At 61.3% G+C, this 115343-nt stretch carries 101 protein-coding genes and 2 pseudogenes (2 of these 103 only partly in view); 47 read left to right on the forward strand and 56 right to left on the reverse strand.

The genetic code is table 11. The annotated features are described in order from the left end of the window. The 13 genes from GR198_RS09515 to argE all read right to left on the reverse strand — a co-directional run. Positions 1–202 carry the 5' portion of a DUF982 domain-containing protein gene (locus tag GR198_RS09515; protein WP_003549782.1) on the reverse strand. Its footprint begins 104 nt before the window's first position, so only the first 202 of its 306 coding nucleotides appear in the window; it begins with the start codon at positions 200–202; the stop codon falls past the left edge of the window. A gap of 111 nt (positions 203–313) precedes the next feature. Then, on the reverse strand, positions 314–535 hold the full coding sequence (locus GR198_RS36220) for a hypothetical protein (protein ID WP_003549783.1): 222 nt from the start codon (positions 533–535) through the stop codon (positions 314–316). 9 nt (positions 536–544) lie between these two features. Further along, positions 545–1492, reverse strand: coding sequence for a ThiF family adenylyltransferase (locus GR198_RS09525; protein WP_164068541.1), 948 nt, complete (start codon positions 1490–1492; stop codon positions 545–547). Beyond that, positions 1489–3072: an aKG-HExxH-type peptide beta-hydroxylase gene (locus tag GR198_RS09530; protein WP_164068543.1), complete on the reverse strand. Its 1584-nt coding sequence runs from the start codon at positions 3070–3072 to the stop codon at positions 1489–1491. Before GR198_RS09530 ends, GR198_RS09525 begins: the two co-directional genes overlap by 4 nt. A 104-nt stretch (positions 3073–3176) precedes the next feature. Then, entirely contained in the window at positions 3177–4871 is a 1695-nt protein-coding gene (locus GR198_RS09535) for a S8 family serine peptidase (RefSeq protein WP_164068546.1), read from the reverse strand. A gap of 33 nt (positions 4872–4904) precedes the next feature. Further along, positions 4905–5936 carry a phosphatase PAP2 family protein gene (locus GR198_RS09540; protein ID WP_164068548.1) on the reverse strand — a complete coding sequence of 344 codons (1032 nt, stop codon included), beginning with the start codon at positions 5934–5936 and terminating at the stop codon, positions 4905–4907. Positions 5937–5977: 41 nt separating this feature from the next. Then, a complete protein-coding gene (locus tag GR198_RS09545; protein ID WP_131708056.1) occupies positions 5978–7933 on the reverse strand; it encodes an SARP family transcriptional regulator in 1956 nt (651 codons plus the stop codon). A 226-nt stretch (positions 7934–8159) separates the two neighbouring features. After that, positions 8160–9617 (reverse strand): NAD-dependent succinate-semialdehyde dehydrogenase, encoded by a 1458-nt coding sequence (locus GR198_RS09550; protein WP_164068551.1) that lies wholly within the window; start codon positions 9615–9617, stop codon positions 8160–8162. A gap of 15 nt (positions 9618–9632) precedes the next feature. Beyond that, on the reverse strand, positions 9633–10676 hold the full coding sequence (locus GR198_RS09555) for a tartrate dehydrogenase (protein WP_164068553.1): 1044 nt from the start codon (positions 10674–10676) through the stop codon (positions 9633–9635). 9 nt (positions 10677–10685) lie between these two features. Then, complete coding sequence (locus GR198_RS09560) at positions 10686–12149, reverse strand: aldehyde dehydrogenase family protein (protein WP_164068555.1); 1464 nt, start codon at positions 12147–12149, stop codon at positions 10686–10688. Positions 12150–12272: 123 nt separating this feature from the next. Then, on the reverse strand, positions 12273–12626 hold the full coding sequence (locus GR198_RS09565; protein WP_130784743.1) for a cupin domain-containing protein: 354 nt from the start codon (positions 12624–12626) through the stop codon (positions 12273–12275). 25 nt (positions 12627–12651) lie between these two features. After that, positions 12652–13575 (reverse strand): 2-hydroxyacid dehydrogenase, encoded by a 924-nt coding sequence (locus GR198_RS09570; protein WP_164068558.1) that lies wholly within the window; start codon positions 13573–13575, stop codon positions 12652–12654. 24 nt (positions 13576–13599) lie between these two features. Then, positions 13600–14721, reverse strand: a complete 1122-nt coding sequence (gene argE, locus GR198_RS09575; protein ID WP_164068560.1) for an acetylornithine deacetylase — start codon at positions 14719–14721, stop codon at positions 13600–13602. A 296-nt stretch (positions 14722–15017) separates the two neighbouring features. Here argE and GR198_RS09580 point away from each other — a divergent pair, with 296 nt between their 5' ends. Continuing rightward, positions 15018–15938, forward strand: coding sequence for a GNAT family N-acetyltransferase (locus GR198_RS09580; RefSeq protein ID WP_164068562.1), 921 nt, complete (start codon positions 15018–15020; stop codon positions 15936–15938). A gap of 29 nt (positions 15939–15967) precedes the next feature. On the opposite strand, the gene GR198_RS09585 is transcribed toward GR198_RS09580, so the two are convergent. Next, a complete protein-coding gene (locus GR198_RS09585) occupies positions 15968–16192 on the reverse strand; it encodes a hypothetical protein (protein WP_003549821.1) in 225 nt (74 codons plus the stop codon). Between the two features lie 292 nt (positions 16193–16484). Then, positions 16485–16796 carry a hypothetical protein gene (locus GR198_RS09590; protein ID WP_026160252.1) on the reverse strand — a complete coding sequence of 104 codons (312 nt, stop codon included), beginning with the start codon at positions 16794–16796 and terminating at the stop codon, positions 16485–16487. Here GR198_RS09590 and GR198_RS09595 point away from each other — a divergent pair. The 4 genes from GR198_RS09595 to GR198_RS09610 all read left to right on the forward strand — a co-directional run bounded on the left by GR198_RS09595 (position 16741) and on the right by GR198_RS09610 (position 19469). Beyond that, positions 16741–16998, forward strand: coding sequence for a hypothetical protein (locus GR198_RS09595; RefSeq protein ID WP_164068282.1), 258 nt, complete (start codon positions 16741–16743; stop codon positions 16996–16998). The genes GR198_RS09590 and GR198_RS09595 overlap by 56 nt on opposite strands. A gap of 66 nt (positions 16999–17064) precedes the next feature. Then, a complete protein-coding gene (locus tag GR198_RS09600) occupies positions 17065–17970 on the forward strand; it encodes a LysR substrate-binding domain-containing protein (protein WP_164068564.1) in 906 nt (301 codons plus the stop codon). 54 nt (positions 17971–18024) lie between these two features. Then, complete coding sequence (locus tag GR198_RS09605) at positions 18025–19155, forward strand: HPP family protein (protein WP_164068566.1); 1131 nt, start codon at positions 18025–18027, stop codon at positions 19153–19155. Positions 19156–19190: 35 nt separating this feature from the next. Beyond that, entirely contained in the window at positions 19191–19469 is a 279-nt protein-coding gene (locus GR198_RS09610) for a DUF6522 family protein (RefSeq protein ID WP_164068568.1), read from the forward strand. A 57-nt stretch (positions 19470–19526) separates the two neighbouring features. Here GR198_RS09610 and GR198_RS09615 read toward each other — a convergent pair whose 3' ends face one another. From GR198_RS09615 to GR198_RS09625, 3 genes are all read right to left on the reverse strand, one after another. Beyond that, positions 19527–19763: a hypothetical protein gene (locus tag GR198_RS09615; RefSeq protein ID WP_003549830.1), complete on the reverse strand. Its 237-nt coding sequence runs from the start codon at positions 19761–19763 to the stop codon at positions 19527–19529. 50 nt (positions 19764–19813) lie between these two features. Continuing rightward, positions 19814–21442: a chaperonin GroEL gene (gene groL, locus GR198_RS09620; RefSeq protein WP_164068570.1), complete on the reverse strand. Its 1629-nt coding sequence runs from the start codon at positions 21440–21442 to the stop codon at positions 19814–19816. A gap of 153 nt (positions 21443–21595) precedes the next feature. Next, entirely contained in the window at positions 21596–21910 is a 315-nt protein-coding gene (locus tag GR198_RS09625; RefSeq protein WP_029871329.1) for a co-chaperone GroES, read from the reverse strand. Positions 21911–22261: 351 nt separating this feature from the next. Here GR198_RS09625 and GR198_RS09630 point away from each other — a divergent pair, with 351 nt between their 5' ends. The 4 genes and pseudogenes from GR198_RS09630 to GR198_RS09645 all read left to right on the forward strand — a co-directional run bounded on the left by GR198_RS09630 (position 22262) and on the right by GR198_RS09645 (position 23715). Continuing rightward, on the forward strand, positions 22262–22552 hold the full coding sequence (locus GR198_RS09630; protein ID WP_029871328.1) for a hypothetical protein: 291 nt from the start codon (positions 22262–22264) through the stop codon (positions 22550–22552). Positions 22553–22691: 139 nt separating this feature from the next. Beyond that, positions 22692–22910, forward strand: a pseudogene (locus GR198_RS09635) (hypothetical protein); the annotation flags it as partial. Between the two features lie 53 nt (positions 22911–22963). After that, on the forward strand, positions 22964–23290 hold the full coding sequence (locus GR198_RS09640) for a DUF2934 domain-containing protein (protein WP_164068572.1): 327 nt from the start codon (positions 22964–22966) through the stop codon (positions 23288–23290). A 5-nt stretch (positions 23291–23295) separates the two neighbouring features. Further along, positions 23296–23715, forward strand: coding sequence for an HD domain-containing protein (locus tag GR198_RS09645; RefSeq protein WP_029871325.1), 420 nt, complete (start codon positions 23296–23298; stop codon positions 23713–23715). Between the two features lie 119 nt (positions 23716–23834). On the opposite strand, the gene GR198_RS09650 is transcribed toward GR198_RS09645, so the two are convergent. After that, on the reverse strand, positions 23835–24104 hold the full coding sequence (locus GR198_RS09650; RefSeq protein ID WP_164068574.1) for a cyclase: 270 nt from the start codon (positions 24102–24104) through the stop codon (positions 23835–23837). Positions 24105–24148: 44 nt separating this feature from the next. Continuing rightward, a complete protein-coding gene (locus tag GR198_RS09655; RefSeq protein WP_003549844.1) occupies positions 24149–24412 on the reverse strand; it encodes a hypothetical protein in 264 nt (87 codons plus the stop codon). A 354-nt stretch (positions 24413–24766) separates the two neighbouring features. Here GR198_RS09655 and GR198_RS09660 point away from each other — a divergent pair, with 354 nt between their 5' ends. Further along, positions 24767–25273 (forward strand): HIT family protein, encoded by a 507-nt coding sequence (locus tag GR198_RS09660; protein WP_164068575.1) that lies wholly within the window; start codon positions 24767–24769, stop codon positions 25271–25273. Between the two features lie 47 nt (positions 25274–25320). On the opposite strand, the gene GR198_RS09665 is transcribed toward GR198_RS09660, so the two are convergent. The 7 genes from GR198_RS09665 to GR198_RS09695 form a co-directional block, all read right to left on the reverse strand. After that, positions 25321–27171 carry a DUF2264 domain-containing protein gene (locus GR198_RS09665; protein WP_164068577.1) on the reverse strand — a complete coding sequence of 617 codons (1851 nt, stop codon included), beginning with the start codon at positions 27169–27171 and terminating at the stop codon, positions 25321–25323. Between the two features lie 77 nt (positions 27172–27248). After that, complete coding sequence (locus GR198_RS09670; protein ID WP_164068579.1) at positions 27249–28523, reverse strand: ABC transporter substrate-binding protein; 1275 nt, start codon at positions 28521–28523, stop codon at positions 27249–27251. A 40-nt stretch (positions 28524–28563) separates the two neighbouring features. Further along, entirely contained in the window at positions 28564–29289 is a 726-nt protein-coding gene (locus tag GR198_RS09675; protein ID WP_164068581.1) for a YesL family protein, read from the reverse strand. Between the two features lie 20 nt (positions 29290–29309). Next, entirely contained in the window at positions 29310–30419 is a 1110-nt protein-coding gene (locus GR198_RS09680; RefSeq protein WP_017991457.1) for an ABC transporter ATP-binding protein, read from the reverse strand. 15 nt (positions 30420–30434) lie between these two features. Beyond that, entirely contained in the window at positions 30435–31607 is a 1173-nt protein-coding gene (locus GR198_RS09685; protein ID WP_164068583.1) for a glycoside hydrolase family 88 protein, read from the reverse strand. 4 nt (positions 31608–31611) lie between these two features. After that, a complete protein-coding gene (locus tag GR198_RS09690; protein WP_018245934.1) occupies positions 31612–32448 on the reverse strand; it encodes a carbohydrate ABC transporter permease in 837 nt (278 codons plus the stop codon). Next, positions 32445–33431: a carbohydrate ABC transporter permease gene (locus tag GR198_RS09695; protein WP_164068585.1), complete on the reverse strand. Its 987-nt coding sequence runs from the start codon at positions 33429–33431 to the stop codon at positions 32445–32447. The genes GR198_RS09690 and GR198_RS09695 overlap by 4 nt, the downstream gene beginning before the upstream one ends. A gap of 131 nt (positions 33432–33562) precedes the next feature. Between GR198_RS09695 and GR198_RS09700 the strand changes: the two genes are divergently transcribed. Beyond that, positions 33563–35359: a heparinase II/III domain-containing protein gene (locus GR198_RS09700; RefSeq protein ID WP_164068587.1), complete on the forward strand. Its 1797-nt coding sequence runs from the start codon at positions 33563–33565 to the stop codon at positions 35357–35359. A gap of 122 nt (positions 35360–35481) precedes the next feature. Beyond that, positions 35482–36309: a carbohydrate-binding protein gene (locus GR198_RS09705; RefSeq protein ID WP_164068588.1), complete on the forward strand. Its 828-nt coding sequence runs from the start codon at positions 35482–35484 to the stop codon at positions 36307–36309. Here GR198_RS09705 and GR198_RS09710 read toward each other — a convergent pair. From GR198_RS09710 to GR198_RS09720, 3 genes are all read right to left on the reverse strand, one after another. Further along, entirely contained in the window at positions 36304–37314 is a 1011-nt protein-coding gene (locus tag GR198_RS09710) for a GlxA family transcriptional regulator (RefSeq protein ID WP_164068590.1), read from the reverse strand. The genes GR198_RS09705 and GR198_RS09710 overlap by 6 nt on opposite strands. Then, positions 37311–37889, reverse strand: coding sequence for an isochorismatase family protein (locus GR198_RS09715; RefSeq protein ID WP_204337057.1), 579 nt, complete (start codon positions 37887–37889; stop codon positions 37311–37313). The genes GR198_RS09710 and GR198_RS09715 overlap by 4 nt, the downstream gene beginning before the upstream one ends. A 193-nt stretch (positions 37890–38082) precedes the next feature. Next, positions 38083–38832, reverse strand: coding sequence for a FadR/GntR family transcriptional regulator (locus GR198_RS09720; RefSeq protein ID WP_164068595.1), 750 nt, complete (start codon positions 38830–38832; stop codon positions 38083–38085). Between the two features lie 191 nt (positions 38833–39023). On the opposite strand from GR198_RS09720, the gene GR198_RS35345 reads away from it, so the two are divergent. After that, positions 39024–39200 carry a hypothetical protein gene (locus tag GR198_RS35345; protein WP_204337058.1) on the forward strand — a complete coding sequence of 59 codons (177 nt, stop codon included), beginning with the start codon at positions 39024–39026 and terminating at the stop codon, positions 39198–39200. An 18-nt stretch (positions 39201–39218) separates the two neighbouring features. On the opposite strand, the pseudogene GR198_RS09725 reads toward GR198_RS35345, so the two are convergent. Then, positions 39219–39923: pseudogene (locus tag GR198_RS09725) on the reverse strand (substrate-binding domain-containing protein); the annotation flags it as partial. A gap of 171 nt (positions 39924–40094) precedes the next feature. On the opposite strand from GR198_RS09725, the gene GR198_RS09730 reads away from it, so the two are divergent. Both GR198_RS09730 and GR198_RS09735 read left to right on the forward strand, forming a co-directional pair. Next, positions 40095–41024 carry a substrate-binding domain-containing protein gene (locus GR198_RS09730; RefSeq protein ID WP_164068597.1) on the forward strand — a complete coding sequence of 310 codons (930 nt, stop codon included), beginning with the start codon at positions 40095–40097 and terminating at the stop codon, positions 41022–41024. Between the two features lie 16 nt (positions 41025–41040). Then, the gene (locus GR198_RS09735) at positions 41041–43185 is read left to right on the forward strand and encodes a methyl-accepting chemotaxis protein (RefSeq protein ID WP_164068599.1); all 2145 of its coding nucleotides are present in this window, start codon (positions 41041–41043) and stop codon (positions 43183–43185) included. A gap of 76 nt (positions 43186–43261) precedes the next feature. Here GR198_RS09735 and GR198_RS09740 read toward each other — a convergent pair whose 3' ends face one another. Beyond that, complete coding sequence (locus GR198_RS09740) at positions 43262–44524, reverse strand: DUF3422 domain-containing protein (protein ID WP_164068601.1); 1263 nt, start codon at positions 44522–44524, stop codon at positions 43262–43264. Between the two features lie 385 nt (positions 44525–44909). Further along, entirely contained in the window at positions 44910–46193 is a 1284-nt protein-coding gene (locus GR198_RS09745; RefSeq protein WP_164068603.1) for an ABC transporter substrate-binding protein, read from the reverse strand. A 191-nt stretch (positions 46194–46384) separates the two neighbouring features. Between GR198_RS09745 and GR198_RS09750 the strand changes: the two genes are divergently transcribed. The 6 genes from GR198_RS09750 to GR198_RS09775 are packed head-to-tail and all read left to right on the forward strand — an operon-like array spanning position 46385 to position 54520. After that, positions 46385–48907, forward strand: a complete 2523-nt coding sequence (locus GR198_RS09750; RefSeq protein ID WP_164068605.1) for a hypothetical protein — start codon at positions 46385–46387, stop codon at positions 48905–48907. Between the two features lie 17 nt (positions 48908–48924). Continuing rightward, on the forward strand, positions 48925–50019 hold the full coding sequence (gene bglB / locus GR198_RS09755) for a beta-galactosidase BglB (protein WP_164068607.1): 1095 nt from the start codon (positions 48925–48927) through the stop codon (positions 50017–50019). After that, positions 50016–51380 carry a polygalacturonase PglB gene (gene pglB / locus GR198_RS09760; RefSeq protein ID WP_164068609.1) on the forward strand — a complete coding sequence of 455 codons (1365 nt, stop codon included), beginning with the start codon at positions 50016–50018 and terminating at the stop codon, positions 51378–51380. Before bglB ends, pglB begins: the two co-directional genes overlap by 4 nt. Further along, positions 51368–52474 (forward strand): ABC transporter ATP-binding protein, encoded by a 1107-nt coding sequence (locus GR198_RS09765; RefSeq protein WP_164068610.1) that lies wholly within the window; start codon positions 51368–51370, stop codon positions 52472–52474. Before pglB ends, GR198_RS09765 begins: the two co-directional genes overlap by 13 nt. Before the next feature lie 2 nt (positions 52475–52476). Further along, positions 52477–53472 carry a carbohydrate ABC transporter permease gene (locus GR198_RS09770; protein ID WP_003549923.1) on the forward strand — a complete coding sequence of 332 codons (996 nt, stop codon included), beginning with the start codon at positions 52477–52479 and terminating at the stop codon, positions 53470–53472. A 1-nt stretch (position 53473) separates the two neighbouring features. Next, the gene (locus tag GR198_RS09775) at positions 53474–54520 is read left to right on the forward strand and encodes a carbohydrate ABC transporter permease (protein ID WP_020047217.1); all 1047 of its coding nucleotides are present in this window, start codon (positions 53474–53476) and stop codon (positions 54518–54520) included. Between the two features lie 279 nt (positions 54521–54799). On the opposite strand, the gene GR198_RS09780 is transcribed toward GR198_RS09775, so the two are convergent. Continuing rightward, on the reverse strand, positions 54800–55951 hold the full coding sequence (locus GR198_RS09780) for an ROK family transcriptional regulator (RefSeq protein ID WP_164069042.1): 1152 nt from the start codon (positions 55949–55951) through the stop codon (positions 54800–54802). Between the two features lie 244 nt (positions 55952–56195). Here GR198_RS09780 and GR198_RS09785 point away from each other — a divergent pair, with 244 nt between their 5' ends. Then, positions 56196–57248, forward strand: coding sequence for an AraC family transcriptional regulator (locus GR198_RS09785; protein WP_164068612.1), 1053 nt, complete (start codon positions 56196–56198; stop codon positions 57246–57248). Positions 57249–57294: 46 nt separating this feature from the next. On the opposite strand, the gene GR198_RS09790 is transcribed toward GR198_RS09785, so the two are convergent. Both GR198_RS09790 and GR198_RS09795 read right to left on the reverse strand, forming a co-directional pair. Beyond that, positions 57295–58335: a LacI family DNA-binding transcriptional regulator gene (locus GR198_RS09790; protein ID WP_164068614.1), complete on the reverse strand. Its 1041-nt coding sequence runs from the start codon at positions 58333–58335 to the stop codon at positions 57295–57297. A gap of 114 nt (positions 58336–58449) precedes the next feature. Beyond that, complete coding sequence (locus GR198_RS09795; RefSeq protein WP_029871290.1) at positions 58450–59082, reverse strand: TetR/AcrR family transcriptional regulator; 633 nt, start codon at positions 59080–59082, stop codon at positions 58450–58452. 111 nt (positions 59083–59193) lie between these two features. Here GR198_RS09795 and GR198_RS09800 point away from each other — a divergent pair, with 111 nt between their 5' ends. The 4 genes from GR198_RS09800 to GR198_RS09815 all read left to right on the forward strand — a co-directional run bounded on the left by GR198_RS09800 (position 59194) and on the right by GR198_RS09815 (position 65672). After that, positions 59194–60267, forward strand: a complete 1074-nt coding sequence (locus GR198_RS09800) for an efflux RND transporter periplasmic adaptor subunit (RefSeq protein ID WP_164068616.1) — start codon at positions 59194–59196, stop codon at positions 60265–60267. Next, on the forward strand, positions 60264–61349 hold the full coding sequence (locus GR198_RS09805; RefSeq protein ID WP_164068618.1) for an efflux RND transporter periplasmic adaptor subunit: 1086 nt from the start codon (positions 60264–60266) through the stop codon (positions 61347–61349). The genes GR198_RS09800 and GR198_RS09805 overlap by 4 nt, the downstream gene beginning before the upstream one ends. Beyond that, complete coding sequence (locus GR198_RS09810) at positions 61346–64417, forward strand: efflux RND transporter permease subunit (RefSeq protein WP_029871287.1); 3072 nt, start codon at positions 61346–61348, stop codon at positions 64415–64417. The genes GR198_RS09805 and GR198_RS09810 overlap by 4 nt, the downstream gene beginning before the upstream one ends. A gap of 76 nt (positions 64418–64493) precedes the next feature. Continuing rightward, positions 64494–65672 (forward strand): alpha/beta hydrolase, encoded by a 1179-nt coding sequence (locus GR198_RS09815; RefSeq protein WP_164068620.1) that lies wholly within the window; start codon positions 64494–64496, stop codon positions 65670–65672. 115 nt (positions 65673–65787) lie between these two features. Here the strand turns inward: GR198_RS09815 and GR198_RS09820 are convergent, their stop codons facing one another. After that, on the reverse strand, positions 65788–67668 hold the full coding sequence (locus GR198_RS09820; RefSeq protein WP_164068621.1) for a HAMP domain-containing methyl-accepting chemotaxis protein: 1881 nt from the start codon (positions 67666–67668) through the stop codon (positions 65788–65790). A gap of 198 nt (positions 67669–67866) precedes the next feature. Here GR198_RS09820 and GR198_RS09825 point away from each other — a divergent pair, with 198 nt between their 5' ends. Together GR198_RS09825 and corA are read left to right on the forward strand one after the other, a co-directional pair. Then, a complete protein-coding gene (locus GR198_RS09825) occupies positions 67867–68577 on the forward strand; it encodes a DUF4272 domain-containing protein (RefSeq protein ID WP_164068624.1) in 711 nt (236 codons plus the stop codon). 167 nt (positions 68578–68744) lie between these two features. Beyond that, the gene (gene corA, locus GR198_RS09830; protein ID WP_164068626.1) at positions 68745–69788 is read left to right on the forward strand and encodes a magnesium/cobalt transporter CorA; all 1044 of its coding nucleotides are present in this window, start codon (positions 68745–68747) and stop codon (positions 69786–69788) included. A 48-nt stretch (positions 69789–69836) separates the two neighbouring features. Here corA and GR198_RS09835 read toward each other — a convergent pair whose 3' ends face one another. Both GR198_RS09835 and GR198_RS09840 read right to left on the reverse strand, forming a co-directional pair. Then, a complete protein-coding gene (locus tag GR198_RS09835) occupies positions 69837–70607 on the reverse strand; it encodes a phosphotransferase enzyme family protein (RefSeq protein ID WP_164068628.1) in 771 nt (256 codons plus the stop codon). Further along, positions 70604–71509, reverse strand: coding sequence for an MBL fold metallo-hydrolase (locus GR198_RS09840; RefSeq protein WP_164068630.1), 906 nt, complete (start codon positions 71507–71509; stop codon positions 70604–70606). The genes GR198_RS09835 and GR198_RS09840 overlap by 4 nt, the downstream gene beginning before the upstream one ends. Positions 71510–72202: 693 nt before the next feature. Between GR198_RS09840 and GR198_RS09845 the strand changes: the two genes are divergently transcribed. From GR198_RS09845 to glgB, 3 genes are read left to right on the forward strand one after another with little or no spacing between them, the layout of a single operon-like run. Continuing rightward, the gene (locus tag GR198_RS09845) at positions 72203–75427 is read left to right on the forward strand and encodes an alpha-1,4-glucan--maltose-1-phosphate maltosyltransferase (protein ID WP_164068632.1); all 3225 of its coding nucleotides are present in this window, start codon (positions 72203–72205) and stop codon (positions 75425–75427) included. Continuing rightward, positions 75428–78709: a maltose alpha-D-glucosyltransferase gene (gene treS / locus GR198_RS09850; protein WP_164068634.1), complete on the forward strand. Its 3282-nt coding sequence runs from the start codon at positions 75428–75430 to the stop codon at positions 78707–78709. Continuing rightward, on the forward strand, positions 78706–80916 hold the full coding sequence (gene glgB / locus GR198_RS09855) for a 1,4-alpha-glucan branching protein GlgB (protein ID WP_164068636.1): 2211 nt from the start codon (positions 78706–78708) through the stop codon (positions 80914–80916). The genes treS and glgB overlap by 4 nt, the downstream gene beginning before the upstream one ends. Positions 80917–80991: 75 nt before the next feature. On the opposite strand, the gene GR198_RS09860 is transcribed toward glgB, so the two are convergent. The 7 genes from GR198_RS09860 to GR198_RS09890 all read right to left on the reverse strand — a co-directional run bounded on the left by GR198_RS09860 (position 80992) and on the right by GR198_RS09890 (position 86215). Further along, positions 80992–81753, reverse strand: a complete 762-nt coding sequence (locus tag GR198_RS09860; RefSeq protein ID WP_164068639.1) for an ABC transporter ATP-binding protein — start codon at positions 81751–81753, stop codon at positions 80992–80994. Next, a complete protein-coding gene (locus tag GR198_RS09865; RefSeq protein ID WP_164068641.1) occupies positions 81750–82790 on the reverse strand; it encodes a FecCD family ABC transporter permease in 1041 nt (346 codons plus the stop codon). Before GR198_RS09865 ends, GR198_RS09860 begins: the two co-directional genes overlap by 4 nt. After that, positions 82787–83812: an ABC transporter substrate-binding protein gene (locus tag GR198_RS09870; RefSeq protein WP_164068644.1), complete on the reverse strand. Its 1026-nt coding sequence runs from the start codon at positions 83810–83812 to the stop codon at positions 82787–82789. The genes GR198_RS09865 and GR198_RS09870 overlap by 4 nt, the downstream gene beginning before the upstream one ends. Positions 83813–83966: 154 nt before the next feature. After that, positions 83967–84605: an RES family NAD+ phosphorylase gene (locus tag GR198_RS09875; RefSeq protein WP_164068646.1), complete on the reverse strand. Its 639-nt coding sequence runs from the start codon at positions 84603–84605 to the stop codon at positions 83967–83969. Next, a complete protein-coding gene (locus GR198_RS09880; protein ID WP_029871273.1) occupies positions 84605–85216 on the reverse strand; it encodes a helix-turn-helix domain-containing protein in 612 nt (203 codons plus the stop codon). Before GR198_RS09880 ends, GR198_RS09875 begins: the two co-directional genes overlap by 1 nt. Before the next feature lie 174 nt (positions 85217–85390). Further along, positions 85391–85672 carry a hypothetical protein gene (locus GR198_RS09885; protein ID WP_164024345.1) on the reverse strand — a complete coding sequence of 94 codons (282 nt, stop codon included), beginning with the start codon at positions 85670–85672 and terminating at the stop codon, positions 85391–85393. Between the two features lie 78 nt (positions 85673–85750). After that, positions 85751–86215: a hypothetical protein gene (locus tag GR198_RS09890; RefSeq protein ID WP_164048918.1), complete on the reverse strand. Its 465-nt coding sequence runs from the start codon at positions 86213–86215 to the stop codon at positions 85751–85753. A gap of 210 nt (positions 86216–86425) precedes the next feature. On the opposite strand from GR198_RS09890, the gene GR198_RS09895 reads away from it, so the two are divergent. Beyond that, positions 86426–92725, forward strand: a complete 6300-nt coding sequence (locus GR198_RS09895) for a HAMP domain-containing protein (RefSeq protein ID WP_164068648.1) — start codon at positions 86426–86428, stop codon at positions 92723–92725. 10 nt (positions 92726–92735) lie between these two features. Next, positions 92736–94412, forward strand: coding sequence for a response regulator (locus GR198_RS09900; RefSeq protein WP_164068650.1), 1677 nt, complete (start codon positions 92736–92738; stop codon positions 94410–94412). A gap of 52 nt (positions 94413–94464) precedes the next feature. Here the strand turns inward: GR198_RS09900 and GR198_RS09905 are convergent, their stop codons facing one another. Both GR198_RS09905 and GR198_RS09910 read right to left on the reverse strand, forming a co-directional pair. Further along, positions 94465–94938 carry a hypothetical protein gene (locus GR198_RS09905; RefSeq protein WP_164068652.1) on the reverse strand — a complete coding sequence of 158 codons (474 nt, stop codon included), beginning with the start codon at positions 94936–94938 and terminating at the stop codon, positions 94465–94467. A 4-nt stretch (positions 94939–94942) separates the two neighbouring features. After that, positions 94943–95224, reverse strand: coding sequence for a type II toxin-antitoxin system ParD family antitoxin (locus GR198_RS09910; protein ID WP_164068654.1), 282 nt, complete (start codon positions 95222–95224; stop codon positions 94943–94945). A gap of 199 nt (positions 95225–95423) precedes the next feature. On the opposite strand from GR198_RS09910, the gene treZ reads away from it, so the two are divergent. The 3 genes from treZ (at position 95424) to GR198_RS35350 (ending at position 99445) form a co-directional block, all read left to right on the forward strand. Continuing rightward, positions 95424–97193, forward strand: a complete 1770-nt coding sequence (gene treZ / locus GR198_RS09915) for a malto-oligosyltrehalose trehalohydrolase (RefSeq protein WP_164068656.1) — start codon at positions 95424–95426, stop codon at positions 97191–97193. A 29-nt stretch (positions 97194–97222) separates the two neighbouring features. Then, the gene (gene malQ / locus GR198_RS09920) at positions 97223–99088 is read left to right on the forward strand and encodes a 4-alpha-glucanotransferase (RefSeq protein ID WP_164068659.1); all 1866 of its coding nucleotides are present in this window, start codon (positions 97223–97225) and stop codon (positions 99086–99088) included. 195 nt (positions 99089–99283) lie between these two features. Then, a complete protein-coding gene (locus GR198_RS35350; RefSeq protein WP_165422426.1) occupies positions 99284–99445 on the forward strand; it encodes a hypothetical protein in 162 nt (53 codons plus the stop codon). 167 nt (positions 99446–99612) lie between these two features. Here the strand turns inward: GR198_RS35350 and GR198_RS09925 are convergent, their stop codons facing one another. From GR198_RS09925 to GR198_RS09940, 4 genes are all read right to left on the reverse strand, one after another. Next, positions 99613–100800, reverse strand: a complete 1188-nt coding sequence (locus GR198_RS09925) for a hypothetical protein (RefSeq protein ID WP_164068660.1) — start codon at positions 100798–100800, stop codon at positions 99613–99615. A 343-nt stretch (positions 100801–101143) separates the two neighbouring features. Then, a complete protein-coding gene (locus tag GR198_RS09930) occupies positions 101144–101506 on the reverse strand; it encodes a hypothetical protein (RefSeq protein WP_164068662.1) in 363 nt (120 codons plus the stop codon). A 53-nt stretch (positions 101507–101559) separates the two neighbouring features. Further along, positions 101560–102003, reverse strand: coding sequence for a DUF5086 family protein (locus tag GR198_RS09935; protein ID WP_164068664.1), 444 nt, complete (start codon positions 102001–102003; stop codon positions 101560–101562). Between the two features lie 9 nt (positions 102004–102012). Then, on the reverse strand, positions 102013–102441 hold the full coding sequence (locus tag GR198_RS09940; protein ID WP_312876445.1) for a suppressor of fused domain protein: 429 nt from the start codon (positions 102439–102441) through the stop codon (positions 102013–102015). Between the two features lie 423 nt (positions 102442–102864). Between GR198_RS09940 and GR198_RS09945 the strand changes: the two genes are divergently transcribed. The 5 genes from GR198_RS09945 (at position 102865) to GR198_RS09965 (ending at position 104804) form a co-directional block, all read left to right on the forward strand. Then, a complete protein-coding gene (locus GR198_RS09945) occupies positions 102865–103155 on the forward strand; it encodes a hypothetical protein (RefSeq protein ID WP_164068666.1) in 291 nt (96 codons plus the stop codon). 124 nt (positions 103156–103279) lie between these two features. Then, entirely contained in the window at positions 103280–103684 is a 405-nt protein-coding gene (locus GR198_RS09950) for a hypothetical protein (RefSeq protein ID WP_164069043.1), read from the forward strand. A 66-nt stretch (positions 103685–103750) separates the two neighbouring features. After that, complete coding sequence (locus GR198_RS09955) at positions 103751–103999, forward strand: hypothetical protein (RefSeq protein ID WP_012755476.1); 249 nt, start codon at positions 103751–103753, stop codon at positions 103997–103999. A gap of 180 nt (positions 104000–104179) precedes the next feature. Next, the gene (locus tag GR198_RS09960; protein WP_029871260.1) at positions 104180–104410 is read left to right on the forward strand and encodes a hypothetical protein; all 231 of its coding nucleotides are present in this window, start codon (positions 104180–104182) and stop codon (positions 104408–104410) included. Positions 104411–104543: 133 nt separating this feature from the next. After that, entirely contained in the window at positions 104544–104804 is a 261-nt protein-coding gene (locus GR198_RS09965) for a hypothetical protein (protein WP_164024354.1), read from the forward strand. Positions 104805–104923: 119 nt separating this feature from the next. Here the strand turns inward: GR198_RS09965 and GR198_RS09970 are convergent, their stop codons facing one another. Together GR198_RS09970 and GR198_RS09975 are read right to left on the reverse strand one after the other, a co-directional pair. After that, complete coding sequence (locus GR198_RS09970; RefSeq protein WP_164024483.1) at positions 104924–106027, reverse strand: LuxR C-terminal-related transcriptional regulator; 1104 nt, start codon at positions 106025–106027, stop codon at positions 104924–104926. 175 nt (positions 106028–106202) lie between these two features. Continuing rightward, complete coding sequence (locus GR198_RS09975; RefSeq protein ID WP_164068667.1) at positions 106203–107273, reverse strand: LacI family DNA-binding transcriptional regulator; 1071 nt, start codon at positions 107271–107273, stop codon at positions 106203–106205. Positions 107274–107455: 182 nt separating this feature from the next. Here GR198_RS09975 and GR198_RS09980 point away from each other — a divergent pair, with 182 nt between their 5' ends. From GR198_RS09980 to GR198_RS09995, 4 genes are all read left to right on the forward strand, one after another. Then, positions 107456–108283 (forward strand): ABC transporter substrate-binding protein, encoded by an 828-nt coding sequence (locus tag GR198_RS09980; protein WP_164024356.1) that lies wholly within the window; start codon positions 107456–107458, stop codon positions 108281–108283. A gap of 90 nt (positions 108284–108373) precedes the next feature. Continuing rightward, on the forward strand, positions 108374–109909 hold the full coding sequence (locus GR198_RS36090; protein WP_164068669.1) for an amino acid ABC transporter permease/ATP-binding protein: 1536 nt from the start codon (positions 108374–108376) through the stop codon (positions 109907–109909). Between the two features lie 96 nt (positions 109910–110005). Next, positions 110006–111142, forward strand: coding sequence for an NAD(P)/FAD-dependent oxidoreductase (locus GR198_RS09990; RefSeq protein WP_164068671.1), 1137 nt, complete (start codon positions 110006–110008; stop codon positions 111140–111142). Positions 111143–111216: 74 nt separating this feature from the next. Then, positions 111217–111729 carry a hypothetical protein gene (locus tag GR198_RS09995; RefSeq protein WP_029871253.1) on the forward strand — a complete coding sequence of 171 codons (513 nt, stop codon included), beginning with the start codon at positions 111217–111219 and terminating at the stop codon, positions 111727–111729. A gap of 3 nt (positions 111730–111732) precedes the next feature. Here GR198_RS09995 and GR198_RS10000 read toward each other — a convergent pair whose 3' ends face one another. Beyond that, positions 111733–112461: an endonuclease/exonuclease/phosphatase family protein gene (locus GR198_RS10000; protein WP_164068673.1), complete on the reverse strand. Its 729-nt coding sequence runs from the start codon at positions 112459–112461 to the stop codon at positions 111733–111735. A gap of 164 nt (positions 112462–112625) precedes the next feature. Here GR198_RS10000 and GR198_RS10005 point away from each other — a divergent pair, with 164 nt between their 5' ends. Further along, positions 112626–113588, forward strand: a complete 963-nt coding sequence (locus tag GR198_RS10005) for a lysylphosphatidylglycerol synthase domain-containing protein (RefSeq protein WP_164068676.1) — start codon at positions 112626–112628, stop codon at positions 113586–113588. On the opposite strand, the gene GR198_RS10010 is transcribed toward GR198_RS10005, so the two are convergent. Further along, positions 113535–115058, reverse strand: coding sequence for a phospholipase D-like domain-containing protein (locus GR198_RS10010; protein ID WP_164068678.1), 1524 nt, complete (start codon positions 115056–115058; stop codon positions 113535–113537). The genes GR198_RS10005 and GR198_RS10010 overlap by 54 nt on opposite strands. 115 nt (positions 115059–115173) lie before the next feature. On the opposite strand from GR198_RS10010, the gene GR198_RS10015 reads away from it, so the two are divergent. Beyond that, a protein-coding gene (locus GR198_RS10015; RefSeq protein WP_164068680.1) for a DUF763 domain-containing protein crosses the window boundary here: on the forward strand, positions 115174–115343 show its 5' end (the start). 1075 nt of this gene lie beyond the right edge of the window; only the first 170 of its 1245 coding nucleotides appear in the window; its start codon is at positions 115174–115176; the stop codon falls past the right edge of the window.

Consider the following 115343-nt stretch of genomic DNA (forward strand, 5'->3'; position numbering starts at 1 on the left):
GCAATTGCTCGGGTTCGCTCTCTCCGGTAAGGACCTCCAAACAGATTCTCACCGCCGTGAGGAATTCCTCACCATCGTCGGTGGGCCATTCCTTCAGCAACAGTTGGGCAGCCTCGTGAGCGGTACGGATCACCTTGCGATCTTTCCCTTCGGCAAAAACAAGAATTATCGTTGGGAACTTTCTCACCATATCGAATCTCATTGCCCCTGAACTCCGCGGGACGGCCAGTGCCAATGCCGGGCCATGGTTCGGACCGAGATTGGCCGCACATGCTCGTCAACCATCTTCCGCGTCATCTCGACAATCACGTGCCTATCCTCCGGTTGGTGGGAAGGAGGAGTTCGCTAGATTGGCTTTTAGCTCGCGGGCTGCCGCCTCAAGGAGTCGCTTGAATTCTTCGGAGGTCACGCCATCCGCGCGCATGACGATAGCGATTAGTGGATCACGAAGAGCTTCGGTTATCGTCAGCTCATCGTTCTTTCCGGCAGTTGCGCCAACGGGGCAACAATATTCCGAGGAAAATAGCGCGATCATGGACATACCTTACATTCGGGGTGTTTTAAGAGAGCGCAGCTCGGCTTGATCGCCTTTGAGGTCCAATATCCATTGGCGTCCCCGGGCGACCGAGTGTCTCGAAAGGCAGTTTTGGGCGATCTGCGACGCGGCAAGGCCGGCGACCAATGGGTTGTCGACGGTGGCCGGCAGGGCGCGAAAGCTGTCGTCGGTTGCGACTTGGGTGGCGCAATGGCAGACGGAACATGCGTCCTCATGCACCAGGACCAAAGGACCTGCCATGCAATAGTTTGCCGAGCGGCCCACATGCAGATGAGGCGGCAGGCCGGCTTTCAATGCTCGGCAGGCCGACAGGAGATCTTGGGCTCGACGAGAATCGTCGCCGGCGAGGATGAAGAACGGGTTATTAGCGTAGTCTGCGATTAACCGCAGCGCCGAGGCGCCTTCCGCAAATTCCGGCAGCGTGAAGACATAAGCCGAGAAACCCGCGGCCAGATGGGTCGCCAGCCTGTCCGTCTTCAGCCAGCCGACATCAGCCTCGCTTGCCCAAGGGAGACGGTTCAAATCGTTCTCATTGATACGATCCGCATCCACGAGAAGGAAATGGCGCGCGCCGAGGGCCCCGAGCTGGATGGCGATCTGCGAGCCCAAGTCACCGCATCCGATGATGACGAAGTCGATATCGCCAAAACGCGCGATGTCGCGTTGCCGATGGCAAAGAGGCGTCAGGATGGCGTCGTGGTGATCGATTGCGGCGGAGTCATATTCGTCCTCCGCCGGCATATCGGAAGCCTTCAACGAGACGACGAATGCAGACCGGGTAACATGGGGGCTCTGTTCCTCGACAGAATCGGCACTATTGCCGGTGAACAGAGCCCCCCGGCCGCCCCGCCCAAGGCTGTGGGTGACGAGGTTTGGGAAGTCGACGGACGCGGTGGCGGCCGCCGATAATCGTTTGAACCGATAGTTGACCATCACATCGCCTCCATCTCGCTGGGCGCAACTCCGCGGATCGTCGCGGCGTAGTGACCGTAATCCTCGCCCATCGCATGGTCGGGGGTCTTCACGATCACGTGGAATTTGCCGTCGTACCAGAGGCTGACATTGTCGCCGCTGTCATCGATCTCTCGCCGGCCCATCCGAGGATCGATCGGCTCCTTGCCGCGCAGCAGCATCTGTCCGATATCCCAGGCTTGGCGATCGAGAACTCGCTGGCGCTCGGCAAGATGCGCCTGCCGGTGCGCAATGGGTTCTTCGGCAAGCAACTGGCTGACGAGGAACAAGATCCGACTGCTCCAGGAAGGAATGGCGGCGATGTCTGGGAGGTCGAGGAGGACATCGCCGCCGAGACGTTCGATACCTTTCCGAGCGATGTCGACAAGCGGGACTTGCCGCGCGGCATAGGCGATTATGAATGCCGCTTTCCGGGCGCGGCGCTCAGGATCCGCCTCGGTGGATAGGCATGCCATGCGCAAGGCGCACTCCCAGGGAATGGTGTAGGCCGTATGCAGGATGCTCTCGAGCGTCTGTAAGTCCTTCTTGTATGGGGAAACATATTGGAACTCGCCGGGCAGGGATGCCGCCGCCGATGTCGTATAGAACCCGAGCAGGATATTCCCCGCCTCATGAAGCAGTTGGGCCGCTGTCGCGGCATGATCGCCGGCGCGCAATCTCTCTCTGGAAAGGACGATGAGCGCGCTGCCCGGCAATTCGTTCGAACTCGAAAAGGAGCACTGCGGTTCGCGCCGCACGCCAACGTAAAGCGTGTGCAGGCCGGCGATCAGACGCTGATGGCCGTACTCGTCCAAGTCCGCGATCAATGCGAAGGCCTTCTCCAGATGGTCGGCGATTCGATCCAATTCCGCATCGTCGGTGATCGGATAGCCGGGCCGGGGATAGTCCGGCATGCATTGGCGGAGGAGGGCTTGCATGATACGGCTTCGCGCCGGACTTTCGATGTGCACGAGACCGATGCCGCAAGAGAGCCGGCACGCTGTCTGACGTTCGAGTTCAAGATCCGATGCGATCAGATCCGGCTGCAGATAGCGGCCGACGACCTGCACATCGGGGCGGGCTGCCTGCCATTCCAGACTGCGCGCGAGCGCACCCATCCAGGCTGCAAGTACGGATGAACGGTAAGGGTCGGCGCCGACCGGTCCGGCAACCGCTGGCGGAAGCTCCGGCAGGCGAGTGTATCCGCCATCTGCAAGGTCGGGGAAATAACCTGACAGTGCCTCTACCCCAGCCGAACAACCGGCGAGCTTCGAAGCCGCCGCAAGCGTGCGGCCATATTGGAAGCGTCGCTTCAAAAGGTTGCGTGTTGCCACGCGCTGCAGGGAGACGGAACTTGCCATCAGGGGATTGCGCTTGAGCAGGAGGCGCGCCTCATCTGCCAACTGTTGTATGCGGCACGCGGACATCGGCAGCCTCCGTGAGTTTGTCTTCGGGCGGATCAAGGTTGCATGTCGGGCGAAGATGCCCCGGTTCGGGCCGGCTTCGTCGAGCATCGGAACGGTATGTGCCGTCCGTTGAGAGGCACTATTGCCCAAGGGCGTCATTCGCCCGCCAGTACCGCGTTAAAAATCCGTAAAAAGGTCGTAAACAAAGAAAAAGCCCCCTCGATAGAGGAGGCTTGGAATCTTTCGAAAAGCATCCCCGGGCTTCAGATGGCCAGAGCTGCCTGTACCGCCGCCCGCGCATTTGGCAGGCCCGATCCAAAGAAATAGGCCATCTCGACGGCGTCCTCGCTTTCGGCGTTCATGCAATCCGCCGTCAATTTCCTCGTTCCGGGTGCGACAATGGCGTCCAGGCGGGATGCGGTCTTCAGAATCGATTTCACTTGAGGCCCCGAGAGGCGGTCACCCAGATTGTGGCGGCTTTTGTAGGCCCGCTGTATCAGGGCACATAGCCCGCCCACCTGCGCCGCCGCGCCTGATGTGCCCCCGAAGGTGGTGTAGTATCCGCCCCCGATGCCGGGATTGGTTCCGAACGGCACGACGGCCGACCATGGATCGGAGCCATGATCATAGCCGAAAATCCCCGATAGGTCGGTCGTCAGCAGCGAGAAGTGCGAATAGCAGTATTCCCGCGTTCGAAAAGCGCTGTAGTCGTGCTGCGCGGCAAATGGAGAAAGCCGGTCGAGGCGCAACTGATGCCTGTTGAAGACCTCCCCGTCGTCGGAGGGGGAGACAACCGTCAATCCTTCGCCGTAATTACTGTAGCCCGAACGGAAACCTTCGACGGTAACGGCTCCAACTGCAATGACGCCGTTGTTGTCGGCGGCAAGACTTGCCGGATAGATCAGCTGGCTCTCGCCACTGTTTCCTGCGGCGCAGACGATCGGGATGTGCCGGCTGATGGCGAGGATGAGTTGTTTGAGGACATGCCATGGGCGATCCGGATTGGAGCCTTTCTGCGCAGCCTTCGGCTCCAGTTCAGGCCCACCCTGATCAGCAAGGGCAATGCGCGTGAACAGATTGGCGGCATCCTGGTTTTTCCACAATTCCAGGTCGGCCTTCAACTCGTTCTTCGGATCAACGATGCTGTGTTTCGGGTCAGGCAGACCGCGCGGCAAGACGATTACGTCTGCTTTCTGAAGATAGGCATAAAGGAAGGCCGCAATGAACTGCCTGACATCGTCTTCGAAGGATGTTCTGATCGAGATAAGCCTTGAGAAAGGGTCAACGCCGAAATAGGGGATGACATTGCGATTGCCGCTCGTATGCAGTTCGTCGCCATTCCCGTAGAAGGCTCCTTCCGGCGGAAGGCTTGAGGTGCCCTCTTCCGCAACAACGGCGGGTTCGCCGACGATCAGCCCAGCGCAACAGGTACCATGCGACGCAAACAGCGATTCCGGATTGTAGAGCCGCCGGAGAACACCCTCCGACGCGGCGTATTCGGCAACCAGATCACCGAGATAGTCTCGGTCGTCGTTCGAAAGGCCCATATTGCCGAGCGGAGCGATGTCGAGCCCGGCAAAGAAGGCATGTCTTTCCTCGCGGTCAAAAGACGTGGTCGTATCGAGAATTTCGAGCACGCGGGCGCCGTAGCGATGGGTCGTCAAATCGATTGACGCCTCCCGGTCAAGCCGGGTTGCCAGATTGGGATGATCCGGAGATACGCCGACATCGATCAGCGCGACCCGTGCGGGTCGCAGCGGGCCGGCGGAAGCGATGGCATCCCAGACCGTGCCGGTGATGAGGGGATCGGGAAGCGCGCGTGCGGCGCTCGCATCGGGCGCTGGAGGCGCCGGTGGAGCCGATCCGTATTCCGCGTCGACTACGCCAAGAGCAGTCAGGTGCCAGAGATAGTAGTAGTTGATCGGCGCGGGCCCAGGCATTTGTGTTAGATCCGTCATGGTTGTAACCCTGTTGAGCAGCAGCTGGAGAATTCAGACCCATTCGTCGTGGACGGCCTGGAACAGAGGACCGAACGCGTCGTGGAGGTAGGGAGCGAAGCGTCGGGCGAGATCTCGCCCTGCCTGTGTGTCGCTCGGATAGTGCAGGCCGGCCCATTCGCGATTTTCGGCGACGTTCTGGGCGATGCGGGCAAGCTCGTCGGTGGCCGGATGTTCCGGCAGGATCGTCGAGAACGCGAAGGCGATCGAAAAGCACTGGAACGAATGGTTGCTGGGATAGGACTCGTGGACCGGCACGGCCAGCAACGGCCGCAGCATGGGCTCAAACTGGTTTGGCCGCAGCCGGTTGAACTGGCTCTTGTAGATCAGTCCGACATATTCGCAGGCCGTCAGGATCGCCTGGAAAAGCCCTTCCGTCTGCTCGAATCCGCCGAGATCCTCGATATGCAATGCGCGGGTAAATTCCCCCACGGAGATCGTCGACTCGATTTGGATGTCGGACAGGCGCCGCACACGCTCGCGGTCGCGGCGCTGCATAGAGAGCAGCACCGTCGTTTCGAGGCGGGTATAATCCGGGCCGGGCGGTGGAAGTATATCCAGCATTTCCCAGGTGAAGCGCCGCGCCGCGGTATAGGCGTTGCGTGACGGCTGCTGGTGCAGCCTGCGCAGCTCGAAGGAGGGGATAAGCTGCGACACGCCGAGGCTGGCGCCGTCCATCGTCGACTTGTTCTTGTTCTTGTTTTTATTCTTATTTTTGTTCTTGTTTTTGTTCAGCGATGCCTTGTTGAGCACCGACTTATTCGCCACGCTCGTGAGGACCGAGGCTACGGCCATCGTCGCCATCATGGGCACTGCCAGAGGCGATGCATCTTCACCCATGCCGGGGAAAAGCGCAGGTTCGGAGGCTGCATCAGGTGCTGCCGGTGACGCACCGGCGAGAGGATCAGCACCGGCATCGTCCCTGGGTTCGCATGGGAGGACCGTATCCGGCTCAATCCTGAATTTATAACTGTTTAGAAATAAAACTAATTTTGATTGCGATTCGTGGGCAGTGTCCGCTTCCATTGCAGCCTCCTTGCGCGATGATGTGAAGAATTGTCCGGGGCTCAGCGCAGCTTGGCGCCGGCCTTGAGCAGGCCGTCGATCAAGATCTGGCCGCCGCCTGTGTCGAGCAGCGGATAGCCGCTGCCGCGGAAGTCGTTGATGGAGAAGCCGCCCTCGACTGCCTCAAGACGCTGCAGGTAATGCCGCGCGCCGCCGAGATCGTTGGAATGGGCATGACTGGAGGCAAGATAGCGCAGCAGGCTGTTGAAGTTCGGCCGTGCCCGCAAGGCTTCTTCGCCTGCAGTTATGGCTGCGGCATGGTCGCCTGCAAGCGCTGCCGCAATGCATTTGGTCGTATCGAAGTAATATTTATGCGGGCTGTAGACGCCGAGCTCTTGTACCCAACGCGCCATCGCCACCGCCTTGTCGGGCTGGCCTGCATAGCAGTGCAGCATCGCGTAGAGGTCCCAACCGAGCGGCAGGGCCGGATTCAGGCGGATCGATTTTTCGAACAGGTTGGCCGCATAGTCGTATTCGCCGAACAGGAACGAATGGACGTGGCCGACGAGCGCGAGCGACACGGAATTCTGCGGATCGAGTTCCAGCGCCTTGCGTGCATAGGCCTGGGCTTCCTCGATCAGATGCGCGTCCAGCGCGTTGAAACGCTGGCCGACCTGGAAAGTCCGAATGAATGACAGCCAGGCAAAAGTCGATGATCGCGGCTGATACTGGATCTGTGCTTCCAGGCGCCGTTCCGCGTTATCGAGGTCGTCGCGCGACAGCCGAAAGATCGCACTGACGGCGTCGATCAGGAGACCGTCTTGCGACAATCGGCTGTCGGTTGCCTGGAACTCCTGGAAATAGGCCAGCTGATCGACGGCCTGGCTGATCAGCGCAGCGGCGATGCCGAACTCGCCCCGCTCGAACTGCGTGCGGTTGATTGCCTGACTGCCCAGCCAATGAATACGGTTGTTGATCAGATGCTTCATCACCAGCTCGATCAGCACCATGTCACCATCAAACGTCAGGCGAAGCTGTAGGCATATGGGAAGGCTGATCTGCTGTTCGTTCTCTTCAATATGCGGCAAGGTGAAGGAGAGGTCGGTGACGCCAAAGCCCAGCCCATCGATGATGGCTTTTGCAATGAGGTTCTGGAACCGTGTCGCAGCAATTTGTCCGCCCTCTCCGGCACCCACCACGATGGGGGACAGAAGAGCCATCATCCATTGCCAGCCACCGCCGCCCCGCCGCCCATCTGGGCCGCTGCTGGCGCTGTCCACGGGTTTGCCTGTTCTCGACGTATCCGGGGCGCCTGTTAAAGGCAGCAGGGCGGAATGTTTGGCGATATCGCGGCTCGGTTGCTGTCGCGGCTCGAAGACGTCGTGGACTTGTCCTTCATCGAGGCGGCGATACCAGTTTTGCCGTTCCAGCGCCAACCAGTCCTCGAATTCGGGATCGCGGATGTCGATGCCTTCGAGCAATTCGTCGGTGACTTGATCTGGAGACCGCTCCGTCCGAATCATCAGGTCGGTATCGAGCACGAGTCGGTCCGTATCCAGCCAAACGGTATTCTTATCCGCAATCAAGAGATCACGTGCCGGTCCCAGACTCTTATGAATGTCCAAAAGCGCCTGGCGTAGACTGGCTGCCGCCTGGTCGTCGGAGCGATCGCTCCATAACTTGTCCCTAAGCCAGATTCTCGAGCGCGAGCCCCGGGTGGACAATGCAAGCATCGCCAGAAGAGCCTGTGCCTTTTTGGATTTCGGAGCAACCGACCGCCCCCCGGCGTCCACAAGGGCAAAAGGCCCGAGCAGGAACATCCGAAACGGATATTGCTCCTTGTTCATGCGATCCACCGGCCCCGCCCCCGCTGCCTCCGATACGCTCGTTTGGCGGCCGGAAGACCTAGCATCCAGGGGCCAGTCTGCCACAACTTCGGCTCCTGGCAAGCAACCGGGAAGGGAAACCGGGATTGCGAAACGTAAATCTATGCTATGACGATGATCGAACTGAAGCATAACCGGTTGAAATCCCTCTGCGTAACTTCGCAAACCGGCCGTAGCATCCTGCCGTCAAAGCAGCGTCAAAGAAATGTTGTTTGGGCACCGTAATTTTGCAGGCATCCGCCAAAGGCTGCGGAGTACTCAAAACGACGTGTCGGAGTTACGCCAGCAGGAGCATCGACAGTCGCTCCGATCATCCAGCGCCGGGATGATGTCCCGGCGCTCTTTTGTTTTCCTGTAGTTAGGCGAGCCCGCCGATGTGGAAGCTCTTCATCTCGAGATATTCCTCGATGCCGCACTGCGCGCCCTCCCGGCCAAGACCGGATTGTTTGACGCCGCCGAAGGGAGCGACCTCGGTCGAGATCGCCCCTGTGTTCAGGCCGACCATCCCGAATTCGAGCGCTTCGGCGACACGCCAGGAGCGTTTCAGGCTCCCGGTGTAGAAATAGGCCGCAAGCCCGAAGGGCGTGGCGTTGGCGATGCGGATCGCCTCTTCCTCGTTGTCGAAACGGAAAAGCGGGGCAACAGGTCCGAACGTCTCTTCGCTGGCGAGCTGCATCTCGGTCGTCGCACCGCCAAGCACCATTGGCACCGCATATTGATTGCCTTCAGGCACGGAATCTGCGGTGGCGAGGATCCTCGCTCCCTTTTCCACCGCATCGTCGACATGACGCTTGATCTTCTCGATCGCCGCCTTGTTGATCATCGGCCCGATATCGGTGCCGGCATCCGTGCCGGCCCCGACCTTCATGGCCGATACACGCGCGGAAAGTTTAGCGGCGAAGGCCTCGTAGACGCCGGACTGGACGAGAAGCCGGTTGGCGCAGACGCAGGTCTGCCCGCCATTGCGGAATTTCGAGGCGATCGCGCCTTCCACGGCCAGATCGAGATCGGCATCGTCGAAGACGATGAAGGGCGCGTTGCCGCCGAGTTCGAGGCTGAGCCGCTTGACGCTGTCGGCCGCGCCGCGCATGAGCAGCGAGCCGACGCGGGTCGAGCCGGTGAAAGAGATCTTGCGCACGGTCTGGTTCGCCATCAGTTCATCGCCGATGCCGGTCGGCATGCCGGTGACGATATTGATCACCCCCTTGGGGATGCCGGCGCGCTCCGCCAATACGCCGACCGCCAGCGCCGAAAAGGGGGTCAGGTCCGATGGCTTGACGACGACGGTGCAGCCTGCGGCGAGCGCCGGCCCGACCTTGCGGGTGATCATCGCATTCGGAAAATTCCACGGCGTGATGATCGCCGATACGCCGACGGGCTCCTTCAGAACGACGATCCGCCGATCCGCCGTCGGCGAGGGAATGGTCGTTCCGCCGATGCGGCGCGCCTCCTCGGAAAACCATTTGATGAACGAGGCGCCGTAGCGGATTTCGCCGCGCGCTTCCGTCAGCGGCTTGCCCTGCTCACGAGTGAGGATCAGCGCCAGATCCTCGATATTGTCGAGCATCAGATCATGCCAGGCTTCCAGCAACGCGCCGCGTTCGGCATTGGTCTTTGCGCGCCATGGACCAAAGGCCTTTTCCGCCGCGGCGATTGCCGCTCTCGTATCGGCTCCGTCCATGTCGGGCACCGTGCCCAGCACATGCTGGGTCGCCGGGTCGATCACCTCGATCGTGTGCCCGGCCGCGGCCCCCCGCCATTCTCCGTCGATCAGTCCCTGCTGACGAAGCAGGCTGCTATCCCTCAATCCGTTCATTCTGCTCTCCATTGATCAGCCAAGTGCCGAAAGCACCGATGCCGTGATGGCGTCGGTCTTGTCCTTGCCGGGAATTGCGCCGATGCCGCGCGCCGTCGTCGCTTCGATTGATGCCATCACCCTTGCGGCGGCAGCCTTTTCTCCGAGATGCTCCAGCATCATTGCGCCCGACCAGATGGCGGCGATCGGATTGGCGATGCCGAGATCAGCGATATCGGGCGCCGAGCCGTGGACCGGTTCGAACATCGACGGCGCTGAGCGATCGGGGTTGATGTTGGCGGAGGCGGCAAAACCGAGCCCGCCCTGGATAGCGGCGCCGAGGTCGGTCAGGATATCGCCGAACAGGTTGGAGGCGACCACGACGTCGAGACTATCAGGCGCCATGACCATGCGGGCGGCCATGGCGTCAATATGGTAGCTGGTCACCTCGACATCGTGATATTCCGCTGAAAGCCTCTGGGTGATCTCGTCCCAGAAGACCATCGAATATTTCTGGGCGTTGGACTTCGTCACCGAGGCAAGCTTGCCGCGTCGTGTCCGCGCCTGCTCAAAGCCGAAACGCAGGATGCGCTCGACCCCCGTGCGGGTGAAGATCGAGGTCTCGACCGCCACCTCATTATCGGTGCCCTGGTGGACGCGGCCACCGGCGCCGGAATATTCGCCCTCGGTATTTTCACGGATGCAGAGGATGTTGAAGCCATCGGACCGCAACGGCCCTTGCACACCCGGCAGCAGCCGGTGCGGGCGGATATTGGCATATTGCACGAAAGCCTTGCGGATCGGCAGCAGAAGCCCATGCAGCGACACGGAATCCGGCACTTTGCGAGGCCAGCCGACGGCGCCGAGCAGGATGGCGTCGAAGGATCTGAGCATTTCGATGCCGTCGGCGGGCATCATGCTGCCGTTCTCCAGATAGTAATCGCAGGACCAGGGATAGCTGGTTGCGTCAAGAGAAAATCCGTTCAGGCGAGCTGCCTTTTCAAGCACGGCCCAGGCCGCTGCCGTCACGTCGCGGCCGATGCCGTCTCCGGGCAGAAGGGCGATTTTGTAGGTTTTCATCGCAGATCCTCACAGGCTGATGAGCACACTCTTGCTCTTGCGGTTGGCGAGATAGGCGTCGCGGCCGAGATCCTTGCCGATGCCGGACTGCTTGTAGCCGCCGGTCGGCAGGATATGGTCGCGCGAGCGGCCGTAGCGGTTGACCCAGACGGTGCCGGCCTGCAGGCGGCGAGTCACGCGGATGGCGCGTGAGAGGTCGCGGGTGAAGAGGCCGGCGGCAAGCCCGTAGGCCGGATGGTCGGCGAGGCTCAGCGCCTCCTCCTCGTCCTCGAAGGTCTGAATGGTCAGCACCGGTCCGAAGATCTCCTCGAGAACCGCCGGCGATCTTGCCGTCACCCCCGAAATCAGGGTCGGTGCGTAGAAATAACCTTCGCGGTCGAGGCGGCGGCCACCGGTGAGGCACTCGGCGCCACCGTCGATCGCGGCACGGATGATACCGTCCATGCGGGCGATCTGTCGTTCGGAGATGACGGGCGAATAGTCGGTCGCCTCGTCCCAGGTGGGGCCGGGGCGAATGGCCGCCAGCCTCTCGACGAGTGCGGCTGCGAGCGCGTCCGCCACCTTCGCCTCGACGATCAGGCGGGATCCGCAAACGCAGGCCTGACCGGCGTTGGAGAGGATGCTGCCGGCAATTGCTGCCGCCGCAAGCTCGAGATCGGCATCGGCGAAGACCAGTTGCGGGCTCTTGCCGCCGAGTTCGAGCGTCATCGGCTTCACGCCGGTGCGGGCGATGTTGGTCATGATTGCCGCACCGGCCGCGGTCGAGCCGGTGAAACTGACCTTGGAGATGCCGGGATGTCCGGTGATCGCATTTCCCGTGGTCGGGCCGTCGCCGAGCACGATGTTGACGAGACCTGCCGGCAGGCCGGCCCGCACCGAAAGTTCGGCGAGATAGAGCGTCGAAAACGGCGTCATTTCCGATGGCTTCAGCACCACCGCATTGCCTGCCGCCAGCGCCGGACCGAGCTTCCAGCCGGCCATGGATAAGGGAAAATTCCAGGGTGTGATGGCGCCGACGACGCCATAAGGTTCCGTCATGATCATCCCGAAGTTCGCATCGTCGGTCGGGACGAGGTCGCCGCCTTCCTTGTCAGCGAATTCGGCAAAGAAGCGGATTTGCTCAGCGGTGACGGCGATATCGCCGGCGACGAGATGACCGACGGGCCGTGTCGAGGAGAGCGCTTCGAGCCTGGCGAGGGTTTCCGCCTCGGCTTCGATCAGGTCCGCCCAGCGCTGCAGCGCCACGGTGCGCTCGCGCGGCCGCACACCACCCCAATTGCTTGTCTTCAACGCTTCCCTGGCGGTTTCGACGGCGTGATCGACAAGGGCCTCGTCGGCCAGCGGGCAGCCGGCATAGGCCTTGCCGTCGGATGGACGGTGCATGTCGATGACGGCTTCGGCCGGAACCAGCCGGCCGCCGATGAAATGTCCGACGGGCAGGGAAATCGTGTTCGGATCGAAGCTGAGTGTCATCGCATGTCCTCGGGATGGGCTGAGACAAGCCTAGCTGGGGAAGGCGAGCAGCATGCGTCGACCGGCGATGCCGCAGCGGCGAAAAATTGCGTTTTCGCCGCCTCCACAGTCAAATCTACGGCGTCACGTCACGGTCACGTAGATCTTGCGTACCGTCTCGACCGTCTTCCAGACACCAACGAAGCCCGGCTTCATGACGAAGCTGTCGCCGGCCTTGTAGACAACCGGTTCACCGCCTTCCGGCGTGAGTTCGACCAGGCCGGAAAGGATATGGCAGAACTCGAAGGTCTCCCCCTTGATCGAGCGCGTCTCGCCGGGTGTCGCTTCCCAGACGCCGCTATGAACCGTCTCGCCGCGGGCAACGTCCTGCGCCCAGGTCTTGAAGGCCGGATTGCCCGAGATCAGCCGTTCGGGGAGGGGGCCGGACTCGCGCGGCGCGAAGGATGGGTTGGTGTCGATCGTCTTGAGGAGGGACATGATTTTGCTTTCCTAGGTTGAGAACTCAGTAGCCACGGTTGCGATCGACCAAGCCGATCGGATCGAGGCCCGCCTGGTGCCGTTTGATGTTGCCGATTACGGCCGCCGCGGCGGTTTCAGGCTGGGTGACGCTCGCAATGTGCGGCGTCAGCAGGATCTTCGGATGGTTCCAGAAGGCGTGGTCCTGAGGCAGCGGCTCCGGATCGGTAACGTCGACGACGGCGCCGGAGAGATGCCCGGCGTCGAGCGCGTCAATGAGCGCCTGATGGTCGAGCTGAGGGCCGCGGCCGACATGGACGAGTGCGGCGCCGGCCGGCAGTCCGGCGAAAAGCTCGGCATTCAGGAAGCCGCGCGTTTCGTCCGTCAGCGGCAGCAGGCAGACGAGAATGTCAGTGATTGCAAGCAGAATATCGAGGCCGTCCTGGCCGCTCAGGCATCGGACGCCGTCGATCTCGCGCGGGCTGCGGCTCCAGCCCGAAAGCGGAAAGCCGAAGGGCTGCAGACGTTCGAGCACGGCGCTTCCAAGCATACCGAGCCCGAGCACGCCGATGCGGCGGTCCGAGGCTTGCCTAGGAGCGATCGTCTGCCAGGTCCGGCGTCGCTGCTGGTCGAAATAGGCCGGCAGGTCGCGATGCAGCGCAAGCACGGCCAGCGTCACATATTCCTGCATCATCCTGACGATGCCGTCTTCGACCATGCGCACCACCTTCACCGACGGCGGCACCGCATCGATACGGAACTGGTCGATGCCGGCGCCGATCGAAAACAGAATTTCGAGATTGCGATAGCGCGCGAGGTCCTGCGGTACGGTCCAGGTGATCAGGTAGCGCACGGCATCCGGTTTGACCGACTTGGGATCCATGGAAAAAGCAATGTCGGGCAGTTCTCGCGCGAAGGCTTCGGCGAATATGGCGCCGCGTTTCGCATCGGAATTGAAGAGAAAGGTCATCGAATAGGCTCCTCGATCATGTCATCAGGCGCAACGGCGGCCGAGTGCCTCGATCATCGCCTGGCAGGCGAGCAGTTCGCCGGCGGGGATGAATTCGTCCGGCTTGTGGGCGCGGCCGATGTCGCCGGGTCCGCAGATGATTGCATCGATGCCTGCGCGCTGAAAAAGCCCGGCCTCGGTGCCATAGCTGACGGCGGCGAGCGGCTCGAGACCGGTCAGTTCGCGGAGCAGAGTTGCAAGAGGCGCATCGGCGGCAAGCGAAAGTGCCGGATAGGCGCTGAGTTCGCGCCATTCCACCTGAAAGCCAAGCTGCGATAGTCCCTCGGCCGCTGCCCGGAGCGGCGCCAGCAGCGTGATCGGATCGACGCCGGAAATAGCCCGCGCTTCAAACTCGGCCTCGCAGGTGTCGGGAATGATGTTGACCGCCTGGCCGCCCTTCAGCGTGCCGACCTGAAGGGAGGAGTAGGGCGGTTCGAAAACATGCTCGAAAGGGCCGCGCGTGAGCCGTTCGGATTCGGCGCGAGCGCAAGCCAGGACGTCGGTAATGGCATGGATTGCGTTCAGTCCCTGGTCCGGGCGCGAGGAGTGGCCGGACCGGCCCTTGACCGTCAGCCGGGCCGCGGCCTTGCCTTTGTGGGCGCGGATCGCCCGCATGCCGCTCGGCTCGCCGATGATCGCGCCAAGCGGAGTTGCGCAGAGCTCCGGCAGGCGGGCGATCATGTGCGGCACGCCGCGGCAGCCGGCTTCCTCGTCATAGGAAAAGGCAAGGTGGATGGGTCGGCGAAGCGGTGTTTCCGCCAGCACTGCGACGGCGGCGAGAACGGCGGCCAGGAAACCCTTCATGTCGGTGGCGCCGCGACCGTAGAGGCGGTCCGCTTCGGCGCGCAGCCGAAACGGATCGCTGGTCCAGCCGCCTTCGGCGGCGGGGACCACGTCCATATGGCCTGAGAGGATATAGCCCGGCTCCCCCTTCGGGCCGATTGTGGCGAAGAGGTTCGACCGGTCGCCCTCCGGGCCGGGGAGCTCCGTCACGACGGCGCCGTGGCTTTGCAGATAGTGCCGAATCCATGCGACGATCTCGCGGTTCGGCGTGCCGACGACGGAGGGGAAGCCGACGAGCCTTTCGAGAATTTCAATGGCCTGCATCTGCGACCTCACAAGCATGCCCTGCCGCCGACGGAAACGACAATTCGGCCCAGCGAGATGTTAGAGGTGTTTGCAACTGGGCTGAGGGAGGTGACATTTCCGGGCTCTCACAGTGAATGGCGACTCCGGGCCGCTGGATCTGTCAATGAGTCTAGAGGGAGGCGCAGGCGTTACTTGCCGAAAGCGCATCGGGATTTGGTCGATTGTTGTGTTTGCGCAGGCTTCACCAGTGAATTGTATCGAACGATCTGTTCTAATCTGGACGGAGAAGTTTCCGGGCGCAGACTTGGCCAAAAATGCAGCAGGGGGCGGGAGTGAGTGAACTGACATCCGAATCCAGGTTCGTCGATAGTTTCGAGACGCATATCGCCGGGATCGACAGCGTTGCCCTCGACCAGTTGCATGCACTTTCGATGACCGTTGCATGGCCGCATCGCGGTGAGGACTGGCAGTTCCTGCGGGAGTTCGGACAGGGCATCGTTGCGATCGATGACATTGGCCGTATCCTGGGCTCCGCGATGTGGTTTCCCTATGATGCGCAATTTGCCACGGTCGGTATGGTCATCACCTCGCCGCGTCTTCAAACCAATGGCGCCGGGCAATGGCTGATGGGCCACGCGCTGAATCAGGTCGCCGGGCGGAACCTCGGGCTGAATGCGACGCGCGCAGCGCGCCGTCTTTATCGGTCCCTGAACTTTGTTCGGGAGGCGCTCGTCTTTCAATGCCATGGCGAAGCGATGTTGCCGCCGGATGTGGAACCGCCGTCCGGCGCCGTGATACGGGCCGTCGAGGCTGGCGATCTGGAAGCGATCGCCGAATTGGATTGCGTGGCCTTCGGCACGGATCGCAAACTGCTCCTGGCCCGGCTCATGGCAAGTTCCAAGGGCATCGTGTTGAGCCGCGCCGGCCGGATCGAGGCCTTCTCGCTTTGCCGGCGGTTCGGGCGTGGCCATGTCATCGGTCCCGTTGTGGCGCGCAGCGACGCAGACGCGATCGCCGTCGTCCGCCCGCATGCTGCCGAGCACGTAGGGGCGTTCCTGCGCCTCGACACACGCGAGCAAGGCGGAGCCTTTTCCGATTTCCTCTCCCGCTGCGGTCTTCCCGTCTACGATATCGTGACGACCATGTCGCTCGGTGGCCCTTGGCTTCCGGTTGCTGGACGCGCAGTGGCGCCCGAGCCGAAGACCTATGCGCTCGTCAGCCAGGCACTCGGTTGACGCAAGCCTACTGAAGATCGTTTCGGGTTTTAAGCGCCGGGACAGATGGGGAGGCGGGTCAGAGCCTGCTGACGTTCGAATTCGGGCCGGAACGAGCGGTATTGCCAGAAACCCTCCGGGCTTTCCTTGCGGTACACGGTCTCGAGCCAGAACACTGTGTCATCGGTCGGCAAGACAGGATGCCACGCGTACCATTCCGACCAGATTTTTCCTGCCGGGTCGCTGTCCATGATCGCCACTCGCCTCCTCATCATCGGCGCAACTCGAACATCCGTGCGGCACAGGAGCCGTTGCGATCCCGGCGTGCCCGGGCAAATGTTCTATTGTGGAGAATAACAGGGAGAGAATATTCTTCAATGGAGATCATTTTCCCGTATTGCGCGAAGTCTTTCTTGTCCGCGGTCGGGGGATGTTTCAGGTTGTAAGATGTGGCTCTTTGATGAATGATTTCGTCGGTCGATGCAACGCCTCGATTGGGCTTCGGCACCGGGCAATGAGCTGCGGTGTTCAATCACCACTGATCTGTTTGCGTGATGGTTGGATGGCTTAGCTAATCGAACGCAGCCCGAGATAGGCCGCCAGACTGACGGCGGAGAGGGCGATCGTCAGCCTGGGTCTAGCATCGTCGAACATCGCCGCCAGCGAAAGGCCGAGCATCAGGATGACGGATTTTGCCCAAAGCTCCTGATCGGAGACGGTGAAAGCGATTGCCGCCAGAAAGACGGCGCTTGCGACGATCGTCACAGGGGCGGATTTCTCAGCGAGATCGCCGCCTGGGAAATACGGCAGGAGAAAACGGCGCATGCTCAAGCCTGAAGCGACGCTCAGAAGAAGACAGGTCAAGACAAGTTGCAACATTAAGGTCGTCGCCGATCGATCTGCAGTTGGCCTTGCGGATGCAAGCCGCATGCCAGCCTCAAAGCCGCAAATGCTCATCCGACAGAGGCAATGTCGCCGCCTGCATGGCTATTTCCTCGGCGTCGCGATCCTTTTTTCGGCAATCGCTTGCCTGTTCGCTCCGCGGATGGCGTTTTTTCGCCCAATGCCGAAACCGGCTTGAGCTGATGCAATGATTTTTATATAGAGAATTATCTATCGTCTTAATTCCGGAAACGAGATCTTTTCATTGGACCTCTCATCGATCGAGATATTCCTCGCCGTTGCCAGCGACCGTAGTGTCACCAAGGCTGCCAAGGCTGTCGGGCGGGTTCCGTCGAATGTGACGACGCGCGTCCAGCAATTGGAGGAGGATCTCGGCGTTTCCCTCTTCAGCCGTGACGGTAAGAAGATGACGTTGACACGCGAGGGTGAGACGTTTCTCGGCTATGCCAACCGGCTTATGGCGCTTGCGCTCGAAGCGCGCCAGGCCGTGCGGCCTCTCGCCCCATCGGGGACGTTGCGGGTCGGCACCATGGAGAGCACGGCGGCAAGCAGGCTGCCGGCGGCGCTGACGCAATTCAATCAGATGTGGCCTGATGTGTCGCTTCATCTGACGATGGGGGCGTCCCGCGATCTGACCCGCGACGTTCTCTCTGATGCACTGGATTGTGCGCTGATTGCCCGCCCGCCGAAGACGATGCGCGAGGAAGACTTGAACTTCGATGCCGAACTCAAGGCGCTCGAGATCGAGCCGGTCTTTGTCGAGGACCTGTTGATCGTGTTGCCGTCCGGGCATCCCTCCATCAAATCCGCCGCCGACCTGCGTGTCGGGTCGCTCGCCGCTTTGGAGCCCGGCTGCACCTATCGCAGGATCGCCGAAAACTGGGCGCGCAAATCGAGCGCGCTGACGACGAGCGAACTCGGCTCCTACCACGCGATCCTGGCGAGCATTGCGACCGGGAATACGGCGGGTGTCATGCCGCGATCCGTCCTTGACCTCATGCACTGGCCGACGCCTGTCCAGACCCATCAACTGGGCCCTGTCGAGACGCTGCTCGTCTACCGCAAGCATGATCGCCCCAGCGCGTTCAACGCATTCCACGAAGTTCTCAGCGCGACAAAGGGCAGAGATGTCAGGCTGGCGACAAACTAGCTCTCACATTTTCCCGTTCGCCCTCCAGATAATCCTCGCTTAATTGGTTTTGTCATGCAGTATCCCGTTTCCCCGAAGCTGGGACCGAGCCGCTTCCGCCGCTTTCGCCTGTTCTCACCCATATTGGCGGGAGCGACCTTACGAGAGCGATTGATTGCATGTCTCGGCGCTTTGCTGGCCATTGGTTTCACCGGCGTCATTAGCGGCTATCTGTTCGGGCAGGGACCGCATCTTCCGCTGATCGTCGCGCCGATGGGGGCGTCCGCGGTGCTTCTTTTCGCGGTGCCGGCAAGCCCGCTGGCGCAGCCTTGGTCGATCATCGGCGGCAATACGATTTCCGCCCTGATGGGAATCATTGCCGCCTATTTCATTCGCGATCCGATCATCGCGACCGGCGTCGGCGTTTCGCTTGCCATCGGCGCGATGTCCTTCACGCGCTGCCTTCATCCGCCCGGAGGAGCCGCCGCACTGACCGCCGTGCTCGGCGGACCTGTCGTTGCCGGCTGGGGATTCCTCTTTCCCTTCGTGCCCGTCGCTTTGAACTCCTGCATTCTCGTCGGCCTTGGCCTGCTGTTCCACAAGCTGTCCAAGCGGAATTATCCGCATGTCGTTCCGAAATCAGCGGAGAACACGCATCAGACGATCGACCTGCCATCCATGGTGCGGGTGGGTTTTCGCGAGGAGGATGTCGATGCGGCCCTCGAAGCGCTCGACGAAACCTTCGATATCGACCGGGCAGACCTTAGCCGGCTGTTGCAGCAGGTCGAACTGCAAGCGGCCATCCGCTCAAACGGCAAGATCAGCTGTGCCGATATCATGTCGCGCGACGTGATCGCCATTGGCGAAGCCTCGGAACCGGATGCCGCACGGCATCTTCTCTTGAAGCATAATATCCGCACCTTGCCGGTGAAGGACCCGGAGGGCCGCCTCGTCGGCACCGTCGGCTTGCGGGAATTGTCGATGAGCACCGAGACCATCGCGCATGCGATTTCGAGGCCGGCGGTAGCGAGACCTTCGGATCCCGCTCTGTCGCTATTACCCGTCCTGACGGACGGGCGCACGCATGCCGTCATCATTGTCGATGACGATTACCGGATCCTTGGCCTGATATCGCAGACGGATCTGCTGAGCGCAGTAGCGCGACTGCTGCCAAAGGCAGACAATGCGATCCCGGCGGTGGCCTGAGCGGTGAGCGTGGAACGTAGCTGGAGAAAAAGTCGGTGCTGATCGAGCGCGATTCAAATGGCGACTTCATCCTGGAATCATCGGAATTGGCGGAGCGGTTCGGGCTGTCGCTCGCCGATCTTCGCCGCCACATGCGCCATGGTTCCGTCGTCAGTTCCGTGGAAATCGGGACTGCCGAACATGAGGGGACGAAACGCGTGTCGCTTCGGCTCGGCAACAGGCTTTGGCAAGCCGTTCTGAACGATGAAAATGAAGTGCAGCAGGAACAGATGACCGTTCTACGGGCTAAATCCTCCGGACGGCATCCGCGCTGACACCATCGTTATCAGTGGTCCCGCGCGATGCTTATTACGCGCACAGGCAGGCATTCTCTACCGCTCGCTCGTTTCGAAGAGGCCGCGGGCCGCCTCGACCATTGACTGCAGGTGATCGGGGTCGCGCACGCCCTGCCGGTAAAGCTCGATGATGATGCTCGCCATTCGTTCGGCTTCGTCGCTGTTCCTTGCCACCCCGTAATCGGTGCTCAGCCTGTCGAAGACGCGCTGGCAGGTTTCAAGATCGCGGGAGTCCAGCGGCACCTGCGATCGGTTTTTGATCGTTTGAACCATCTCTATTCCCTCGGGAAAGGCCCGCCCGGCGGTGCGGGCGGGCGATCATTCTAGAAATCCATGCCGGGGCCGGCGGGCATTGGCGGCGGCGCGTCCTTCTTGGGCTTGTCGGCGATCATGGCTTCCGTCGTGACGAGAAGGCCGGCGATGGAGGCCGCATCCTGCAGCGCGGTGCGAACCACCTTGGCCGGATCGATGACGCCCTGCGCATAGAGGTCGCCATATTCGCCAGTCTGAGCGTTCCAGCCGTAGGAAAACTCGCTCTTCTCACGCAGCTTGCCGACGATGACCGAGCCTTCCGCGCCGGCGTTTTCGGCAATCTGGCGAGCCGGCGCCTCGACCGCGCGGCGAACGATGTCGACGCCGACGCGCTGGTCGCCATTGACGGTCTTGATATTGTCGAGCGCCTTGACGGCGCGCAGCAGCGCGACGCCGCCGCCCGGCAGGATGCCTTCCTCGACCGCCGCGCGGGTTGCATGAAGCGCGTCGTCGACGCGGTCCTTCTTTTCCTTCACTTCGACTTCCGTCGAGCCGCCGACGCGGATGACGGCAACGCCGCCGGCAAGCTTGGCAAGACGTTCCTGCAGCTTCTCGCGGTCATAGTCCGAGGTGGTTTCTTCGATCTGGGCCTTGATCTGGGCAACACGGCCTTCGATGTCGGACTTGGCGCCTGCCCCATCGACGATGGTGGTGTTTTCCTTCTCGATCGACACCTTCTTGGCACGGCCGAGCATGTCGAGCGTGACAGATTCGAGCTTGATGCCGAGATCTTCGGAGATGACGGTGCCGGCGGTCAGGATGGCGATGTCTTCGAGCATGGCTTTGCGGCGGTCGCCGAAGCCGGGCGCCTTGACGGCGGCGATCTTCAGGCCGCCGCGCAGCTTGTTGACGACGAGCGTAGCAAGAGCTTCGCCTTCGACGTCTTCAGCGATGATGAGGAGCGGCTTGCTGGATTGGACGACGGCTTCGAGAACCGGCAGCATCGATTGCAGGTTCGACAGCTTCTTCTCGTGGATGAGAATATAGGGGTCCTCGAACTCCACCCGCATCTTGTCGGCATTGGTGACGAAATAGGGGCTGAGGTAGCCGCGGTCGAACTGCATGCCTTCGACGACTTCGAGTTCGGTCTCCGCAGTCTTTGCTTCTTCGACGGTGATCACGCCATCATTGCCGACCTTTTCCATGGCTTCCGCCAAAAAGTGGCCGATTTCGGCATCGCCATTGGCGGAGATGGTGCCGACCTGGGCGATTTCGGAATTGTTGGAGATCTTGCGGGCGTTGGCCTTCAGTTCCGCGACGATGGCGGCGACCGCAAGATCGATGCCGCGTTTCAGGTCCATCGGGTTCATGCCCGACGTGACCGCCTTGGCGCCCTCCTTGACGATCGCCTGGGCCAGCACCGTTGCCGTCGTGGTGCCGTCGCCGGCGACGTCGCTGGTCTTCGAAGCAACTTCGCGGACCATCTGGGCGCCCATGTTTTCGAACTTGTCTTCGAGTTCGATTTCCTTGGCGACCGAAACGCCGTCCTTGGTGATCCGTGGGGCGCCGAAAGACCTTTCGATCACGACGTTGCGGCCTTTCGGGCCGAGGGTCGCCTTCACGGCGTTGGCCAGGATGTCGACGCCACGCAGCATCTTCTCGCGGGCTTCGGTGCTGAATTTGATTTCTTTAGCAGCCATGTCCTCACTCCTTCATAGGCAGCCAGAGCAATTCCAGGAAAAGTGCGACGCGGTTTTCCGTTCGGAATTGCGTCAAAAATAAAAGGTTGGAGCGGTTCTGCGTTTCCATGAGAAGCTGAAACGTTCCAGCATAGACGGATGTCCGCAGGGACCTTAGGCGGCCTGCTTCTTTTCGCCCTGGGTTTCGATGATCCCCATCACATCGCTTTCCTTCATGATCAGCAGGTCTTCGCCATTGATCTTGATCTCGTTGCCGGACCATTTGCCGAACAGGATGCGATCGCCTGGCTTGACATCGAGCGCCTGGATCTGGCCGGCCTCGTTGCGCGCGCCGGGGCCGACGGCGATGACTTCGCCTTCCTGCGGCTTCTCCTTGGCAGTGTCGGGAATGATGATGCCGCCCTTGGTCTTTTCCTCCGAATCGACCCGGCGGACGAGAATGCGGTCATGAAGCGGTCGAAACGACATGTCGTCCTCCATCGACAACAGTGATGACGTGGTTCCCTAGCCGGACCGGATGACCAATCCGGCGGGTGCATAGGGCTCGCGCGCGAGCCTTGCGAAAGTGATTTGGTTCTACGGCTTCACAATTCAAGAGGGATGAAAGAAAAATTGGCACTCCCGGATCGTGAGTGCTAACGCCTGGCAGGGAACAGAAAATCGCCTCCCGCGTTCGAATAACGAAGGCGACGGCGTGGTGCCGGAGGCGAGTTCGAGCAGGATTGAGGCTTGAATCCGGATTTCGGCATTCCCAACTCTTTGGTGATCGAGGCTTGCTTGAGCTCGGTCATCGTCCCACGTCTTTTTGGAGTGAGTGACATGGAAGAGAAGACCAATATCATCAAAGACCTCAGTATCGAGGAACGCGAGGAAATCCTCGTCGATATCGCTCGTACGCTGGAGGAGACGGCGCGTGAGGCCTATGTCGAAGGCAACACGCAGTTTGCCGCACTTTCCAACAACATGGCCGAAGCGATCCGCGTCAACGCCGATGAACTCGCCCGTGACGATCCAGAAAATGCCGAGCTCGTATTTCAGCAGGCGACGGCGATGATCTCGCAATTCGAGGCCGTGCACCCCTATCGGATGCTGAGTATGGCCGTCCATTAATCGCCGGACGCGTGGCCTCGCCGCGATCGCACGCTCAAATCAATCGCCAGCCACGCGGAACTCTCACTGCTTGCGAAGGTTATTGGATCACAACATCGAAGGGTGATCCATGACGACTTTCAAATCCAGCGTGCCGCCAGAGAGCGGCACCGAAACCCCAAGCCTGAAGCTTGCGAAAGAATATCTCAGCCTCGGCGGCCACCGCCGGTCCATGATCGACGACAATATCACCGATGTTCGCCAATGGGATGAGGATCCGCCGGAGGCCGAACGGTTCTGGAACGAACGGGTGGAGACGCTTCCAAAGGATCAACGCAAGCAGGTGGAGGATTTTCTTCCCACCATCAACACGCCCTGAAAGGGCGGCCGAGCCGCTCTTCGGAAGGCTCTCTAATGCGCTTGGAGCAGATCATGGCTATAGACAAGCACGAGCAGATACGCCAGCGCGCCTACGAAATCTGGGAGGCCGAGGGCTGCCCTGATGGCGCAGACCAGCGCCATTGGCTGCAAGCCTGCGACGAACTGGCCGGCGAGGATGAGCATGAGACGCTGCAGGATCTGCTCGATGAAGACGACAGGGATGATGCAGCGCTGCTTCAAGGCGCCGGTGAGAGCGGCGATTTCGATCGGCCACGGGCGAGACCTGTCCAGGCCGCCGTGGCTCCCGTGCCTGACATCGAGATGACAACGGGCGAAAAGTCTTCCCGGCGGAAGATCAGGAAGACCGAAGGGCCTTGATCGCCATGCAGCATCTCGACCATGCCATCCAGATCGCTCTTACAGCCCATGAAGGTAAAGCGGACAAAACCGGCCGGCCGTTCTTCGAGCACTGCCAGCGAGTAGCGCTCCTGGTTTCCGGTGACGAGACGCGAACGGTCGCTTACCTTCATGACGTCGTCGAGAAGGGCAACGGCTGGACGCTCGACAGGCTGAGGGAAGAAGGCTTTCCGCCGGCGATCATCTCCGCAGTAAATGCTCTGACACGGCGGCCGGACGAGCCGGATGACGACTTCGTCAGACGTGCGGCATCACACCCGCTGGCCTTGCCCGTCAAACGGGCCGACCTCGAAGACAATCTCCGGCAGGCCGAACAGGCCGGCAAGAAAACGGAAAAATACCAGCGCGGCCTGGATCTGCTGCGCGACATCAGGAACGGACAATAGGAGCGCGGCTGCCACCAAGGTCGGCAATCGCGCGCAAGGGCGCATTCCTCGGCTTCCATGTCATGTGCCAGGCGCGACCGCAACCTGGCCTCCGCTTGCAGCGGCGGAGGTCGTTGGCCTTATGCTTTGTAGGTGAACCACACCGTCGGCGCGCCGAGCACGCCTCCCGTGCGCATAGCCGTCTTCAGCTCGTCCAGCTTGCTGAATGCCTGCGCCGCTTCAAGCGTGGCAAACTCATGGGTGACGGTAATATCGTTCGGATTGTCGACGGCGCGATAAACGGCTTGCGCCGTCACCCCATTGGCCTTCTGCACCGGCGAAAACGCATCATATATCTTGCGCCAGGCGGCGTAATCGGAGACCTCATGCCTTACGAATAGTGTCGTCATGTCATCCTCCCGCGTTGCATTTCCAAGTCTCGTGGAGATCCGTGTTACGATTGAACGAGAAACGTCATGGTCTCGGGCAAGACGCCGTCACTCGCCATCGCATCGGCCGCTGCCTTGGTCTGCATGAAGGCCATCAACTTTTCCATGTCTGCAACGTCCATGACCAAGCCGACGCGGTTGGAGTTTTGAGGGTCAGTAAACGTGCGAATGTTCGTGACGCCGTTGGGTTCCAATACCTGTTTGCGGATGGGTGAAGCGAGCCAGTGTTTCGTGTCTTTGACGTCGTGATAGATCATTATGGTGGGCATTGCGGTCTCCTCTCATGGCCTCAAATGAAATCTGAGTATATCACGACGAGTGGCTGGATTTTAATTCAATAATATTGCCTGGAATGGATTTTCTGATCCGCTGATCGAATATATCAATGTAATTATTGTAAGTAATCCGAAAATATTATGTTCTTCAGCCGGTTTTGCCGCGCGAAAGTTCCGGAAGTTTGCGACCGCCATCGGAGTGCTTTCAATCGCCTCTGCGACGCCTTTGACGTCAAGCGACGCGCCCACGTTCGAGCGGTTATCTAAGCTTGCGGACTTCACAATATTGGTTGAGGCACCAATCCTACAATCGAACATGCCTCGGCGCGTCAGAGACAGAGGTTTAGAATGATCGAACGCCAACCATTTGATCTCAAGGCCTATGTGCACGACATCGGAACAAGGCCATGCTTTATCTGCGGCTTGGTCAGGAACGACCCTGCCTTCTTTCATCATCGCGTTTTTGAAGACGGTGAGACGATCATTTTCCTGAGCAAATATCCCACTCTGCCGGGCTATTGCCTCGTCTGTCCGAAGGAGCACCGGGAGGATCTGGCGCGGGACATGTCGACGGATGAATATCTTCGACTGCAGGAGAAGGTGCATGTGTTGTCGCGCGCCCTCAAAAGCCTGTTCGACGCCGAGCGAATTTATGTGCTTTCTCTCGGCAGCCAACAAGCCAATAGCCACCTGCATTTTCATGTCGTTCCCTTGCCCTCAGGTGTGCCGCTTGAAGAGCAGCAATACCATGCACTGATGGCGGAGCACGGGGTTCTGCAAATCCCTGACGATCAAATGGCACAGCTGGCGCAGCGCATTGCCGAAGCATACCGTTCAGAGTTGACCGCGCGATAGTCAACCGCCTGGCCCGCGGTCGAAACCCGGAAACCAGTGCCTCCAAGCTACGTCCCGAGGGCGAATGCCGGCACTTGCACGCCTTTCTCGCGAAAGAGGCGCTCCACCTCGTCGAGGCGAGGATAGGCCGGTGGGTTATCGAGCGCTTTTGCCCACTTCTCACGGCTGGGCAGGGCCATCGCGGCGGTCACGAGCACGGTGGTTCCGGGGCCGACTTCACCGCGCAACTGCGGCAGCAGGGTCTTGGCGTGGATGAGATTTGTGTTCGGTATCGGGCTCATCGCATGACCGGCCCTCCGATTGGGCGATAGATCGACGATGGCGCTGACGTCGGTCTGTCCGTACCAGACGGCCCGGCCATCGCCTACATCGGAGCGGTCGGCATTGAAATCCGCGCGTTCGATCGCAAAGCCGCCCTCGATGATGCTGAGGGCGCGCGGCGTGGCGATGCGGTGAATGCGAATGTGCCATGGGTTTTCGGGAAGCAGCCAGGTTTCGATGGTGACATCGCTCCAGGGGCGCCAGCGCGAATAGAGCAGGTCGCCAGCGATCAACGCCTCTTCGAGGGTTTCGCGCATGCGGAAATGGACGCCGTCGTCGGAGAGGCCGAGCATGCCGTCGAAGCTTGCGGCGGAGAAATTCCGGTCGTCGGCTTCGACGTTGAAGGCGTAGCGGGTGGAATAGACGAATTTCGAATATTTCTCGTTTGCGCCGAGCATCTTGTCGTGCTGTTGCCCCGAGGAGAGCACGACCACGTTTCCCGGCGTGTGCATGGCGACCATTCCTGCCGGCTTCAGCGCAACCGGCTCCGGGAATTCCGGCTGCGGCGCCTCCTCGGCGGCCCAGAACGGATGATCCCCCGGAAGAGCGAGCGGCAGGAAGAATTTCAGCGCCCAGTAGGGCGAGCCGGGAGAGTTGTAACTCTCGCTCATGAAGAGGTTCGGATAGCCGTAGCCGACGGAAAGAACGCCGTCGCGATCGGCAATCGGCATCGCCGACCACCAGCGGATATGGCGCATGTAATAGCCCTTAATCTCCGCCCAGGGCAGCGCTTCGACGCCGGCAAAGGCAAGCGCGCCCCAGAAGCCGCCCGCCGCAAAGCGGTAGGTCTGGCTGCGGCCGAAGGCAAGGGCCGCGCCATCGGGGCCGAACCAGTGGCGGATATCGCTGGCGAAGATCTCGGCGCGACCCCGGAAGCGATCCTTGCGCGCCTCGTCGCCCTTGGCCAGCACCGCATAGATCATTCCGTAGAAATGCATGGCGAAGGGAATGTAATGATCGACCCGCCGAACCGGCCCGTCGCGATACCAGCCTTCTCCGAGGTCGAAGGCCTCCAGTTCGTCGAGATAGGCGAGGGTTTTCCGGTGATCGAACGCCACGCTCACGCGTTCCAGCCCGAGATCGATGAGCACACGGAAGAATTTCCAGTTATTGTCGATGAATTCCAGCTCGCGCGCTCTGAGAAGATAGGCGGCGACCGTCTTCTTCTCGCTGTCGTCGAGCGGTTCCCAGATGTGCTCGGGCACGAGTGCCAGCGCGAAGCCGACGGCGGCAAGCTCGACCAGCCGCTGATTGCGGTCGGCAAGATCGCCCCAATATTCGGGATGAGCGGGATTGGTGCCGTTCGCCAGCCCGCGGCGATAGAGATCCCAATGCGGAAACGCGCCGCCGCCCGCAACGAGCGGAACGATCCCCCAGAGCGGCCGCGCAAATCCCTCCAGATCCGCCGCCGCCCGATCGAAGATCGCGCCGGCCGCGCCGAGGCGCACACGGGCGCCGCCTTCGGAAAAATACGGCAGCAGCGGCTCGAAGAGATCGGTGACGGCCTTGGCGAGGTCGTCGCGTGTCTTCAGGGGATTGCCGAAAAGCGGATTGGCCCGGGCGGGATCATATATCATTGTCAGGCTCGAAATTCATGAAAAACAGGATCGGCCGCGGGCAGATATTGCCCGCGGCCGTCGACATTTCTGGACGCCTACTTGATGGCCTTCACGCCTTCGGTCATTTCCTTCAGCCCGTCATCGACGGAGGTGCTGTCGGTCATGATCGCGTCATGCACCCGGTTGAGTACGACCTCGATCTTGGCGGCGTTCGGGTTGACCGCCATCTCCAGGTAGGCTTTCGACGGCTTCAGCGCCTCCTTGCTGGCCGCATCCTCAGGAAAGCCGGGTGTTGCCGCGATCTTGGCGCTGACATCATCCGTCTTGAGCGCAGGGAAGGTGCCCGTCGACGCGATGACTGCCGCGCCCTCAGGACCGGTGACGAACTTGATGAAATCGAGCGCGGCATCCTTGTGGTCGGAATTGGCGTTGACCGCCAGGCCGGAAATCTGCGCAGCGGTCGTGCCTGTTGCCACACCGTCGGGATGCGGGAACTTGACGATGCCCCAGTTCTTGCTCTTCGATTCACCCGATTTCACCTTGGTGATCTGGGTGCCGACGAACCAGGTCCCCATCGGCAGCATGCCGATCGTGCCATTGAAGAACAGCGCCGAATAATGTGTGTTCGACGTCTTCAGGAAGGCATAGGAGGGAATTGCGCCATCCTTCTGCAGGGTCAGCGCCCTCTCGTACCAGGGCTTCAGGAAGCCATAGTCGCCGTCAACAAGCGTGTGTTTTCCGTCGAGGATGCCGGGCAGCTGAACGGTCGACCGCCAGGTATGCAGAAGCGCGCCGTAGGTCTTGTTGGTGCCCATGCCGCCCGAAAGCTTCTCGGCGGTCTCGTCGAACTGCGCCCAGGTCATGTCATTGGTGGGGTAGGCGACGCCTGCTTTGTCGAATATATCCTTGTTGTAATAGACGACCCAGAAGTCGGAGCGGAACGGCAGGGAGTAGATCTTGCCATCGATGGTCAGTTCCTCGATCAGGCCGCCAAAGGGAGCCGAGTCGATCTTCTGATCCTTCACGAAGCCGCTGAGATCGGCGATGTTACCGGCGCGCACCAGATTGGTGTAGCCCGGCACATCCTTGATGGTGACGATGTCGATGTCCTTGGAGCCGCCGGTCAGCTGCGTCGAGATCATCTGCTGGTAGTCTTGCGAGCCGAGGTCCATCGGCTCGAACTTCACGTTAGGGTGTTTGGCCTGATAGGCCTCGATCAGAGGCTTGTAATAGGCGGTCTTGTCCCAATCCCACAAAGCCCATTTGAGCGTCACGGCGTCCTGGGCAAACGCTGCCCCGGTCGTCATCGCCGCCAAGGTGAATCCTGCCACGGCAAGTTTCACCGTCCCCCCGAATTTATCCAAATACATTCCCGTTCTCCTTCCCTGGATCATCTCTGGATCAGTTATTTTATGAAGCGTCTCGTCTATGCGGTTCGCGGTGCGGCTGCGTTTCGTTTGGCAGGTCTAGAACCGTCACCGCCGCCCGATGGACGCCGAATGCGACGGCGAACATTCCCAGTGAAAAATTGAAAGTTGCCGGCATGAACACCGAAACCGGATAGAAGAGGACATGCGCCAGCCAGAGGCTGGCGGTAAAGGCGAGTGCTGCAAGCGCCGGGAGTGGACGGATGACCGAGGCGAGCGCGGCGAGGCGCAGCAGCCTGAGAGACGGCAGATCGCGCATCACCATCAAAACGAAGAGATGGCAGGCGAGGACCGCGACGAAGGCGGTGGCGACGAGCGCTATCGTCAGCGGGGCGCTCAGCAACAGATTGTCCCGCGCGCCGGCGCCATAGGTTGCGATCGCATAGAGGCAGACGGCGAGAGCGCCCGCCAACACCAGGCCCCAGGCGGTGGCACGCCAGAAGTAGCGCAGAAAGGCTTCTGTGAAGTCCCGCAGCAGATAGGTGTTGCGGTCTTCCACGAGGGCCACCGAGACCCGGGCCATGGCGGCGAGCGCTGCCGGCAGCGTGACGACGAAGAGGCCGGCCAGGATGAAGAGGATGTTCAGCTTGACCAACTCCCACCACTCGCGGGCGAGGATCTCGGCGAACAGGGCAAGGCCGGTCCTCTTCGGAGCATCCTTCGGAATGCCCGGCCCCTCCCTCGTCCACATGTCCCGCAACCACTGCATAGCCGTCTCCCGCAGGCGCCTCAGTATAAAATCGAGCGTTCCGTTTCCTTGTCGAACAGCTGCGCATTGGTCATATCGGCAACCAGCGTCGCCTCTTCGCCGATATCCGGCCGGTAGCGCGGCGAGACACGGGCGATCAGATTGCGCCCGCCCGCCACCATGTTCAGGTGCACTTCCGAGCCCATCGGTTCGGCAAGTTCCACGACCGCCTTGAGCGGTGCCAGGTTCTCGGGCGCGATGTCAGCCGGCGGCAATTCGTGGAAATTTTCCGGACGGATGCCAAGCACCAGTTCGCGGCCCTCGTAGGGGGCGATCCTGCTCTTGTCGAAATGGGCAGGCAGCGGCAGTTCCCGGCCGTCGAAGACGGCGACGTAGCCGTCGCCCCGTCGCAGAATGGTCGAGGGCAGCATGTTCATCTGCGGCGCGCCGATGAAACCGGCGACGAACATGTTGACGGGACGGTCATAGAGGTTCTGCGGCGTATCCACCTGCTGGATATGCCCGTCCTTCATGACCACGATCCGGTCCGCCATGGTCATGGCTTCCACCTGGTCGTGGGTGACGTAGATGAAGGTGGCGTTGAGGCGCTTGTGCAGCTTGGTGATTTCGGAGCGCATCGTGCCGCGCAGCTTGGCGTCGAGATTGGAAAGCGGCTCGTCGAGAAGGAAGACCGCCGGATTGCGCACCATGGCGCGGCCGAGCGCGACGCGCTGGCGCTGCCCGCCCGAAAGCGCCTTCGGCTTGCGGTTGAGGAGATGAGAGATGTCGAGGATCCTGGCGGCGTCCTGCACCTGCGCGTCGATGAAGTCGCGCGACACCTTCCTGAGCTGCAGGCCGAAAGCCATGTTCTTGTAGACGGTCATATGCGGATAGAGCGCATAGTTCTGGAAAACCATCGCGATATCCCGATCCTTGGAGGGAACGTCGTTCATGACGTCGCCGCCGATCTTGAGCTCTCCTCCCGATATTTCCTCGAGGCCGGCGATCATCCGCAGCGTCGTCGATTTGCCGCAGCCCGACGGGCCGACCAGAATGATGAATTCCTTGTCTGCGATCTCGAGGTCGATGTCGTGGACGACGGTGAGCGCACCGTAGCTCTTGTTCAGCTCTTTAAGCGAAATGCTGGCCATCGGATTCTCCTGAATTCACCAATAGGAAGACCAACTGCGCGAAAGGCGCGTCAAAGCTTCCATGTAATAATAATCTCCCCAGGAGACGCATTCATCGACACCCTCGCCGCGGCAGGTGTTGAACGGCGATTTCTTCGAATAGGTGGCGTGCAGCACCAGGCCGTTGGAGATCGTGGGGTCCTTGACCGCATAATGATCCGCAAGGCTCTTCATCATGCGCCGCGCCAGTGTGCGATAGCGTGCTGCCGGTTCCGGCTCGACGAGATCGGCCATTTCCAGAAGGCCGCAGGCGGTGATCGATGCAGACGAACTGTCGCGCGGCTCGCCGTCGCCGTCCGAAAAGACGAGATCCCAATAGGGCACCATGTCGCCCGGCAGGCGGTTGAGATAGAAGGCGAGCAGCCGGTCGAAAGTTCCGCGATATTCCTCGATCCGCTCGTAGCGATAGGAGAGCGCCATGCCAGCGATTGCCCAGGCCTGTCCGCGCGCCCAGGCGCTATCGTCTTTGTAACCCTGCTTGGTGGCGCCGCGCACCGGCGCGCCGGTGACCGGGTCCATATAGAAGGTGTGATAGGTGGAATCATCCGGCCGAACCGAGTTGGCAAGCGTGGTGCGGGCGTGAATGAGCGCGATCTCGCGGTATTTAGGATCGCCGGTTTCGCGGCTCGCCCAGTAGAGAAGCGGCAGGTTCAAGAGGCAATCGATGATGTAGCGGTATTCTTCCGCCACCCCCTTGCGGCCCCAGGCCTGGATGAACTGGCCGATGGGCTGGAAACGCTCGATCAACTGGTCGGCGGCCAGGATGGCGGCCCTGCGGCCATCCTCGTCTCCGACGAGCTTCCAGGCGGCGATGCAGGAGGGCGAATAGAGAAAGCCCATGTCGTGATGGTCTGTCTCGATGCGGTTCACGATCCGATGCAGGAACGACTGGACCTGGATCTGCGCGGCGTCGCGGAAAACCGCCTCGCCGCTGTGCTCGAAAGCGAGCCACAGCTCTCCGGGCCAGAAACCCGCGGTCCATTGGTCGTTCGCCACGGCGGGATAGAAATTTCCGACGCTCGAATGGTTCTGCGAGGCATGGGTGAACTGGGGTAGGTTGCGCCTGATTTGCTCGACGGCAAGATCGAGCGCGGCTTTGACCTCCGGATCGGTGATCGGCTGCGGGGCGACGGACGAGACGGCGTTCATGGATTTAACCCTTCAGTCCCGTCGAGGCGATGCCCTCGACGAAGAAACGCTGGAGAGAGAGGAAAACGACGAGAACCGGAATGAGGGCGACGACGGAGGCCGCCATGATCAGCCCGTATTCGGCCGAATATTGCGAGATGAACATGCGCAAGCCGATCTGGACGGTCTTCAGCTCGGTCTTGGTCAGGTAGATCATCGGCCCGAGAAAATCGTTCCAGGTGGTGACGAAGGTGAAGATCGTCAGCGTCGAAAGTGCGGGCTTCGACAGCGGCAGCATGATGCGCGCCCAGATCTGGTACTCGTTCATGCCGTCGATGCGGGCCGCCTCGCAGAGCTCGGTCGGGATCGACATATAGAATTGTCGCATCAGGAAGACACCGAAGGCGGTGAAGGCCTGCAGGCAGATCAGCGCCAGATGGGTGTTGTTGAGGCCGAATTCGCGCATCAGCAGGAATTGCGGCACCATATAGACCTGCCAGGGCATGGCGATGGTGGCGATGTAGCCGAGGAACAGGGTGTTCTTGTAGGGGAAATTCAGCTTGGCGAAGGCGTAGGCGGCAAAGCTGGAGGTCAAAAGCTGCAGCAGCGTGACGATGATGGTTAGCTTCGACGTGTTGTAGATGAAGAGCGCGAGCGGGATCTTCGTCCAGATATCGACGTAGTTATGCCATTGCGGCTCGGACGGTATCCACTCGATCGGGAAGGCGAAGACGTCGCGGCTGAGCTTCAGCGATGCCGAAAGCATCCAGGCAAAGGGCATCAGCATGATGAGCGTGACGGCGATGACAATGGCGTAGATCGCGACCGATTTGAGGGTCACCTTGCGTCCTGCGATCCTCATTCACCATCCTCCCTCTGGCGCCGGAACTGGAAGACGGTGACGGCGAGTACGAGGAAGAACAGAACGAGCGCAACCATGCTGGAATAGCCGAGATCCCAGGAAATGAAGGCCTCGTTGTAGATGTGGTAGACGAGAACGAGCGTCGAGGTGCCAGGCCCACCCTGGGTGATCATGTAGATCTGGTCGAACACCTTGAAGGACTGGATCGTCAGCATCACGGTGACGAAGAAGGTCGTCGGCCCGAGCTGCGGCACGGTGACATGGATGAACTTCTGCCAGGAATTGGCGCCATCGAGATCGGCGGCCTCATAGAGCTCCGAATTGATGCCCTGCAGGCCGGCCAGGTAGATGACCATGTAATAGCCCATGTTCTTCCAGATGCCGAAGAGGATCACCGTCACCATCGCCCAATTGCGATCGGCTGCCCATCCCGGCATGTTCTTGGGATCGAGGCCGAGCGTGTAGAGGATCATGTTCACCGGTCCCATTTCGGGATTGAAGATCATGTTCCAGACGACTGCGACGGCCACCAGCGAGGCGACATAAGGGAAGAACATCGCCGTGCGGAAGAAGTCGCGCCCCGCGATCTTCTGATTGAGGAGAACGGCGAGGCCGAGCGCGCAGATGAGCGTCGCCGGCACGGAGGCGACCGTATAGATGACTGTGTTCCAGAACGCCGCGATAAAGGCCTTGTCATCGAAGAGCCGCCAGAAATTATCCAGCCCGGCGAATGTGATCGCATTCGAACCGTCCCAATGCATGAAGGCGAGCACGAAGGCGAACAGGATCGGGCCGAGCGTGAAGACGGCAAAGCCGATGAAATTCGGGGCAATGAAGGAATAGGCGACGAGCGCGCTGCGTATCCTGCGCTGGCGCTTGGACAAGACGGCGGCCTTTCGGCTTGGGATTGCCGGAGCACCATCCGTCGCGATGACCGAATTCGATAGGGACACCGATGCCTCCTCTTCCTCCCGCAACGACATAGCACATATCCGGTATTGGTCAAACAAGTTCTGAATAGGTCATACGAATTTTATGGAAAGCGAAAAATACATATGATAGGTGAGCATGCAGACCAAACACCCATCGATGCTTTTCCGGTACGGGGAGAGACATGTTCAGCGAGATTTCAGGGGAGCTGCCGGATGTGCTGGGCGATTTCACGCCCGGGGCGGTCTGCTCCGATCGCGCCCGATGGAGCACTGTGCCGCAAGCGGTACGGGATCTGGTCATTCAGGAGGCCGAAGAGACGCTTGCGCGCGCCTGGCCGCTGATTGCGGCCTCGGATTACCAGGAGTTCACCGCAACGGGCAACCGCTCGCGCTTCGAGGAGCTTTATTTCACGCGGCGGCGGATGCTGAACAATCTGGTGCTCGGTGAACTCATTGAAGGCAAGGCGCGGTTCCTGCCGAAGATCGTCGATGGCATCTTCCTGATCGCGGAGGAGAGCGGCTGGCAGCTTCCGGCGCATAACGCCTATGAACGAAGCGGCGCACGCTTGCCGCTTCCCGACAATTCGCAGCCGGTCGTCGATCTCTTCGCCGCCGAAACGGCCGCCCTGCTTGCCACCATCGTCGCATTGCTTCGCGACGAGCTCGACGGCATCAGCCCCGAGATTACGGCACGCGTCGAGCGCGAGATCGAGATCCGCATCCTCTCGCCCTATCTCGGCCGGCATTTCTGGTGGATGGGCCGCGGCGAAGAGCGGATGAACAACTGGACGGCATGGATAAGCCAGAACGTCCTGTTGACGGTCTTCTCCCTGAAAACAAGTCAGCCCACGCGTCACGCCGTCGTCAAAAAGACGCTCGGCAGCCTCGACGCCTTCTTGAAGGACTACGCCGAGGACGGCGCCTGCGAGGAGGGCGTGCTCTATTACCGTCACGCCGCGCTCTGCCTGCATGGTGCTTTGACCATCCTGGATAGGGTGGCGCCGGGCCTGTTCGGCCAATTTTGGCAACAGCCGAAGATCCGCAATATGGCCGAATATATCGCTCACATGCATGTGGCCGGCCGCCATTATTTCAACTTTGCGGATTCCTCCGCCGTGGTCGAACCCTGCAGCGCGCGGGAATACCTGTTCGGACAGGCGGTCGGCTCTGAGATGCTGGCTGAGTTCGCCGCATCCGACAGAGCCGCTTCAGACAATCCGCATCTGCCCGGGGAATGGAACCTCTGGTATCGCGTGCAGGAACTGCTGGCCGGCCCGACGCCTCTCGCTGCCGCCCCGCCGCATCCTGCGTCCGGGCGCGATATCTTCTATCCCGGCATCGGCCTGTTCATCGCCCGCGACCCGCAGTTTTCGCTTGCCGTCAAGGGCGGCAACAATGGCGAGGGCCACAATCACAACGATGTCGGGAGCGTGACGCTCTACAAGAGCGGACGTCCGTTCCTGATCGATGTCGGCGTCGAGACCTATACTGCAAAGACCTTTTCGGCGCGGCGCTACGAGATATGGACGATGCAGTCGGCTTTCCACAACCTGCCGACATTCGCAGGCGTCATGCAGTCGGCTGGCGAAACCTTTGGCGCGCGCGATGTCGAGGTCGGGTTTGACGAAGGGAGCGCGCGGATATCGCTCGATATATCAGGCGCCTATTCCCCCGAAGCGCAACTGCACAGCTACCGCCGCGTCGTTTCCCTGTTGCGCGGCCGCCAAGTCGAGATCGTCGACACCTATGACGGAGGCAAGCCAGCGGTCCTGTCGCTGATGACATGTCTGGCGCCGACCGTCGGCCTCGACAGGATCGATCTGGCCGACCTCGGCAGCATTTTCGTCGAGGGCGCCGGTGAGATCGAAATCGACGAAATCGGCGTGGACGACGCCCGGCTGAGATCGGCCTGGCCCGAGAAAATCTACCGGCTGCGCGTGCCGTTCGCCGGTAGGCTCCTGAGATTGCGGATCGTCTAGAAGAGGATGATTAGGCCGGGTCGGCCTAAAATCTGAATCCTGTTCTAAATTAAACAGTTAGAGCATGATGTCGTCCGAAAACCGCTCACACTTTTCGGCATCATGCTCTGGGGAGGACGAGCATGGAATTGACGCTGAAGATCGTGGATACCGATGGGGCAGTGTTGGCAAGTTCCACAGGCCGGGACGAGACGTTCCTGGTCTATCGCCAGAGCTATCGCGAAGGCGATCGCGTGGTCGTGGAGGTCTCCGAGCCCGGGCATGTTTTTCTCTCCCTTGATGGCGCGATCCAACCCGGCCTGGTCTATATGAAGGAATGCGTCTATTCACTCGCCGTGCCCTTCGGCGACAAACGCAAGCCCTATTCGCCGAATGCCTTCAGGGGCGATATCCACCGGCTTTCAGCGCGAAGCACGCGTCCTGACGAGATTGTCCATCGGCGCAATCTCGCCCTGAACCCCTGGGACGATCACGCCAATCGGGCTCTGTTTCCGCATGCGCGCGCCAATGTCGAGACCCGCGGCGAAGCGGTCTTTGCCGCGCGCAACGCGATTGACGGCGAAAAGGCCAACGATGATCACGGCTTCTGGCCCTATACGAGCTGGGGCATCAATCGCGATCCGCAAGCAGCACTGACGGTGGAATTCGGCAGGCCGGTCAGGATCGACGAGATCGTTTTCTATCTCCGGGCCGACTTTCCGCATGATTCCTGGTGGGAAAAGGCCAGCGTCACCTTCTCGAACGGCAAGACCTCCTGTTTTCCGCTGGTGAAATCGGGCGCCGCGCAGGGCTTTGCCATAGAATCCTGCATCGTCGAATGGGTGGAACTGCACGGCCTGATCAAGGCTGGCGACGCCTCGCCCTATCCGGCGCTGACCCAGATCGAAATCTGGGGAACGGAGGTACAGGAAGCCGGCCTCAAGCCGTCCGCCCTTGCTCTTACGCTATGAGCCTGTAGATAGCCTCGACCGCGCCGCACTCGGCGGGCCGTCATTCAGACGGTTCCAGGCGCGGCGGAGCTGCCGCGCCGAGCCGAAGCCGGCGCGCATCGCGACAGCCTCCATATCCAGCCGTGAACCGGCGAGCATCTCGCGGGCAAGAGCCACGCGCATTCGGTTGACGAAATCCGTCACGCTCATGCCCGTCTGCTCGTTGAACAGCCGTGAAAGGTTGCGCGGGCTGGCACCGCTGAGGTGCGCAAGCGACGCCACCGACCAGTCGTGAGAGGGGTTGGCGACCACCGCGTCCTGCGCGCGGTGAATGACCGGATGGATATGGTTGCGACCTTCGAGCCAGGGTGAAAGCTGCGGATCCGATCCGCCGCGCCTGAGATAGACGACAAGATATCGTGCCACCGCAAGCGCACACGCGTGCCCGGCCGCTTCGGCAACGATATGCAGCATGAGGTCTATGCCGGCGGTGATGCCGGCGCTGGTGAGGCGATCTCCATCCTCGACATAGAGCCGGTTGTCCCGGACGCGCGCGGTGGGAGCGAGCCTCGCCAGATCCTCTATGCAGCCATGATGGGTGGTGCAATCGCGGCCATCGAGCATGCCTGCCTCGGCAGCGAGCAATGCACCCGAGCAGATCGAGACCAGACGAATTCCCGGGCGAATGGCGTGCCGCAGCCATGCGACGATGGCAGCCTGGTCGGCGCGCTCCTGTTCGTTCCCTGGGGCGCTGTTTTTCATCGGGGCATCTGCGCTGCCGGCAATGATGACAAGAGCGGTATCGGGCAAGCGTTCCGGCAATGCGGCGACTCCCGTAACTGCAAGGCCGATCGAACTGCCGACCGTCGCCGATGGGCCGATATAGGCGACGGTAAAGCGCACTGTGCACTGTTCGAGGTTCGCCTTGCGCAGCACTTCGATCGGGCCGGCGACGTCAAGCAGCAGCACGCGCGGCGGCACGACGACGAAGACCGGAATATCGAAGGGCTGCGCGGCGTCCGTCATGCGGCGAGTGACTTTCCACGCCCCGCCAGGGCCTGTTCGACGGTTGTTATCCGAGCGAAACGGTCCGACAGGACCAGCTCGGTCCGGTCCCGGATTTCCCTCGCGCTCCAGGTGCGTCCTGTGGCGTCGGTCATCGGGAAGGTCAGCGTCGCTTCGCCGACATAGTCGACTTGATAGCCGAGATCGGAGGCATGGCGGGTCGTGGTCTCGCAGCACTGTTCGGTGCGGATGCCGGAGACGAGGATACGACGGACGCCATTCTCTGTCAGCCACACGTCGAGACCGGAACCGACCAGGGCGCTATGGCGCCTCTTCCTGAATGTCGCCTTGGGGGCGATCCTGAGCGGGGCGAGTGTGCCGACGAACCCGGATGCTTGCGAAAACGGCCCGTTTTCATCGACATGGAAGATTTGGATGATGGGTATTCCATCGGCTTCCGCGCCGTCGATCAGAGCCTGCTGACGATCGATATAGGCAGAAGCGAGGTTTTCATCCCAGTAATCGCGGTGTCTGAAAGACTCCTGGGCGTCTATAACGAGAAGGACAGTATCATGGCCGGACATTTTTTGCTCCATGCAGGTTGATCATGAAGTCATACTCGGCGATTTGAAGACAGGGGAAAATGCGCACGCCGGACAAATAACGGACAATTCGCGCCAATAGCCACGCTCGGGGGTGACCTTGCGCCAAGAGCCTCGGGCCAGATCCGGCGCCTGCCGGCCGTGCGCACATAATCGGTCCGACTTCCACGCAATTCCGGATCGGATGTCAGCTCGTAAAGCTTCGCAGATCCCTCAGCAGGTTGCGGTACCTGGCCTGGCTGCCGACCAGATGGTCGCGCATGGCGTTGCGGGCGGCCTGGTCGTCCCTGTCCGAGATGGCGACGACGATTGCCTCGTGTTCCCTGTGGATCAGCTTTCGATAGGCGGTCTGTTCGGCCGTCCTCGATTCCGGGACGAGCCTCGACTGCGGGATGATCGCCGAACCCTGGGACTCCAGGAACTGCCTGAACAGTGGATTGTTCGTGGCTTCGGCGATTGCGGCATGGAGCTCCAGATCCGCATCGCGAATGGATTGATCACTCTCGATGCATTGGAGGATTTTCCGGTGACATTCGAATATCACCTCCTCCTGTGCCGGCGAGCGCCGTAGGGCCGCGAGGCCCGCCGCTTCGATTTCGACAGGCGTTCTGATCTCGAGTACTTCAAGATCAGAGGCGACGCGGGCTTTGTCGACTTTCCGCGCGGAGAGCGCGGGATCGGCACCGAGCACGAAAATCCCCGCCCCCTGGCGCACCTCGACAAGCCCGTCGGAGCGAAGTGCTGCCACCGCCTCGCGCACGACGGTGCGGCTGACGCTGTGCGTTTCGGTCAGCTCGTGTTCGCTTGGAAGCTTGTCGCCGGCGGAATACTGGCCGCTCAATATGGCTTGCCGGAGGCTTTCGCCAACCTGTGAGACCAGCGACCCTGAGCCTTTGCTGCGATCCTTCACCTGCATAGCCACGCTTGACCCCCGCATCGGCTTTGATCCGCATGTCATTCGAACGCGCGGTACCCGAAATTCACGATTCATCACACATGTATGACAAATTTCTCTATCTTTCAATGGAGGGGCGGCGCTTGTCTCTGCCTGTTTTGCCGGCAGAGCTGCGGTGATTGGGTATAACGGAGATTATTCGCTATGATTGGGCGATAGACGACGGAGTTTCGATGGAAACCAAAGTGCCCTCCGCGAATATTCCGCTGTCGCTCACGCGGGAGAAGCCTCGGCGTTTGGCGCTCGAGGCTCTGGCCGATGTGGACGAGGGCAATGCCGTCGATCACCGGTCGGTCCAGGCTTGGGCCGATAGCCTCGACGGCGACAGGCCGGTTTTGTTGCCTCGGTGATGACGTTCAGGCAAGCACTCATAACCGCCTGATCGACTCCCCGCGCACGAACTTCGGCGTCAGGATAAAATCCTGCGGCGGTGCTGCGGCAGCCTCCGGGCTTGCCATTCTTGCCAGGAGGCGCTGTGCCGCCAATTCCGCGAGCTTCTGCGCATCCTGCACCACCATGGTGATGCGAGGCGTGATGACATTGCTCCAGGGCACGTCGTCGACCATTGCCAGCGACACGTCGTCAGGGCAACGGAAACCCATCTCCTGCATCACCTGAAGTGCTGGGAGGCCCGTCATGTTGTTGGCGGCGATGATGGCGGTCGGTCGGTCGCGGCGGGTCAAGAGGCGCATCGCCTGTGCGTGGCCGCCGGTTCTGGAGTAGCCGCCTTCGACCACCAGAGAAGGATCGACGTCCACACCGGCACCGGCCATCGTGTTCATGAAGCCCTTCAGGCCCTCGTCGGCGGTGTGCAGGCCGCTCGGCCCGGAGATGGAGCCGATCCGCCTGTGGCCGAGCTGCAGCAGATGTTCCGTCAGGATGGTGGTGGTCAGCGGGTTGTCGGAACCGACAAAATCACGCTCGGCACCTTCCACCTTCTGGTCGAACATCACGATCGGGGTTTTGAAGTCGCGCAGGAACGTGGCGTACTCCTCGCCGCGGCCGTTTGCCGCCAGCGCAATGCCGGCGATCTTCTGCGCCTCCAGCCGCTCCAGCAGCGCCCGTTCGAGATCGCATCAAGTTTGATGTGATGCTCGTTCAAGTCCGGTTGATGGCCGGCGAAGAAGGCGCTCCTGCCGCCACAAGATCATATCCTGGCGCTTAACTTTTGCTTCCGGTTGAAAAGTAAAATTTAACCAGAATTTGAAATAACGCTTTCATATCCGAGTTGCGCAGGGGAATTCATGAAAACGGCCACGCTTGCATCCATCGCCTTGGCGATATCGATCTCTGCTGCCAATGCCCAGACGATCGGGGTTTCGATGTCCGGTCTCGACAAATTCAGAACAGCACTTCTGAACGGCGTCGTCTCGCATGGGCAGACGATATCCGGCCTCAAGCTCGTCACCGAGAATGCCAATGGCGACAAGGAGCTCCAGAAGCAGCAGGTGCAGAAGCTCATTGCCGACAAGGTCGACGCCATCATTCTTGCCGTCTCCGATGGCGACCTCGGGCCGCAAATGACCAAGATGGCGGCAGATGCCGGTATTCCGCTGGTCTACATCAACAACGTCCCTTCCAACCTGCTGGACCTGCCTGATAATCAGGTGGTGGTCGCCTCCAACGAGAAGGAATCCGGAACGCTGGAGACCAAGCAGGTCTGCGCGCTCCTCAAAGGCAAAGGCCGCGTCGTCGTGCTGATGGGCGAACCCTTCCACGCGGCCGCCCGCGCCCGCACCCAGGACATCTCCGACGTCATCGCCACCCCGGAATGCAAAGGCCTTCAGATCGTCGAGCGGCAGGCGGCTTACTGGTCGAGCGATTATGCCGACCAGCAGATGCAGGAATGGCTGTCGGCCGGCGTCAAATTCGATGCGGTCATTGCCAATAATGACGAGATGGCGCTCGGCGCGATCCGGGCCATGAAGAAGAACAATATCCCGATGAAGGACGTCGTCGTCGCCGGCGTCGACGCGACCGACGACGCGCTCGCCGCGATGGTGGCCGGCGATCTCGACGTGACCATTCTCCAGAGCGCCGTCGGACAGGGTGCTGCCGCTGTCGACGCCGCGGTGAAGTTGATCCGCAAAGAGAAGGTGCCGCGCGAAAACAACGTTCCCTTCGAACTCGTCACACCTGAGAACATTGCCACCTATCTGCCGAAGAGCCAGTGAGCATAAGAGGACTATCATGTTGCATTTCTGGAATAAATTCGGCATTCGCGCACAGATCACCTCCGGCTTCGTGCCACTGATCCTGTTGATGAGCCTGCTCACGGTCAGTGCGATCTCGGGCATGAACGGGCTCGCCTCGATCTTCTCGTCCTATCGCGCCACGGCCGGCCAAAGTCTCGCCATCTCGGACTACAGCGACCAGCTGAACGAGATTCAGATGTCGGCGGAAGCCTTCCGCTCCACGCCGACGCAGGCCGTGGTCGACCGCTTCCGCGCCGGCGTGAAGGCGTTCGACGCCGATGACCCGCGTTTTGCTGGCAACAAGGACCTGCAGTCCGGCCTTGCGGCGATCCGCCAGGACATCGCCACCTATGGCAAGGCTTTCGAAGAAATCGTCGCCCTGCAGGCTAGGCGTGACGCCTTGATCTCCAAGGTCACCGAATTCGGCCCCTGGACCAGTATTGCGCTCAACGATGTCGTGCGCAGCGCCTGGCGCCAGAACGATGTGCCGCTGCTGCAGATGACGGCGGCGACACTGGAGGCCTTGAACCGCAGCCTCTATTTCTCCGAACGCTTCGTGCATTCCGATGATTTTGCGGCCTATGACACGGCGCAGGCAGCACTGGCCGAAGCGGTCGCGCTCAACGATGCTGCTGCGAAAGCCGCAAAGAACGAGCTGCAGAAGAAGCGCCTGATGGGCGCCGGCCAGCTGATGCAGAATTACACCGCCCGTCTCGGCGACATGAAGGACGTGCTGCAGGCCTCGGGCAACATCCGCCAGACGCAGCTCAGCGTGCTCGCGCCGAAAATCTCAGGCGGCTTCAAGGATCTGCAGGCGACGGTAACGGGCGCGCAGAAGACCCTTGATGGTTCGGTGGACGCAACGGTTGCCTCCGCGACCAGCACGACGCTGGTCATCAGCGGGCTGCTGATCGTCATCGGCCTCGTGCTTTCCTATTTCGTCGGCCGGTTGATTTCCTCGGCGGTGCGCAACATGGCCCAGTCCATGGAGCAGCTTGCCCGCGGTGAGGAAGGGATCGTGATAACGGGCGTCGAACATCGCCACGAACTGGGGGCCATGGCGCGTTCGCTGAAGGTTTTCCAGGAAACGGGGCGCGCCAAGCTGATTGCGGAAGCCAATGCCGAACGCGCCCGCTTGGCGGCCGAAGAAGAGCGGCTCCGCCAGGAGGCCGAGCGGCTGAGCGACGCGCAGGTGATGGAGCATGCCTTCCGCCAGATCTCAGTCGGGCTGGACGCGCTCTCGAAGGGCGATCTCACGGTCCGCGTCGGCGAAGTCGACCATCGCTATGTCAGGATCCGGGATCATTTCAACAACTCGGTCGCGAGCCTCGAAGAGGCGGTTGACGCCGTCATTCGCGCGGTCGGCACCATCCGCTCCGGCCTTGCGGAAATCTCCACCGCCTCCAACGATCTCGCCCGCCGCACCGAGCAGCAGGCAGCCTCGCTGGAGGAGACCGTCGCGGCGCTGGGTGAGGTGACCCGCGGCGTCAATGGAACGGCGGAGGGCGCAAGCCGCGCCCAGGGTGTCGTGGCAACCGCTCGCACCAATGCCGAAAAGGGCGGCGAGATCGTTGCCCGTGCCATCGATGCGATGACGGAAATCCAAAATTCGTCGTCCAAGATCGGCAACATCATCAGCGTCATCGATGAGATCGCCTTCCAGACCAACCTGCTGGCGCTGAATGCCGGCGTGGAAGCGGCGCGCGCCGGCGAGGCGGGCAAGGGCTTTGCCGTCGTCGCCCAGGAAGTCCGCGAGCTCGCCCAGCGCTCCGCCAACGCGGCAAGGGAGATCAAGCAACTGATCTCTACCTCCTCGGCGCAGGTCAAGACCGGCGTTCAGCTGGTGGGTGAATCCGGCCTTTCGCTCGAACAGATCGTCGAGCAGGTCACCGCGATGAATGCGACCGTGGCCGAGATCGCCGTTGCCGCCCGCGAGCAGGCGACAAGCCTGCGCGAGGTCTCGGCTGCCGGCGACCAAATGGACAAGGTGACGCAGCAGAACGCCGCGATGGTCGAAGAGACCACGGCGGCCGCCCAGAGCCTGACACATGAAACCGAAAGCCTTGCCGAATTGCTGCGGCGGTTCAGGACGGGCAGCGGCCGGGCATCGGAACATCGCCACTACGCGATGGCATCCTGACGTCCTGCCGACGCAGGCAAGAGAACGCCGCCGCCTCGAAAGGGCGGCGGTTGAGCGATCATCGGCCTGCGTCGCCTCAGTGGCTCTCTGATGCGGGACCGTGAGAGTGGCCGGCAATGCTCTTGCGAACATGACGAACTGCCGCCCAGACGGCGAAGAGCACGAGCGGGATGGCGCCGAGAACGGCGAGCTTCGTCACGTGCGGATCGACCCCCAGTTCGGAAATGCTTTCCAGGCAGATCTTTGCGAGGCCGACGGTGTAATAGGTGATGGCGATGACGGAGAAGCCTTCGACCGCCTGCTGGATATGCACCTGGATACGCGCCCGCTCTTCCATCGACGTCAACAGCGACGCGTTTTGATCTTCGAGCTGAACCTGCACGGTGGTTCTAAGGAGGTCTCCGGCCAGGCTCACCCGTTCGGCCAGTTCATCGAGGCGGCGTTCGGCGGCGTGAACCGCGCGGACGGCCGGTTGAAAGCGCCGGTCGATGAAGGTGCCGATCCGCTGGCGCTGCTCGACGCGTTCCTCGCGCAGCTCCGACGATCTGCTTGCGACGATCTCGGCATAGGCTTTCGTCGCGCCGAAGCGATGACGGGCGAGAGCGGAGAAATTGAGCACATCCGACGAGAGCTTGGTGACCTCGGAAAGCAGGGCTTTGTCGACCTTGACCGCACTCTGCATATGCGCGATCAGCAGGTCGAGGCGCCGGTCGAAGACGGAGAGTTTCGACACCGTCTCGCGCGCCATCGGCAAGGCCAGCAGCGCCATCATCCGGTACGTCTCGATCTCCAGGAAACGCCTGACCATACGGCCGGTGCGATAAGCATTGAGGTTGCGGTTGAAGAACAGGAATTCCACGAAGCCGCCGTCGGTCAGCCGGAAGTTCGAATGCACTTCCGCGTCGCCGCCGCCGACTTGCGAGGCGACATAATCGAGCTTCGGTTTTTCCGGACGCTGCCCGTCCTTTTCGTCCCGCACCAGCACCCGGACGGCTGCGATGACCTTCCCGTCGATCTGCCGGCAGCAGGCCTGAAAGGCTTCAGGCGGATTGCTGCCGGGTTCGGCCGATGCGGGAACGACGAAGGTCAGGGTCAGGAATTCGGTATGCGCCTCCCACTTCAGCCGGCCGTCGCCGATGCGGCCGATGCCGTGGTTGCCTTCGCGGGTCGTCGAGACATCCTCCAGCCCCGGCAGGGAATTCGGTATCTGAGGAGGGGCATTTTCTCCGACGATGGCGACGTGCCACACATCCGTGTCGCCATCGAAATAAAGCGACGGCCGCGCGTGGAGCTCGTTGTGAAGTTCCCTTCGCAGCGGATGCTCGGAGCCCATCGGCATGGAAATGCACCTCTATAAGGTAGACAGTCGCTGGGTCGCCGGATGTAACCGGCTTGCCGGCATGTGTGAGTTGACCATGGCGCCTGCGAGCCGGCGAAGGCTGACAACGCCTATAGCCTCTCCCGAACCGCCTGTCACCATGCCTTCACTATCGGCAGTGAAGGCCGGCATTCGCCCGGCCGTACGCCGCGGCAGCGGCTGCATGACGGCTTCGCCACAGCTGACCCACGATAGACCGCGCATCCGCGTCGGATAGATCTCCGGCGTTGCCATCGATAATCCGAAACGGGTCGAAATGTCTGCGGGGAAACGAGAAAGCCACGGCCCTGTTGCGAGGCCGTGGCTGTTGTGCATGCGCGCATGATGCGGGACAACGCGTGACCGGTTACTTGGCGGCGAGCGCCTCGTTGACCTTGTCGACGTCGGCATTCATTGCCTTGAAGGTCTCGTCGAGGGAAAGCTCGCCGACGATCAGCTGGCTCATCCTCTGGACGATGAGCTGATAGATGGCGGAGGATCCCTTGAGGCGTTCCAGGTCCCGGGCTGCCTGCGGCACGCTGTTGCGGCTTCCGAGGAAGACGGCCATGGCTTCCTTGGCATTCTTGCTCTCGAGCTTGTATTGCGGGTCCTTGATGTCGGCGCCCGTCAGGACGACGTAATTTTCAGCGATTTCACGCTGGATCTTTTCAGAGCCGAGGAACTCGATGAACGCGGCCACGGCCTCCGGAGACTTGGTGCGCTTGAAGCCGACGATCGCGGTGCCACCGGGCATCGCGTAGCAGCCGGCATCGCCGCACGGCGCGCTGATCGCCGTCCAGTCGAAGGCGTCGCCGATCTTTTTCTGGAACGGATTGACCATCCAGTTGCCGGCGAGATAGGTCACGACGTTGCCGTTGACGAATTCGTCGCCCATGTTCTTATACTGGGTTCCGCCGGCAGCACCCCACATTTCCTTGGGGAAGGAGCCGTCCTGCGTCCAGCCGTAGAGATCCGTCACATAGCGCTTGGCGGCATCGTCGGGGAAGAAGAACTTGCCGTCCTTGACGTAGTTCGAGCCGTAGGAGAATGCCGCGCCGGAGAAGCGATGGCCCGAGCGGTCCATCGTGAAGGGGATCTGGGCGCCGGTCGCCTTGGCGACGCGCGCCGAGGCTTCGACGATATCCTTCAGCGTGGCGGTAGGCTTCGGAAGCGGTTCGCCGGCCTGTTCGAAGAGCGTCTTGTTGACGAAGGGCAGGTTGAAGGTCTGCGATGCGATATAGCCGTTGATCGACTGCGGATCGTTGACGCCGGGGAAGCGAAGCGTGTTCAGGCTGTCGCCGTGCAGCTTGGCGAAACCGTCCGGGTCCTTCATGTAGGGACGCATGTCGAGGTAATAGGGGGCAAGCTGCCAGTCGGTGATCTTGGCGATGTCAGGGCCTTCGCCGACGGCAAGCTGCACCGGCAGCTGCTTGGCGACCGCATCATAGCCCGAAGAGACGAAGTTGACCTTGACGTCGGGATGCGCCGCCTCGAATTCCTTGCTGAGCGCTTCCATCCGCTCGACGTAAGCCTGGTCGTCGTCGGTGAACAGAAAGGTGATTGTCTTGGTTTCCGCCATGGCCGCGCCGGCCCATGCGAAAGAAGCGGTTGCCAACGCCAGTGCGACGGCCCCTGAGAGATAGGTTTTCATTTTCATCCTCCCATGAAAACATTTTCATCAATCGCGGCCTCAGCCATCGATAAATCAATTTCATATACTTGACATTCGTTCCGTCAAGCTATTTTCTGCGGCAATAGCGATGTTTTTGAGCATTTTGCAATAATAGCGCGCACAAATAACCTAATGAAAATATTTTCATAGGATTGCGGAGGAGGCGGTCTGTGAAAACGGAATACATCAAGCAGCCGGACGAGATGGCGCCAGCATACAGCGTGGGCGAGGGGGAGACGATCACGGCATGGGCCGTTTCCGGCCTCATCGCCAGCTATTTTCCCGGCGAGCCCGCGCCGGCCGAAGACCGCGTGAACTATCGTTTCATCAACGGTTTCGTCGATGTCGGCGACCTGCCCTGCCGCAAGGCCTTCTGGTCGACCATGGTCGGGCGGCCGCTAATACCCGACACCGCCTGGCCGACCGAAAGCCTCAATCTTCCCGGCTCGAACCGCCGCGTCGAGTTCACCGGCTTCTGGCACGTGCCGACGCATCTCAGGCGATGGCTGAAGGGCACGTTCAGGACGGAGACCACGCGAACGCTCAATCTCAGACTGAAGACCTGCGGCGGCGTTCGCATATGGGTCAACGGACAGGAGGCGGTGCGCTTCGAACCCTTCAAGCGCAACACCGAGAGCGCAACCGACATCAGACTGGCGCTGGACGCCGGCGACAACCAGGTCCTCGTCCACACAGAAGACTTAGCCGAGCGTGACACGACGTGGTTCTTCGAGTTCGAGATGCTGGACGAGGAGCCGCTCTGCGTGCTGCTGCCCGTATCGCTGGATCAGGATGAGGTTCGCGAGCTGGAAGCCCTTGCGCGCGGCGTGCGTCCGGCTCGCGACGTCTTCGTCAATCAGCCGTTGGAGATCATCTTCGGCACCGCGCCTGAACGCGATCTGCCGGTAGAGCTGAAGGTCGTCGGCCATGGTCACGAACGGCCCGTTCTCGCGCATTCCCGATTGACGCTGCGCGCCCATCAGAGCAGCCTCACGGCCGACGACGTCTGCGGCATTCCGGACGGTTATCACGGCGTGCATATGACGATCGGCAGCGGCACGGGTTCGGTCACCCGCGTCATCGATGCCGCCTTCATGAGCAGCATTTCGCCGTTGACATCAGAGATGTCGCTCGCCGCCCGCAAGCGGCAGGCGCTGGAATACAGCGCCCGCTTCGGCGCCAACCGCGTCGGGCGCCTCATTGCGATGATGGAAACCGGCCATCACGACCAGGAAAGCTTCGACCGCATCATCGACGCGACGCTCGCCTCCATCGATGCTCGTGAGGATTGCTCGGATTTCATCATGGTGCCGCTGTTGTGGCTACTCGGCGCCTATGCCGACCGGATGCCCGATTCCGTGGTCGACCGCATCCGGCATTCCGTTCGCTCCTACCGTTACTGGGTCGACGAGCCGGGCAACGACGCGATGTGGTTCTGGAGCGAGAACCATGTGCTCTGCTTTCATACGAGCCAGTTGCTGGCGGGACTTCTCCTGCCCGACGAGGTGTTTTCGGCCTCGGGCCGGACGGGGCGGCAGCAGGCGGAACTTGGCCGCGAGCGCCTCGGGCGCTGGTTCGACAGCGTCGAAGCGCATGGCTTGGCGGAGTGGAACTCGGCCGCCTATTACCCGATCGATTTCATCGGCTTGCTGGCGCTGGAGCGCTGGGCCGAGACGGCGATGTCAGCGCGCGCCCGTGTCCAGATCGATCTCATCTTCCGGATGATCGCTCTTCATACGCTCGCAGGCGTTCCGGCCGGATCGCAAGGCCGCGCTTACGACAAGGAACTGCGTGCCGGCCCGCTGACCGAGCTTGCGCCCTTCGCTCAGGTCGCCTTCGGAACCGGCTGGCTGAACAATGGTGTTGCGGCATTGACCATGTTCTGCGCCGGCATCTACGAGCCGCCCGCCGATCTGGCCGAACTTGCGACGCTCAACCGGGGAAGAAGTGTCGAGGCGCGTTACAGCCAGGGCCTCGAGAGCGGAAAACTCGTGCTGTTCAAGAACGAGGCGGCGCAGCTTTCGACGGTCGTCGATCACAAGACCGGCCAGAAGGGGCACCAGCAGCATGTCCTCGACATCCGGCTGGCCGGCCATCCGATGGCGAGGCTGTGGGTCAATCATCCCGGCGAGGACGATCCCTGGGGCAATCAAAGGCCGTCCTATTGGGCCGGCAACGGCATCCTGCCGCGCGTTGCCCAGCATCGCGACGTCGCCCTGCTGATCGAGGACACAAGTGACGCACGCCATGCATGGACGCACGCCTATATCGGCCGCGACGGGCTGGACGATCTGATCATCGAAGACAAGTGGCTCATCGCGCGATCGGGCCGGGGATTTTCCGCGCTCTGGGCGTCGAACGGCCTGGAGCTGATCACCGACGGTCCGACCGCCGGCCGCGAGGCGCGCTCCTACGGGCCGCTTTGCGGCTGGGCTGGTATCGTCGGATGCGGTAACGACGATGCCTTCAAGGCGTTCATCGAACGCCTGCGCCGGACGACGGTTTCCTTCGATACCGGGCTTCGGCGTCTCTCCCTGACGCCGCCGGGCGGCCCGGCGATCGACCTCTCCTATGCCGACGGTCTTTCGATCGGCGGCGAGGCGAGGCCCTTCACCCATGATCAGCCGCACCCGATCCTCACCCACGACAGTGCAGCCTCCAGCGCCGACACTGACGGGCCGTTCTACTCCTAAAAATATAGGTCTCCAGCATGAACACAACATCTGTCGATAACGCCGCCCTCCTGACGACGATCGATCGCGTGGCAACGGCTTTCAGCCGGCTCAGAGGCATCAAGGAAGGTCTCGTGACGGGAAATTCCGCCTCCGGAATCCAGTTCGACGAATGGGACTGGGAAGTCGGCGTCGGCCTTTACGGCTTCCTGCGCCGCGCCATTTCCACCAATGATCAGAAAGCGCTGCAGGAACTCGTCGCCTGGTATGCCGGCCAGATCGAACGCGGCCTGCCGCCGCGCCAGATCAACAGCACGGCGCCGATGCTGCCGCTTGCGATCCTCGTCCAGCATGTCGACCGTCCCGAATTTCGCGCTCTCGTCGAGGACTGGGCCGAATGGCTCGTCAAGGAACTGCCGAAGACCGAAGACGGCGGCTTTCAGCACGTCGTCAAGGAGCGTCTCAACGACGGCGAATTGTGGGACGATACGCTGTTCATGGCCTGCCTGTTTCTCGCCCGGGCCGGCGTGCTCTGCGAGCGCAGCGAATGGATCGACGAGGCCGTCTATCAATTCGTGATCCACACCCGCTATCTCTCCGATCCGGTCAGCGGGCTCTGGTATCATGGCTGGACCTTCAACGGACGGCACAATTTCGCCAATGCCTTCTGGGCGCGCGGCAATGCCTGGATCACCGTCGCCATCCCCGAGCTTTTCGATCTCGTTCCGACGCTCGGCGAGAAGGACCGTCGTTTTCTGTCGAACGTCCTCGTCAGCCAGGTGCGCTCCTTGAAAGCGTATCAGCGGCCGGACGGCATGTTCACGACGCTTCTGGACGACCCGTCTTCGCCGCTGGAAACCTCGGCCACGGCAGGCATTGCCTATGGCATATTGCGGGCCATCGATGCCGGCATTCTCGACAAGGACGACAGGGCCTATGCGGAGCGCGCGCTGGCGGCGGTGCTGGCGCAGATCGACGAAGAAGGCGTCGTCCACGGCGTCTCCGACGGCACGCCGATGGGTCATGACCTCGATTTCTACAGGCGCATCCCGAACGTGCCGACGCCTTATGGGCAGGCGCTGACCATGCTGCTCCTGACGGAAGTCTTTCTCGAGAACGGCGAGCGCCAATGAGCCCTGTGTCTCTCGTCGCGATCGAGCCGGCGCAGGGCGACGATACGGTCCGCCTGCAGGCGGCCATCGACGGCCTGTCGGCTTCGGGCGGCGGACGCGTGGAGCTCAAGGCCGGCATCCATATCTGCCGCGGGCTCCAGCTCAGATCCGGCGTCGACCTTCATCTGCCCGCCGGCGCGATCCTGCGTCCCGTTCCGGATTACGCGTCCTATGCGCATACGAGTGTTTCGGTGATCGCCGAAAAGTCGGATCGCGGCATGATCGTCGCCAAGGATGCGCGGCGGATCAGCCTGACGGGGGCGGGCCGCATCGAAGCCGGTTGCGACAGCTTCATTGTGGGAGACGACGAGACGGTGGGAACCTTCATCCCGGCCGAATTTCGTCCCCGCGTCGTCGTCTTCGAGGGCTGCGACGAGGTGGAGATCAGCTCCGTCCATATCAGCCGCTCGCCGATGTGGACGCTGCACTTCGTCAACTGCACCGATGTCGCCGTCAGGAACGTGACCATCGACAACGATCGCCGCCTTCCCAACACCGACGGCATCGTGCTGGATGCCTGCCGCGGCGCCGTCATCGAGGATTGCCGGATATCGACGGCCGACGACGGCATATGCCTGAAGACGAGCATCGGTCCTGATCGTGTCGCCATCGGGCGGTGCGAGAATATTCTCGTCCGCCGCTGCTCCGTCCAGAGCCTCAGCTGTGCGTTGAAGATCGGCACGGAAACGCATGGCGACGTCACCAATGTCGTGTTCGAGGATTGCAGCGTCTCATCTTCCAACAGGGCGCTGGGCGTCTTTTCGCGCGACGGCGGCCGGATATCGAACGTAAGGTTTTCGAGAATTGCGGTAGAGTGCCGCGAGACCCCCGATGGCTTCTGGGGCTCGGGGGAGGCGCTGACCGTCAATGTCGTCGACCGAGTTACGGAACGCACGGCAGGCGCCATCGAAAATCTCATCGTTGAGGACATCACCGGGCGGATGGAGGGGGCGATCACCGTCATTTCGACCTCGCCGGCCGGCATCCGGAACGCATCGCTGGCGCGCATCGCCATCGATCAGCAGCCTGGGCAGCTCGGCACGGCACGGTCCTACGACCTGCGTCCAACGAACGCCGACCTTTCCCCGAAAGCCGATGGCGGCGGCCGCGCCAATGCCTGGACCCGCGGGTCGGACGGGCGAGTGATCGGTCTTGAGCACTATCCGGGAGGAATGCCGGCCGTCTACGTGGCTGATGTCGCCGGAATACTGATGAACGAGGTGCGGATCACGAGGCCGACACCGCTGCCGCAAGGCTGGAACAAAAACGACGCCGTCTTCGAAACGGCGGCACCTGATGGGAGTGGGACATGGCAGAACTGAAACTTTCCAACGTCAACAAGTCGTATGGCTCGGTCAAAGTCCTGCATGATGTCGAACTCGATATCAAGGACGGCGAGTTCGTCGTCTTCGTCGGCCCATCGGGATGCGGCAAGTCGACCCTGCTGCGTGTCATCGCCGGCCTCGAAGAGGTCACGGAGGGCGCAATCGCGATCGGGGGCCGCGACGTCAGCGCGCTCTCGCCGGCAGAGCGCAAGATCGCAATGGTCTTCCAGTCCTACGCGCTCTACCCGCATATGAGCGTTCGCAAGAACCTCGCTTTCGGCCTGGAGAACCTGAAGTTCAAGCGTGCCGAGATCGAGGCGCGGATTGCCGAAGCCGCCAGGATGCTGGCGATCGAACCCTATCTGGACCGGCGCCCGAAGCAGCTTTCGGGCGGCCAGCGCCAGCGCGTGGCGATCGGCCGGGCCATCGTGCGCGAACCAGATATTTTCCTCTTCGACGAGCCGCTGTCCAATCTCGACGCGGCGCTGCGCGTTCAGACCCGCGCCGAGATCACCAAGCTCCACCGCGAGATCAAGACGACGATGATCTATGTCACGCATGACCAGGTCGAGGCGATGACGATGGCCGACAAGATCGTCGTGCTGCGCGCCGGGCGGGTCGAGCAGGTCGGAGCACCGCTGGACCTGTTCGACAGCCCGCGCAATCTCTTCGTCGCGGGCTTCCTCGGCTCGCCGCGCATGAACATCATCAAGGGCAAGGTATCAGGCGTGGGCGAAAGCGGCGTCACCATCGATGTCGGCAACGGCGGCAGCATCGTCAGCGATGTCGATCTCGCCGGCATTGCGGTCGGACAGGCCGTTCTCGCCGGCATCCGGCCCGCGCATTTTTCACGTTCCAGCGAGCAAGGCCTGCCGTTCATCGTCCAGTATCACGAGGGCCTCGGCACCGAGACCTATGTCTATGGCAATCTTGCGGGAGAGGACGAGCAGATCATCATTCATGAGGCCGGCCATTTCGCGCCGGCGCCTGGTGATCACATCCTGATCGATGCAGCCCCGGGGCGGGTTCATCTGTTCGATCCCGAAAGCGGCCTGGCTTTTGCCCGGCGGCCCGGACAGGGGAGGCGCTGAACATGGCGGCGCTCAAGGCAGGTGCATTGCTGTCCCAGGCAGGGGAAACGGCGATGAGAGTGGTCGAAGCCCCGATAAATGTGATCGAGCACATCTTCGGCCGCAAGCGTATGCCATGGCTGTTCCTGGCGCCGAACCTCGTTCTGTTCGCTATCTTCACGTTCCTTCCGATCGCGATCGCGATCGGTTACGCCTTCACCGGCGGCACGAACCTTTTCGTCTCGGAGCGCCCCTTCGTCGGCTTGGACAATTTCCGCACGCTGCTTTCCTGCGGCAATTATCTGCAGCCGGGAACCTGCCAGGAATCGCTGTTCTGGACGGCTGTGTGGAACACGCTTTGGTTCGTGGCCTTCAATGTCGTCGCCACATTGCTGGTGGCGCTGATCACGGCGCTGATCCTCAATCGGGCGATCGTCGCGCGCGGCTTCTTCAGGGCGATGTTCTTCTATCCCGTTCTGCTGTCGCCCGTCGTCATCGGTCTCATCTGGAAATGGTTCCTCGATCGCAACGGGCTGCTGAACGCCTTCTTCCAGATGATCGGCGTTCCCCCTGAGATCTTCCTGCTCGACGTCGGCTGGTCGCGCTTCTTCGTCGTCGCGGTATCGGTCTGGTTTCACATGGGTTTTTATACCCTGATCCTCCTCGCCGGCCTCCAGGCCATCCCGAAGGAGCTCTACGAGGCTGCCTCCATCGATGCCGCCTCGCCGCGCCGCACGCTGTTCAGGATCACGCTTCCCCTTCTGGCCCCGAACCTCTTAGTCGTGTTCATTCTTTTGATGATCAAGTCCGTCCAGATCTTCGACGAAGCCTGGGTTCTGACCAATGGCGGCGGCCCCGGCACGGCCAACAGCTTCATCGTCCAATATATCTACCAGATGGCATTCGGCAGCGATCTTCGCCTCTTCGGACTGGCCTCCGCCGCATCGGTTCTCATGGGGCTGGTGCTTCTGGTTCTCACCCTCATACAACTGCGCATCGGCAAGCGAATGGAGTCCTGAGATGAACCCGATCAGCTTTTTCACGCGCACACGCCGGGCCGGACGCATCGATATCACCGACATATTGTCATGGGTCTGGCTGATCGGCGGAACCTTCGTGGTGTTGCTTCCGGTCCTCTGGGCGGGCCTCTCCTCGCTGAAGCCGGCCGCCGAGATCACCCGGTTTCCGCCGACGCTGCTTCCTCGGGCCGCCGTCGAGCAGACCGTGCCCGGCTTCGACAAGCCGCTCAGCCTCTGGCAGGTCACCGTCGACGGTCAGATGCGTGAAATGGCCATGGTCCGCCGCATCGGCCTCAAGGCCCAGATGGTCGATCCCGCAAATCCGGGACCACCCGTCAGCGTCGACGTCAAGGGGATGACGCCGGTGCAGAAACTGACGGTCGCCACGCAGAATTACACCGATCCGCTGACGCGCTTCAACTTCCTGACCTTCCTCAAGAATTCAGTGTTCGTCACCTTCGTCGCAACGCTTCTGACGCTCATCGTCAACGCCATGGCGGCCTTCGCCCTGTCAAAATACAAATTTGCAGGGGATACGACGGTCTTCGTCATCATCATTTCAACGCTGATGATCCCGCTCGCCGTCGTCATGGTGCCGGCCTATCTCGTCATTGTCGGGGTCGGGCTTGCCGACAATCTCTGGGGCGTCATCCTGCCGACGGTCGCCTCTCCGACCGCCGTCTTCCTGCTGCGGCAATATATGCTGACCATACCCGATGAGCTGATAGAGGCGGCGCGCGTCGATGCGGCGAGCGAATTCTGCATCTTCTGGCGCATCATCCTGCCGCTGACGGCGCCGGCTCTCGCGGTGCTGGCGATCTTTTCCGTGCTCTGGCGATGGAACGACTTCCTCTGGCCGCTCATCGTCCTCAACAGCCGCGAGAACTTCACCCTGCAGGTCGGCCTGAATGCATTCCAGGGAGAGTTCTCGGTGCAGTGGCACTATATCCTGGCGATGACGTTCCTCAGCCTGCTGCCTGTCACCGTCGTCTTCCTGTTCCTGCAGAAGTACATCACCACGGGCATCGCCGGAACAGGCATGAAGTGAACGGCGAGGCGTGGAGATAGACCTCCCCGCAATCGCTGAACAACCCCATACCACGTTTTCCTCCCGGCTGAGGCGCGTCGCATTGAACCTGGTTCATGCGGCGCGTTTCGGTTTTTGTCTTTGCGGATGACTCCCAAGGCTGTCGCTTATTTTTAGGGCGGTATGCGCCGCGGCGAGCGTAGCGCTTGCCATCGAGGCCGGCCGCCTACGCGATCTGATAGGCCGCCGTTTTAGGCTATGTTGACGTCGAGTTCAAAGTGCTGCGGCGTTCTGCCCATATCACAAAACGGTTTCGAAGAGCGGGATCAAGGCCGCGCCGATTGCACCGGGGGCATCGATTATCTGTCCCACAGCAAGCCTGGGGACGTCACGTAGAACCCCATGCCGAGGCAGATTGTTGAAGTCTGTGCGTTCGATCAGCATTCTCGCGAGTGAATGCGGAAGCTCGCCGCCGAGGACGATCAATGCCGGATCAAATATTGCGCAGATCGCATTAATGGCTCGATTGTGGGCCGGCGTGACGCGGTCGACCCACTCCGTGACACCATCCCAGTCCATCAGCTTCTCGTTCTTCAGGTCTCTCAAGGTCAGGTTCGAGCGTCCCTTGGCACGAAGATGTTCAAGCAGGACGCCGAGTGCAGGGCGTTCCTCGTAGTCCTGACGTCCGAAGAGAACGGAAAATTCGCCGGCGTTGCCGAAATTGCCGCGAAACGGCATGCCTCCGGAAACCAGGCCGCCGCCATAGCCATGAAGATGGGCAATATAGGCGAAATCCGCGACATCCCGGCCAACGCCGAAAATGGCTTCCGCCAAGGCTGCGGTCCTGGCGACATTATCTGCCCAGACCGGCAGGCCAAGTTGCTCTCCAAGCAAAGGTGCCAGGTCGATCAACGACCAATGAGCGAGAGGCAAGGGGCAATTGAAGGCCGTCTCCAGCATACGGTGGCCGGCGACGGCCAGGCCGACGCCGAGGACGTCACGCCGTTTGGCGCCCCGGCGGGCAAGAAGCTCTTCGACCGCCGCTTCGATCCGCTCCATTTCAGCGGATAGCGAGGAGCCCGCCTGTGGGATTTCCATTTTTTCCAAAGGTTCGCCGAAACCCATGAGGCAAAGGCCGATCGAGCCGACGTTCACGGAGATGCCCAGGGTTAAACACCAGTCTTTGCGAAGGGTCAGCTCCGGGCTGGGCGGTCCCGGCCGCCGGGTTTCCGAATGGGAAAAGATGAGCATTCCTCGCTCATGAAGCCGCGCGACGATCCTGTGCAACGATTGCTGGGTGAGATCGAGCGGCTCTGTCAGGTCGGAGCGCTCGATCCCCGGAGACTTCCAGATCAGCCGCAACAGGTCGCGCTCGTTGCGAGAAGCTACGCGCATGGGTTGTGCGTCTCGCAAAAAATGCGCGGCAACATGGTTTAGCGGATCATACTTCATTTTCGGTTCGTTTTGATTTACACTGTGAGTGTGAACCACATTGGGAGGGCATTTCGCTTCTGTCAAACAAGGAATTCGATCCCCGCTTTGCCGGCCCTGCTTACCTCATCGAGATTGATCAAGCCAGTCAGGCTGACGGCCTTTCAAAGGGGATCGTGTCCGAGCGTTTGGAAGGCACGATATCGGTGTTGCGGCGGTCTCAAACGAGATGGAGCGCTTGATAGGCGGTTAGCCGGTCGGGGGTGTGGAAAGGGAAACAACCGAGTTGCAGATATCGTTGAGATCCGAAAATACGGCGCGCGCTCCCGAGCGTGAAGCATACGGGCTTGCGCCGACGCATAAAGGCACTGACTTCGAGTCGATGGTTCGAGCCTATTCGGCAGGCTACGGGGTGTTTGGCGCGAAGCCGTTGAGCAACGACCGGGCCTTTGCCTGGGCAGCGGACTTGCGAACAAGTGAGGCATTTACGGTGCTTCATTCGGTTTATCAGAGTTCCTGGACAATTCGGACGCTCGATGAGACCCCGCAACACCTTGCGTTTTACATTCCGCACACGGGATCCTTTCGACTGTCCATTGGAAAAAACGTGGTTGAAAGTGGAGCGGGTCATCTTCTCATGGCCAACAACCACGAGGCTGGCGATCGTTTCATCCAAGGCCCGCACTGCTCGGACGCTCTCTTCCTGAACTGGAAAATTGTGAGGCGAATGCTCGTTTCACTGGTGGAAACGCCGATCTTCGACTCGATTGACCTTGAGCCCGTCGTGGATCTCGCAACACCATCGGGTCAGCTGATCGGCAGTCTGGTGCAGACGATCGTGCAGGGCATGCGCAATGACGGTCCGCTTCTGTCTTCACCTCTGGCCTTGGCGGCGATGAGCGAAACGCTTGCTAACCTGGTGATCCGATTTGGCCGCCACCGTCTTTCCGGCCATTTGGAAAAACAGAAAGTGTCGTTGGTCGCACCGTGGCATGTCCGGCGTGCTATCGACTATATGCACGCCAATATCGCAGAGCCTCTCACCATGACGATGGTTGCGGATGGTGTCGGTGTTTCACTTCGCGCGCTGCAAACCGGTTTCAGGGCCTTCCGGGGAACTTCACCGGGCGGTTACTTGCGTACGATCAGGCTGCAAGCAGCCCGCGACCAACTGCGGGACCCGATGAATCAGCGATCCGTCCGCGAAATCTGCGCGATGTGGGGTTTTTCTCATGCCGGCAGGTTTTCCATTGTCTACCGCAGCGCCTTTGGAGAAAGCCCGCGCGATACTCGCCTGCAGGCTGAGCGCTTGCGATAAGGAAGGACGCCGAAAAGTGTGAACGGTTTTCGGACAACATCATGCTCTAGGAGCGCGGCGCCGCGATGCTGCCGCGCAGGACGAGATGGCATCCGAGTTCCAGGCGATGGGCCGGCCGCTGCGGATCGTTGGCGATCAGCCTCTGTTCGATAAGCGCCAAGGCGGCGGCGCCGAGCCTGTCTGTGGGAACGCTGACCGTCGACAGCGGCGGGCGGCTGAATTCGCCGGGGACGATGTCGTCGAACCCCAGGACTGAAATCGCTTCCGGCACGCGGATGTCGCGATCGGCCAATGCCTTCAGGCAGCCGAGGGCCAGATTGTCGGCCGCGCAGAAGACGGCGGTCGCGCCTTTCATCGTGGCATCGCGGTCGAGCAGCGCGTTGATCGCAGCCTCGCCGTGCCTCGGCTCATATCCCTCGGCCTCGACGATCATGCCATCCGGCACCGGAAGCTGCGCGGCGAAATAAGCGTCGGAAAAGCCGTCATATCGGCGCTGGATCGTCGTGCGGCCCTTCCAGGTCAGGTGCAGGATACGGCGATGCCCGAGCGCCAGCAGGTGCTCGATGCCGAGCCGCGCTCCGAAGCGGTTTTCGGGGGTGACCGTATCGACCAGCATGGCGGGGTCTTCGCCGTTGACGATGACAACAGGCATATCAGGCGAGGCGAGGCTTCGGATCAGTTCCGGCTGATCATCGTTCAGGACCACGATGCCGTCGGCACGTTCCGAGAGAGCGATCTGCCTGACCTGAGCGCCGTCGATACGCCGGCCGGTGCTGACGAAGGGTACGATCCTGATGCCGCGGCGTTCACACTCCCTGCGAAGACCGTTGAGGATCGTCCAGCTCACCAAATTGAGATCGCTCTCCGGTGCGGCATCGTCGGGAATCGCTAGAAGCAGGACGCGCAAGGTCGCAATCGTCGCCTTCTTCCTCCGGCGGTCGAGGTAACCCAGGCGTTTGGCTGAATCCAGAACCCTTTCGCGCACCTCGATCGTCAGCGGCGCGGTCCCGTTGAGCGCATGCGAGGCCGTGCTCAGCGATACGTCCGCATCGCGCGCGACATCCTTGAGATTGACTTTGCGTTCCACTTTTTCCGTCGCGAATTGAGGTCGTGCCTTCGAAGGCGTAGCTAACTCGATGTTTTTACATAAAAACTTGAGAAAATCTACGTGCCTGTCGCGGTATTTTTCGTCATTCGGCGATCAATGAGGTTTGGCAAGCAGGCCATTGAGCAGCAGGTCGAAGTAGGTCCGCAGGAAGGCCTCCTTATTGGGGGTGGGCACGCGGCGGTCGTCGAATATCAGCCGCAGAACTGTCGTCGTCAGGATGGGCGCGACCACGATGTCGGAGAATTCCACCGGAACTTCGCGAAACTCCCCTGACGCCACACCCTCCAGAATGAGAGCGTCGACCTTGGTGATGATCGGCTCAATGAACTGATCGTGGTGGCGGTCGATCAGGTCGGGGAACCGGTGTCCTTCCGCAATGACGAGCCGCGTTAGCTCGCGGGTCGCGCGATCCTCGGCGATTTGTTCGTAGAGCAGGCCGAGAATGGAAATCAGCCGGTCGGTGGCGCTGCCGCTGAGGCTCGCGGTGATCCCCAGCAGTTCCTGAAACGGCACGGAGAAATGGTTGATCATGGCTTCGAAAAGCTTTTCCTTCGTCTCGAAGTAGACATACACCGTACCCTTGGTGACGCCGACCCTGTCGGCAATGTCTTCGACCCTCGTACCTGTGAAACCGCATCTCACGAATTCTTCGAAGGCGGCATCGAGAATCTGGATGGGCCGCAGCGACTTCTGTTCGGCGCGTGTGAGCTTCTTCTGGGCTGTCATTTTCTGATCCTCCAACCTGCTGCGTGCGCTCTCTCCCTGCGACGCAAAGTTTCATTGACTAATTGGTCAGTCAATTATATAGCAGCTGCCGTTGAGAGCAAGAGGTCAACTATGAGAACCATTCTGGTCGCCACAGCGATCATATGCGCCATCGGTCTGGGATCATGCAGCGATGAGAGCAGACCGACTGGGCCAACCCCACGAGAGGTCGGCGTCGTCGTCGCCAAGCCTGAGCCGCTAGTCCAGGGCGGCGCGGTCACAGGAGAAGTGCGGGCGCGCGTTCAGACCGATCTGTCCTTCCGCGTCAGCGGCAAGATCGTCGCGCGGCTGGTGGAAGTCGGACAATCCGTGAAGGCGGGGCAGCTCCTCGCGCGGATCGATCCGGAAGAGCAGAAGGCCGAGCTGGATGTGGCGGCAGCCAATCTTCAGTCGGCTGAGGCGCAGCAGACCCAGGCGCAGCTCGCATACGATCGCCAGCAGAGCCTGTTTCGAACGCAGGTGACGACGCGTGCGGCACTCGACCAGGCGCAGGAGGCGCTTCTGACCGCGCAGGCATCGACGAAGTCGGCGCAGGCACTCTTGGAAACCGCTCAGGACACCTTGTCTTACACACAGCTGAAGGCGGACGCCGACGGGGTGATCACCGCCCGCAATGCCGAGGTCGGGCAGGTGGCGCAGGCCGCCCAGGTGGTCTTCACGCTTGCCCATGACGGCGACCGGGATGCCGTCTTTGAGGTGGTCGAAAGTGCGTTCCTGCGCCCGATCGACGGCGACGGCACAGTGACCCTTCTGTCGAACCCGACGCAGAAGCTCGCGGCAAAGGTTCGCGAGATTTCGCCGACAATCGATTCCTCCACCGGAACCATCAAGGTCAAGGTCGCGATATCGAGCGACGCTCCGATCCCTCTCGGCGCTCCCGTCGTCGGAAGATTCAATTACGTCTCGCAGGACGTCATCCAGCTTCCCTGGTCCGCCATGACATCCAAGGACGGCAAACCGGCCGTCTGGATCGTCGATCCCGCATCGTCCGCGGTTTCGGTCCGGGCGGTGGATGTCTCCGGCTACGAGACCGGCAGCTTCATCGTCAAGTCGGGCGTGTCGCAAGGAGAGGTCGTGGTGGCCGACGGAACCAAGTTCCTCAGGCCGGGTGAAATCGTGTCTTATGTCAAGGAAGCTTCCAAGTGAGTATTCGTCTCAACATAGTCGCTCTGATGATGGGTACGGCCCTGATCTCCGCCTGCGCGCCGCAGGATGAGGAGAAGGGGGAAGCGCCCCGTCCCGTGCTGTCGATGACAGTCAATCCGACGTCGGCCGCGAGCTTGAGTCTCACCGGCACGATCGAGCCGACGATCGAGACCGAACTCGGCTTCCGGATTCTCGGGCGGATGATCGCCCGCAACGTCAATGTCGGCGATCTCGTCAAGAAGGATGACGTCGTTGCCGCCATCGATCCGCTGGCGCTGGAGCTTGCCGTGCGCAACGCGCAGTCGGACGTCGAGAACAGCGACGCCCAGCTGAGGAACGCGGTGACCACCGAGCAGCGCCAGCGTGCGCTGCTGGAGTCGCGATCCGGCACCGAAGCCTCGCTCGAAGAGGCTGAGCAGGCAAGGCGGACGGCGGCGGCCGCCGTCGCCAAGGCGCAGGCCAATCTCGACAAGGCCACGGAGCAACACGGCTATGCGCAGCTTCGGGCGGAATTCGATGGGGTGGTGACGGCAACCTCGGCCGAAGTCGGACAGGTGGTGTCGGCCGGCCAGACGGTCGTGACCATCGCCCGGCCGGACAAGCGCGACGCCGTGGTCGATGTCCCCCAGGCAGCCACCCAGAAACTGAAGATCGGCGCGCCCTTCGAGGTGACGCTGCAGCTCGATTCCACCATCCGCACGTCCGGGATCGTGCGCGAAATAGCACCGGAGGCAGAGACCTCTACCCGCACGAGCAGGACCAAGATCGCGCTCACCAATCCGCCCGAAGCCTTCAGGCTCGGCTCGGTCATCACAGCCTCGGCAACCATTGCCGCCGATCCGCAGATCGTCCTGCCTTCCTCGGCAATCCTTGTCGGCAGCGACGGCCCGAGCGTCTGGATCGTCGATGCGGCGGCTAGGAAGGTATCGCTTCGCCGCGTGAAGATCGACGGCGACGTCGAAGACGGCGGCAGCGTCCGCGTCACCGAGGGGCTCGCCCCCGGAGAAAGGGTGGTCGTGGCAGGCGTGCATAAACTTGAAGATGGCCAGGCCATCAGGATCGACCAGGAGATCAGCCAGTGAAGTCCTTCAACCTTTCCGACTGGGCGCTCGAACACCGTTCGCTCGTCTGGTACTTCATGATCGTCTTCATTCTCGCCGGCGCCTTCTCCTACGTGAAGCTCGGCCGTGAGGAAGACCCGAACTTCACGATCAAGACGATGGTGATCACCGCCCAGTGGCCCGGCGCTTCCGCCGAAGAGGTGACGCGGCAGGTCACCGACAGGATCGAGAAGAAGCTCCAGGAACTGGAATCGCTTGATTACACCAAGAGCGAGACCGTTGCCGGCCAGACGACCGTCTTCGTCGAGCTGCTGCCGACGACCAAGGCAAAGGATGTCGCTCCCACCTGGCTGCGCATCCGCAACATGATCGCCGACATCAAGGGCGATTTCCCGACCGGCGTTGTCGGTCCTTTCTTCAACGATCGCTTCGGCGACGTGTTCGGAAACATCTACGCCTTCACCAGCGACGGCCTTACCCAGCGGCAGCTTCGCGATCTCGTGGAAAACGCCCGCTCCGAGGTCCTGACCGTGCCCAACGTCGGCAAGGTCGATGTGGTCGGCGCCCAGGACGAGGCGATTTATCTCGAATTCTCCACGCGCCAGATCGCAGCACTCGGGATCGACCAGCAGTCGGTCATCCAGACCTTGCAGGCGCAGAATGCCGTCACGCAGTCCGGCTTCGTCGACGCCGGGCCGGAGCGCATCGCATTGCGGGTGAGTGGACAATTCACGTCCGAGGAAAGTCTGAGATCGATCAATCTTCGGATAAACGACCGCTTCTTTCCGCTGACCGACGTCGCCACGATCAAACGCGGCTACGTGGATCCGCCGTCGGCGCTGTTCCGGTTCAACGGCCAGCCTGCGATCGGGCTTGCGATCGGCATGAAGCAGGGCGCCAATCTTCTGGAGTTCGGCGAGGGGCTCGACGCGCAGATGAAACGTGTCGTCGCCGATCTCCCGATCGGCGTGGATGTCCACCGCGTTTCCGATCAGCCGGCCGTTGTCGACGAAGCGGTGTCCGGATTTACCCGCGCGCTCTTCGAAGCGATCGTCATCGTGCTGATCATCAGCTTCATCAGCCTTGGTCTTCGCGCCGGCATGGTGGTGGCGATCTCCATTCCGCTCGTCCTGGCGATCACCTTCGTGGTGATGGAGTATTCCGGCATTTCGCTTCAGCGCATCTCGCTCGGAGCGTTGATCATCGCGCTCGGGCTGCTTGTCGACGACGCCATGATCGCCGTCGAGATGATGGTGGCCCGCCTGGAGGCGGGCGACGATCTCAGGAAGGCCGCCACCCACGTTTATACGTCGACCGCCTTTCCGATGCTGACGGGAACGCTCGTCACCGTAGCGGGCTTCATTCCGGTTGGTCTCAACAACAGCGCTGCCGGTGAATTCACCTTCACGCTTTTCGTGGTCATCGCGGTTTCGCTGATCGTCTCCTGGGTGGTGGCGGTGCTGTTCACGCCGCTTCTCGGCGTCACGATCCTGCCGAAGACGATGAAATCGCATCACGAGAAGAAGGGCCGCTTCGCCTCGGTCTTCTCCCGGCTCCTGGGCCTGGCGATGCGCTGGCGCTGGGTCACCATCATTCTGACGGTCGGCGTTTTCGGGCTTTCGATTGGCGGCATGGGGCTGGTGCAGCAGCAGTTCTTTCCCAGCTCGGACAGGACCGAACTCATTATCGACTGGAACCTCCCCCACAACAGTTCGATCGCCGAAACCAACAGGCAGATGGCGAGATTCGAAAAGGAGATGCTGGCCGACAACAAGGATATCGATCATTGGACGACCTATGTCGGCCAGGGCGCTCCGCGCTTCATCCTGTCCTTCGACGTGCAGACGCCCAACGTGTCGTTCGGACAGACGATCATTGTCACCAAGGGGCTCGACGTGCGCGATAAGGTGCGAACAGAGCTGCAGGACTATCTGACGAAAACCTTCCCCGGCACCGACGCCTTCGTCAAGCTTCTCGACATCGGTCCGCCGGTCGGCAAGCCGGTCCAGTACCGGGTCAGCGGCCCTGATATTCAAAAGGTCCGCGATCTCTCCCAGAAATTTGCCGGCGTCATCGGATCGCACCCGCTTCTGGCGAACATGGTCCTGGACTGGAACGAGCCGTCTCGCGTGGTGAAGGTCGATGTCCTGCAGGACAAGGCGCGCCAACTCGGCGTATCCTCCGAGGACATCGCGACCGCCCTTAACGGCATCGTCGAAGGCTCGACGGCCACCCAGGTTCGAGACGACATCTACCTGGTCGACGTCATCGGGCGCGCCAGGGCATCCGAGCGCGACTCCATCCAGACGCTGCAGAACCTGCAACTCTCCACCTCCAACGGCAAGGTCGTGCCGCTCTCCGCCGTGGCCAATTTCCGCTATGAGCTCGAGCAGCCGACCATCTGGCGTCGCGACAGGCAACCCACCATAACGGTCAAGGCGGCCGTCGTCGGTCCGACGCAACCGGCCACGATCGTCGACCAACTCAAGCCCAAGGTGGAAGAATTTCAGAAAGGCCTTCCGGTGGGATACAAGGTGGAAGTGGGCGGGGCGGTCGAATCCAGCGCCGACTCACAGGGGCCGATCGTGGCGGTCGCTCCGTTGATGCTGTTTGCGATGGCAACGATCCTGATGATCCAGCTGCAAAGCTTCAGCCGCCTCTTCCTGGTGTTCGCCGTCGCACCGACGGCCCTGATCGGCGTGGTCGCAGCACTTTTGCTGAGCAATGCTCCCATGGGCTTCGTCGCGATCCTCGGCGTGCTGGCGCTGATCGGCATCCTGATCCGCAACTCCGTCATCCTGGTCGTCCAGATCGAGCATTTGCGCAGCGAAGGAATGGCGCCCTGGCAGGCGGTCATCGAGGCCACTGAACACCGCATGCGGCCGATCATGCTGACGGCCGCGGCGGCCACGCTGGCGCTGATCCCGATCTCGCGCGAGATCTTCTGGGGACCGATGGCCTACGCCATGATGGGCGGCATCGTCGTCGGAACCGCGCTCACCCTGCTGTTTCTGCCTGCGCTCTACGTCGCATGGTTCAGGATCCCGAGGGATGAAGGCGTTCAGGTCGAAGCCGCGGCAAAGGCATGAGCATGGGCTTTGACGTCCATCGCATGCGGCCGCCGCGGCGGCCGCTGCATATCCTGGTCTCCGAGGAGAGAGCTCGATGACGGAACAGCGTTTGAAAGAGTTTCCGATGGGAGCCAAGGCGATGCTGGTCGCGATCGGCCTGGCGATGCTCGCCGGTTGCGCCACGAGACCGTCGCCCGATGTGTTGAACCCGGTCCATCAGCCCGTTCACCCAGCCCATCTGAATGCATCGCTTCACACCGATGAAGCCGCCCCAAGCCGGGTGAACGTGCTCGCTGCGACGAACAGGAGCCCCGACACCGCACGCGGTGGGTTCGGCAGCACCTGGGCTGACAATCTCACCTACGAGCAATATGCGTTTTCGGTCCCTCCCGGCCGGAAGGACACCGCGATCACATATCCGACCTCGAGACCGGATCCCGAACGCCAATTTGCCGTCATCAGGCGCGAGCAGCTTGCAAAGGACGCCTTCGTAGAGGAGGCGCTCCGCTCTACGCAGTCCGACGGCACTGTCGGCATCTTCGTGCATGGCTATAACTATAGCTATCAGGAGGCGTTGTTTCGCACTGCGCAGATCGCCGCGGACGCTAACATTCCGGGCTCTCCGATTCTGTTTTCGTGGCCTTCGGCCGGAGCCGTTGCCGGCTATGTCGCCGACCGCGATGCGGCCCTCTCCTCGCGCAGCGACCTCGACTCGCTTGTCGCCTCGCTCTCGGCTTCAGGAAAGGTGAAACGCATCATCCTTTTCGGACACAGCATGGGCGGATTCCTGGTCATGGAAACGGTGCGTCAGCTCAAACTGCAGCATCGCGACGACGTCATCGGCAAACTGGCGGTGATCCTGGCGGCCCCTGACATCGACGTCGATGTTTTCCGCTCCCAGCTGAAGGATATCGGGCGGATGCCGATCCCGATATCTCTTCTCGTTTCGAAGGACGACCGGGCGCTGGTGGCCTCGAGCTTCATAGCGGGAGAGCGGGCGCGCGTCGGACGCCTCGATATCGACGATCCCGTCATCAGGGAGGCTGCCTTGAAGGAAAGGCTTCGGGTCATCGACATCACGTCGATCCAGGCATCCGACGGGCTGGGGCATGACCGCTACGCATCGCTCGCCAAGTTCGGCGCGCAGCTTGCCTCCTTCGAAAGCGGCAGACGGTCGACCGCCGGCGACGTCGGCGCCTATGTCTTCGATGCTGCCGGTGCCGCGGTCGCAAGTCCGTTTCGTCTGGCCGGGCGTGTCGTCGGCTCGCAATGATGAGAGCTGGGCGCAGTTGGCGCGCGGCGCAATCCGGCCTTCGCCTGACCGAATGAAAAGCGCCCGGCAATCGCCGGGCGCCTTTTTATCTCGGGGTTTCCTGTCGCCGCCGGTTTCAGCGGCGAGCGGCAACCGCATGCACGGCTGCACGGGCCGCGGGCTGCCCCATCGTTCTCGCCGTCGAGCGAAGGGCCGAGGACTGGCTGACCGCATCGTCGAGCCTGAACTGGGCGATGAGTTCGCGAAGCTTCTGGGCTTCCTGCGCGAGAGAATTGGATGCCGCGGTCGACTGTTGCACCATGGTTGCGTTCTGCTGCGTCGTCTGGTCCATCCGGTTGACTGCGACGTTGACTTCGCTGAGGCCGATGGACTGCTCTTTCGCAGAGGTGGCGATCGAATCCATATGGTGATTGATCTGGGTGATGAAGCTGCCGATGGTCTTCAAGGCCTGGCCGGTATCGCGCACCAGCTTGACCCCGCCTTCCACCTCCTTCGAGGAGTTCTGGATCAGGCCCTTGATTTCCTTGGCAGCACTTGCCGAGCGCTGGGCGAGCTCGCGGACTTCCTGGGCGACGACCGCAAAGCCCTTGCCGGCCTCGCCGGCTCTTGCTGCTTCCACGCCGGCATTGAGGGCGAGAAGATTGGTCTGGAATGCGATTTCGTCGATGACGGTGATGATGTTGGAAATCTGCTGCGACGAGGTCTCGATGCGTTCCATCGCCTCTTCGGCGTGGGAAACGACTTCCGCGGAGATCCCGGCGCTGCGATTTGCCTCCGTGGCCACCGTGCGCGTCTCCTCGGTTCGCTTGCTGGAGTTCGACACGTTCGCCGTGATCTCTTCAAGTGCTGCCGCCGTCTCTTCCAGAGAAGCCGCCTGCTGCTCCGTACGCTTTGACAGATCGCTCGCTCCGGAGGAGATTTCCCGCGTGCCTTCGTCGATCGTGCCGATGCTTTCGGAAATCGCCCTCAGCGTCGCGCCGAGCTGCATGACGGACTGGTTGAAGTCATGGCGCAGCGCCTCGAAGTCGGGCGCGAAAGTCTCGTTGAGCTGGAAGGCGAGGTCGCCTGCGGCCAGCCGCTTCAAACCGGCGGCGAGACCCGAGGTGGCAATGCGCAACCGCTCCGAGGCGTCGGCTTCCGCCTGCTCTTGGGCGGCAAGGCGATCGGCCTCCGCCCTGTTGCGGTTTTCCTCGGCGTCCAGTGCCATCCGCTTGTTAGTGATCGCGGCCTGGCGGAAGATTTCCACCGCTCCCGCCATCGATCCGATTTCGTCGGCGCGGTCTGCAAATGGAATCTTGGAATCGGTGTCTCCCTCGGCCAGCCGCCGCATCGAGGCGGTGATCCCGGTAATCGGATTGGCGATGCCTGTCAGCACGAAAGCGACGGCACCGAGAACGAGCAATCCAGCAACGCCGATCGCGGCAAGCAGGTAGAATTCTATCGAGTCGAAGGTTTGCTTGCTGAGTTCGGCCGCCTCGTTGCTGCCGCTGACGTCCAATTCGACCAGGGTCGACGTGGCTTCCTTGAGCTTGTCCGAATAGGAGCGCATCTCTCCGCCCAGATATTGCCCGGCTTCTTCGGTCTTGTTGGCGCGGGAAAGGGCGAGCAGCTGCGAGCTGCTGGCGATGTAGCCTCCAACACTGTCCTTAATCGTCTTGATCAGTTCACGCTCGTGGTCGGATGAAGCCAGCAGAAGATAGGCGTCCACCGATTTGCCGACTGCATCCTCGGCGACTTTAATGGCGTCTTCGCGCGTTTTCTTTTCCGCATCCGACTGCGCGATGATGTGATCACGATAGGCGAGGCGCAAATTCGTCATGGAGAGATTGATCGCCTGCGAAGCCTGAACGCTCGGCAGCCAATGGCTCGCAATTTCTTCAGTGGAGCCGTTCGTCTTTCGAAGACCGTCGACCGCGAGATAGGCGACAAGACCAAAAAGAAGAGCTATGCCGCTGAAAATCAATAGCAAGCTCGATTTTATGTTTGGACGACGCATCGAAAGCCCTCATCGAACGCCGGCTTCATACCGGGTTGGCCAAGGAATTTTGTATCGAAAAAAATTTAACGATTTGTTCCATATGTAAAAATGCCGTTTACCAGTTTTCCTGAAAATCGCCGCCGCCTTCGTGTTGAGCCTCCCGCTGATTGAGGAAAATACCTATCGATGCGGCATCAGGAATGACGGGAGCCAGAAATGATGAAGCGCATATTTTCCGCCCTTCTCGCATTGATCCTTCCGTTGCAGGCAGCCGTTTCGCAACCCGCCGACGAAGCGGGGGCACGCAAAGCTCGGTCTATCACCCAGCTTCAATCGGAAGGGGTGCCGACCATCGATCATCTGCCGACCATTGAGCCCGAGAGCGAGAGCACCCGCCGAAATACAAAGGCTGTCGTTCAGCGCGCGATTGCGCTTGCGATCGTCGCCGTGAAAGGCGAGACCGGCGACCATGAAATGGGTCAGGCTCTCATCCGGCAGTTCGACGCGACAAGCTTTTTCACCCCGAAGGAGCGGGCATTCATGGACGATCCCGATCCCACGGATCACGACCGGACCAACTTCGCCTGGCGCTACGAGGGCGTGCACGTCATGTTGTGGGCGCTCGGGATCGCCTCCGATCTCGAACGTCCCGACCATATTTGCGACGTATCATTCATTGCGAACACGCTGCGCGAACTGGGGACGGACGGGCTGATGCGTCGCGCCAAGCTTCGTCCGCAGAAAGAGCTGCTGGACGCCGCCGACCTCATTTATCGCTACGATTGGGCCGCCGTGAACGCGCGGCTGAAGGGAGAGGAGCCACCTGCCGGATTGGATAAGGGCGTGGTTTACGAACGGCATTATGCCCTCAACTGGCTGATTGGCTACATGGATCAGGATTGGGACGATATTTCCACGGACACGTGATGTTACCTGGGCGCCCGGCCACGATGAAGGCGGCTGGTCAGGCCCCGCACCGACGCGGTGATGCATGTTTTACGAAATAGCATTATGATCGGCTGAGCGCCCGACCGGCGAAGGGATTGGCCCCGCGGATATATGATCCCGTGCGGGAATGGAGAGGATAGCTGGATTTGGAACGGCTGAAAGATCTGGAGAGCGATCTCGCGCAGGCAGGTGGCGGTTCCACATCGCCTCCGTATGAACGGCCCGGCGTCGTGGCCGCCGCCGTTTACCAGCATGGGCAACGCATTCGCGACATCAGGATAGAAGAGGCCGGCGAATGGCGAATCCGGGAGAATGCCGTCGTCTGGATTGGCCTGCATGAGCCGGATGAAGTGCTGCTGCACCAGGTTCAGGCCGAGTTCAATCTCCATGCCCTGGCGATCGAGGACGCAGCACAGCCTCACCAGCGCCCGAAGCTGGAGATTTATGGGGACGCGATGTTCATCGTCGCCCGGACCGCCCATATGAAGGATGACGAAATCGTCTTCGGCGAAACGCATCTGTTCGTCGGTCGCGGTTATGTCGTTTCCGTCCGTCATGGGGATTCGTCCTCCTATCTGGCGGTGCGTCAGCGATGCGAGGCCACGCCGGCAGCACTTGCTCATGGCGAGAACTATATTCTCTATTCCATCCTCGATTTCATCGTCGACAACTACATGCCTGTCATCGAGGTCGTACAGGAGGAGGTCGAGAAGCTCGAGGATCTGGTGCTGCGCGAACAGCTGGAAAAGTCCGACATCGAGCGGCTTTACCTATTGCGGCGCAAGTTGCTGCGGCTGCGCAACGCCGTGGTGCCGCTCGTCGACGTCTGTCGGCGGTACGAGCACATCGATCTTCCAGGTATGGATCCGACGCTTCAGTCCCTGTTTCGCGATGTTACCGATCACGTGCGCCGGGTTCAGGAAGATATCGATGCGCTGCGCGAGGTCCTTGCCTTTGCCTTCGAGGCCAGCGTGATGATCGGCCAGACGGAGCAGACGGCGATCGCCCGCAAGCTCGCCGCCTGGGCGGCGATCCTCGCCGTTCCCACCGCGATCGCCGGTATCTACGGGATGAATTTCAACGATATGCCGGAGCTCAAATTCCAATACGGCTATTTCGTCGTGCTTGGCGTCATCATCACCTTGTGCCTGGGCCTCTTCATTTTCTTCCGTCGAAAGAAGTGGCTCTAGATATGTGATGTAGGGGGCAGGCGGAATATCCGAGCTGGCGATGGTACGTCAGCACAAGGCTTTCAGCAGCCGGTCCCGATGGCTGCGAACATAGTCCATATCGCTGAGATAGAGCCGGGCGTCTCCGGCAACCACGTCCTCCACGAATGTCTCATCTCCAGCGGCCGCACTTGCCAGCATGAAATCGACGAGCGCCTGCAGTCGCTGGCAGATCATCTCAGGGAGCTGGAGCCGGTCTTCCATCGTCGCCCCATATGCCGTGCAAAAGATTTCCGCGCGATGCAGCTGATCGTCGAGGCCGAAGATCACGTCGGGATTGGCGGGATCGGAGAGCGGCGCCCAGCGGTAAACCGAATAGGCCAGATCCCATAGGCGCGGTGCGGGATGGGCGGTATCGAAATCGATGATCCCGACAGCCTCATGGTCTGCCGTAGCGACGTTGTAGGGCGCATAGTCGCCGTGGCATATGATCTCGCGCGGCTCCTGGGGCGGCAGCATCCATGTCTGGATCTCGCGATCCGATTCCAGAAACCCTTGAGATGCCGAGTGAAAATCGCGCAGAAGCGTGGCTGCGGAAAGCAGCATGCGCTCCGATCCGACAAATTGGTCGCTCAGGTCTTCGCAGACGCGCCCGGTGACATAACTGACGACTTCCTGGTTCCCGGTTATTTCAATGGGATCCGGCGCTCCCGGAAAGCCTCTGCTCCTGAGATGGCGCAAAAACCGATGCACCGTTGGCGTCCATGCGCCGGAAGGCCGTACGACGGTATTGCCGTCCTGCCAGATCTGCCCGGTTCGTCCGCCCTCCAACAGTTTCACGTTCCGGCCTCCAGACGTTCTTTATGCGAATTCAGTTTTTCGATATGGGCCTGAATCGTGGCGCCAAGGTTTGTTTCATGGCAGTTCCGGTAGAACGCCACGACGTCGGAAGGCATTCCGTCGGGGATGGGGACGAAGTCTTCAAGCCGTAGGCCGCTTGAACTGCCGAGTTGCGGATCCGCCAGCTGGCTCTTGCTCAAACTGCCGACGCGATCGGCCAGGGTTTGGAAATAGGCGAGGTTGTCATCCACCGCCGAAGGGGAGTACGTCCGGCCGTGCGCCGGGATGACCAGTCTTGCATTGAGGTCACGTATCCGCTCGAGCGAGGAGCGGATCAAGCGCAGGTCGTCTGCATTTTTGCTCCAGACTTCGGGGATGGGGTATTCCACTGCGTCGACGGCCAGGCAGATGCGAAGTTCGGGAATCCACACGGCGATATGGTCGGGCGTGTGTCCTGGCGCATGAATGAGTTCCAGTGTCAGATTGCCGCCGTTGAGGGTCATCGAGCCGGAGAAGGTGATATCGGGGCCGATGAGGTCGACGTTCCGAAACCGCGGCTCCTGGCTCACCTTGTCCCTCAGGACCTCCTGTGCGGAAGGGTCGCGTAAGCGGTCGAGCGCGGCGGCATGCGCGATAATCGGAGCGCGCCCCGCAATGGCGGCATTCCCCCAGAAATGATCCCAATCCATATGCGAATTGATGACGATCAGCGGACGAGCATTCGTCTTTTCCTCGAGCAGGTGCAGCGCCGCCATGCAGAGTTCGGGCGTGCCGAGCGTATCGATCAGCACATTGAACCTCTCGGTCCGGACGAACACGGCATCAACTTCGTCCCCCGCCCTGACGATCACGATTCGATCATCGAGTTCGGGGTGTGAACACAATTCCACCGATGGATTCACGTCTGGTCGCCTTTATTGCAATCGCAGTGATTTCATTCGGATACATCAAGTCCCGTTCGGGCGCCTGATCTTTCAGAACGGTGCGGGGCTTCCCGTCTGATTTGGCTTCCGCTCTACCGGTACATGTACATTCCAACGTCTCATCACGGTGTTGGGCACCGCGGCCGTGCATATGACCATCACGCTCGGTTTCGAGCGGCCATAGCTCTTCGGCGTCCACCGTGTTTCGAGCGGGACCGCGCATCGGGGAACCAGCGTCTTCAGGTTCGGCGCTAGCACGTCCCATCGCTGATGCCCCGTGGCGTTCTCCTGCGAAATGAAGCGCCTGGCCTCCTCGCGGATTTCGAACAGGCCATGCGTGTCCATAGTGGAGCGATCGGTCTCGATGCTCCAGGAGGCGAGGCACAGTGCGCAAGCCGACAGGGCGGCGCTACGGCGTATCGATCGAAGCAATGGTGCGCCCTCAGTAGCCAAATGGGTCACCCTCCCGGGAAGCGGAAGACTATCCAAATACGGCACGAAACTTCAAGGTCCGTTTGCGGAATCCAGGGCCTTTGATGGGCGAACGGAGCGTGTCCCATCGATCCCGCGCCAGTGCGGCCGACGATGTCTGCGCACCGCGAATTGGCAGTTTCAGTGGAACAACCGCGGCCAACGGAAGTTTGCCTTCAAACCAAACTCGAGCGGCGGCCGATGTCATTCTCTCCAAACCAGGGTGTGTTGAGCACCCCACCCCGGATTTATTATGTCAATCCACTCCTTCTTCAGGGTATCGATGCGTGGCGCGAGGTTTTCGACCATGCTGCGGATACCGGTTTCGATCGCGTACTGACGGCACCTCTCTTCGATCGGGGCGGAGAGCGCAGTATCTTTGCCTCCCAGGATCTGGCCCGCCTCGACCCTCAGCTGTCGCTCGGAAGCGCCGTCGAGGATGGGGTGGGGCGCCTGGCGGAGGCCGCCCGCAAGAGCGGCGTCGCCCTGATGATGGACCTGATGCTCGACGGCAAGGCCCGGGATCCCAAGGCGGGCTTTCGCCCTGTCGATCCGAGACGCTCGCCTTTGGACCCGGCGGAACCGATGACCGCGATGGAGGCGGAGTCTCAATCGCGGCTGTTGGAAGAATGGACCGAACGGCTGCGAGGGCTGGCCGGTCTCGGCCTCGCCGGCTATCGGGCGCTCGGGATCGATCGCATTGCGCCGGCGGCTTTCAAATCGTTGATTGCCGCAGTGCGCGAGAAGGCGGACGCGCAATTCCTCGCCTGGACGCCCGGAACTGATTTCGGGGTGAGGGACGCGGTCAAGAATACAGGCTTCGATGGATGTTTTTCATCGATGGCCTGGTGGGATTTTGACGAGAGATGGTTCATCGAGGAACACCGCGTCCAGAAGCAGCTTGGCTGGCAGGTCGCTTTTCCGGAGCCGCCATTCGCCAGGCGGATCGCGCACGGAACCGAGAGTCGCGAAATCCTCGAACGGCGCGCCATAAGGGCGCTGCGCCTGGCTGCCTCACTGGGCGGCGGCCTGATGGTTCCGATGGGCTTCGAATATGGCGCCGCCACGCCGCTCGATCCGACCCATGGGAATGGAACGGGTTTGCGGGGGCTGCGCCATGATCTCGCTTTCGATATTTCCTCCGAAATTCGCCTTGCGAACACCGAGATCGGCAAGAAACCCCATGCGCCGGCCTCATCGCTTCGGCTCATCCGCAACGCCAACGGACCGGTCTCAGCGCTGCTGCAGTCTGAGGCGGAAGACCTTCGTAGCACCGAGAATGTGCGGTTCATCCTGCTCAACAGGGACCTTCGAACAAGTGCACTCGCTCCAGTGACCGCACTGCGCGAAGCGGCCTCCGGTTTTCTGCCCGCCGCAGCCGACGGCACGGCTCTGCGGCTGCGGGCAGGGGAGACCCTGGTGGTCGAAGGCAAGGCGCCGGCGCCGATCACATCCCGGCAGATCCTCGACGTCGCGCAGGCGACGGCGTCGCCGCGGCTCGCCATCGAAAACATCACGCCGCAGGTTGACGGCGGGCGTTTTCCCGTCAAGCGGGTGGTCGGCGACACCGTCACCGTCGAGGCGGATATATTCGCCGACGGCCACGATCCGATCGCCGCGGTCCTGCTCTGGCGGCCGCTCGATGCGGCAGATTGGAACGAGACGGAGATGCAGCTGGTCGAAAACGACCACTGGCGCGCCGAATTCCTGCTGGAGCGCATTGGACGTTATGAATTCGCCGTCGAGGCATGGAAGAACCCGTTTGCGATCTTTCGCTACGAGCTGACGAAGAAGAACGATGCCCGGCTGGACCTGAAGCTTGAGCTGCAGGAGGGGTTGAACCTGGTTCGTTCGGCTGAGACGCATGCAGGCGCCGCGCTCGGCACCGAATTGAAGGCCCTCGGCGACAGTCTCGAAAGAGCTTCGGATGCCGAGCGCACGGCGATCCTGCTCGATGCCCGAACATCGGAATTGATGAACAAGGCGGACAGGCGGCCGTTTCGGCTTCGCTCGACGGCAAGCGCCGTCGATGCCGAACGCAAGGAGGCTGCCTTTGCCAGCTGGTACCAGATCTTCCCGCGCTCGCAGAGCGGCGATCCGGACCGGCACGGCACCTTCGACGACGTCATTCCGCGACTGCCCGCCATCCGTGACATGGGCTTCGACGTGCTCTATTTCCCGCCGATTCATCCGATCGGCTCGACCAACCGGAAAGGCCGCAACAACAGCCTGAAAGCTGGGCCTGATGACCCCGGAAGTCCCTATGCCATCGGCTCCGAGGACGGCGGCCATGACGCCATCCATCCCGAGCTCGGCGAGTTCGAGGATTTCCGCCGGCTGGTGGAGGAGGCCGGCCGGCATGGCCTGGAGATTGCTCTCGACCTCGCAATCCAGGCGTCGCCGGATCACCCCTGGCTGAAGGAGCATCCCGGCTGGTTCGACTGGCGTCCCGACGGCACGATCAAATATGCCGAAAACCCGCCGAAGAAATACGAGGACATCGTCAACGTCGATTTCTATACAAAAGATGCGCTGCCTTCGTTGTGGGTGGAGCTCAGGGATGTCGTCCAGCTTTGGGTGGACCAGGGCGTCAAGCTGTTTCGTGTCGACAATCCGCACACAAAGCCCTTTCCGTTCTGGGAATGGCTGATCGGCGATATCAGGGGCCGCCATCCCGATGTCGTCTTCCTGTCGGAAGCCTTCACCAAGCCGAAGGTTATGTACCGGCTGGCAAAGATCGGCTTCTCCCAGTCCTATACCTACTTCACCTGGCGCAATGCCAAGTGGGAGCTCGTGCAATATATGCGGGAGCTGACAGAGACGGCGCCGAAGGAATTCTTCCGCCCGCATTTCTTCGTCAACACCCATGATATCAATCCGGATTTCCTGCAGAACGCGCCGCGCCCGGCCTTCCTGATCCGCGCAGCACTTGCCGCCACCCTTTCGGGATTGTGGGGCGTTTATAACGGTTTTGAACTTTGCGAGGGGCGTCCCGATGCCAAGCGCAAGGAATATGCCGACAGCGAGAAATACGAAATCCGCGCCTGGGACTACGACCGGTCGGGCAATATCATCGCCGAAATCAGGACGCTCAATCGCATCCGGAACGAAAACACCGCGCTGCATTCGCATCTCGGGCTGACGCTGCTGAATGCGCGAAATGACAATATCCTGTTTTTCGAGAAGGCAAGCCGTGCCCGCGACAATGTCCTGCTGATCGCCATCAGCCTCGACCCCCACAATTTCCAGCAGAGCGATGTCGAGCTGCCGCTCTGGCACTGGTCGCTGGGCGACGGCGGCACGCTGGATGCCGAAGATCTGATCGGCGGGCATCGTTTCAAGTGGACCGGCAAATGGCAGAGCATCAGTCTCAATCCTGAGGTCCTGCCCTATGCGATCTGGCGTATTCGCTCAACGGAGGCATGAATGGACACGATGAATGCAGATAGCGCGTCGCAGCCGCTCTGGTACAAGGATGCAATCATCTACCAGCTGCACATCAAGTCGTTCTACGACGCCAATGGTGACGGGGTCGGCGACTTTGCCGGCTTGCACCAGAAGCTCGATCACATCGCAGCCCTCGGCGTCAATGCCATCTGGCTTTTGCCTTTCTTTCCCTCTCCGCGTCGCGACGACGGCTACGACATCGCCGACTATGGCAGCGTCAGCCCCGATTACGGGACGGTGGAGGATTTCCGGGCTTTCGTCGACGCCGCCCACCAGCGCAACATCCGCGTCATCATCGAGCTCGTCATCAATCACACCTCCGATCAGCATCCCTGGTTCCAGCGCGCCCGCCAGGCGCCGGCAGGCTCGCCGGAGCGCGATTTCTACGTCTGGTCCGATACCGATCAGAAGTTTCCGGAAACGCGCATCATTTTCATCGACACGGAAAAATCCAACTGGACATGGGACGCGGTCGCCGGCGCCTATTACTGGCACCGCTTCTATTCCCATCAGCCCGACCTCAATTTCGATAGCCCCCTTGTCATGGAGGAATTGCTGAGGGTGATGCGCTTCTGGCTGGAAACCGGCATCGATGGTTTTCGTCTCGACGCGATCCCCTACCTCGTCGAGCGCGAGGGGACGATCAACGAAAACCTGCCGGAAACCCACGCGATCCTCAAACGCATACGCGCAGCGCTCGATGCCACCCATCCCGGCGTGATGCTGCTTGCCGAGGCCAATCAATGGCCGGAGGACACGCGCGAATATTTCGGAGACGGCGATGAATGCCATATGGCCTTCCACTTCCCGCTGATGCCGCGCATGTATATGGCCATCGCCAAGGAGGACCGGTTTCCGATCACCGATATCCTGCGCCAGACGCCGGAGATTCCAGACAACTGCCAATGGGCGATCTTCCTTCGCAACCACGACGAGCTGACGCTCGAAATGGTGACCGACGCCGAGCGGGATTATCTATGGGAGACCTATGCATCCGACAAACGTGCCCGCATCAATCTCGGCATAAGGCGGCGCTTAGCGCCGTTGATGGAGCGCGACCGCCGGCGGATCGAGCTGATGAACGCGCTTCTTCTCTCGATGCCGGGAACGCCGGTGATCTATTACGGCGACGAGATCGGCATGGGCGACAATATCTATCTCGGCGACCGGGACGGGGTGAGGACGCCGATGCAATGGTCTCCGGACCGCAATGGCGGTTTCTCCAGGGCAGATCCGGCGCGTCTCGTGCTGCCGCCCGTCGCCGACCCGCTTTATGGCTTTGAAGCCGTCAACGTCGAGGCGCAGAGCACAGACGCGCATTCGCTGCTCAACTGGACGCGCAGAATGTTGGCGTTGCGCGGCAGGCATCCCGCCTTCGGGCGTGGCACGCTGCGGTTCCTTTCACCGGAAAATCGCAAGATCCTTGCCTATCTCAGGGAGTATGAAGGCGAGGTCTTGCTTTGTGTTGCCAGTCTCTCGCGGCTGCCACAGGCCGTCGAACTCGACTTGTCGAGCTTCGAGGGGCGCGTTCCGATTGAACTGACCGGCATGTCGCCGTTTCCGCCGATTGGCCAGTTGACCTATCTCCTGACCTTGCCGCCCTACGGTTTCTTCTGGTTCCAGCTGACGGCTGATGCCGACCCGCCGGCGTGGCGCACCGCACCGCCGGAACAGCTTCCCGATCTGTTGACGATGGTCATCCGGCGTAGCCTGCTCGACCTCGTGGATGAACCGGGTCATGCACGCATCCTGAGCAGCGAAATCCTGCCCGCCTATCTCTCCAGGCGGCGATGGTTCGGGGCAAAGGACCAGCCGCTTCAGGCCGCCCGACTGGTCTCCGCGACACCAATCCCATTCGCCGACGGCGTCGTCCTCGGCGAATTGGAGGTCGTGCTGCCGACCCACAGCGAATCCTACCAACTGCCGCTCACGGTCGTCTGGGACGATGCTCGCCCTTCCGCGCTTGCCCAGCAGCTTGCGCTTGGGAGGATTCGCCAAGGTAGACGCGTCGGTTTCCTCACAGATGGATTTGCCGTGGAGGCAATGGCGCGCGGCATTCTGCACGGACTTCGCGACCGCTCGCGCACCACCGGTCGGACCGGCACGCTCGAATTCCTTGGGACAGAGCAGCTCGACAGTCTCGATATTTCAGGCGAGCTGCCGGTGCATTGGCTATCGGCTGAACAGTCCAACAGCTCGCTGCTCGTCGGCGACGTAGCGATGATCAAACTGATCAGGCACATCTTCCCGGGCATCCATCCGGAAGTCGAGATGACGCGCTATCTCACTCGCGCCGGCTATGACCACACAGCGCCGCTTCTCGGCGAGGTCGCGCATACCGATTCCAGCGGACGCCGTTCCACCTTGATCATCGTCCAGGGCGCGATCCGCAATCAGGGCGACGCCTGGAACTGGATGCTGAACAATCTGCGCCGCGGGGCCGACGAACTGGTGCTGAACGATCCGGCGGTCCAACCGGACGACGACGTCTTCCGGTCGCTGATCAGTTTCGTCGCGATGGTGGGTCTCAGGCTCGGCGAATTGCATGTCGTGCTCGCTGCGAAGACCGGAGACGAGGCCTTCAGCCCGGTGGTTGCCGGCGACAGCGAGGTCGAGGCGATGAGGAAGGCCGTTGTCGGGGAACTCGCCTATGCCATGTCGAAGCTCGATGAACGCGACGAGAATGCCGACCCCGCAATCGACTTGCTCGCTGCACCGCTTCTCGAGCGTCGTTTCGAACTCGCAGAGCTCGCCGGAACGCTGGCGGAGAGCTCCCGCCATACGCTGATGACACGCACGCATGGCGACTTCCATCTTGGCCAGATCCTCGTCAGCGAGGGCGATGCCGTCATCATCGACTTCGAGGGCGAGCCAGCGAAAAACCTGACCGAGCGCCGCGCCAAGACGAACCCGTTGCGTGATGTCGCCGGGCTTTTGAGATCACTGAGCTATCTCGTGGCCACCGCGCAGCTCGATAACGACGCGGTCATCGAACACGACAACGAGGTTCGCCGCGAGGCGATCGCTCGCTTCGGGCGCAATGCCGAGGAGGCCTTTCTCGATGCCTATTCGCAGGCGGTGTCCGTATCGAAGGAGCTTGACATGCCGCCCGATCAAAGACGGAGGATTCTCGATGCCTTTCTTCTCGAAAAGGCCGCCTACGAGATCGCCTATGAGGCTCGCAACAGGCCGAAATGGCTTCCGATCCCGCTATCCGGCCTTACCGAAATCGTATCGCGTCTGGCGGGGGTCACGGCATGAATGTTGAGCGCTCGGAACTTCTGGCGGGCATCGGACAGGATGCGCTATGGGCCTTGATCGAGGGGCGCCATGGCGATCCCTTTTCGATCCTCGGGCCCCACCAAAGCGGCGGCATGACGATCGTGCGGGTCTACCTGCCCGGTGCGGAAGCGGTCGATCTCATCGATGCGACGAGCGGCCGGGTGGTGGCACCTTTCAGCATCGCCCACCCGTCCGGCTTGTTCGCGGCGACGGCCGCCTCGAGGACTGGATACCGGCTGCGGATCACATGGCCGGATGCCGTGCAGATCACCGAGGATCCCTACAGTTTCGGTCTGCTGCTCGGAGAACTCGACCTTCATCTGATATCGGAGGGCACCCACTACAGTCTCAGCCGGACGCTCGGCGCGGTGGCGATGTCGATCGACGGGATATCTGGCGTTCGTTTCGCCGTCTGGGCTCCGAATGCGCGCCGCGTCTCGGTTGTCAGCGACTTCAACGCCTGGGATGGGCGGCGAAACCCGATGCGGCTGAGACCGTCGGCGGGCGTATGGGAGCTGTTCATCCCCCGGCTGGCACCCGGCGCAAGATACAAGTTCGAGATCGTCGATGCTGAGGGAACCTGCCTGCCGCAGAAGGCCGATCCGGTGGCGAGGGCGAGCGAGGCCGCCCCATCCACCGCCTCCATCGTCGCATCGTCGACGCCGTTTCGATGGAGCGATGACGGCTGGATGAAAGGCCGGTCCCGGCAAGACAGGCTGGAGGGCGCGTTCTCCGTCTATGAGGTGCACGTCGGCTCCTGGCTTCGCGATCAAAAGGACGGCAATAGGTCGCTCGACTGGGTCGAACTCAGCCAGCGGCTGGTTCCCTATGTCAGCGACATGGGCTTCACCCATATCGAGCTGCTTCCGATCATGGAGCATCCGTTCGGTGGCTCCTGGGGCTATCAGCCGCTCGGCCTGTTCGCTCCGACCGGCCGATATGGGACGCCTGAGGATTTCGCTTATTTCGTCGACCGGTGCCATGGCGCCGGGCTCGGCGTCATCCTCGACTGGGTGCCGGCCCATTTCCCCACAGATGTCTGGGGGCTTGCCCGCTTCGACGGCAGCGCGCTCTACGAGCATGAAGATCCGCGCGAAGGCTTTCACCGCGACTGGAACACGCTGATCTACAATCTCGGCCGCAACGAGGTGAAGGGATTCCTGATCGCCAGCGCGCTGGAATGGCTGGAGCGCTACCATATCGACGGTTTGCGGGTCGACGCCGTTGCCTCGATGCTCTACCGCGACTACAGCCGCAACGAGGGCGAATGGATTCCCAACCAATATGGCGGTCGCGAGAATCTGGAAGCGGTCGAATTCTTCAAGCATCTGAACAGCATCATTCACGAGCGCTGCCCGCACGCGATGACGATCGCCGAGGAATCGACGGCCTGGCCCGGGGTGACGAAGCCGCCGGAGCAAGGGGGGCTGGGCTTCGACATCAAGTGGAACATGGGCTGGATGCATGACAGCCTGAGCTACATCGAGAAGGACCCGATTTATCGGAGCTACGCCCATGGCACGATGACCTTCGGCATGATCTATGCCTATTCCGAACGCTTCATTCTGCCGATTTCACATGACGAGGTCGTCTACGGAAAGGGCTCGCTGCTGACGAAGATGCCGGGCGACGAATGGCAGAAATTCGCCAATCTGCGCAGCTATCTCGCCTTCATGTGGGGCCATCCCGGCAAGAAGCTTTTGTTCATGGGGAGCGAAATCGCTCAGCCGAGCGAGTGGAATCACGACGGGTCGGTGACCTGGGATGTGCTGGACCAGCCTCAGCATGTGGGGATCCAGCGGCTGGTGAAGGATCTGAACGGCCTTTACGGGGACGAGCCGGCATTGCAGTTCGGCGACTTTCATTCCGAGGGTTTTGAATGGGCGGCAGCTGACGACGCCGTCAATTCCGTCCTCGGCATGCTCCGTTATGCGCCCGACCGCGCTTCGTCGGTGCTGGTCATGTCAAATTTCACGCCGGTGCCGCGTTACGGCTACAGGATCGGTGTGCCCAGTGACGGTGTGTGGATCGAGCGGATAACGACGGATGCGCGGGAATATGGAGGCTCGGGCCTGGTCAACGGCGCGGTGTCGAGCGAACCCGTGCCCGCCCATGGCAGGCCCGTCTCCCTGTCCCTGACGCTGCCGCCGCTATCGACGATTTTTCTGCAGGGGCCGTCGCCCTGACGGCGGTCACGTCGGTGACGGTTTCACCGTCACCTTAGACGACAGTAGACAGTCATCTCGGTGGCGGTTTCACCGTCACCTGAGATAATGGATATGCGGGCGCGAATGATAGGGAGAGGTTTCGATTCGGGCCTCGACGGAGAAGACATTCCTTAAAAGATCCTCGCTCAACACGTCCTGCGGCGCGCCGGAGGCGACGATCCTGCCATGCTGCATGATGATCAGCTGGTCGCAGAACATTGCGGCATGGTTGAGATCGTGCATGGCGACGATGCTGGTGATCGGCAGGCCGGAGACGAGCCGCATCAGCCCGATCTGGTGCTGGATATCGAGATGATTTGTGGGCTCGTCGAGGATCAGTTCCTGGGGCGACTGGGCGAGCGCCCTTGCGATATGGGTGCGCTGCTTCTCGCCGCCCGACAGGCTTTGCCAGCTATCGTCGCGTTTCTCCGCCATGCCGGCGCGCGCCAGCGCCTCTTCGACCGCCTCTTCGTCGGCCCTCGTCCAGCCCGAGAACATCGATCGGTGCGGAAACCTTCCGAGCTTGACGACGTCGACCACCTTCAGATTGGCATTCGTCGTCGCATGCTGCTCGACGAACGCGATCCGCCGGGCAATCGAGCGGCGGCTGATCGTGCCGATGTCGCTCCGGTCGAGCGTGACGCGGCCGGAATGCGGCCGCTTCAGGCCGGCCAGAAGCCGCAGCAACGAGGTTTTGCCCGAGCCGTTCGGCCCGAGCAGGCCGAGCATCCGGCCAGGCTGCGCCTCCATGGAAACGCCATCGAGAATGGTCTTCCTGCCAATTTTCCAGATGAGGTTGTCGGCCTTGATGCTCATGATGCGCGTTGGAACCGATAGAGGATGATCGAGAAGAAGGGGACACCCACCAGGGCCGTGACGACGCCGATCGGCAGGATCTGGTTCGGAATGAGGGCGCGCGCGGCGATGTCGGCGAGCACCATGAAGATCGCCCCTGCTATAGCGCAGGCAGGCAGCAGGCGGACATGCAGCGGCCCGACGACAAAGCGGGCGACATGCGGCACGACGAGCCCGACAAAGCCGATCGACCCCACCATGCTGACGATCGTTGCCGTCATCATCGCCGTCAGCGCGAAGAGCACCATCCGCGCGCGGCCGACATTGACGCCGAGCGAGGATGCCGCCTCGTCGCCGAAGGCGAAGGCGTCGAGCACGCGGGCGTAAAACAGGCAGCCGACGAGGCCGATGCCGACGACGACCGAGACCAGCGCGAATTCCGGCCAGCGCACGCCGCCGAAACTGCCGAGCAGCCAGAACATGACGTCGCGGGCCTGCTGCGCATTGGCCGAGGTGGTGACGATGTAGGAGGTCGAGGCGTTGAAGAGCTGCGATGCGGCGACACCGGCGAGGATGGTGCGGTCCGCTCCGCCGCGCGTGCCGTTCGAGAGCAGCGCCACGAAGAAGAAGGCTGCGAAAGCACCGGCGAATGCGCCGGCCGAGAGCGACACCGCGCCCGAGCCGATCCCTAGGATGACAATCGCGACGGCGCCGGTAGAGGCGCCGGCTGAGATGCCGAGCACATAGGGCTCGGCAAGCGGATTGCGCAGCAGCGACTGCATGATCGCGCCCGACAGCGCCAGACCCGCGCCGCAGAAGGCGGCGACGAGCGCCCGGCTGAGACGATAATCCCAGATCACCGTCTCGTGGATGCGGTTCAGCTCGATCGCGGTCCATCCGAGCCGGTTGGTGACGGCCGAAAACGTGGTTGCAAGCGGGATCGGCAGGTCGCCGATCCCGACGCTGACGCCGACGGCGACCGCGATGAGGCAGAGGGAGGCCAGGAACAGTGCCGTGAGCGCTCCCAGCTGCCGAAAGATACGGCCCGCTTCAGTCACTTCAACAGACCGAGAGCCTTCAATTGGCCAGCCACCTGCTCAGCGCCGTAGACCGTGCGGACGGTCGGGTTCATGGCCTGGCCGTCCATGATCACGATCGCCTTGTTCTTGACGGCGGGGATCTGGCTGACGGCCGGATCGGTGTTCAGGAAATTGATCTTGGCCTCCGGCTTGTCGAGTTCCCAACGGTTGCGGTCGAGACTGGCGACGACAATGACGTCGGGATTGGAGGCGATGATGCCTTCCCAGCCGAGCGTCGGCCATTCTGCTTCCGCCGATATCGCATTGTGGCCGCCGAGCAGGTCGGCGATAAAGCCGGACGCGCTGTTCTTGCCGCCGAGATAGGCGTCGGCCGACGGGCTAGGGCTGGAAAACCAGAAGACGTAGGAAAGGTTCTTGCCGTCCTTCGAAACGCTGGAGCGAAGCTTGGCTTCGCGCGCCTTGAAGTCGGCGATCAGCGCCTGGCCGCGATCGGCGACGTCGAAGATCTCAGAGAGTTCGTCGATCTCCCTGTAGAGAAGATCCATGTTCCACAGCTCGGCGCGGCTGCCGTACTGGTCCTTGACGTCCTTGGTGCTGAGGCAAGTACTGGGCGAGAGATAGGTCGCGACACCCACTTTGTCGAAATCTTCGCGCTTGGCGATCTTGCTGTTCGGCCCGACCAGGCTCGGCAGAGCCACCGCCACGAAGTCGGGATTTTCGGCGAGCATCGATTCAAAGGTCGGCATCTCGACGGTCAGAAGCTTGACCTTGGCATTGGCTTCTGCGAGCTGCGGCAGGACCTTGCTCGGCCAGAAGGCCGTGCCGGCCATCTTGTCCTGAAGGCCGAGCAGCAGCAGAATTTCAGCGCTGTTCTGGCCGAGGCCGATCGCCCGTTCGGGCGCCTTCTGGAAAGTCACCTGCGCGCCGCAGTTTTCCAGTGTCAGCGGGTAGGTCGTCGAACCGGCAAAAGACGGATTTGCGGCAAGGCCGATGATGGCGGAGAGGCCGCAGGCGGCCAGAAGCGATTTAAGGCTGGTCACGAAGAAATTCCCGGTGCGTGAGTATGTACGGCCGCCGTATAGCCTCAGAGACAGACAGAAAACAAGACCAAACAAATCAACTTATCGCAAAATTGACAGCGTATTGCTGCGGGCAACATGCCATCGCGCATTGAACTGCAGCCGCGTTCGCCGTCTAAACAGGGCCGACCGGTGACAGCGACTTGCCGTAGACTTCGAGGATCGCGGCGATCTCCTTGAGGATGCCGGAGAGCGGAAGCGTGCCCTTTCTGTTGAACGCCATGTCGTAACGTTCGAAAAGGGCAAGGCAGATCTCGTTCGAATCGTGGCGCGACTGGTAGGCGAGACCGTCCGGCTGGTCGGCATGGTCCCAAAGCGCGTCGGTCCAAAGGCCGCATGGTTCGTAAGGTCCGGTGGAGACGGCATTATCGGTGCCGAGGGCCTGCAGGCCGGTTCCGTGCATGCGCACGATCCTCAGCGGTCTGATACAGCTGAGTTCACTGATGGCGCGGGTGGTGATTTCCGTCATTGACACCATCAACCGCTGGGGATTGCGCAGGATCGTTTCCACAAGCGCTCCCCTGCGACTCATCCCGACATAGAGGATTCCGAAACGTCCGCTGGCGCTGTCGAAACGATTGGCGGCGGCAATCCCGGGGCCGGGTCCAAAGAAGATGGGATCGAGTTGCGTCCGATGGACCCGATGGAGAACCTGCCCGGCAGGAATGAGGTCGATCGGCAATGACGATTGGGCGAGCCAAGGGGGCGGGGTCGGTGCAGCTCCCGACGGCCCTCTGCCTGCATTTGCCGGCATCAGGCAAAACCGTCGGAGGTTTCAATGCGGATCAGACGCCGGACTGCTTCACGATCGCCGTCGCGCAACGCTTGCAGGGCTGTCCGACCACCGAGAGCCGTATCGGAAGCAAGCAGAAAATCCAATGCGACCCAGGGACCGGCGGCGGCAAAACCACGCACGACGTCGGAAATCCCCGCGATCACCTCACCTTGATCCAGCTGGCAGAGCGGATAGCGCCAGTCGCTGCCCTCGCGCACGGCAAGCAGCGTGCCGGCCCGCCGCCTCTTGTCGACGGCCTGTCTGCTGATGCCGAGGATACGTCCGGCGTCTTCAGCTGACATCGTTCCACCGGCCCGTTCGACGAGATTTTGCCGATGCTCGACGTTGCGAGCCAGCGCCGGAACCAGCGGATCGAGATCGTTTATCGCCGCGCCCACCATATCCGAGCGGCTGAGAAGCTGCGCCAACGATCCGGCGTCGGTCGGGGCTGAAAGCGCATCGGCGAGATCCTTTGCCGGCACATTCGCCGAAATGCGCTCCAGCGCCGATGTCGCACGTCGCAGAAACGCGGTCCTGATGGAATTCGGCTCTTCCTGCACTGTGACGGGACCGGATGCGTGGCGGGCCATTGAGCGGCTCCTCGGTTGACAAGGTATTTATATGGTTATTGATAGTATGAAGTCAACCTCTGGTGTGGTGCTTGGATGGCCGTGAAGAGGAACGGCCGGCCCGATCCTCGGTGCGGGATCGGAAGCCAATTCGCCCCGATGTCTACGGCATCAAGGTAAAGCTCTCAAACATGTTCAGGTCAGCTTTGCCACGAGCTTGGCATAGTCCGAAAACGTCAACCGTTCGCCTTTCCTGCCTGCCTCCTCGGCGAGCTGCAGCACACGGATGGGGAACAGGATCGCGGCGCGGTTGGCGTCCGACAGTTCATGGTCGTCATCTTCTTCGACTGCCTTCTTGGCTTTCGAGAGCGCGGCATTGAGTTCCTCGCTGGTAAGCAGTTCTTTCTCGACAATCGCATCACATATCGACGCCATCGCCATGATCAGGCCCTTGAGCTGGAGGTTGGCCGTATTCATGAGAGCTCCGAGAAAACCGAGGGGATTTGCGATGATGGCGCTCCGGCGCATCGCCGATAGCGCCGCAGCATTGCTACGTCAGTCCGATTGAACCGGCCGGATCGTGTCGACGGTGACGGCACCGTCGAGGATCCCGCGCTTGACATCGCGTCTGTCCCGATCGATCTCGATGACGGTGTAGAGCTTGTCGTCCCGAAAGGCGCTGGCATTGACCGTCGTGACATCCTCGGCGGGAGCCGCATCCACTTCCATGAAGTCGAGCTCACGAGCCGCGGCGACGATCCTGGCGTCACCGGGCGTTCTGGCCGCGACGACGACGGTACCGTGGCCGGGGGAATTGTCCCATCTCGGATCGTCGGGTGCGGCGATCGGCTCCAACCGGTAGATGTTGAGCATCTCGCCGCCGGCGTCGGGCGACGCTTGCGCGGCCGCATCCTTAATTTGCGCCTGGCTCTCGACCGACTTTCCGAAGGTGTTCGGGCTGGTCGCGTTGTTGATCTCTTCCTTGCCTGTCCTTGAGACGTTCGACATGTCGCTCTCCATTGTCAGGACGGAAACGACAGCCGGCAGCAAAGTGTTCCCGCGCTCGAAAAACCGCAAACTCCACCGGGGTGGTTTCCGGCGAGCACTTCCGAAATCTGCAACTATCAGGCTCATTTTGGGCGGTGAATCATGTTAGGATGGACGCGGGACGGCCCATACCATTTTCTGAGTTGAGCGCTAAATTACCGATCGTCGAAGAGGGGGATTTTCGTGAGCAACCAAACCAGCGAATTCGCGCGCGACAGCGTTGCGGTAGACAGCCTCAATGGGCATGACCACAAAACGATGGCGTTCGACGACGCCAGCGCGCTTCTGGAAGTCCTTGTTGCGGTCAGGCGCGGCGACTTTTCCGTACGGATGCGATCCGACCTGACGGGTCTCACCGGCAAGGTCGCCGATGCCCTCAACGACATCATCGCCGCCAATCAGCGCATGGCCCAGCAGCTCGAGCATGTCGGGCAGGTGGTCGGCCGGGACGGGCGAACGAGCACGCGCGTACGCTTCGGCCTGTCGGACGGCTCCTGGTCCGAAATGGAAGGATCGATCAACGGTCTGATCGATGATCTCCTATGGCCGACGACCGCTGTCACGCGCACGATCACGGCAGTCGCCAAGGGAGATCTCTTGCAGACCGTGCCGCTGGATGTCGACGGGCGGCCGCTCAAAGGTGAGTTCCTGCGCTCGGCCGATATCGTCAATACGATGATCAAGCAGCTGAGCGTCTTCACATCGGAAGTGACGCGCGTCGCCCGCGAGGTCGGCACGGACGGAAAACTCGGCGGACAGGCGCAGGTGCCGGAGGTGACGGGCGTCTGGAAGGACCTCACCGAAAGCGTGAACTCGATGGCGTCGAACCTGACGGCGCAGGTGCGCAATATCGCCGAAGTGACGATCGCCGTTGCCAATGGCGATCTTTCCAAGAAGATCACCGTCGACGTGCGCGGCGAGATCCTGCAGCTCAAGGAAGCGATCAACACCATGGTCGACCAGCTCAGGTCCTTCGCCTCGGAAGTGACTCGCGTCGCCCGCGAAGTCGGCACCGAAGGCAAGCTCGGCGGACAGGCGCTGGTGCCCGGGGTGGCCGGCACCTGGAAGGATCTGACCGATTCCGTCAACGCCATGTGCGGCAACCTGACGGCCCAGGTCCGCAACATTGCCCAGGTGACCACGGCCGTGGCGCGCGGCGACCTGTCGCGCAAGATCACCGTCGACGTCTCGGGCGAAATCCTCGAGCTGAAGGAAACCATCAACACGATGGTCGACCAGTTGAACGGCTTTGCCGGCGAGGTGACGCGCGTGGCGCGTGAAGTCGGCACAGAGGGCCGCCTCGGCGGCCAGGCGCAGGTGCCAGGCGTCGCCGGCACCTGGAAGGACCTTACCGACAACGTCAATTCCATGGCCTCGAACCTCACCGCGCAAGTGCGCAACATCGCCGAGGTCTCGACTGCGATCGCCAACGGCGACCTGTCGAAGAAGATCACCGTGACGGTGTCGGGGGAAATCCTCGAGCTGAAGGAGACCATCAATACGATGGTCGATCAGCTGAACGCCTTCGCGTCGGAAGTGACCCGTGTGGCCCGCGAAGTCGGCACCGAGGGCCGGCTCGGCGGTCAGGCCAATGTGCGCGGTGTTGCCGGCACCTGGAAGGATCTGACCGAAAACGTCAACTCCATGGCCGGCAACCTGACGGCGCAGGTCCGCAATATCGCCGAGGTCTCGACCGCCATCGCCAATGGCGACCTGTCGAAGAAGATCACCGTCGACGTGAAGGGCGAGATCCTCGAACTGAAGGAAACCATCAATACGATGGTGGACCAGCTGAACGCCTTCGCCTCGGAAGTGACCCGCGTCGCCCGCGAAGTGGGCACGGAGGGCCGGCTCGGCGGCCAGGCCAATGTGCGCGGCGTCGCCGGCACCTGGAAGGACCTGACCGACAGCGTCAATTCCATGGCCTCCAACCTGACCGGGCAGGTGCGCAACATCGCCGAAGTCGCGACCGCCGTCGCCCAGGGAGACCTTTCCAAGAAGATCACCGTGACGGTGTCGGGCGAAATCCTCGAACTAAAGGAGACCATCAACACGATGGTTGACCAGCTCAACGGCTTTGCCGGCGAGGTGACGCGTGTGGCGCGCGAAGTCGGCACCGAAGGGCGGCTTGGCGGCCAGGCGAACGTGCTCGGCGTTGCCGGCACCTGGAAGGACCTGACCGACAGCGTCAATTCCATGGCGGGCAATCTGACGGCGCAGGTGCGCAACATCGCCGAAGTGTCGACCGCGATCGCCAATGGCGACCTGTCGAAGAAGATCACGGTGTCGGTCTCGGGCGAAATCCTCGAGCTCAAGGAAACGCTGAACACCATGGTCGATCAGCTGAACCGCTTCGCTTCCGAAGTGACGCGTGTGGCGCGCGAGGTCGGCACCGAGGGCAAGCTCGGCGGCCAGGCACAGGTGCCGGGTGTCGCCGGCACCTGGAAGGACCTCACTGAAAACGTCAACTCCATGGCCTCCAATCTCACCGGTCAGGTCAGAAACATCGCCGAAGTGACGACGGCCGTGGCGCGCGGCGACCTGTCGCGCAAGATCACCGTCGACGTGAAGGGAGAAATCCTCGAACTGAAGAACACCATCAATACGATGGTGGACCAGCTCAATGCCTTTGCCGGCGAAGTGACGCGCGTCGCTCGCGAAGTCGGCACCGAAGGCAAGCTCGGCGGCCAGGCGCAGGTCTCCGGCGTCGCCGGCACCTGGAAGGATCTGACCGACAGCGTCAACTCCATGGCCGGCAACCTGACGGCGCAGGTGCGCAACATCGCCGAGGTGGCCACCGCCATCGCCAACGGCGACCTGTCGCGCAAGATCACGGTCGACGTGCGCGGCGAAATCCTGCTCTTGAAGGATACGCTGAATACCATGGTCGATCAGCTTCGCTCCTTTGCCGGCGAAGTGACGCGTGTTGCCCGCGAAGTCGGCACCGATGGCAGGCTCGGCGGCCAGGCCGTCGTTCCCGGTGTCGCCGGCACCTGGAAGGACCTGACCGACAACGTCAACCTGCTCGCTGCCAATCTGACGACCCAGGTTCGAAACATTGCCGAAGTGACGACGGCTGTGGCGCGCGGCGACCTGTCGCGCAAGATCACCGTCGATGTGAAGGGGGAAATCCTCGAACTGAAGAACACCATCAACACGATGGTGGACCAGCTCAACGCCTTTGCCGGCGAAGTGACGCGCGTCGCTCGCGAAGTCGGCACCGAAGGCAAGCTCGGCGGCCAGGCGCAGGTGCCTGGTGTCGCCGGCACCTGGAAGGACCTGACCGACACCGTCAACGTCATGGCCGCCAACCTGACCGAGCAGGTCCGCGGCATCGTCAAGGTGGTGACGGCGGTCGCGAACGGCGATCTCAAGCAAAATCTCACCGTCGCGTCGAAGGGCGAGGTGGCCGCCCTTGCCGAGACCATCAACAACATGACCAACACGCTCGCGACCTTTGCCGATCAGGTGACCACGGTTGCGCGTGAGGTGGGCGTGGAAGGCCGCCTCGGCGGTCAGGCGAATGTTCCGGGTACTGCAGGAACCTGGAAGGACTTGACCGGCAACGTCAACCTGCTTGCCGCCAATCTGACGACGCAGGTGCGCGCCATCGCTGAGGTGGCGACCGCCGTCACCAAGGGTGACCTGACGCGCTCGATCAAGGTCGACGCGCGCGGCGAAGTGGCAGAGCTCAAGGACAACATCAACACGATGATCGACAACCTCCGGCTCACCACCGAGCGCAACACCGAGCAGGACTGGCTGAAGACCAACCTGGCGCGCTTCACCAACATGCTGCAGGGGCAGCGCGACCTGACGCTGGTCGGCAAGATGCTGCTGTCGGAGCTGGCGCCTCTGGTCGGCGCCCATCAAGGGGTCATCTACCAGGTGGATGCCGACGAGCGGCAGCCGGTCTTGTCGCTGCTTTCCGTCTACGCGAAAGGGGGCGAGGCGGCGCACCCGGCCCGGCTCGAGTTCGGCCAGGGACTTGTCGGCCAGTGCGCCAGCGACGCCCGCCGCATCCTGGTCACTGACCTTCCCGACAACGTCGTTCCGATAAGCTCCGGCGTGTTCACGACCCTGCCGAGAAGCGCCATCGTGCTGCCGGTGCATTTCGAAGGCCAGGTGAAGGCGGTGATCGAGCTTGCCTCTGCAGGCGAATTTACCGAGCTGCAGCTGTCGTTCCTCGACCAGCTGACGACATCGATCGGCATCGTTCTCAACTCGATCGAAGCGACCATGCAGACTGAAGGCCTGCTCAAGCAGTCCCAGCAGCTCGCCGCCGAGCTTCAGACGCAGCAGCGCGAGCTGCAGCAGACCAACGAGCAGCTTGGGCAGAAGGCGCAGCAGCTGGAGGAGCGCAACGTCGAAGTCGAGGCGAAGAACCAGGAAATCGAGCAGGCCCGGCGCGCGCTGGAAGAAAAGGCAACCGAGCTGGCGCTGACATCGAAGTACAAGTCCGAATTCCTCGCCAACATGTCGCACGAGCTGCGCACGCCTTTGAATTCGATTCTCATTCTCGGCCAGCAGCTGGGAGAAAACCCGGATGGCAACCTCTCGGGCAAACAGGTCGAGTTCGCAAAGACCATCCATGGCGCGGGCACCGATCTACTGAACCTCATCAGCGACATCCTCGACCTGTCGAAGATCGAGTCCGGAACGGTTTCGGTCGATGCCGAGGAGATCTCCGTCAGCAACCTGCTCGAAGTCATGGCCCGGCCGTTCCGGCATGAAGCCGAAAATCGCAACCTGTCGTTCGCGGTCGAGGTCGGCGCCGATATCACGAAGAGCATCATCACGGATTCGAAGCGCCTCCAGCAGATCCTGAAGAACCTGCTGTCGAACGCCTTCAAATTCACCGCGCAGGGCGGTGTGACGCTTCGCGTCGCATCGGCAACGAGCGGCTGGTCGTCCGACCATCCCTCGCTCAAACACGCGCCTTCGGTCATTGCCTTCGAAGTCGTCGATACCGGCATCGGCATACCGCCTGAAAAACAGCGGATCATTTTCGAGGCGTTCCAGCAGGCGGATGCCTCGACAAGCCGCAAATACGGCGGCACAGGCCTGGGCCTGGCGATCAGCCGCGAACTGGCGAACCTGCTCGGCGGCGAGATCCAGCTGCGCAGCACCCCCGGTGTCGGCAGCACCTTCGTTCTCTACCTGCCGCTCACCTATGTTGGCGCCGGCGCAGTTGCGCCGAAGTCCGTTCCGCCGGCCAATGTCGTGGAATTCGCCGAGGCGGCGGCACACCGCCGCGCCGAAAAGCCGACCGAACATGTCGAAGACGATCGCCATCAGATAGCGGCCGGCGACTCGGTGCTGCTCGTCGTCGAGGACGATGCGCATTACGCTCGCGTCCTGGTGGATCTTGCCCGCGACAACGGATTCAAGGTTCTGGTGGCGATGCGCGGCAGCGATGCGCTCGCACTCGCGCAGGACTACAGGCCGGCGGCGATCTCGCTCGACATCTTCCTGCCCGACATGCTCGGCTGGACGGTGCTGAGCCAGCTCAAGCAGAATGCGCAGACGCGGCATATTCCGGTCCAGATCATCAGCCTCGACGAGGATCGCCAGCATGGGCTGACCCGCGGCGCCTTCGCTTTCATGAGCAAGCCGACGACACAGGAAGGCCTCGGCAAGGCACTGTCGCGATTGAAGGCCTATGCACAACCGCGCCGCAAGCATCTGCTGCTTGTGGAAGACAACGAGGCCGAGCGTCTGAGCGTTACCGCCCTTCTCGGACATGACGACATCGATATCACCAGCGTCGGCTCCGGATCGGAGGCTCTCGCCGCCCTTCGGCAGAATTCCGCCGACTGCGTGGTGCTCGACCTTTCTCTTCCCGACATGTCCGGCTTCGACGTGCTGGAGCAGATGCGCGACGACGCCGAGATCGGCGAGGTGCCGGTGGTCGTGTTCACCGGCCGGGAGCTTTCCGCCGAGGAAGACGCGGCGCTGCACAGCATGGCCCGCAGCGTCGTGGTGAAGGGGGTCGAGTCGCCCGAGCGTCTCCTGGATGAGACGGCACTGTTCCTGCACCGGGTGGTCGCCGACCTGCCGGCCGCAAAGCAGGCGACGCTGCAGGAACTGCACAGCTCGGACGAGGATCTGGTCGGCGAGACCGTGCTGCTCGTCGACGACGACGCCCGCAACATCTTCGCGCTGAGCAGCGTCCTCGAACGCCGGGGAATGAAAGTCCTGACCGCGACGACCGGCAGCGAAGCCATTGACGTCATCAACAACGAACCCTCTGTCGCGATCGTGCTGATGGACATCATGATGCCTGGAATGGACGGTTACGAGACGATGCAGGTCATTCGTTCGGAGCCCCGGTTCCGGCGGTTGCCGATCGTGGCGCTGACGGCCAAGGCGATGAAGGGCGACCGCGAGAAATGCCTGGAAGCGGGCGCGTCCGACTATCTGGCGAAGCCGGTCAATACCGAACAGCTTCTGTCGGCGCTTCGCATGTGGCTGCATCGCTGAGGATCTGGCCATGAACCCCGTCAACATCCTTCTCGTCGACGACCAACCGGCAAAGCTCCTGAGTTACGAGGTCATTCTCGAAGAGCTCGGGGAAAACCTCATCAAGGCGCAATCCGCTCGCGAAGCCTTCGAACATCTGTTGCGCACCGAAATCGCGGTGATCCTCGTCGATGTCTGCATGCCCGAACAGGACGGGTTCGAGCTGGTCAGCATGATCCGGCAGCATCCGCGCTATCAGAATACGCCGATCATCTTCGTTTCCGCCGTGATGCTGGCGGAACCGGACCGGCTGCGCGGCTATGCGGTGGGCGCGGTCGACTACGTCTCCGTCCCGATCGTCCCCGAGGTGCTGAGAGCCAAGGTGCGGGTCTTTGCCGATCTCTACAGGAAGACGAGGGAACTCGAACGCCTGAACGCCGAGCTGGAGGGCCGCGTTCACCAGCGCACCGCCGAGCTTGAGGCCTCGGCAGCGCAGTTGCGTGAGCTCAACGAGGAGCTCGAGCACCGGATCGATCAACGGACGCGGGAGCGTGAAGAAGCGCTCGCACAACTGTTCGAGGCGCAGAAGCTCGACACAATCGGCCATTTGACGGGTGGCGTGGCGCACGACTTCAATAACCTCCTCATGGCAGTTCTCGGCAGCCTCAACCTTCTGAAGAAGCGGCTTCCGGCCGATGAACGCAGTGAACGCCTGGTGACGAATGCGATCCAGGCGGCCGAGCGCGGCACGGCGCTCACCCAGCGCCTGCTTGCTTTCGCACGTCGCCAAGAGCTCAAGCCGCAGGCGGTCGACTTCTTCAGGCTGTTCGAAAACGTCGAGGATCTTCTCGCCAAGGCGGTGGGGCCGCGCATCGAAATCCGCAAAAGCATCCCGGCGGATCTGGCGCCCCTCCTCGTCGACAGCAACCAGCTGGAACTGGCGCTGCTTAACCTGTTCGTCAATGCGCGGGATGCGCTCGAAAGCGGCGGAGCCGTGACGGTTGCTGCGGCGGCAGCCGAAGACGCCCGGCCGGCCGGGCTCGCGGGCGGAAATTACATCAGGATATCGGTGTCGGACGATGGCGAGGGGATGGACGAGGCAACGGTCTCGCGTGCCGCCGAACCGTTTTTCACCACGAAGGGGGTCGGCAAGGGCACCGGTCTCGGCCTGTCGATGGTGCATGGCCTGGCGGCGCAATCCGGCGGCTCGATCCAGATATCGAGCGTCCGGGGCAAGGGCACGACCGTTTCGCTGTGGCTGCCCGTTGCCGAAACCTTCGTCAAGGTGCAGCCTCCCGTCGAGCCTCCGGCGACGGAGCCTTTGAAACCGGCGTCGCGGCCGCTTGCTATTCTGGTTGTTGATGACGACGCCCTTGTCAGAACGGGAACCGTGGCGATGCTCGAGGATCTCGGGCACCTGCCGCAGGAGGCGTCTTCGGCTTCCCAGGCTTTGGAATTCTTTGCCGACGGACAGGGTTGCGATCTCGTCATCACCGATCATGCCATGCCGGGCATGACGGGCGCCGAGCTTGCACGTCACCTTCGCTCCTCCTTTCCAGGCCTGCCCATCATCCTTGCATCGGGCTATGCCGAGTTTTCCGAAGACCATGGCCTCGGCCGGATGCTGCGGATGAAGAAGCCATTCACGCAGGAACAGCTTCAGGTGGCGATGGATCAGGCGCTCTCGGGCAAAGTCGCGGCGGCTTGAATCTCGGGATGAGCTTGAATCGGAGTAGGTGGAGGTGGATCATTCCCACCTGTTATTTATCTCGCTCCCAAGAGACGATTAGAAAGTATGAAAAGCTATCAATCTCATTATCTTTGGGGTTTATAGCCAAGGCCGCCTCATCGAAGTCCCTAGCGCCACTCAGAATGTAGACTGTTTTGCACCTCCCGAGAGTATCTATCGTTGGATCGCAAAATGTTATCTTCCGACTTTCTATGTTCAGATCTTCGTTGATAATTTTGCCGACGTCCCGCAGAATTTCGTTTGCGTGGGAATCTGGGTCTTTAATGTAAGAAGCGCCATCGAAGCTTAAACTTTTTGCAATCATTAAAGTTCTCATGCTTCCATCGCATTTCAGCACAAGCGCTGCATCCGAGGAGCTTTTTCCAAAGCTTGGGCATTTGTTTTCAATGGAGCTGAGAAATTTTATAGAAAAACTCTCGGGCAAATTCGGCGCATATAGTCCGGTTAAAAGTAAAATAGACGCAAGACTGAAAGTATATTGCACAATATCACCTTTCCTCCTGGTCGATTTTTTCCATGCTCGCTTCGAGGCGCTTCCAGACCTCATCGAGGGGCTTGGCCTTCGTGGGATCGGCCTTGTAGGCATCATAGGTGGCCGCAACTTCTGTTCGCAGCCAATGCTCGACGGCATTCTCGCGTTCCTGCAAAGCCCGAAGTCCCTCGCGTATGACTTCGCTCTCCGAGGCGTAATCACCGTTAGACACCCGCTGTTTAACGCGCTTCGCCATTTCCACGGGCAACGTGATGCTCATCTGTTGCGTCGAACGCATCGATTACACTCCTATTTTACAGGTTTATAGCACGCGGTAGGATAAAATCCTACTCACGATGGGATGGAATCATACTCTTCGGATGTCTGCCGGAGGCGCGCCTCGCGACGGTGGCCGCTTTGCCCTCTCCGTGCCTGCGAAACTTTTTGCCCTGACAAAAGTTACCCAAATCCCATCCCATTTCATCGAAGGCTTTCCTTTGACCCAAATGACGTTCGGACCGGCATTCACCGAAGAGGGCATTCTATTCCGCCTCTGGGCTCCCCTGCATGAAAGCGTGTCGTTGACGATCGAAGGCGCTGATCCACGGCAGATGCAGGCGGTCGGGGGCGGCTGGCACCACTATACGGTCGCGGATGCCAGCGTCGGTACACGCTACCGCTTCGCCCTGCCGGATGGTCTCGAAATTCCCGATCCCGCCTCGCGGTTTCAGCCGCAGGATGTACACGGGCCGAGCGAAGTGGTCGACCTTTCCTTCTGTCGCTGGAAGACGAGCGACTGGACGGGGCGGCCTTGGGAAGAGATGGTGATCTACGAGATGCATATCGGCTGCTTCACGCCGGAGGGTACTTTCAAGGCCGCGATCGAGCGGCTCGATCATCTGCAGGCGCTGGGCGTTACGGCGCTGCAGATCATGCCGCTGAGTGAATTTCCCGGCCGTTACAGCTGGGGTTATGATGGCGTGCTTCCCTATGCTCCGGACAGCAGCTATGGCCGGCCGGAAGATTTCATGGCGCTGGTGGACGCAGCGCACCAGCGCGGCATCTCGGTTTTCCTGGACGTGGTCTACAATCACTTCGGGCCTGACGGGAACTATATCCCCTCCTATGCGCCGCTCTTTACCGACCATCACAAGACGCCCTGGGGCAACGGCATCAATTACGATGGCGACGGATCGGAGATGATCCGCGAGTTCATCATCGAAAACGCCATCTACTGGATCACCGAGTTCAGGCTCGACGGTTTCCGCTTCGATGCCGTCCACGCCATCAAGGACGACAGCGCCGAGCATCTGCTTCACGCGCTTGCCCGCCGCGTCAGAGACGCGGCCGGCGACCGGCACGTTCATCTGATCGTCGAAAACGAGGAGAACGACAGTGACCTGTTGACGCGTGGCGAAAACGGGGAAGTGAAGCTGTTCACCGCCCAGTGGAACGACGACGTGCACCACGTGCTGCATATCACCGCGACCGGAGAAACCTTCGGCTATTATGCCGACTACGCCGGTGACGCCGGCAAGCTCGGCCGAGCGCTGGCGGAAGGCTTCGTCTTTCAGGGGGAACACATGCCCTATCGCGGCGCAAACCGCGGCAGGCCAAGCGGCCACCTCCCGCCCACCGCTTTCATCTCCTTCATTCAGAACCATGACCAGATTGGCAACAGGGCGCTGGGGGATCGGGTTCTGGCTTCGAGCCCTGCCGATGTCGTCAAGGCCGTCGCCGCCATCTACCTGCTGGCGCCCGAGATCCCGATGCTATTCATGGGCGAGGAATGGGGTGCCAGAGAACCTTTCCCCTTCTTCTGCGATTTCGACGAGGACCTGAACGAGAAGGTCAGGAAAGGCCGTCGCGAGGAGCTTTCCCGTCTGCCGGGCTTCGACGCCGACGACCTTCTCGACCCGACGGCGCCATCGACCTTCGCCGCCGCCAAGCTGGACTGGTCGAAACTCGCCTCTTCCGAGGTCCTTGATTTTTACAGGACGCTTCTCGACCTCCGACACAGAAGGATCGTGCCATTGCTGAAAGGCGCGGGCACCGGAAACGCGGTCTATCGCTCGGCGGGAAGCGCGCTCGCGGTGGATTGGACCCTGGCGCAAAACCGGCGTCTTCATCTGCATGCCAACGTCGGCGCCGAGGTGGCGCCGCCCGTCTCGCAGCAGGACGACGGCGAGACGATCTTCCGTCTCGGCGGCAGCGATGGTGGCAATCTCTCGCCGTGGACGGTGATGTGGAGCATCGGCGAGGTGTGACGGCGCGCTGACAGGAAAGCGATCGAACGATGAAATCTGCTGAGCTCGACAAGCTCGCCCGCCGGCACGGCATCAGCCTGACGAGGCCCAGTCCCGACAATCGGGAGGTGGCGATATCAGGCGAGACCAAGCGCAAGATCCTCTCGGCACTGAAGGTCGACTTGCCGGGAACGGCCGATCCCGAGACTGGCGCGCCGCGGCGGGAGCCCAAGCCGGCGGCTAAGAAGATCGCCAGGTCATTTCTGCCCGATTTCCTTTCCCGCACGCGCGTCTGGGGCGTGAGCCTGCAGCTTTACGAGCTTCGATCCACACGCAACTGGGGCATAGGAGATTTCGAGGATCTGTCCGATATGGCGGATCTCGCGGGATCGCTGGGCGCCGATTTCATCGGCCTCACCCCGCTTCACGCGCCGTTTCTCGCCGATCCCGACCGTTGCAGCCCCTATGAGCCATCGAGCCGCCAGCATCTCAACCCGCTCTATATCGCAGTCGACCGGTTGCCGGGTTTTGCCTGCGGTCCGGAACTCGAACGGCAATTGGCAAGCCTTCGCCAGACCGATCTCGTCGACTACGCCGGCGTCGCACGGATCAAGCTGAGGGCTCTGCGCGATCTCTGGCCGGCCTGGCGACGGCGCAGCGTGATCGACGAGGCCTATGATCCGGCCGATTTCGACGCCTTCATCACGCAAGGTGGTAACAGCCTGCGGCTGCATGCGCTTTTCGAATGTATCTCGTTTTCCATGGTCGAGCGCGGGATGGGCGCCGGCTGGCAATGGTGGCCGGCCGATTTTCAGCGCTTCGACAGCGCCGCCGTTGCCGAATTCGAGCGCGGACACGCGGACGATGTCCGCTTCCACATGTGGCTGCAATGGCTTGCTCACCGGCAGCTGATGCAGACGGCGGACCGGGGGCGGAAGGCCGGCCTGCGGATCGGGCTCTATCTCGATCTTGCCGTCGGGGAGGCGGTCGACGGCTCGGCGACATGGAGCGAGCCGGATACCTATGTCGCCAAGGCCACCATCGGCAGCCCACCCGATCCATTCGCCGTGGACGGGCAGGACTGGCACCTTGCCGGATATCTGCCTTCCGCGATCGCGGCAGGAGAAATGTCGCCTTTCCGGCGCATGGTCAGCGCTGCCATGCGATATGCGGGCGCCATCCGCATCGACCACGCCGCAGCGCTTCGCCGCCTCTTCCTGGTGCCATTGGGCAGCAGGCCGGACGGCGGCGCCTATGTCAGTTATCCCGCGGATCGGCTTCTGCAGATCCTCGCAGAAGTGTCCGCCGAGCATCGGTGCCTCGTCATCGGAGAAGACCTGGGACTGATCCCCAAGGGATTGCAGGACGATCTGGCGGCGGCCCACATTCTCTCCTACCGCATCCTTTCCTATGAACAGGACGAGAAGGGCTTCAAGCCGGCGGACGTCTATCCCGTCCTGGCTTTGGCCTGCATTTCGACGCACGACCACCAGACCCTTGCCGGCTGGTGGCGCGGCGCCGACATTCAGGCTCGGTGCGACCACGGCATCGTGCCGCCCGATCTCACCGAAAAACATCTCGAAGACCGCAAGCGCGAGCGGAGGAACCTGAAAGCGGCGCTGAAGGCTGCCGGCCTCGACCTGCCGGCCAGGCTTTCCCAAGCGCGGGCAAGCGAGGAGACGCTGAGGGAATTGACCGTTAGCGCCTATCGCTTCATCGCCAGGACGCCCTCGCTTCTCGCTGCGGTCCGTCTCGCCGATCTCACCGACGAGAAAGGTCCGACCAATGTTCCGGGCACCAGCGACAGCTATCCGAACTGGAAGCCGAAGCTATCGGTTTTGCTCGCGGATCTGATGTCGAGCCCGCTGCTGAAGAGCGTGACGGCGGCAATGCGGGAGGAACGTCCGCGGCAGTGATTAAGGCCGGGCGAGCCGTCCGCTTCATCATTGTCGTTCGATAGGGCCTGCCGCGCATATGGAAATCGCTTCGCGCAGGGAACGAATAGGAAGCCGGCGAATTTTGAAGGAATAGGGACAGGCATTGCCGAGATGAGGACCCGTCCGCTCTCGCCGCTTCAGATGCGGCGACCAATATTGATGGGAAACAAGACCATGACGAGCGCATTCATCCTTATCGCATTGGCTCTGATCATCATCTACGCCGGCCCCACGCTGCTGTTCATCTGTGTCGGATATGCCGATTACATGCTGGAGCGGCGAAGGCATATGGTGGCGTTGAAGCACGCCGTGAGGCGTCGCAGCGACGAGTTTTAGAGCCTTTCGCGGGAAAACCGCTTCGCACTTCTCCCGGAGGGGCTAGAGGTGGTGGCCACCTTTCGTTGGCTTGGATGTCACTCCGCTTTCCCAGAAAAGGAATGCAGAGGCAGGTTGGCGAAACCCGCCTCCGGCAGCCGGCATTCGTGAAACGCCTCTACGAATAGTTAGTCGTTCGCCGTGACCTTGACGCCAAGCACCGAAGGAATGGTGTTCGGTGCGCCCATGGCCGCGCCGATGATCATCGGGACTGGAACCGGCTTTTCCGGCGCGGCGCTGATCGTCAGGCTTTTCGGTCCGTCGAGATAGGTGTTGACGGCAGCCGCCACCTGGTTTTGCAGCTCGGGCATGTTGAGCTGCGCCATCATCATCGGCACGAGTCCTTTCAGCGATTGCGCCAGCTGGTCGCCCGTGACGCCCTGCTGCGAGCCGGCATAATCGAGCGCCTTCTTGGTGATCGAGGCATCGTCGAAGCGGATCGAGGCGCTGTTGATCGTCAGCTGCTGCATCAGCCCCAGCATCGCAAGGCCGGCGGCCTGGTTGGCCTCTTCCTTGTTCGGATTGGCCTCTGCGGTCTTTACCGCCTCCTGCAGCGACTTGATGAAGCCCAGCGTGTAACCGGAGAAATCGACGGCGAAATTCAGCCGGCCGATATTCTTGAAGTCGAAAGCATATTCGTCGACTGCGACCTTGCCGCTTTCGAGTTCCCAAATGCCCTTCATCGTCACCGCGCCGTCGAGCGTCGTCAGGCCCAGTTTCTCGATGGCCTCTTTCGCATTCGCATCCTCGACCTGCGACAGGTCGGCCTTGAGACCCGCGACATTGGCGTCATAGGCAAAGCCGCCATCCTGGCGTTCGAGGTTCGACTCGATGCTGTCGATCGCGAGCACGTCCTTGCCCTTGATGTTGAGAGCGATCGGCCCGGTGCTGACGGTTTCATAGAGGAGGATGTCTTTCAGCGTATCGCCCGTCGCATTGGCGGGAATCGTGAGGCCGGTGATCTGGATCTCCTTTGCGGAAAAACGTCCTTCCTCCTGGCTGATATCGATATCCGGGAAGGAGACGGTGTTGGCGTGATAGCCACCGCCTTCGATTTCCTCGACGCCCTCGAAGATGAGGTCGCCGATCTTCAAAGTGTCGCCGGGCAAGCTCGATGATCCCACCTGGACACCGGTCGCCGTTACCGTGTCGCCATCGGCTTCGGCCTTTTCGAAGGTGATGACCGTACCGCCGGCACTGGTTGCGGCATTGAGCTTCTTCATCATGTCCGTGCCATCAAGGGCAAGCGCCGGGCCGGCCAGCGTCAGGAACGCGGTGCTTGCCATCATCAGGTGGAGATTACGCATATGCTTCATGGAGATGTCCTTATGTAGAAAATAGATGCGAGGATTTCGAAATTTCCAGACGGGCTGAGTCCCGCCCTGAGGTCAGAAAAGGCAGTCCACGAAGAGCGCCGCTCGATATCACGGCCTTCATCTGGTCAGCTAAATTGGGGGCGGTGAGGTCAGGATCAGCCGAAACGCTGGGTCTGAAGAAACATAGGTACCCCTCCGCCGGCGACGGGCGGCAGTATTTTCTCTAGCAGGGGTAGCGTTGAGACTCATCCATTACACAAAAAGTGTATTTCTTCGATTTTTGCAACCCTTGGAACTTCGAATGCCGAGATGGGAGCCGCTCGTCCGCGGCGCGCCGCATGATTCAATTGCGCATTTCCGACACTCGCCCGCGCAACAAGTAGGCGAGCGCAAAAATCACCAGGAAGGGGTAGACGAGCACGATCATCGGCAGACCGGCAGCCAGCGCATCGTCTTGCATATAGATGTTGAGGACACAGGCTCCGAGCACAGAGGGGTACAGCGGCGCAAATCTGTCGAACCACATCCTGAAAGGCCCAGCCAGGAGCAGAACGAGCGACGGCAGAATGAAAATGCCGAGATTTCTTGCAACATTCATGAGCTCAGGGCCGAACGGTTCGGTGGAGGAATAAAGTCGGCCCATCTGGCGGGCCGCCCACAGAGCAGCGATTGCGGCCCCGGCATATCCGGCTGGTCTTGCTAGCATCGCCGACCTTCCCTCTGTTCACGCGCCGCGTTGATACGGTCGTCCTCCGACTGTTATGGGCGCATATTGTCTGCGGCGTCGACGCATTCAAGAATTGTCGTGCGGCAAACGCCGGCCTCCTGCTGCATGAGAGGTTGCGCGCGCCAGCCTCGGTAGGCGATCCGGAATTCGATGTCCTTGTAAAAATAGGTCTTGGCTTTTCGTCGCACGCGGCTCCTGTCCAAAGCGTCCGCCGTAACGACAACATGTGCGGCAAGCCGTTTGAATTGCCATGGCGGCGAAGCTCGCTCCTTCTCGATCACCTCGACATGGTAGTAAAGATCGTGATCGGCGGGCTCCGGATGTTTGTGGACGGTGGCCCAGCGAACGGTCCGCGGTGAGAGGGAGAGAATGACGGTGGAAACATCAGGTGGTTTCACCGCGTCGGCACGCGCGAAGACCGGTGCACCCAAAATGGTCGCGACAGCAAGAAGGATAGCTCCAGGACTTATGCGCATGTGAGATCGCTATAGGTAGGATTTTCGCTTCGGGTCGAATATCGGCGGATAATCCTCTTCGTCCAGCATGTCGAAAAAAGGATCCAGTCCCTTCTCCTTGATGAAGCGGTACTCCGCATCGGAAATCAAATTCACCGTGAGGATCTCGACCGGATCATTCTCGACCATAAGCGCTTCCGCAATGCGCTGGTCAGTTTCGATGATCGGCGTGAGAAAGAGAAATGTCCTGAAATCGCATCCCTCGACAGGTGGGGTCGGCATCGGCACCCGATGGCCGAAACCGAACCAGGTCGCGTCCATGAATGGAAGTTCGGCGAGCCAGCGCAAATTGACGATTATTTCTGGTGTCGGCTCACGCACGTACCACATCAGTTCGGCTCTGGGCTTTTCGCCCTTTTCCCTGTGCGAGGCCGGCAGTGTCATTCGCCGATCGCTCATGCCGTTTGGTCAGGAGCACGTAACCTTCGTCCGTACCGACGGGCGCGAAGTCGCGTCCGAACGCATGAATTTCAATGCCGTCCGATCGGTCGTCTGCGAAGGAATATTCCGGTTCTTCTCATTCATTCTCATAAACGCTGCGACGGTATGCATTGAGAAATGGGAACATTTTTAAAAGCACAACCACGCCTTGAATGGACTTTTAATGCCACCAGCCTCTGAAAAGTTCAACGCCAACGTGAAGGGATAGACGACTGCGTGCGCTTCGAGAACGAGGCGATGGCGCGCGGTCGTTCCGGTTTCGGGCCGAAGTCTCGCCTGCACTGATGTCTCCGACCAAATTCTGGAACAATGTCTGTCGTCCCCTGTTACATTGACGATAAAAGCGAGTGCCGCGCGAAGACGAGGCAGCTGGAGGGATCGATGAAGCAGAGCATAGGATTTGGGCTGGTTTTTGCGCTTGTGCTGACAGGCTGCACGACCAGCGCAGGCAGTTATTCGTCGGCAGGACTGGCGCCCATCCCCGGCAGCATCACGTATAACGGCCAGCCTCGCACGAAGCTGACGAAATCGCCGGTGGGCTCTTCCTTCCCCCACACCTTCACAGATCAATGGGGACGCCAGGTTGAGGAGATCTACATCATCCGGCCCGACCGGAGCCTGTTGATCGCCGAGCGCCACTACCGGCCGGTCTTCTCGCTCGACGACGACTAGAACAGGAGGATTTCAGACTTGGTCAGCCTAATTCTGAATCCTGTTCTACATTAGATAGTTAGCGCATGATGTCGTCCGAAAGCCGCTCACACTTTTCGGCATCATCCAGGAAGGAGAAATGATCATGCCGCGCCGCAAGAGCACTGATACGACCCTCGACACCAAGGGAGCCAAGATCGGCGAGCCTGTTCCGAAAGCCATCATCGATACGAATACGGCCTCCGTCGGCGTTCCCCGGCAGTCTGACCATGACTTGGCCGAAGAGCTCGGCGCGCTGCGAAAGCAGATCGGCACGCTCCAGCAGCAGGTCCTCGATGCCGCCCGATCGGCAAAGGGGAGTGCCGGGAAAGCAATGCGTCAGACGGAAGCAGCGGTAAAGCTCTACCCGGCCTCAACGCTGCTGCTCATCGCGGCGGTTGCCGGCGCACTTGCCTTTGCCGGACGTCGCGCCGCCCTGCCGCGCCGTAGGCCTCAACCCGCACTGCGGGAGTTGAGGGATCTCTACGACACGATCCGCGAGCGCATCTGACAAGATTTCAGGATTGTCAGCATCACGATTCTGGCCGACCCTTCATTATCGAAGCGAGGGGACGGCATGTTCGACATCATCATACGCAGCGCGCTGGATATCGTTGGGCGAACTGAGCGCCTTATCGAGGCAATGAGGCGAATGCTCCAGAATGACGACCTCGACGAAGTCGAGGTCTACGAGCTCGATCATGAGATCGAGCGGCTCGGGGACGTGGTTTTCAACGTGGACGAAGCCGTTCGATCGTTGGCCCGCACGGTCGAATGCTGGCCGCAGGCCGCTCTCGCACACGGGATCCGTCGGACATTGCATTGACGGGTGATGGCCGCTTTGGCAACTGACGTGTCACGAATCCCGCCCTGAGTTGGCAGTGCCGATTCTGCATGTCACGCCGATGTCACGCGACCGTCGCAGCAATATGTGCTTGATAGACACCGTTAGGCTCAGACCAGGGCGCGGTGGGGCTAAAATTGCTTTTTTCGTTGGGGCATCGCAATGACCTTGAAAACCTCGGGGGAGAAATCTCAACCCCATGAATTCATCTTTCCGGTTCACACCCGGACGATCGCAGAGATCAGGTACAATAGTCTCAGCCGCATCATGACGGTGGTCTATCACGACGGCCGTTCCTGCACGACTTCCGGCATACAAGGCCCCGCAATGCTGAGGATCCTCGCCCAGCGTCCGTTGGAGAGCTCTCCGTTTCTGTTGCAGACGGTCATCTGAGGCGGAAAAGACGTGGCCGGCCGTTGCCACTGCGGCGCTGCTGGGCATCGGTTTGTTTAATCAGCATGGTCGCGCATCTATTTCCCCTGGGCTGCGTTCACTCCTAACAGCCAGACCTATGGAGGGAACGCCGATGACCTTTCCACCACCGAAGACCGAATCTCCCGCGCAGCGCTTCGAAGAGGCGACCGCAGCCGCGCGCGACGCTTTGGAAAGGCTGATTGCAGCCGCCAATGAAGCCGGGTGGGGCACCGAGGAGGTGACCGCGGCACTGCTTAAGGCCGCGCAGTTTCTGAGCGATGCCAACAAGAGAGATCCCGATCCGGCCGAGGATCCCTCGATCAGCGATGCGCCTGCAAGGGAACAGATTGGTCATGGCGAACTCTATGACTAGTGGGCGTAGACAAGGGTTGCCGAAATTCATGTTCGAGTGGTGCACGTCTCTTCTCGGAACCCGTCCGCAATATGCAAAGGCTGCCATGCGGGCGGTAGGGACGAGTTGCAAGCCTATCGTCAGCGCATGAGCAGCGCGACCAAACCAACCCGGGAATTTACCCCGAGCTTGGAATAGATGTTTCTGAGGTGGGTTCTGACCGTTTCGTAGCTGATGTGATCGGCTATGGCCACCTCTTTTGGCGAATGGCCCGAGGCAATGCTTGATGCGATCCGAATCTCCGTTGCAGTCAGTTTGTAGGCTTCCATTAGGAAATCTCGCCGCTCATTGAGTGGCGTGGCCACCATCGGCTCGACAATGACGGCCACGGTCGGCCCCTCCAAGAACTCAGTGAACGCATCGGACTGGAGCCGGAGGAGTGTGATGCGATAGCTAGCCTTGTTCTTCCCATTTGCAATCGCCGTATGCGGCCTTGTTTGCACGCCCTTTCTGGAAGTCAGGAAATTAAGAACGGCAGTCGACCTCTCGCATTGAAGTTCGAGCTTGCCGCTCGGGGCGACTTGCACAGGAAAGCCAGCCTCCATCAAGGCTTCCGCGCTCTTATTCCATTGACGTGCTCGCCCTTGCTCCGAAACGTAGATCAGTCCGACGCCGATGCTATCAAACAGGGTTTGCGTCGTCTGTCTTTCCGGGGCGAGTAGATCGCGCTTCCGGATGAAGTCGAAAGCTCTTTTCAAATGAGGCGCGAGTATCGTGTAACGCCCGGCTGCCTCTTTGTTGAAATCGGGGTCGGCTGACGAGGTGCAGGTAGATAGGACGAAGGTGCGGGTTTCCTCCCGAATGATCGAGACACCGATGCTCGTCTCGCATTGGGCCTGTCCCTTCAGCCAATCATTGTAGAATTCCGATTTGAGCAAGTCTTCGCGTGGAAAGATTTCGTCTCCGCAGACACCTTGACCAACCGGCACAAAGCTCAATCTCGGAATCCAGGGGTTCACTGCGGCAAAGTGGCTGCTGAATTGGTCGACCTCGGTCCTCGAAAACCCCGATACGTAGGGAACATGGGCCACAGGCGAGGCCAGATCGTGGTAATGGAGGGCAGCCTTTCCATTCGGCGAGGTTTGCGCAACGCAATCCAGAAAATCCTGCCAGTTGCACTCACCGAATAGACTTCCATAGATCAAATCTATCAGCTCAGATGAAGCGTCTTTTGACTGGAGCATGATCTTTCTGAAAATCCCATAGCGAGTATTTTCGGCATTAAATAACGTTGGCGAGGCAAAGACAACAGTAACCCAAGTAATATCAAATCGGCGACCCATGGGCGTTCGTGACTGATTGCCATGCGGTACTACTCTGCTTCTCTAGGCGATGCGGGTATAGCCAACTCAATAGGTCTCACCGGCCGATCGCCGAGACGGAGCCGCGCACGACGAGGCTCGTGCTGACGCGAAGACGTTCCACGGCAAGAGGGGTGCGTTCGATCCGGGCGATGAGCCGCTCGCCGGCGAGCTTGCCCATGTCGTAGACGCGCTGGTCGACGATAGTGATCGGCGGAACGGTGACGCTGGTCCAGTCGGCGTCGAGAAAAGAAATCATCGACACGTCCTTGGGGATCGACAGGCCGAGCGACTGCAGCGACTTGAAGATGCGCAAGCCGACGAGGCTGTCCGATGCCAGGAGCGCCATTGGCGCAGCATTGTCGGCGAGCAGGTGTTTGATCACGTCGTCCGTCTGTTGCTGGTTCGTGGCGCCGAGCCTGATATAATGAAGAGGGTTCGGCAAACCCGCCTCGGTCAGGACGCTGACAAAACCCTCCACGCGTTCGCGCACGGCGGAATTCGAGATCCGCCCGATATCGGTGAGCCCACCATCCTCGGCATCCATGGCAGAGACATAGGCGAGGCGGCGATGTCCTTGCCCGATCAGATAGCGGGTCGCGGTGATGGCTGCATCCCGGTCGTCGCCGGTCACGGCGTCGACATCGAGTTCCGGGATAGCCCGGTCGAACAACACCAGCGGCACGCCGGCACGGCGGACGTGCTGCAGATGGTCGAAGCTGTCGCAGCGGGCCGGCGTCACGATCAGGCCATCGACGCGCTTGCCGATCAGGAGGTCGACGGCCGATTTTTCCGCATCGAGCTCTTCGCCCGAATTGGCGATGATGACGTTGAAGCCCGCAAGACGGGCCGCATCGCTGATGCCGCGCACCGCCAGGCTGAAGAAGGCGTTTTCGATATCGCCGACCACGACCCCGATGATGCCGGACCTTCCGGTGCTCATGCTGCGGGCGAGTTCGTTCGGGCGGTATTCGAGGGCGGCGGCGGCCGCCATGACCTGATCTGTGATCTTGGCGCTGACCACGCCGTAGCCGCCGAGAACGCGGGCAGCCGTGGCCTTCGAGACCTTTGCGGCCTTCGCGACGTCGGCGACCGTGACTGAACGTTTCGGATGAGCGGAATCTTCCATGGGCCGAGGACTACAAGAGTTGTTGACGACCGGTCAATTGACGGATATCAAATATGTTGTGAGACCGGTCTCTTTATATCAGAGACCGGTATCTTGTCTACAAATCTCTGCCGCGATGCGCGGCAGAGGCAGGACGACCGACAATGCCGACAAGAGCATTCCTTTCAGAGCGGAGAACGACGATGAAGCCTTTTCTATTTTTTCCGGCCATCATGGCCCCGTTGCGGGCCGGTCTTTTGACATGCCTTCTTGCAATGGGGGCAGGCTCTGCGGCCGCCGCCGACAATCCCTATAACCTGATCGAGCCCGGGACTATCAGCGTCGGCACGATGGGCGATTCCAAGCCCTATACGTTTGCGACGGCGGACGGCCAGTTCACCGGTTTCGATATCGAGCTGTTTCTCAACGTCGTCTCCCGCCTCGGCTTTCAAAAAGACAAGGTGACGTTCACCGGCCAGGAATTTTCAGCACTCCTGCCGTCGGTCGCAAACGAAAGGTTCGACGTTGCCGTTGCGGCGATCGGAACCACCGAAGCCCGCAAGAAGACCATCGACTTTTCCGACGGCTATCTTGCCGGTTATCTCTCTGTCCTGACCCCGGATGCCGGCATCAAGGATGCCGATGGCCTCAAGGGCAAGCGTCTCGGCGTCGTGCAGGGGACCTTGCAGGAAGTCTACGCAACCAAGAATTTCGGGGGAACCGATCTGGTAAAATTTCCCGACAACAATTCCGCTGTGGCCGCCCTCAACAACGGAACGGTCGATGCGCATTTTCTCGACTACGAGGCCGCCAAGCAATATGGCGAGCGCTATCCCGCGCTGAAGGTCGCCGTGAATATCCCGTCCTTCGATGCGCCTGCTGGCTTCGTGGTCCGAAAAGGAAATGATGCCTTTCGCACGGCGCTCAACGGCGCGCTTCACGATGCGATGCAGGACGGCACCTGGAAGACCCTTTACGAAAAGTGGTTCCCCGGCTCACCGATGCCGGAACAGTATCTTCCCAAGAAGTGACGCCGTAAGCCGCCCGCTTATGGGCGGGCGGCTTATCAAGGCTCTGCCGGACGGCGGCGTCTGCATCGGCAAGAATTCATGGGGATCTGAATGAACTGGCTTGAAAATCTGCGCCGCAGCTTCCTGGACTGGGACGCCATGGCGGAAGTGCTGCCGAGCATGATCAGCGTCGGCCTGAAGAATACGCTGATCCTGGCCGCCGCCTCGACCGTGCTCGGCGTCATCATCGGTATGGCGCTTGCCGTGATGGGCATCTCGCAATCCCGCTGGCTGCGGCTGCCGGCGCGCATCTATACCGATGTCTTCCGCGGGCTTCCGGCGATCGTCACGATCCTGATCATCGGTCAGGGGTTTGCCCGGATCGGGCGCGAGATCTTCGGTCCGTCTCCATTTCCGCTCGGCATCCTGGCGCTCAGCCTGATTGCCGGAGCCTATATCGGCGAAATCTTCCGGTCCGGCATTCAAAGCGTCGAGCGCGGCCAGATGGAAGCCTGCCGGGCGCTCAGCATGAGCCACGGGCAGGGCATGCGCCTGATCGTCATCCCACAAGGCATCAGGCGGGTTCTGCCGGCGCTGGTCAATCAATTCATCGGAAACGTCAAGGATTCCAGCCTCGTCTACTTCCTCGGATTGCTCGCTTCCGAGCGCGAGATCTTCCGGGTCGGCCAGGATCAGGCCGTCGTCACCGGCAATCTGTCACCGCTGCTGCTGGCGGGCGTCTTCTATCTCGTCATCACTGTGCCGCTGACCCACTTCGTCAATTATATCGATGCGAGACTGCGGCTCGGAAAACAGGGCCGCGGCTCGGGTGCTGCGAGCGGATTGGTCGAGGTAAGCGAGTTGCGGGCCGCTGCCGGCCCCCATCCCACGGGCACGGCCGAGGAGAGTACGCCGCGCTTCAAGGGCGGCGCCCTGAACATCCGGGACCTCACCATGGCCTATGGCGATCTCGACGTGTTGAAGGGTGTCGTTCTCGACATCGCCGCTGGTACCGTCACCTGCATCATCGGCCCTTCCGGCTCGGGCAAGTCGACGCTGCTGCGCTGCATGAACAGGCTTGTCGAGCCGAAGGGCGGCGACATCCTGCTCGATGGCGAGAGCATCCTGGCGATGAAACCGGAGAGGCTGCGCCGGCGTGTGGGCATGGTGTTCCAGCACTTCAACCTGTTTCCCGACCACACGGCACTCGAGAACGTCATGCTTTCGCTGACCAAGATCAAGAAGATGCCGAGGCAGGAGGCGCGGCGCATCGCCGAGGCGCGTCTGGCCGAGGTCGGTCTCGCAGAGCGTAGGGATCATCGGCCCGCAGGTCTCTCAGGTGGGCAGCAGCAGCGCGTCGCCATCGCACGCGCGCTGGCCATGGATCCGGAGGTCATGCTGTTCGATGAAGTGACGAGTGCGCTGGATCCCGAGCTGGTGAAGGGCGTGCTCGACCTGATGGCCGCTCTCGGCCGCCAGGGCATGACGATGGCCGTGGTGACGCACGAGATGGGATTTGCGCGCAGGGTGGCCGATCAGGTCGTCTTCATGGATGAGGGCCGCATCGTCGAGGCCGGCTGCCCGCAGCAGATCTTCGACAATCCCCGAAGCGAGCGGCTGAAGCGCTTCCTTGCTGAAGTTCTCTGAAGCGCCTGAGGCAACGCATGGTGCCCCCGGTCGTCCTCACGCCGGATGCGCCGGATTTCGTTCGATGTAGCAAGAGCAGAAAACAAGGTTATCGACATGAATGCTTCCACCAAACCTTCGAAGGTCGTCGTCATCGGCGGCGGGATCTTTGGCGTCTCGACCGCTGTCCATCTGGCACGGTTCGGGGTCCGCACCGTGCTCATCAATGATGGCCCGCTCGCCAACGGCGCCTCCGGCCGTTCGCTCGCCTGGCTCAACTCGGCGCGCAAACGCTCCGATGCCTATCACCGTCTGCGTTTGGCCGGCATAGATCGCTATCGCACGCTGGCGGTGAGGTATCCCGATGCGTCGTGGCTGCGCTTCGACGGGGGCTTGACCTGGGATGCGGACGATGCCGCCAACGAGATCGCCGAGATCTTCGGCTATGAGCGAGATCTTGGCTATCACGCGCAATGGCTCGCGCCGCAAAGAATTGCCGCCGTGACGCCGGGTGTCGACGCAAGTGTGGTGACGCGGCAAGGCGCGATCTTCAATCCCGGGGAGGGCTGGGTCGATCTTCCGTCCTTGATCGGCACGCTCGTGGAAGAATTCCGCACGCTGGGCGGCGAGATCGTCACGGACGCGGGTCGCGCGACGGTCGATGTCGAAAGCGGGAGCGCCCGTGGCGTGATCACGGCAGACGGCATGCGCCGGGATGCTGATGCCGTGCTGCTTGCTGCCGGCGGCGACGTTCCGGCCATCGTCGCCGAGGCCGACCAGCATATCGGCGATGCAACGCCTGTCGCCCTTCTCGTCCGGACCAAGCCGATCCACCATCCGCTGAAGGCCGTGCTCAACACGCCTCGCGTCGCCATCCGGCCGACGCCCAACGGTGGCTTCGCGCTCGACGCCGCCTGGTCCGAGGAAGAGGTGAGCGTGAAGCCCGACGGCAGCTATGATGTCAGGCAATCGACGCTGGAAGGATTGCTGCGCGAGGCCTCCAGGGTTCTCGAAGGCAATCCGGTACTGGAGGTCGAAGATTATGGGGTCGGCCCGAAGCCTATCCCGGGTGACGGCGAGCCCGTCTTCGGCGAACTGCCATCGATCTCGGGTTATTTCGTCGCCTTCAGCCATAGCGGCGCCACCCTCGGCCTGATTGCCGGCGAATTGCTGGCGGACGAGATCGTCACCGGACGCCGCCATCCGCTGCTGGCAGACTTTCGGCCGGAGCGTTTCAACGCATCGCGAAGATGAAGGCAGCAGCGGAGGCCGATGCATCCTTCTGAGCCGTCGAGCGTTCTATCGCCAGGAACAACTGGAGACACATCATGTTCAAGGACGAACTCGGGGACACCGGCACAAACAAGGATATGCGCGACGGTGTGGAAACCGCGCCGGCCTCCTTCGAAGAGGCGAGCATCAACCCTGATCTAATCAGACGTGAGGGTTTCGCCAGCGAGGCCGAATATCGGGCATACATTGCGACGCTCGGCGATTACGCTTCCGTTGGAGACACCGTCGATGAGCCCCTCCCGATCTACGAGGGTCATGTCCTGGAAGGCCGTCTGCAAGAACTGCGAGAAGAACTCGAAAACCTCCGCGCTCGCCTTCACGTGATCCAACATCAGGCCGCGACCGTCGTGACGGAGAACGTCCGATGGGCCGATGCCAGCGCCCATGCGCAGCTCGGCAATCAGCCTTGGCTCAAGCTGGCAGGTGCAATGGCGGCGACCTTCGTCGTCACGAGGGGCATCATGCGGTTGCCGCTGGGAGCCGTGGCGACGACGGCGCTACCGTTGGTGGCGGCGGCGATGAACCGGAAGCTTGTCCAGCGTCGATAACTATCAGGCAAAGCCGATTTCCGCGAGCAGAGGCAGGTGGTCCGAGGCAATCCTTGTCAGGCGGTTTTCCAGGACCGCTGCCTGTTTGACGATGAGATCGTCAGTGACGAAGATGTGGTCGAGGCGCATCAGCGGGTAGCGCGAGGGAAATGTCGCTCTCGGCGCGGCGCTGCCTGCGAGCTGGGCGTCTTTCAACGACCGCGCGGCAAGTCGGTAAGTCGCCGATGACGGAATGGCGTTGAAATCGCCGCAGAGGATGGTTGGAAGAGGTTCATCCGTCGTGCCGCGCAGCCAGCCGGGATTCAGCAATGTCGTCATCTGCCGGATGCGTTCGCGGCCGCGAAGGCCGAGATGGGTGTTGACGACCAGCAGTTTTCTGTCGCCGACCAGTATTTCGACGGAAATGGCGCCGCGCTGTTCGCCGATGGATGGCAATGGTCCGGCCTTGACCGCGCCTGTCGGCAGCGAAGTGATGATCGCATCGCCATACTGCTCCTCAGCGATCGACAGCGCCGGATGGAAATGAGCCTGCATCTTCAAAAGCGAGGCGATCGCATGGGCCTGGTCGACGCCGCCGGTCCTGCGCCTGAGGACGTCGACCTCCTGAAGAGCGACGATATCAGCCTCGGCCTCGGCGATGACAGAAGCGATGCGGCCGGGATCGAGCTTCCGGTCGCCGCCGATACAACTGTGCACGTTATAGGTCAGGAGTTTGATTGATTTATCCGGCATGGGCCCCGCTGAACTCGTTCCCCCCAGGGGGAAACATAGAAGTTCCCCCCGGGAGAACATAGAAGTTCCCCGGAGAACATAGAACTTGTTCTCCGGGGAACACAAAACTCGTTTGATCGTTCCCGATTATCGAACCATCGCGCTCGCACTCTTGAGGACAATCGATGAGCTTGAAAAGTATGATCTGGAATGGACTGCTCGTTGCTGCCCTTTGTCTTGCGGTCTTTCTCCTCTATCGGATCTTCCAGCAATACAGCCTCGATCAGATCGTCCAATCGGTTCGCAGCATCCCTTTTTCGACCTTTTGCACGGCACTTCTCTTTGCGGCGGGGTCCTATCTGTGCCTGAGCTGCTTCGATCTCCTGGCGATCCGCTCGCTCGGCAAATCCTTGCCCTATTCCAGGATTGCGCTGGCGTCCTTCATCAGTCTTTCGCTCGGCCACAATATCGGCTTTGCGGGCCTCAGCAGCGGCGCCTTTCGCTATCGTTTCTATTCGCGCTGGGGGCTGACGGCGGAGGACGTGGCGAAGATCATCCTGTTTTGCGGTGTCACGGTGGGGCTCGGGCTGATCACGCTTGGCGGCATCGCCATGATCGTCAATCCCGGCGATGCCGGGCGCCTGCTGCGCGTCGATCCGGCAAGTGTGCGCATCTTCGGCGCGCTGGCGCTGGTCGTGCCGGTGGTCTATGCGGGCCTTTCGTTTTTCATCCGCGGCACGTTGCGGCTATGGCGCTGGTCGTTTCAGCTACCGCGATTTTCGATCGCGGTCGCACAGGTCGGGGTCGGGACAATCAATTTCATGCTCGTCGCCGCCTGCCTGCACCAGATGCTTTCGGCCTTCGGCGACGTTGCCTTCTTCAGGTCGGTGACGGCTTACGTGCTTGCCAATTCGGCGATCCTCGCAACGCATGTTCCGGGTGGTCTCGGCGTGCTCGAGGCGACGGTCTCCTATGTCGTGCCGAAGGAGGCGTCGATCGGCGCGTTGATTGCCTTTCGCTGCGCCTATTTCTTCATTCCGCTGGCGCTCGGCACGACGCTTCTCGTCATCAGCGAGGTGATCTTCCGACGGACGTCACGCGGGGCGAATGAGGAGGCGGACGAGCGCGCCGAGGCCCAGTCGGTCTAGAGGGGTGAAGGGTCGAACCGGGTCGAAGATCGCCGTGCCTGAAATCGGCGAAATGCTGCCCGGCAGCTCGACGGTGAATTCCCGCAAGCCCCGGGGGCCGTCATTGAGCGCGTCGACTGCCTCGATCAACGAGCCGCTTTGCATAAAGGCTTCGGCAAAACTTTCCGGGGTGGTTCCGAGATATTCCGAAAGCAGGCGATTGCGCAGATCCACGATCGCGCGGCGGTGCGCGTCATTACCTGCCTCGACGAGCATGTCGCATTCGCCATCCAGCCCTTCCGAGCGATTATTGAGGTTGGAGGAGCCGATGCGGACCAGTTCGTCATCGGCGATGATCAGTTTGGAATGGACGAGCACCTCCACCTCGCTCTCTTTCGCCGTGACTGGCCCGGGCACGATTGGTCCGGGCACGACGGCATAGTAGACGCGCAGGCGATCGGCGTGATCGGCGCGTTTGAGGCGGCGGATGACGCGGTCGCGATTGCCGCCCATGACAATCTTTTCGATCAGCCCATGAGAACTGCGCGTGCAGATGATGACAACTTCGGGGCCGTCTTCCTCCTGTAGCCGCGCGGCAATGGCGTCGGCGACGCGGAAGGAGGCAAGATATTGCGCCTCGATGTAAAGCTGCCGCCGCGCCCGGGCGATGACGTCCAATGTCATGGCGATGCCGTCGCTGATGCCGGGGCGAAAAGCGGTCGACGGCTCCGTCAGCGCGAAGCTGACCGCGATCTCCCTCATCGAAACGGCGAGATCGTCCGGCCAGGAAAAAGGGACATCTTCGGCCAGCGGCAGGTGGCTTTCACCGGTGGCGTTTTCCCAGCGCCGCCTGGCGATATCGCCGATCAACCTGGCAGCATCGCCGGTGACCATTGCCTGAACGTCATGCAACGGATCGTAGGAAACGCCCTCGGGGTCGCGCCGCAATTTATCCTTGGCGCGGTGGAGCCAGGTGTCCCACCGGCGCGACGTCACGTCTATGCCGCCGATGAAGGCGACGGCGTCGTCGATGCAGACGAGTTTCTGATGGTGGCAGCCGCGCAATGTCGGCTGAAGTTCGAAGCGCAGATCGATCTGCGCATTTCTGGGAAAGTCCTTCTTCCGCAGCGGCTGCAGGGACTTGCCAGAATAAACGGGACCGAGCGCCCAGATGAGGATGCGTATTTCGAGCTTCGGATTTGCCGCTGCCAGGGCATGCAACAGGTCGGCCAGCGTTTCGTCGGACTTATCGGGTTCCAACCGGATGTTCGGATTGAAATCCCACCCGACGATCCAGATGGTGCGCCGCGCCTGCCGCAACGCGCGCGCCAGCTCTGAGAAATAGCTGTTGCCGTTGATCAGGAAGGCCGCCTTGGCAGCGCTCCCTTCCAGGGACAAGGCGCTGCCCTCCTGTTTTTGGCGGTCGCCCGGCCGTTGTGATTTTGTCTGGGGCAAGCTCGGGTTATTGAAGATGGTTTCGAATGTCGTCATGATTGCCTCGGCCTCTAACTGGAGCACAAACGCCCGGAATTTGCCTGGGTTCCCCGATAGCGTCGGCCAGTGGCGCGCTACGGGCCGCCTGCGATGCAGAATGCAAGGAAACGAGATGTCACAACGAGCAGGCAGCGCCGATCTTCCCCTTCACGGGGGACGCGTGCCGCATTGGCTCGGCGACCGGATGACGCGGCTCGGGACGCTGATCACCGAGGCAGTCGTCCATCACTATGGCCGCGACGAATTCCTGCGCAGGCTGGCGCATCCCTTCTGGTTCCAGTC

Source organism: Rhizobium leguminosarum, assembly GCF_010668065.1.
Classification (GTDB): domain Bacteria; phylum Pseudomonadota; class Alphaproteobacteria; order Rhizobiales; family Rhizobiaceae; genus Rhizobium; species Rhizobium leguminosarum_S.

Excerpts from the sequence above, each read along its gene's own strand:
- GR198_RS36220 (WP_003549783.1), bottom strand. The coding sequence starts at position 535 with ATGATCGCGCTATTTTCCTCGGAATATTGTTGCCCCGTTGGCGCAACT.
- GR198_RS09530 (WP_164068543.1), bottom strand. The coding sequence starts at position 3,072 with ATGACGCCCTTGGGCAATAGTGCCTCTCAACGGACGGCACATACCGTT.
- GR198_RS09535 (WP_164068546.1), bottom strand. The coding sequence starts at position 4,871 with ATGACGGATCTAACACAAATGCCTGGGCCCGCGCCGATCAACTACTAC.
- GR198_RS09540 (WP_164068548.1), bottom strand. The coding sequence starts at position 5,936 with ATGGAAGCGGACACTGCCCACGAATCGCAATCAAAATTAGTTTTATTT.
- GR198_RS09545 (WP_131708056.1), bottom strand. The coding sequence starts at position 7,933 with ATGCTTCAGTTCGATCATCGTCATAGCATAGATTTACGTTTCGCAATC.
- GR198_RS09550 (WP_164068551.1), bottom strand. The coding sequence starts at position 9,617 with ATGAACGGATTGAGGGATAGCAGCCTGCTTCGTCAGCAGGGACTGATC.
- GR198_RS09555 (WP_164068553.1), bottom strand. The coding sequence starts at position 10,676 with ATGAAAACCTACAAAATCGCCCTTCTGCCCGGAGACGGCATCGGCCGC.
- GR198_RS09560 (WP_164068555.1), bottom strand. The coding sequence starts at position 12,149 with ATGACACTCAGCTTCGATCCGAACACGATTTCCCTGCCCGTCGGACAT.
- GR198_RS09565 (WP_130784743.1), bottom strand. The coding sequence starts at position 12,626 with ATGTCCCTCCTCAAGACGATCGACACCAACCCATCCTTCGCGCCGCGC.
- GR198_RS09570 (WP_164068558.1), bottom strand. The coding sequence starts at position 13,575 with ATGACCTTTCTCTTCAATTCCGATGCGAAACGCGGCGCCATATTCGCC.
- argE (WP_164068560.1), bottom strand. The coding sequence starts at position 14,721 with ATGCAGGCCATTGAAATTCTCGAAAGGCTCGTCGGCTTCCCCTCCGTC.
- GR198_RS09580 (WP_164068562.1), top strand. The coding sequence starts at position 15,018 with ATGCAGCAGGGGGCGGGAGTGAGTGAACTGACATCCGAATCCAGGTTC.
- GR198_RS09585 (WP_003549821.1), bottom strand. The coding sequence starts at position 16,192 with ATGATGAGGAGGCGAGTGGCGATCATGGACAGCGACCCGGCAGGAAAA.
- GR198_RS09595 (WP_164068282.1), top strand. The coding sequence starts at position 16,741 with ATGCTCAAGCCTGAAGCGACGCTCAGAAGAAGACAGGTCAAGACAAGT.
- GR198_RS09590 (WP_026160252.1), bottom strand. The coding sequence starts at position 16,796 with ATGTTGCAACTTGTCTTGACCTGTCTTCTTCTGAGCGTCGCTTCAGGC.
- GR198_RS09605 (WP_164068566.1), top strand. The coding sequence starts at position 18,025 with ATGCAGTATCCCGTTTCCCCGAAGCTGGGACCGAGCCGCTTCCGCCGC.
- GR198_RS09615 (WP_003549830.1), bottom strand. The coding sequence starts at position 19,763 with ATGGTTCAAACGATCAAAAACCGATCGCAGGTGCCGCTGGACTCCCGC.
- groL (WP_164068570.1), bottom strand. The coding sequence starts at position 21,442 with ATGGCTGCTAAAGAAATCAAATTCAGCACCGAAGCCCGCGAGAAGATG.
- GR198_RS09625 (WP_029871329.1), bottom strand. The coding sequence starts at position 21,910 with ATGTCGTTTCGACCGCTTCATGACCGCATTCTCGTCCGCCGGGTCGAT.
- GR198_RS09630 (WP_029871328.1), top strand. The coding sequence starts at position 22,262 with ATGGAAGAGAAGACCAATATCATCAAAGACCTCAGTATCGAGGAACGC.
- GR198_RS09640 (WP_164068572.1), top strand. The coding sequence starts at position 22,964 with ATGGCTATAGACAAGCACGAGCAGATACGCCAGCGCGCCTACGAAATC.
- GR198_RS09645 (WP_029871325.1), top strand. The coding sequence starts at position 23,296 with ATGCAGCATCTCGACCATGCCATCCAGATCGCTCTTACAGCCCATGAA.
- GR198_RS09650 (WP_164068574.1), bottom strand. The coding sequence starts at position 24,104 with ATGACGACACTATTCGTAAGGCATGAGGTCTCCGATTACGCCGCCTGG.
- GR198_RS09655 (WP_003549844.1), bottom strand. The coding sequence starts at position 24,412 with ATGCCCACCATAATGATCTATCACGACGTCAAAGACACGAAACACTGG.
- GR198_RS09660 (WP_164068575.1), top strand. The coding sequence starts at position 24,767 with ATGATCGAACGCCAACCATTTGATCTCAAGGCCTATGTGCACGACATC.
- GR198_RS09665 (WP_164068577.1), bottom strand. The coding sequence starts at position 27,171 with ATGATATATGATCCCGCCCGGGCCAATCCGCTTTTCGGCAATCCCCTG.
- GR198_RS09670 (WP_164068579.1), bottom strand. The coding sequence starts at position 28,523 with ATGTATTTGGATAAATTCGGGGGGACGGTGAAACTTGCCGTGGCAGGA.
- GR198_RS09675 (WP_164068581.1), bottom strand. The coding sequence starts at position 29,289 with ATGCAGTGGTTGCGGGACATGTGGACGAGGGAGGGGCCGGGCATTCCG.
- GR198_RS09680 (WP_017991457.1), bottom strand. The coding sequence starts at position 30,419 with ATGGCCAGCATTTCGCTTAAAGAGCTGAACAAGAGCTACGGTGCGCTC.
- GR198_RS09685 (WP_164068583.1), bottom strand. The coding sequence starts at position 31,607 with ATGAACGCCGTCTCGTCCGTCGCCCCGCAGCCGATCACCGATCCGGAG.
- GR198_RS09690 (WP_018245934.1), bottom strand. The coding sequence starts at position 32,448 with ATGAGGATCGCAGGACGCAAGGTGACCCTCAAATCGGTCGCGATCTAC.
- GR198_RS09695 (WP_164068585.1), bottom strand. The coding sequence starts at position 33,431 with ATGTCGTTGCGGGAGGAAGAGGAGGCATCGGTGTCCCTATCGAATTCG.
- GR198_RS09700 (WP_164068587.1), top strand. The coding sequence starts at position 33,563 with ATGTTCAGCGAGATTTCAGGGGAGCTGCCGGATGTGCTGGGCGATTTC.
- GR198_RS09705 (WP_164068588.1), top strand. The coding sequence starts at position 35,482 with ATGGAATTGACGCTGAAGATCGTGGATACCGATGGGGCAGTGTTGGCA.
- GR198_RS09710 (WP_164068590.1), bottom strand. The coding sequence starts at position 37,314 with ATGACGGACGCCGCGCAGCCCTTCGATATTCCGGTCTTCGTCGTCGTG.
- GR198_RS09715 (WP_204337057.1), bottom strand. The coding sequence starts at position 37,889 with ATGGAGCAAAAAATGTCCGGCCATGATACTGTCCTTCTCGTTATAGAC.
- GR198_RS09720 (WP_164068595.1), bottom strand. The coding sequence starts at position 38,832 with ATGCGGGGGTCAAGCGTGGCTATGCAGGTGAAGGATCGCAGCAAAGGC.
- GR198_RS35345 (WP_204337058.1), top strand. The coding sequence starts at position 39,024 with ATGGAAACCAAAGTGCCCTCCGCGAATATTCCGCTGTCGCTCACGCGG.
- GR198_RS09730 (WP_164068597.1), top strand. The coding sequence starts at position 40,095 with ATGAAAACGGCCACGCTTGCATCCATCGCCTTGGCGATATCGATCTCT.
- GR198_RS09735 (WP_164068599.1), top strand. The coding sequence starts at position 41,041 with ATGTTGCATTTCTGGAATAAATTCGGCATTCGCGCACAGATCACCTCC.
- GR198_RS09740 (WP_164068601.1), bottom strand. The coding sequence starts at position 44,524 with ATGCCGATGGGCTCCGAGCATCCGCTGCGAAGGGAACTTCACAACGAG.
- GR198_RS09745 (WP_164068603.1), bottom strand. The coding sequence starts at position 46,193 with ATGAAAACCTATCTCTCAGGGGCCGTCGCACTGGCGTTGGCAACCGCT.
- bglB (WP_164068607.1), top strand. The coding sequence starts at position 48,925 with ATGAACACAACATCTGTCGATAACGCCGCCCTCCTGACGACGATCGAT.
- pglB (WP_164068609.1), top strand. The coding sequence starts at position 50,016 with ATGAGCCCTGTGTCTCTCGTCGCGATCGAGCCGGCGCAGGGCGACGAT.
- GR198_RS09765 (WP_164068610.1), top strand. The coding sequence starts at position 51,368 with ATGGCAGAACTGAAACTTTCCAACGTCAACAAGTCGTATGGCTCGGTC.
- GR198_RS09770 (WP_003549923.1), top strand. The coding sequence starts at position 52,477 with ATGGCGGCGCTCAAGGCAGGTGCATTGCTGTCCCAGGCAGGGGAAACG.
- GR198_RS09775 (WP_020047217.1), top strand. The coding sequence starts at position 53,474 with ATGAACCCGATCAGCTTTTTCACGCGCACACGCCGGGCCGGACGCATC.
- GR198_RS09780 (WP_164069042.1), bottom strand. The coding sequence starts at position 55,951 with ATGAAGTATGATCCGCTAAACCATGTTGCCGCGCATTTTTTGCGAGAC.
- GR198_RS09795 (WP_029871290.1), bottom strand. The coding sequence starts at position 59,082 with ATGACAGCCCAGAAGAAGCTCACACGCGCCGAACAGAAGTCGCTGCGG.
- GR198_RS09800 (WP_164068616.1), top strand. The coding sequence starts at position 59,194 with ATGAGAACCATTCTGGTCGCCACAGCGATCATATGCGCCATCGGTCTG.
- GR198_RS09815 (WP_164068620.1), top strand. The coding sequence starts at position 64,494 with ATGACGGAACAGCGTTTGAAAGAGTTTCCGATGGGAGCCAAGGCGATG.
- GR198_RS09820 (WP_164068621.1), bottom strand. The coding sequence starts at position 67,668 with ATGCGTCGTCCAAACATAAAATCGAGCTTGCTATTGATTTTCAGCGGC.
- GR198_RS09825 (WP_164068624.1), top strand. The coding sequence starts at position 67,867 with ATGATGAAGCGCATATTTTCCGCCCTTCTCGCATTGATCCTTCCGTTG.
- GR198_RS09845 (WP_164068632.1), top strand. The coding sequence starts at position 72,203 with ATGTCATTCTCTCCAAACCAGGGTGTGTTGAGCACCCCACCCCGGATT.
- treS (WP_164068634.1), top strand. The coding sequence starts at position 75,428 with ATGGACACGATGAATGCAGATAGCGCGTCGCAGCCGCTCTGGTACAAG.
- glgB (WP_164068636.1), top strand. The coding sequence starts at position 78,706 with ATGAATGTTGAGCGCTCGGAACTTCTGGCGGGCATCGGACAGGATGCG.
- GR198_RS09860 (WP_164068639.1), bottom strand. The coding sequence starts at position 81,753 with ATGAGCATCAAGGCCGACAACCTCATCTGGAAAATTGGCAGGAAGACC.
- GR198_RS09875 (WP_164068646.1), bottom strand. The coding sequence starts at position 84,605 with ATGCCGGCAAATGCAGGCAGAGGGCCGTCGGGAGCTGCACCGACCCCG.
- GR198_RS09880 (WP_029871273.1), bottom strand. The coding sequence starts at position 85,216 with ATGGCCCGCCACGCATCCGGTCCCGTCACAGTGCAGGAAGAGCCGAAT.
- GR198_RS09885 (WP_164024345.1), bottom strand. The coding sequence starts at position 85,672 with ATGAATACGGCCAACCTCCAGCTCAAGGGCCTGATCATGGCGATGGCG.
- GR198_RS09890 (WP_164048918.1), bottom strand. The coding sequence starts at position 86,215 with ATGGAGAGCGACATGTCGAACGTCTCAAGGACAGGCAAGGAAGAGATC.
- GR198_RS09900 (WP_164068650.1), top strand. The coding sequence starts at position 92,736 with ATGAACCCCGTCAACATCCTTCTCGTCGACGACCAACCGGCAAAGCTC.
- GR198_RS09910 (WP_164068654.1), bottom strand. The coding sequence starts at position 95,224 with ATGCGTTCGACGCAACAGATGAGCATCACGTTGCCCGTGGAAATGGCG.
- malQ (WP_164068659.1), top strand. The coding sequence starts at position 97,223 with ATGAAATCTGCTGAGCTCGACAAGCTCGCCCGCCGGCACGGCATCAGC.
- GR198_RS35350 (WP_165422426.1), top strand. The coding sequence starts at position 99,284 with ATGACGAGCGCATTCATCCTTATCGCATTGGCTCTGATCATCATCTAC.
- GR198_RS09925 (WP_164068660.1), bottom strand. The coding sequence starts at position 100,800 with ATGAAGCATATGCGTAATCTCCACCTGATGATGGCAAGCACCGCGTTC.
- GR198_RS09930 (WP_164068662.1), bottom strand. The coding sequence starts at position 101,506 with ATGCTAGCAAGACCAGCCGGATATGCCGGGGCCGCAATCGCTGCTCTG.
- GR198_RS09935 (WP_164068664.1), bottom strand. The coding sequence starts at position 102,003 with ATGCGCATAAGTCCTGGAGCTATCCTTCTTGCTGTCGCGACCATTTTG.
- GR198_RS09940 (WP_312876445.1), bottom strand. The coding sequence starts at position 102,441 with ATGAGCGATCGGCGAATGACACTGCCGGCCTCGCACAGGGAAAAGGGC.
- GR198_RS09945 (WP_164068666.1), top strand. The coding sequence starts at position 102,865 with ATGAAGCAGAGCATAGGATTTGGGCTGGTTTTTGCGCTTGTGCTGACA.
- GR198_RS09950 (WP_164069043.1), top strand. The coding sequence starts at position 103,280 with ATGCCGCGCCGCAAGAGCACTGATACGACCCTCGACACCAAGGGAGCC.
- GR198_RS09955 (WP_012755476.1), top strand. The coding sequence starts at position 103,751 with ATGTTCGACATCATCATACGCAGCGCGCTGGATATCGTTGGGCGAACT.
- GR198_RS09960 (WP_029871260.1), top strand. The coding sequence starts at position 104,180 with ATGACCTTGAAAACCTCGGGGGAGAAATCTCAACCCCATGAATTCATC.
- GR198_RS09965 (WP_164024354.1), top strand. The coding sequence starts at position 104,544 with ATGACCTTTCCACCACCGAAGACCGAATCTCCCGCGCAGCGCTTCGAA.
- GR198_RS09970 (WP_164024483.1), bottom strand. The coding sequence starts at position 106,027 with ATGCTCCAGTCAAAAGACGCTTCATCTGAGCTGATAGATTTGATCTAT.
- GR198_RS09975 (WP_164068667.1), bottom strand. The coding sequence starts at position 107,273 with ATGGAAGATTCCGCTCATCCGAAACGTTCAGTCACGGTCGCCGACGTC.
- GR198_RS09980 (WP_164024356.1), top strand. The coding sequence starts at position 107,456 with ATGAAGCCTTTTCTATTTTTTCCGGCCATCATGGCCCCGTTGCGGGCC.
- GR198_RS36090 (WP_164068669.1), top strand. The coding sequence starts at position 108,374 with ATGAACTGGCTTGAAAATCTGCGCCGCAGCTTCCTGGACTGGGACGCC.
- GR198_RS09990 (WP_164068671.1), top strand. The coding sequence starts at position 110,006 with ATGAATGCTTCCACCAAACCTTCGAAGGTCGTCGTCATCGGCGGCGGG.
- GR198_RS09995 (WP_029871253.1), top strand. The coding sequence starts at position 111,217 with ATGTTCAAGGACGAACTCGGGGACACCGGCACAAACAAGGATATGCGC.
- GR198_RS10000 (WP_164068673.1), bottom strand. The coding sequence starts at position 112,461 with ATGCCGGATAAATCAATCAAACTCCTGACCTATAACGTGCACAGTTGT.
- GR198_RS10005 (WP_164068676.1), top strand. The coding sequence starts at position 112,626 with ATGAGCTTGAAAAGTATGATCTGGAATGGACTGCTCGTTGCTGCCCTT.
- GR198_RS10010 (WP_164068678.1), bottom strand. The coding sequence starts at position 115,058 with ATGACGACATTCGAAACCATCTTCAATAACCCGAGCTTGCCCCAGACA.